The organism is Lentisphaera araneosa HTCC2155 (assembly GCF_000170755.1).
GTDB classification, from domain to species: domain Bacteria; phylum Verrucomicrobiota; class Lentisphaeria; order Lentisphaerales; family Lentisphaeraceae; genus Lentisphaera; species Lentisphaera araneosa.
In genome coordinates, this window is the sequence record NZ_ABCK01000001.1 from 1 (window position 1) to 115,343 (window position 115,343).

Sequence of the window (115,343 nt, forward strand, 5' to 3'; positions counted from 1 at the left end):
TTTTTGTTTTTAGTCAATCATCTTTTTATGATATTTTCATCTTTTTGTTAAAATCCTTTTCAAAATGATTTTTAAACAAAAAAAGGCTCAGATCAAAAATGATCTGAGCCTTTGAGTACTCGGAGTGGGAGTCGAACCCACACGGATTTCTCCACACGGCCCTCAACCGTGCGCGTCTGCCAATTCCGCCACCCGAGCAGGGTGATAAAAGGGCAAAACCTTTTGGTGCGCTTAGAATAAATCGGCTTCCTTTTTAGTCAAAGTCCATTTTGGAAAAAAATGTAAATTTCTTCTGTAGGAGCTGAACTCAAGCCTTTAGCCATAAGCTACCGTGTTTTTATCTATATAAATTGGAGGTTTTTTTTACATATTGTCAGCGTGTCGTTGATTCGAATTGAAAACTACATACATTATATAGTATTAGAAAATTTAAAGAGACTGGTATATGAACTTAAAACACTTAAGCGCCTTATTATTATTTTTTACTTCCTTTAGCACCTTCGCCGAGGAAGATTTTATTGCCTCTGAGAAAGAGCGCCAAGTGACTCGGGTTGTGGCTCAGTTAATGACTCACCTGCATTATGAGAAAAAACCTCTTGATGATGAAATGAGTAAGGCGGTTTTTGATGAGTTTTTCAAACGCCTCGATTATAGCAAGCGCATTTTTCTTAAATCTGATTACGATCAATTCTCCAAGTACCGCCCTTTTTTAGATGATATGTACCTCCAAGGCGATTTAACTTTTGCCGAACTCTTCTTTAAACGCTTCAAACAACGCGTTCAAGAAAGACTCGATTATGCCGAAAAGCGTTTGGCTGCAGGCATGGACCTTAAACATGGCGGTGCCTTAAGCTTAGATAGAGAAAATGCCGAGTGGAAAGAAAGCCCTGAAGAACTCAATGACCTCTGGGATCGCTATATTGAGAACGAAATCATCAATATGCACATCGGTAACTTAGCCAAGCAAATGAAAAAAGATGATGATGAAAAGAAAACAGAAGAGGAGGAGGCTGCTTTAAACGAAGATAATGGTTCAACTGAAGAGCAGGTACGCAGAAGAATTGTTTTCCGCTTAAAGAACCTCCTAGAAATGGAGAGAGATAAGTTTTTCGAGATGGCCATCTCGATGATGACAGGATGTTTTGATCCTCATTCAACTTACTTTGGCCCTAAGAGCATGGAAGAATTCGAGATCATGATGAAGCTTTCATTGAACGGTATCGGCGCCACTCTTACCAACAGCGACGGTTACACGAAAGTGGTTCGTATTATTTCTGGTGGTCCCGCAGATAAAGCCAAGCAATTGAAAAAAGGCGACCGAATCATTGAAGTTCAGCAAGCGGGTGAAGAGCCAGTGAATGTCATTGATATGCCACTTTCAAAAACAATTAGCATGATTCGTGGGCCTAAAGGCAAAGTCGTCACACTCCATGTTTTACGTGGGGGCATTAATGGTGTTCGTCATGTCTTGAGCATTAAACGCGATAAGATTGATATCTCAGAATCTGCCGCAGCAAGAAGTAAGTTATTCGAATTAGAAAGAGATGGAGCCATGCAAAAAGTTGGCGTCATTTATCTTCCTTCTTTTTACTTTCACCCCCAATCAAAGAAGAGTTGTGCGAACGACGTGAAAGCTGAAGTTCTAAAGTTAAAAGAACAGGGTATGCAATCACTTGTTTTTGACTTGCGTGACAATGGTGGTGGTAGCTTGAGTGAAGTGATCAAGATGACGGGCTTCTTTATCAAAGAAGGTCCGGTAGTTCAAGTGAAAGATTATCGCGGTGAAATTGATGTTCAGAAAGACCGTTCAGATGATGTGGTTTACGGTGGACCTCTTACAGTTTTAGTGAATCAACACTCGGCTTCAGCCTCTGAAATCTTTGCTGCGGCTATCCAAGACTATGAGCGTGGTGTTGTCATTGGCAGTGCTGATCGAACTCACGGTAAAGGCACAGTTCAACAAGTCTATGACTTAGAGCGAATTCAGCAAATGAAAGAATTAGCTAAGAATGGTTTTAAACCTGGCGAACTCAAATTTACGATTGCTAAATTCTACCGCATCAATGGTGGTTCAACTCAGAAAATGGGTGTAATCCCAGACATTATCCTCCCTCACTTCTACGATAAAGAAAATGGTGGTGAAGCCTCCTTACGTCACTCATTAAAGTACGACACAATTCCTAGAGCACGCGTAAATAAAGAAGTTTCTGTGAATTCAGCTTTAGATAAATTAAGAAATAATTCAGATAAACGCGTCGGGAAAAGTGATGATTTTGCAGAGCTTCAAAAAGAACTTGATTACTACAGAGATCGTTATGAAGATAAAGAGATTTCTCTCAATCAAGATGAGCGAATTTCTGAATTCAAAATGCATTATCAAAGAAGCCAAGACCGTAAAGAAGTACTACGTCGTATTTCGGGCCGTAAGCCAAAAGCTGAGGAAGAAGAGGATGACGAAGTTGAAGGTCTAGGTGCTTTCTCTCAAGATGGACGTGAAGAAGTTCTCTTGGATGTCTACTTAAAAGAGGCGGTCGAAATCTCAATAGATCTTCAGATTATGGCTCAAGATAAAAATTCTAACTTGGTGATTCGTTAAAAGAAATGCAAGTTCACCTTTTTCGCCACTTTGCTCATCAAGGCAAAGCTGGCGCTTTTTATGGTAGTACCAATCTCGAGCTCAAAAATAAGACTCACCTAGCAATTACTCTTAAGCAGGGCACGAAAGTATTTTCGAGCCCTCTTTTGCGATGTACGCAAAGTTTAGATCGTTTGCAGCTCAATAGTGAACTTAATTTGCAAGAAGCTAAGGAAGTGGATTTTGGCTCTTGGGAAGGACTCACTTACGCAGAAATAGAGAAAGAGTTCCCAATAGAAGTAAAAGCTTGGCAAGAAAACGAGAACTTTCATTTTCCTCAGGGCGAAAAAATCAAAGACTTTCAGAAGCGAATTGAGCATTTGGCTAAATTCATCGCGACACAAAAAGAAGATGTTTTTTTGATGACTCACGGCGGAGTGATACGTCACTTAATTTGCCATTACTTAGGGATAAGCTACGATAAGAGCTTGGCATTTCAGGTCGATACAGGATCGCTTTCATCCATCGAGCTATTCTCAGGTGGCCTAGGTGTTTTAAAGGCTTTAAATCTAAAAGAAGTGGAATCATGGCAAGCATTACTTTCATAACAGGCGGTTGCCGATCAGGAAAAAGTTCAAAAGCAGAGGAACTCTGTTTAAATTCACCACCTCCTCATCACTACCTCGCCACGGCTACCGCATTTGATGGTGAAATGAGCAAGCGTATCGAAGCTCATAAAATCCAAAGAGCTGCTGCCCATTGGAATAATGTTGAAGAGCCTTTAGAGATTTTAGAAAAGATTAAAGATTTTAAAGAAGGCAGTGTGCTACTCGAATGTGTGACTTTGTGGATTAGTAATTTGATGTGGCAGTCCGAACAAGATAATGCTGAAATTAATGAAAGCCTTATCATAGAGAAAACCGAAGCGCTTATTGAAGCGATGAAAGTGAGTCCTTGTCATTTCTTTATCGTCTCTAATGAAACTGGCTTAGGGATCATGCCGATGAATGCTCAAGCACGTTTATTCGGTGACTTGGCAGGGCGTTGTAATCAGCTTTTGGCGAAGGCCGCAGATCGTGCGATTTTTATGGTGAGTGGTCTGCCGATGGAACTTAAAAATGTTTAAAGTCCCCCGTATTGACCGAGTCGATCAAAGTTTTGCGACAAAAGCAAAGAATAAACTCGATTCATTAGCTATTCCTCAAGGTGCACTCGGTGACTTGGGGGCTTTAGCTGAGACATTAATGACTTTCCAAAAATCACTCACACCCAGTTTTAAGAAGCGCGAACTCTTCCTTTGTGCAGCGGACCATGGCATTGCAGTAAAAGGAGTGAGTCAATACCCACAAATCACAGATAAAATTTTAACTTGTGCGAGTTATCAAGGAGCAGTGATTAATGCACTTTGCAAAACTCACGATTGTCATTTATTTCTTATTGACTGCGGCTTGATTAATGATGTTAAACAGAGCTCTTTATCCATAATTAGCCAAGTACTTGATAATGGGACTAAAGATTTTTCGGTAGAAGCGGCCATGAGCTCCACGCAGTGCGAAAAGGCACTTAATAACGGGATTTACTTAGCCACTCAGAGTGAGGCGCAATTAATTCTTTTAGGAGAAATGGGCATCGGCAATACCAGTTCAGCCGCTGCGATGTTCGCAAAGCTTTACAATTTAGAAGCTGAGCAATGCGTTGGAGCTGGAACGGGCTTAGATAAAGAAGGTATAAAACATAAAGCGCAAATCATTCAGCAGGGCTTAGATCGCTTCTCTATCGAAGAGCTCGAAGGAGAAGAAAAGGCTTTTGAAATCCTAAGGCAATTGGGCGGTTTTGAACTCGCCACACTCGTGGGCATTTGTCTAGGTGCCGCTCAACAAGGTAAGCTAATCCTACTTGATGGTTTCTTATCAGCAGTGGTTGCGCTTATCGCAAAAGAATTTAATCCCGCAGTTCTCGACTATATGCTCGCGAGTCATGTCAGTCACGAACAAGCTCATAAACATGCTTTAGAACTTCTGGGTAAACAAGCTCTCCTAGACTTGAAAATGCGTTTAGGAGAGGGCAGTGGTGCCGTTTTAGCTTTACCCTTAATTGATAGTGTTTGTGCTATACTTGAGAGCACCATGACGCTAGATGAGGCACTCAGTGTTTAAAAGTTTTTTAATGGCCTTGTCGACCTTAACGATTTTTCCTATCCCCTATAAACTCTATGAAAATGGCGATACTAAGCAGAGTGCACATTTTTTTCCTATCATTGGCTTACTTGTGGGGCTTGTTTTAGCTTTAGTTGCCTCCGCTATTCATGGCTTATTTAGCCCACAGTTTAATGCTTTACTCATCCTCTTTTTATCAGTCGCTGTATCAAGAGCGTTTCATCTAGATGGTTTTGCGGATTGCGCAGATGCCTTTTGGTCGAGTCGTCATCAGGAAAAGAAACTGGAGATCATGAAGGATAGCCGAATCGGAGTCATGGGTGTCTTAGCACTCATTTTCCTTTTAGGGGCTAAATACATCTATTTAGAACGCCTTATGCATTTGGATATAAGCGTGGTCTTTGTCACAGTTTTTTCGATGGTTTTAGCAGGTCGCTGCTCGATGAATTTCCACATGTGGCTTATTAAGCCAAAAGACTCCGGTTTAGGCAAGGCCTTTTGGAATGCTAAGTCAGCCTTCACGGCTTTAATTGTTTTGGCACTCGGCTTGTTTTGTACCCTTCCATTAATTTCTGCTTTTAGTTTATTAATCATAATCTTGTTGAGTAGCGTCTTATGGTGTATGTACGTCAAAAAAAATATTGGCTGTGGGACTGGTGATACACTTGGCGCATCTTGCGAAATATCCGAGCTACTAGTTTTGCTGGCTAGTTTCGAATTCCTTCCACTCATTCTCAAATTAGTAGGTAATCAATGAAGTTTTTAAGATCACTTTTTATGCGTTTGATGAAATCAATTATTAGTATCATTGTTCTTCTGCTTATGTCTTTAGCAGGTATTTGGTGCTTTTTACATAAGCCCTGGCTCGAAGCTGCCGACAAGCAAGTGCCTCAAGTTAAAGTTGACCCAGAGCGCATGAAAGAAATTGTTAAACTTTTTTCAGTGCGTTTTCACCCTCGATCCTATCGAGATCACGTTGCCTTACTTGCAACGGGCAAGACAATCCAAAGGCGTTTTGAAACGACTAAAGGTAAAGTTGAGATGCAGAAGTTTTCTGTCAATATTCCAGACAAGGGAGAAACGGTTTCTAAAGAATACTTCAATGTTTCTTGTCTTTTTGGTGAAGGAAAAGGCCCGCTCATCATTATTGGGGCTCATTACGACTCACACGACATGACACCTGGTGCCGATGATAATGCTTCAGGCCTTGCAGGCTTATTAGAACTTGCTTATTTATTGGATGCCGAGAAAAAACTCAACTGTGAAATTGAACTGGTAGCTTACAGCTTGGAAGAACCTCCTTTTTTTGCGACAGATGATATGGGCAGTGCCCATCATGCCAATAAACTCGAAAAAGAAGGTGTAGAAGTGCGTGCTGTCTTGATCTTAGAGATGATTGGTTATTTTACTGAAGAAGCCAACTCTCAAGATTATCCTACGCCTTTGTTTAAATTGCTTTACCCAAGTGTGGGCAATTTTATTGCTATAGTGGGCAAACTAGATCAAGGTAAATTCACCGGTGAAGTGAAGTCGGCCTTTATGTCGGTGCAAGGTTTAGGCGTACAATCTATAAATGCACCCGTTGAAATTCCTGGGATAGATTTTTCGGATCACCGCAATTACTGGGCCAAAGGTCATCAGGCAGTGATGATTACAGATACTGCCTTTTATCGTAATAAGGCTTATCATACTGAAAATGATACCTGGGATCGTCTCAACTATGAAAAAATGGCTCTAGTAGTCGAGGGTACTTTTAATGCGGTTATGAAACTCTCCAAGAAAGAGCCAAAAGTAGAGCTTAATAAGGAAGTGAAAGAAACTCCCACAAAAGAATAATTTAATCTTCGTGCAGCTCAGTCATTCGACTATTAGGATCTAGCCAAATCTGAAAAAAAGTTCTTGCAAAAATACGTCCTTTAATTTCGCCGATGAATTTTTTGTTATGAAAAAAATGGGTTGAGTCCTTGGAGAAGAAGGCCATAAGTTCATCGTCTTTTTTTATATTGGGCCAAATTTTTTTTAATTGTTCAGCCCACTTTATAGCATGCTCTTCTTTGCAAAGCTGTAAGCGTTCCCATTCTTGCATTGTTGTTTTTATTAAATCATCATTATCAACATTACGATTGTAAGTGTATTGAAATATATGATCTTGTTTATAATCGACTTTTTGAGAATTTTTAGTGAGTATTTTGAGATCATAGATTTTAAAAAAGAAATATTTATAGGGCTTATTTTTATAGACTCTAAACTGATCAAAGTTAGGAACTTCATTGGCTATAACTAAACTCGATAAAAATATTAATATCATAAATCTATTCATGGTCAGCACCAATTTTCATGTTCATTCTATAGAAGAAAGTCATCAAAGATACATAAGTAAACATATGAATAGCTATTGAATATATAATTGGTTCTGAGTATTTAACAACGCCTATTTTCTGAGCGAAAAAATATGATGCAGGTGCGAGTACACCCAAACTTATTGCGCGTACATAAGTTTTAAAAATAAATGAGAAAGATGATCTTAAAGTACAAGCAAAAACAAACCAGATTATAGCAAGATATAAACTAGAGTTACTTTTTGCGGATGTATTAAGAATATTAATATAGTCCATTAATTGATCCATAGAATACCCGCAAATACCAGCTATGAGAATAATAATTAACTCTCGTAATTTTTCGCTTTTGAACGATAGATGTAAGCCAACTGTTAAAAAGGCAGCAATGAAAGCATAAAATCTATCTGGGTAAAATATACAAAGAAACCAAGTTATTTGATAAAAAATGCCGTTAAGTATGTATTCAAATTTTTTCATACATTAACTTTATTAGTTTCATTACTAAAAACAAATCAAAACGTTCAAAACGTTCACCTTAGCTTATTTTATTTTAAATATTATGAACTTATCACCTAAGCCGAGCACAAAAAAGCCCCTGAATTAAATCCAGAGGCTTTTGATCACTAGGAACTAAATTTACTTAACTTCCTTGTAAGCCCATTCTAACCAAGGCATGAGAGCTTCGAGGTCAGATGTTTCAACTGTCGCTCCACACCAGATACGAAGGCCTGATGGAGCATCGCGGTAAGCGCCGATATCGTAAGCAGCATCTTCGTCAGCGAGAAGCTTAATGAGTGCTTTGACTTGATCACCTTCGAGCTTAAGAGTCAAGCAAACTGAAGTTGTGGAGTTGATGTCGTCAGATTTAGCTAGGAAATCAATCCAGTCATGCTTAGCAACAAAATCAGCAATAACCCCTGCGTTAGCTTCAGAACGTTTAATCAGACCAGCAACGCCGCCTTCGCTTTCAGCCCATTCAAGAGCATCAACGTAGTCCGCTACAGCAAGCATAGAAGGAGTATTGATCGTTGCACCCGTGAAAATACCTTCGATGAGTGCACCACCTTTGGTCATGCGGAAGATTTTTGGAAGTGGACGACCCGCGTCGAAGTTTTCGAGACGCTCAACAGCACGTGGGCTCAAGATGATCACACCGTGACCGCCTTCACCACCGAGTACTTTCTGCCAAGAGTAAGTGACAACGTCGAGTTTTTCCCAAGGTAATTCCATTGCAAAACACGCAGAAGTCGCATCACAAATAGTCAAACCTTTGCGATCGTCAGAAATCCAGTCAGCGTTAGCAACGCGAACGCCAGAAGTTGTACCATTCCATGTGAAAACAATGTCGTGATCAGGATTAGTTTGTGAGAGGTCAGGAAGCTCACCGTATTCAGCTTTGAACTGAGTCACGTTTTCGAGTTTGAGTTGTTTAACGATGTCAGTCATCCAACCTTGACCAAATGATTCCCAGAAACATACGTCTACTGGACGCTCACCGAGAGCTGACCAGAGAAACATTTCAACCGCACCTGTGTCAGATGCCGGAACGATACCGAGGCGGTAATCTTCAGGGAGACCTAAGATTTCTTTTGACTTATCAATAGCTTTTTTGAGAGTGCTTTTACCCACTGCAGAGCGGTGTGAACGACCAAGTGTGTCGAGAGTGAGTTTGTCTACAGAATAACCGGGGTGCTTAGCACAAGGACCGGAAGAAAAATTAGGGCAGGCTGGTTTTGCTGCTGGTTTACTCATAAGTACTTCCTTTAGTATTAATATGTATGATTTGCAATTTGAACTGTGATACGAGGATCGAACTGTTCTTGAAGAATATTTTCGATGGCCATAAGTGTGCCAGTCGTTGAGCTAGGGCAAGAGCCACAAGCACCTTGATAACGAACGCTGAGAACCATTTCGTCAGAGAGATCAATGATATCGACACCACCGCCATCCATGGCTAAACCTGGACGGATAGTCTCATCTAAAATGTCGTCGATTTCAAAAACCAAAGTTTGTTTTTCACCGAAGTTGATTTCCGGAACGGCTTGAGCTTTGAATTCAATCGCTTCGACGCGATTATTGATTTCGTCCTTGATCGTCATCTCGATTTCAAACCAGTCGGCTGAATCGTTCTTAGTAATCGTGATGTAATTGTCGCGGTAAAAGATGCTCACGACACCTTCAACAGCAAAACAAGCGCGAGCTAAATCGTCTGTAGCTTCTTCTGCTGCGGAGAATTGACAGATACCATCTTCGAGTATGGTTTCGTTTAAAACGTACTTCAAGGCATTGGGATTCGGCGTTGTTTCCATGTGGGTGACAAAAATCATGATTTGTTCCTAAAATAAAAATTCACATAAAATACACGAAATCCTATAAATAAAAGCTTATATAAGAAGAGAAATCATTAGAAAATGTGACAGTTTGATTAGACTAGCGCAAAATCAAGGATGAATTATTGAGGGCTAGCAGTCTGTTGGACTTTGAGCTTCGTAAGGAAAAACTGAGTGAATAAAGCCGGTTTTTGTCCGAAATGAGACGAATATTGGACATATTTAACGATTTTCGGGCAGGAACTCGGTGAAATTCAGCTGTTTTGCAGTCTAAGGGAGAGAAGTCTGAAAGGCTGCTAGGACTTTCGATTACAAATGATTAAACCTAAAATCGTCAGCACTAAAGCCATAGCAATATTGATTGTGAAATCTTCTTTGAGGAAAATGACACCTAGAAAAGTTCCTATTAAAGGAACTAAGTAATTGCTGAATGAAGTAAAGGTGGGGCCTGCAATTCTAACGGACTGAATGTAAAAGAGGTAGACAATTCCCGAAGCAAACATGCCTAAAATAAATAAACTTAGCCAAGCTTGTGTATCTGTGGGTAGTTGAAAACCTTCCACATAAAGCCAGTAAGCTAAAAAGGGAATCGAATAAATCATTAAAATAAAACGCGAAGCGTGCAGGGCGGAAATGCGACTGGGGATACGATCCATGAACATAAATGCCCAAGCAAAACAAAAGGCCGCGCCTAGAATCGCAGCATAGCCCGAGAAAGAACCCGAAAAGCTGTCAGCACTCGGATCGATCAAGATATAGAGCCCAACAAAGGCGACGGCCATACCGACGTATTCCCATTTTCCTGACTTCTTGCCTTTGCCGACTAAGTTTTGCAAAATAGCGGTAAAAACCGGAATGATGCCCAGGATAATTGCCACCACTGCAGAATCTAATTGTGTTTGACCATAGCCAATAAGGTAGAAGGGGATGGCGGCATCTGTGGCCCCTAAGGCAATGAAAAGCACGAGGAGTTTTTTATCTAACTTAACTTTTTTCTTGCGTTCTTTGGGAAGAATAAAAATTAAAACACTCAGGGTAATGAAACCAAAAAACATGCGTAAGGCTGCGAGACCAAGAGGCGAGAATGACTTGAGAATCATATCATTCAGCAAGAATTGAGACCCCCAAATCAAGCCGATGCATAGCATTAAAATATATTTCATGGCGCTCCTCGTTAAAATCATTTTAAATTAACCCCATGCGTAAATTATTCATTGGCTAAATTCATTTAGCCTCTTAAAGCTAGTTTAGGCTGCATTAAAGCATGCCATAAACGCTTAATTTCAATAAACTTGCAAAATAAATCATATAAGCACTTTAAAAAATTTGCTTCTGAATTTCTTTCCACATACATTAAGAATGCGTAACGAAAGTTATGCAATCTTGCGTTTGTACTTAGTGTGGGTCCCCAGCGGTGGCTGGGGACTTTTTTTGTGCTCAAATCACCTCCCATCATTCCTGCTCACTTAAGCGGAAGAAAAATTGCTCCTCAACAATGAAATGATTATGTAAAACTGGATTTCAGTGCTCTATTGTCGAGTTTTTTATTTTAATAATTCATAGGATCAATTTATGTCTTCTCAAGTTACCTTGGAAAAGATTACAAATTTATGTAAACGTCGTGGTTTAATTTTTCAGAGTTCTGAACTCTATGGAGGCTTCAATGGCTTCTGGGATTACGGCCCTTATGGCACAGCCATGCGCCGTGCAGTTGAAGCGACTTGGTGGGATTACATGGTCGAGCAACGCGAAAATGTTGTCGGTCAGGACTCCACAATCATTTGTCACCCACAAGTTTGGAAAGCTTCTGGTCACGTCGATCAGTTTGCCGACATCATGGTGGACAATAAAGATAGTAAAAAACGTTACAGAATCGATAACCTGCTCGAGCAACAAAGTGAAGAGATTTTAGCGAAAGTCGCAGAACTCATGGGTTCAACTTCTGATATCGGTAAACTCGAAGCTGCTTTTGAAACAAAACTTCAAGAAGGTGAAAACATTGATTCAGTTCTTGCTGATGCAAAAGTTGTTGATCCTTCTACAGACAAAGTTGGTGACTGGACTCCTCCACGTCAATTCAACTTGATGATGCAAACTTATGTTGGTCCGGTTTTCAGTGAAGAAAACAAAGCTTACTTACGAGCCGAAACTTGTCAGCCAATTTTTGTGAACTTCCAAACCATTTGTAATTCAACACGCCAAAAGCTTCCCTTTGGTATTGCTCAAACGGGTAAAGCTTTCCGTAACGAAATTAACCCTCGTAACTTCACTTTCCGTTCACGTGAATTCAATCAAATGGAAATGGAATTCTTCTGCCATTCAGATGACTCAATGGATTGGTACAACTTCTGGCGCGATCAGCGTTTAGCTTTCTACTCAGATGTACTTAAGTTCAAACCTGAGAGCATGAGAACTCACGATCACGATAAGCTTGCGCATTACGCAAAAGCTGCAATGGACATTGAATTTGAATTCCCCTTCGGCTGGGGTGAGCTCGAAGGTATTCACCACCGCGGCACTTGGGATTTAAGCCAACACGCTGAATTCTCTGGTCAAAAACAAGAGTACTTCGACCAAGGTCGCAACGAAAAGTATATTCCAACAGTAGTAGAAACTTCTGTGGGTCTCGATCGTCTCATGCTCGCACTCCTTTGTGAAGCTTACGACGAAGACGAAGCTGAAACAGCTAAAGACGGAAAAGAAGTTGAAGGTCGCGTTGTGATGCGTTTTCCAGCTATTATTGCTCCTGTTCAAGTAGCGATTCTCCCACTCTCGAAAAAGCTTGGCGAAGGTGCACGTGAACTTCATGCCAAACTCAAACCTTTCTTCCGTTCTGAATATGACGAAGCTCAAAGTATTGGTAAGCGCTACAGACGCCAAGATGAAATTGGTACACCTTTCTGCTTAACATTTGACTTTGATTCACTCGAAGATAACTGTGTAACAGTTCGTGAACGTGATACCATGAGTCAAGAACGCGTGGCCATTGATCAATTGGCCAACTACCTCATGGATAAAATTAGAGGCTAATTATGTTAGTAATGATCGACAATTACGATTCCTTTACTTGGAATCTTGTTCAATACTTCGGTGAATTAGGACACCTTCCTAAAGTCATCCGCAATGACAAAGTGAGCATCGCCGAGTTGGATGAACTCAATCCTCAGGCATTGATTATTTCACCTGGTCCTTGCTCGCCAAAAGAAGCGGGAATTTCCTGTGAAGCCATTGAACATTTTGCCGTAAAAGGCGTACCTGTCTTTGGTGTTTGCCTTGGTATGCAGTCGATCGTTGAAGTCTATGGTGGAACGGTAGGTCGTGCTCCTATGTTGATGCACGGAAAAACTTCTCCCATAGAACATACAGGGCAATCAGTTTTTACTGATATTCCGTCCCCTTATGATGCCACACGTTATCATTCACTCTGTGCTTTAGGTGAACTTCCCGATTGCCTAGAAATTACGGCAAAAAGTGATGATGGTGTCGTGCAGGGCGTTATGCATAAAACACTACCAGTTCATGGTGTACAGTTTCACCCTGAATCTATTTTGACTGAACATGGTCATGACTTGCTCAATAACTTTTTGAAAATTGCGGGGATCGTCAATTGAGTTATTTCCGCCCCGACATTGAGGCCATGGAAGGTTACGTTCCGGGTGAACAACCAAAAGGACGTGTGCTCACCAAACTCAATACCAATGAAAATCCTTTTCCGCCTTCTCCTAAGGTTGTGGAAGCGATTCGCAATTTCCCTTTTGAAGAACTCAGAAAGTACCCAGCCCCATATTCTGATCCCGTCCGAGAAGCCGCCTCAAAGGTTTACGATATTCCTGCGGATCAAATTATCGCAGGCAATGGTTCTGACGATATATTAACGATCCTTTTTCGTTCTTTCGTAGGTGAAGGTCACACAGTTGGCTGGCTGAATCCTTCTTATTCGCTTTATCCTGTGCTCGCTAATATCCAGGGCGGTGAACATCTCACTGTAGACTTAAAAGACAATTTTGGCTTGCCGGATAATTTAGCTGAGAAAGCTAAGTCTTCGAAACTCTTCTTTATTACGCGTCCCAATGCTCCAACGGGTAACGCTTTTGAAAAAGATCGCCTTAGAGAGTTCATAGCTAATTACCATGGTATCGTCGTGATTGATGAGGCTTATGCCGACTTCTGCGAAGATAATTGTTTTGATATGATTGATGAGTTTCCCAATGTGATTATTACTCGAACTCTATCGAAAAGTTATTCTTTAGCGGGTATTCGTGCAGGCTTAGCATTCTCTAATAAAAATATCATTATGGGTATGCACAAAGTGCGCGACTCCTATAACGTCAATGGCTTAACTCAAGCAGCTGCAGCTGCAGCACTTCTCGATCAGGACTACTTCCTCAAAAACACTCAGATCGTCATTGATACTCGCAAGAAAACCGCCAAGCGTTTACAAGAACTCGGTTTTGATGTCAAACCTTCAGAAGCTAACTTCCTTTTCTGTATTCCTCCTATAAATGCGGAAGAATTCACGCATAAAGTGAAAGAGGGCGGCTTCTTAATCCGTTACTTTAATACCAAAGGGATTGATAATTATGTACGTATCTCTATTGGCAGTCAGCAAGAAATGAACGAATTCCTTGCTCTCACTGAATCAATCCTTCAGGATAATAAATGAGAATAGCTAAATTTATTGCCGCATGTGGTGTTTGCTCACGACGCAAAGCGGAAGAACTAGTTAATGAAGGTCACATCACCATTAACAATCATCGTGTCACTGAATTATCCACACAAGTTGATGTGGATAACGACGAAGTTCGCTACCGCAGAAAACCTTTAGTTCTAGAGAAAAAACTCTACTACTTACTCAACAAGCCCGTTGGTTATGTTTGTACAAATGATGATCCCTTCGCGGAAAAAAAAGCTATTGATCTGCTTCCAGATAAGGGGCGTCTCTATACAGTAGGGCGCTTAGATAAACCTTCAGAGGGACTCATTGTTTTAACGAATGATGGCGATCTGGCAAAAATCATGACTCATCCATCTTTTGAGCTGGAGAAAAAATATCGCGTCACCGTTAAAGGTCGAGTGAGTCAGAAAAAACTCGATTATCTTGTTCGCGATGGACTGACTTTTGAAGGTGTTAATTACCGCGTACTCGATGCCAGAATCAAAAAGCAGGTTCCTGGTGGATACATGATTAACTTTACTTTAAATGAAGGCAAGAATCGCGAGATTCGCAAAATCTGTCAATCACTCGACCTACAAGTGAAACGCTTGCGTCGTTACGAGATCGCAGGCATTGCCTTAGGTAAGTTACCCCCTGGCGCCTGGCGCCCCATGACTCAATCAGAAGTCCGCTTCTTAAAGTCATTAGGTAATTAAACAAAAAAAGCCACGCTAATTTGCTTTGCGCGGCTTTTTTTATGATGGCTTTTGAATCTTACTTTTTAGCGCAAGCAAAAATATCTTCTACCAAACGCGCGCGCTGTAAACTGTGAGAATGAGTCATGATGGGATTTTCAATCAAACCTTTTTCCCATGTTTCAGCAAAAGATACGAGCTCGTAGTGAAGCCCAATACCAGGGTGCTCAAAGTTGAGAATCTCTTTATCTCCATTTGCAAAAGTTATTTCCAACTTGTGCGGATGCCAGAAATTTTGTGGAATACGAATACTTCCTTGTGATCCGTAAATTCGAGCTTCGTTAGACCCCATTGCTTGGAGGCCAAAAGCACCTTGGTAGAAACTGCCATCACTATAAGTGAAAGTGAAGGAACCCTGTTCATCCACATCACTTGCTCCATGTATGAGTTCACTCGTAATCTTATCTGGATATTGTGCGCCATATACGAATTGACTAATAACGATTGGATAAACACCGAGGTCGAGTAGGGCACCACCACCAAGTTCGGGATTAAAGAGGCGGTGATTGGAGTCAAATTCTAAGAAGAACTGGAAATCAGCCTGAGCATTGCGAATGTCGCCAATTTTACCATCTTTAATGATTTCCTGCAATTTGATGATAGCTGGAAAGAAAGCTGTCCACATCGCTTCCATCAATAAGACACCATGCTTTTTGGCAAAGGCATATAGATCTTCAGAATCTTTGAGGTTCATTGTTAAAGGTTTTTCGCAAAGAACGGCTTTACCAGCTAAAATTGCTCTCTCAGCGGTTTCTTTATGCATCGGATGAGGGCTCGCAATATAGACTGCGTCGGCACCTTCCATAGCTTCATCTAAATCAGTAAAAGCTTTTGCGAGGGGGGCATATTGATCACAGAAACTTTGAGCACTTTCCATTGTTCGTGAAACAACACCATGTAACTGGCAGTTGGGGGCATGTTTCATGTCTTCCGCAAATAACTTGGAAATGAAGCCCGTACCTATCATGACTAAACGCATTTTTTCTCCTTAGTTTTTAAATGTTTGCCTCATAATACACGTTCACTATCATTTTCTACAGAGCGTTCATAGCAAATTAATTAAAATTGAAGAAAATTGCACTCAGTACTGAAGATTTAACTTATTTTGATATAAAGTGTATATTATTACAAAATAATCATCAAAGCTTGTCAGACTGTATTGTGAGGCGAAGTAATGAGCAAGAAAAAGGAAGTGAAATGAATAAAAAGTTTTCCCTGATCGAGCTTTTAGTTGTCATTGCGATTATTGGCATATTAGCTTCTTTAATACTGCCCTCATTAGCACAAGCAAGAAAAACCGCTCGATCTTCCATTTGCCTCAATAATCAAAAACAAATTTATACTGCAGAATTGATGTGGGCCGGTGATAATGAAGGCCTCATTATTTATTGTTATAACGGAGAAGATTGGAACGCTCGAAGTTACGATGACATGTTGGGAGAATACATGGGACGCGAATTAAGTGGAACGATTAAAAGAAAAAACGGCATGGAAGTCGGAGATAGCACTTCTAAAGTTAATGATGTTTTTCAATGCCCAGAAGATACCTTGGAAAACCACTGGGATAATTTTATACGACGAACTTATTCAAGGAACTCAGGTCCAAATTTTTGGGATGGAGTATCCTTTGGCTCTGAAGATGAAGTTTGGTTAGAATCAATTCAACTCAAATTTTCTGAGATAGATGACGCCAGTAGAGTCATGCTCACCTCAGAAAAAGCTATCAATTTTAATAGTCTAGGCCGTAAAGGTCAATCACGTTTATTTCGACCAACTGATCAATACGAAGGTGAACAATTCGACTTACATGGTTCTTATAAGTACAATTACACCTTTGTAGACGGCAGTACTAAAACCATGAGTATCTTCGCAGGGATCGGTGATGGCGACATCAATAACCCCTTAGGTATCTGGACACGCGTCAGCGGCGATTAGTTAGGGTAAAGCCAAATTCCATAAACCTATGGACAGTAATAGACGATTCAAATTATTATACTAAAACATAATTGACCTTGTCCACGTGGGTGAGTGCATGAATTTGAACTTAAAATCAGTTGGAAAACATGGCTTAGGTAGCGCTTCGCTTAGGTGGCGCTTCGCTTAGGTAGCGCTTCGCTTAGGTAGCGTTTCGCTTAAGGTTTTAGGAATCAGATGACAGGAAAATAGAGTGGCTCCTGCGGCAGCAACCCGGGAGCGCCGATTGCTAATCGACATTCAAACTGCGGAACTAAAATTTCATCCGCCCCTACGGCAGTAGCTGGGCTTTTCTGAGTGCACTTACAACTAGAATACGAGATTAATTAACGAATTTCTGAAACCATGCAGGTCGCCTTCGCTCCAATACTTCCAGATAGGTCTTTTCATTATATGGAGTTCTCGTTTTCCAGCAGCGATACATGATACGAATCCATTTGTATGCCAAAGCTCTAAGTATAGTGAAATGAGGTATGTTAAGAGCTTTCTTATGATAATAAAATTCATGTGCCCATATTGACGATCTTATGGAATTATTTGCGAACTCCACAAAACTAAGTTGAGTGAACCTATCACATAAAAAACGTCTTCGGACAATATTCATTTTTCCACTCTGAATTGTCACAGGAGCTATTTCACTGATTTTAAGAACCTCATTTACAGACTTAAATTTATCTCGATCGTCCCCAAAGAAAGCCATAAGACGTGGGCCGATACTAGGGCCTGCTCCTGGGAAAGATTGAAACATTTCATAGTCTTCATTACTGCGATATGCTTGCTCAATTTTTTCGTCATAAGCTTTAATGACCTTATTTAAACTCCTGATTCTGTGGCAGAATTGTTGTATCTCAAATATGTAGTAATCCAACTCACCTTCATCATTAACAACAATTACGGAGGAGCGTAATATTTGAACTCTCTCTTTTGTTTTACTATGATTGGTACTGCGTTTGTTAAAGAATTTGGTAATGCCGATTTGATGAGCATTAATAACATCCTGCGGGCTTGGATATTTGTCTAAAAAGTCTAGAAACATATCTGCATATAAATGATTGCCCACGACTTTGAGGGCGTTTGGGTAATAAATCTTCAATAACGCAATTAATTGATTAGTTAAACGAGTTCTATCATCTACTAAATCACGCCTTTTTATATTAAGTCGCTTCAGTTTCCCCTTTGAAAAAGATGAGTCTACTTTTTGAACTTTATCAGGATGTTTTAAATACAGTTCAAGTAATGATTTAGTATCTGCTCGGTCACTTTTAGCACCACTCAAATGAAATGTTTTAGCAAACTTTGAAGCAGTCGTAGGATGAACCACATAGATATCAAACTCTGTGAATGATATTAATAAATTCATCAGTGCAGATTGACAGCTCTCGATGACAATGGCAATGGAACCATTAACAGTTTCAAGTATGAGTGTATCAAAGAAGTTTTTGAGAGTAAGTAAATCGCTACTGATAACTTTACATTCTTCTTCACAATCCTTAAGAATTCGTAGGTCATGTTTTTGATCCGCCCAGTCGATCGCAATAATAACTTGATATTCAGATGGATTTTTAGTTCTTGTATTATACATTTTTACTCCTAGGGAATATATAGATTTAAAAAACAGCATGCGAAATTCCTATAGCATTCGTGCCTGAAGCTTTCTGAGTATTCGTCCCGCTCGTAAACATTCCCGGTCGAAATGCCCAGAAAGTCTTTAAAAGACAGGAGCGCCGATTCGTACCGAGAATGATTAAATTTATATGTTCCTTTTTTAATTCTAAAATTTCTCCCCCAGACCCCCTCATTATTTTTATCTATTTAATTACTTGTATTACTATAGGAGCGCCGATTGTTAATCGGCATTAAACTGGGGAGTTCAATTGATAATGGATAATTATTGAGTCTGCAGCGAACGAAATGAGCGATCTGCAGTGAGCTTGCGAACGATCTGCAGCGAAGCGATCTTAAAACTTTTTTGTACCTGGGAGCCCCGCATTCCAATGCGGTATTGAACTGCGAATAAAAATCTAAAAACACCTCATCCACAGATTGCCCAGATTAGCACAGATTAGCACAGATTAATTTATTTGAATCTTGCTTATTTTAACGAAGAATAGGCTTCCCATTTCTGTGAGGTTTGGTGGTTTTTCGTGCTAAAATCACCTAGTGTCACTTCTTTAATCTCCAAAAAGGATGAACCACTAAAGAGCACAGAAAAGCACAAGAATCCTAATGAATTTACATAAGTAATACGAGTGCCTAATTAACAATGTTTTATGATATAATAAGGGTAGGGAAGACTCCTTGCGGAGTCTCCCCTCCTTCCGAACCGTACGTGCGGTTCTCCCGCATACGGCTCTCCAGTCAGTGCTTACTCCGAAGAGACTGAAATTCCAGTTTCCAGGCTTCCTCCAGTGAAAAGAAGCCTAGATCTGTAAAGTAGGCTTTATTGTATTTACGAGTATCAATCATGCGATGAGAACCTTTCTTGCGATTATATTTGGCTATAATGCTGCGCAGTCTTCTGCGTGTAAATTCATCTATACCTCGCATTGCATACACAGTGGAGTGCTTGAAGTATTGATACCATCCGAGAAGATTTGGCCGAAGGTAAGCAATTATGTCCTCTATTGAGTCCTTATTGCTTCTCCTCGTTTTCTTGCGTATGGCATCTTTGCATTTCTTCAGGCTCTGCTTCCTTGGCCAACGTTTAATGCGATGTGTATTTCGCGTTCTCTCGAAATGGTATCCGAGAAACTCGAAGTACTCGCACTTCTCTGTCATGTCGGCAATTCGCGTTTTTTCTGGATGAAGTTTCAGCCCATTGGCTTTCATCCACCTTCGCGTTTTGCGCAATGCCCTTTTGGCTGATTCTTTACTTTTACACATGATCAGGAAATCGTCTGCATAGCGCACTATCTCGAATCCAGCCTCGGTCATCTTGTGATCAAAGGGATCAAGATAGATATTTGCTAACAGAGGACTGATAATTCCTCCCTGCGGTGTACCTTCTTCAGGTTCCCAATGTTTGAGTCCATCAAAGATATTGGCTTTGAGGAATTGTTCGATCAGATCAAGAATTTTACCATCAATGATCTTTTCCTTGACTCGACTCATGAGTTTCTCATGTGGTATAGTATCGAAGTAGCTTTGGATGTCGGCATCCATAACATAGAGATAGCCCTGCTTTAACAATTCATTCACTCGTCTAAGTGCATCCTTGCAACCCAGCTTTGGACGAAATCCAAAACTGTAGGGCGAGAAGTCGATATCGAATATCGGCTCTATCACATGTTTCAGAGCTGTTTGAACTACTCGATCACGCACTGTGGGTATTCCCAGAGGTCTGGTCTTTCGACCATCACCTTTTGGGATTTCCACTCGGCGCACTGCACTGGGATCATACCTTCCATCTTGCAGTTCTTCGAGAAGCTTAGCATTATTATACTCCAGCTCTGATTCGTAGCGCTCGATTGATACCATGTCCACTCCATGTTTGCCCTTATTTGAACACACTTTCTCCCAAGCCTCCATAATATTATTCTTACGCATCAGCTTATCTGATAAGCTGTACCACTTGCCTCTTTCAACTCCTCTATGAAGAGTTTTCAGCATCTGATCCGTCCAGACAGAAGGTGACGCCCACGCTTGTATTTCCACAAAGCGTTCATCTCGTCCTAATATTTGTTTAGCCATTTCTGACATTCTTATATTCCTTCTATTCTTTTCTTCTCAGTTTCACCTTCCTGCCCCCCTTTGCTCCAGTGACTTTCACCACCTTCATCGCTACTATGAGGGCTCTGACTCCTGCGTGGCGGATTAATCCGTACTGACCACACAGGTCTCCCTACTTAATCCACAACATCTTCATACCATTCCGTCACCAAACACCTGTCAGCGTCTATACACCGCTTTTCTTTCCGCCTTTCTTCAGCGTGTATAACTTGAGCAGTTGGCTTACTTCGCCCTCAGGCTACGCAGCTCTTCCTCCCACTCTCTGGTCTTCGCCATGACACAGCAGGCTCGACACCCTGACCGGCCGAAACATGTTCGTCATCCTACGGACTGGTATTTCGTCTAGGCCCTACTACCCACCCCGTTTCACAACGACGCAGTTGGCTTCGACTACAGGGCTGACGGCCAACCCTGACGAGGTCTTTCACCTCGCTGTTGTTGTGTACGCATAGGCGTACTGCGCCGTTCCTTCAGAACGGGATGGGCCTTAAATGTAAGGTCCTATGGTTAAAAACCATAGGCTGCATTATGCTTTGTGCCTTTGGCACAATTACATTTGAAAGCTTTAGGTTTGAATAAAAATAATTGCCAAAATGCTTTTTTTTTTTGTGAAACCTTGAGTGAAGCGATCGCTAAGAACGTAGTTCGCTACCTAAGCACGAAGTGCGCTTCCTAAGGCAACTTGTTGCCGCTACCTTGAGCGTAGCGGTTCCTCTCTGTATTAATCCGTGTTAATCTGTAATTAAATTTAATTCGATAAAAATACCTTTGCAGAGTCCGCTAAATGATACCGCATTGGAATTCGGAGCTCACAGCGTTTTCCAAAATGGAAAAAGTTGTTATATGAGGATTATGACTCTAAAATTAAGGTTCTAGCAGTAAATAAGCATGCTTGAATTATATTATTTAATATGGGCCCGTTTTAAGTCGTTATAAATTATAGGTAGATAAATGAAGAAAGTAATGATCATAGGTGGCTCGGGTTGCGTTGGAGAGGAGACGGCGAAGGCTTTGCTGAAGTCGCAAAATTGTGAAGTCATTGCGGTGTCGCGGGGGAAAGCTGCGCACGACGCCATTGAGGGGGTGATTTATGAGCAGGGAGATATTTTGGATAAGGAATCTATTCTGCGCTTGTTGCAAAAATATGCTGTGACTCATCTTCTTCACACAGCGGCTTTGCGGACCTCGCAATGCAAAGCTAATCCTGAGCAGGCCGTACAAGTCAATATTATTGGGACAGCGAATGTCTTGGAAGCGATTCGCGAATACGCTAAGTTAGAACACGTTGTTTTTATTAGTACGGCTGCGGTCTATAAAGTACCAAAAGACGGAACCCGCCCCGATGAAAATTCCCCTGTAGAGGCTTTGAATCTCTATACCTCAACAAAGCTTGCGGGTGAAGCCTTAGTTGAATCTTACGCTCATTCTTATGGGCTGCAATGCTCGGTGCTAAGACCGCAAATTATTTATGGTCCAAGTCGCGGAGAAGAGGGCTCCACGGCAGGTGTCAGCCTCGCCTTAAAAGAAGCCAGAGCGGGTAGGGCCTACACCATACCTTTCAGCGGTCAGTACGCCTTTACCTATAGCGAAGATATAGGAGCCTTTTGCAAAGAAGTGCTGCTCGATTCAAAGAGCAACTCGGCTTTTGAACTTTATAATTTGCCTGGAGAGAGCCTAGATATTGATGACGTGGTGAAAGAGATTAACTCCCAAAGCGGAAAAGATTTGATTAGCTACCTTCCTAATCAGTACCCATTTGCTAAAGGAGTTTTAAGTGAGAAATTTCTCAAACGCTTCCCTTCATGTGATATGAGTAAATTCAAGAAAGTTGTAGCAACATATTTCTAGAAATTTATTGAGTTTAAATGCCTAATATGAATTACTTAAAGTGAGCTCCTGGGCCACGGACTTTCATTTTGAGTGAGTAGAAGTTTTTCTGCTGGGTAATGAAAAGTGTTTTCATTTCTTTGCCACCAAAGCAGATGTTGGCCGTCCAACCTTTGATATCAATATGGTGTAGTTTTTTCCCTTCGGGGCTGAAGATGTGCACGCCTTTGCCCGTGAGGTAGATGTTGCCTTTTTCATCAATCGTCATGCCATCCGAACCCATATTACAGAAGAGTTGTTTATTGCTGAGTGAACCATTGGGCTCGATGTCGTAGGAGTAGGTTTTTTTATCTCCGATATCAGCAATGTAAAGCTTTTTGCCATCGGGAGTGCCAACAAGGCCATTTGCTTTGACTAAGTCAGCATCGGCAATGATCACTTTCTTTGTTCCTGGAGCAATATAATAAACGCCCTGCATTTCTTGACGGAGACTTTTGTCTTGCCACCAAGGGCGTTTGTAGTGGGGGTTGGAAAAGTAGATGCCGCCATTTGGGGCGATCCAAGCGTCGTTGGGGCCATTGAGTTTTTTGCCATTGCCCGAATCGAGGATGATTGTTTTTTCTTTGGTCTTTGGTTCGATGAGCCAGAGTTCATTTTTTTCGTCGGCACAAGCAATCAGTTTACCCTCGGCAGTAAAATAGAGTCCGTTGGAACGACCAGCGGGCTGCATAAAGATTTCGAGCTCAGCACTTGTTTTATACAGCATGATGCGGTTATTGGGTTGGTCAGTGAAATAAACGTTTCCGTCTTTGTCAGCTATGGGGCCTTCGGTGAATTTAAATTCGGAGGAAATAAGTTGAAGTTGCGCTCGGTCTTGCACAAGTGAGTCTGCGAGTGCGAGAGGAACTAAGAAGAGTGCGAGGACAAGAGATGTAAGTTTTTTCATGTGGGATCCAGAGATAAGTTCTTAATATTCATCAAATAAAGTAAGAGTTCTTGAGAGTTTGAAACAGGAGACCTTTTGTTTAGTTTATTAAAAAATAGAGTTTTTTGTCGTTTTCAGACAGTTCTTTGTCGTATTTTGCCATTTTAGAAACGTACCAAGCGTTAATATTCATGATAGTTAATTAAACCCAGGAGACAAAATGAATTTCAAGAAAGCCATAAGCAGTATAATTTTATTCAGTTCACTAGCTACGCAAGCCGATATAAAACCGGTTAAGCTCTTTCAGAGCGATATGGTTATTCAACGAGATACTCAAGCACCCATTTGGGGTAAAGCCGACCCAGGTGAATCAGTCGCTGTGAAGGCGAGTTGGGGCGCCGAAACGAGTACCATGGCAGGCAATGATGGTAAATGGTCAGTGAAGTTAAAGACTCCAAAGGCAGGCGGACCCCACACTATTACTCTCAAAGGTAAGAATGAAATCGTTCTGAAAAATGTTCTATCGGGTGACGTATGGCTTTGTTCGGGTCAGTCGAATATGGAATGGACAGTGAACAACTCAATGAATAAAGACCAAGAAATCGCCAGTGCAAATAATCCGATGATTAGACATTTCAAGGCCAACCATGCAATGAATGAGAGGCCAGCTGATGACAATGGAGCTCAATGGAGAATCTGTACACCACAGAATGCCGCTCATTTTACTGCCGTCGGGTACTATTTTGCCAGAGAGATTTACAAAAATGAGAAAGTACCCATGGGTATACTTTCGGTCAATTGGGGCGGAACAAGAGTGGAACCTTGGGTTACTCCAGAGGGATTCCATATGGTTCCTGAACTCAAAAACCTAGCCATGAAGATTGATGCGGTCAACCCTAAAAAGCCAAGTGGAAATGCAGCATATAAGAAATATATCCAAGAGATGAAAGCCTGGATTGCGAAATCTGAATCGGCGCTTATTAAAATGGAGGGATTAACAGCGGCTCCTAAACGTCCGTCTTTAGGGACCTCTCATCAGTCTCCGACTTATCTGTATAATGCGATGATCAATCCGATTGCTCCGGCAGCTCTCAAGGGGATATTGTGGTACCAAGGTGAATCCAATGGCAATGAAGGCGACTCATATTATCATAAAAAGCAAGCATTAATTAAGGGCTGGAGAAAACTTTTCAATCAGCCGGACTTACCCTTTTATTATGTTCAGCTCGCTAATTTTCAGAAATCGAACCCCAATCACGCTCTAGGAGGTGATGGCTGGGCTCGCCTTCGTCAGGCGCAACTGGATACTTTGCAAGTGGAAAATACGGGCATGGCATTGGCCACCGATATTGGTGAAGCCAAAGATATTCATCCCCGCAATAAGCAGGACGTGGGTAAGCGTTTAGCTTACTGGGCACTCGCTAAAGATTATGGCCATAGCGATTTAGTTTGCAGTGGTCCGCTGTTTAAGGAAATGAAAGTGCAAGGCAATAAAGCCATAGTCAGCTTTGATTACGTAGGCAGTGGTTTGATGCTCGCTAAAAAAACGGGACTTGAATTCCCAAGTAAAATTACTGGCAATCAAGTTAATTGGGTTTCGATAAAGGGGGCAGATAATCAGTGGCACAAAGCCGAGGCGGTGATTCAAGGCAATGCAGTGGTGTTCACGAGTGATAAAGTAAAATCACCCAAAGGTGTTCGCTATGCTTATTACATGAACCCTGAGGGTATGAACCTCTACAATAAAGAAGGTCTTCCAGCGAGTCCCTTTACTTTTGAAGTGAAGTAAGCCATGAAACTTATTAGCCTTTTTATTTTCTTTCTTATCTCGCTCACAAGTTTTGCGGATCTCGCAATTGATCGAGTTAAATTCAATTGGCTAAATAAAGTCGAAAAATCCGCTCACGGAGCCGTGCATCACACTTTGTTTTCGAAAGCTAACAATGCTGAAGTGGGTTTTTACGTTTATCTTCCCGATCATTATGAAAACAATCCTCAGGCACATTATCCCGTGATTTATTCTCTCCATGGAGGGGGTGGTGACGAAAGCAAGAACTTAGGGCGAATTCACATACTCAAAAAGGCGATGGAACTCAAACTGATCCCACCAAGCATCATGGTATTTCCCAATGGCGCCAAATCATCGGCTTACCTGGATTCCCATGATGGAAGCCTCAAAATCAAAACCATGATTCTCAAGGAAATCATTCCCTACGTGGATGATAAATTTAGAACAATCCCCGAAGCTCGAGCAAGGGCTGTTCATGGTTTTTCCATGGGAGGCACGGGTTCATGCTATTTGGCCTTCACTCATCCGGAAATGTTTAGTTCGATGACTAATTTTGCCGGATCAGGAAATATGCGCGTCAATTTTGACCCCGCAGCAAAAGATGCCCATACAAAAGTTCGCTATTTTAGTAACAAAAAAAATATGCTTGGAAATGATGCGCAGTTTTGGAAAGAAAATGCCGGTTACTATGCCATAGAAAAGCGTCAGGATTATATTAGGAAGAAGTTAGGTGTTCGCATCGTCTTTGGTAAAAAAGACAAAGGAATAAAAGGCGCGGAGCAACTCAGTGCTTTTTTGAAATCTCTCAATATTCCCCATGATTTTGTTCTTCACGAAGGCGGTCACAATTGGGGCACAGAGCAAAATGGCCTGGATACCATGAAGTTTCATTCAAAACACTTTATGCTAAGTGATCAGGAAAAAGCCTTGTTAACATAGTCAAACTTGTTCTTTAAAATTTAGAAAATTCTATTCAAATCAATGATATTGTTATATGTTTTAGACAAATTAAACAAATTCCTTGTGTTTTTTTAAGGCCCTTGGTCTTTAATGATGAGGTTTTTTAATTTAACATAAATATAAACATAAATATAAAGTAATGGTCTGTATATGATTATGATAAAAAAGAGAGCCAGTTTTTCATTGATCGAAATTTTAGTCGTTGTGGCGATTATAGGTATTTTGTCATCATTGCTTTTACCCGTCTTGAGCAAAACTCGTAAAAAAGCAAAGACAGTACTTTGTAAGAATAATTTAAAAACAATGCATTTAGCATCGGCTCTATATGCGGATGATAATGACGAGTACTTTACGCCTTATGTAACGGGAATAAATGTTACTTGGGATGACTTATATAGTGATTATGACGGGCGTAATTTATCGCAAGATCAAAGGGAAAAGGTAAGGTTGCAATCAACTGTTAGTGCGGATGTGAAAAAAACGAATGAATTATATAAGTGTCCCTCCGATAGTATTGAACGAGATTCACGTTTTTTTACTCGTTCTTACGTGATCAATAGAAGTATAGGTGGTGGTGGGACATCAATCAGTCGTTCCGACTTAACACAAGCGACAATAACACCATTTCACACTACAAAAATTCGCGTTTATAATCGTTTAGGAGAAGGGAATAATAGTTATGCAGATGCTTTTGGTGACGTAATTCTCCAATCTGCTGATAATACCTCAACTTTATATCCGGGTTTACACGGCACTTGGAGTTTCAACTATCTTTTTTGTGATGGTCATGTGGAAACGAGAGTTTATTCTGCTTTTGATGTTTCTGACTGGGACCCTACACATTAAATGCATAACTTTTTGATATTCCTGTCTCTCCTTAGTTTCTTGTGTCAATTTAGCTTAGCTAAGCAAGATCTTGGCACAAAAGAAATTAATCCTTTAGAATTAGTCGAACAGGACCAGAGTCATGAAGCTCTGAGTTCGTCAGATATTTTTAATAGAAACATATTGATGGGAAGCCTGTTAGAGTACACCCATTGCTCTTCGTATAAACCGGGAGCCTTTGCGTGGTACGCCCATGATGGGAATGAGAAAACAGGCTGGCTGCTCGACCATCAGAACAATACGGGTTATCTGGAAGTGTCTTGGGGTTTAGCGTCAGTAGTTGATGAAATTTACCTCTTAGAGAAAAGCAACAAAATCATTTCATACAAAGTCAATTTATACGATGGGGAAAAATGGCTTGAAATTGCTGCTGGGAATAAACTTGGGCGCAAAAAAATAAGTTTTAACCCTACCAAGGCGAGTGCCTTGAGGATCGAGATTACTACGAGTGCTAAGAATGGCGGCATCGCAGAAGTAGAAGTTTATAATTCAAAAGTCAAAACTTTAGCTAAATATGGTTCCGAAGCGCTGATTGCGGCCATGAAAAAATCTAATGTTCAAGTTTTCTACAAAGGGAGTCCTTATGTATTTAGTTCTTATGGCTTAAAATTAATTGATCCACGTAAACGTGATGCATTATATGCGGATTCGTGGTCAGGAAATGTTCTTAAATCACTTCAAGCTCACTTCAAGCTTGATTCTCAGATGACATTTAAGGGGGCATTTAAACAGAAAATTAAAACTTTATGTGAATCTAATAACTTAGATTATTTAGAACACAATTCATTAGTTTTGATTGGGAAAAATACTGAGGTATTAAATTCAGTCCTTGGCGAATTAGAACAGACTCTTTCTCAAAACCCCTACATGATCAAAAATAAATCTCAAATCGATGGTGTGATAAAGCCAAGTTTAGAAAAAGTCGGCAAGACCTATGAATGGGCAGGGCTTCGTTCTTCACATATTTTGGGCACTAACTCAGATGCTTGGTTAAAGTATTCACAAATAAAATCTGTTCGTACTTGGGCAGGTGCGCCTAGGTATATGAATAGCTATATTAGGCCCGTGAATAAGATCAAGGATTCAGGTGAGTTTGAAATAGCGAAAACAAAAATACGCTCAAAACCCGAAGAGAATAAATATGTTTCTTGGAGCCCATTTATGAATAAATATCATAAAGATCTAAAAGAAGAATTCTCTGTGTATGAGAAATTGGGCATTAAGGTCATTAATGAAACAGGGCCCAAAGATTGGCCGGACACAATACATGATGATTTTATTCAATGGGCGTCGACTTATGCTTTTACTTATTATTTGGCGAAAAATTTTAATGTGGCCGTACATCAATACGGGAATGAGCCTGATTGGTACTTTAATAAATCCACTGAGCAACAAGTAGCGAGACGGTTAACTCTTATTGCCGATGCAGTTCATTGTGCCATTGATGATGTAAATCGCGATTATGGCAAAAATTTAGAGTCGATTTTCACTGCACCCGTTTTGGCTGGTGTTTCTAATGGTCGATCAGCTCGAATCATGATGCGAAACCTCTACACTCGCTACGATGGCACCAAAAGTGAAAGAAAGCTCTTTCAGTTATTTAATCGCCATCGCTATAGTGGACGCCCCCATCAAAATGATTTAGAAGTCGCACAAGTTAAAGAAATGATGAAAGACGAAGCGGGGGAAATTCTACCTCAGATCTTCACTGAACTCAATTATTCAACAGGCCGTCATTGGGCGCGACCAAAAACGACTTTCACCAATGATTCACCTCGTGTTTATACTTCCATCGCAAATATCTGGGGAGAGATGATGGAAGAGCAGGGTGTGTACGGGATTTTTGTTTTTAAATTAAATGATAAGGATGTGTTTTTTCGAGATGATATCGGCCCTTTTTCCAACACGATTACATACTCTATCCCAGCTGAGCATGATCTAGATGGCAAGCTTAAGGAGCATAATCAAATTGCGTATGGGACGAAGAACTTTGAAGTTTGTCGTTTGTTCTCAAAAGGCTTTCATGGCAGTCGACCACTTTTAAAAACAACAAATACTTGTTCCGATTATCAATACAAAGCTTGGACAAGTTATGATGAGAAAAACCAGCGCTATTACATTTGGTCAGTACAAAATAACAAAAATGAAACTTATAATTTAGAATTTGATTTAAGTGAAATTGATGTCACAGAAGGAGCCTTAGTGACAGTCGAGACAGTCAGCCCAATAAGACATGGAGAAATGACGCAATTGCTTCATTTAGGCAAGGATAAAAAAATATCTTTGCAGCAGGGATCTTACAGTTCAGTCCTTTTGACTATTCATCAAGAAAAAATGAAGGAGGAAAAGATTTTTGCGCAACACGCAAAAACGATTTTGAATGGAAGAGAAGTTAGCGATAAATCACAACTTGAGGTCTCTCGACAAAAAGGGCAAAATAATATTTCTATCCTGGAGTTTTCTTTGCCTAAAGTCGAGATTAAAAGAGCTGTACTGCAATTTAATGCTAAGGCAGAAAGTTCTTTTGACTACGACGATGGTTTTATTTTTCGCCTCTATAAAATAGATCCTGACAAAAAAATCGAGGATGTGTTATGCAAAGATGTTTCCGCACTAAAAAATATCGACCTAAAGAATTATCCGATCGGGCATTTGACTTGTTTTAAAGATCTCAGGAAATTAAGTGTTGATGCTACCGAGGCGATAAATGAATCTATTCGTCTGAAGCAAGAAAAAATAAAGTTTGTTCTGATCAGAGAATTATATTGGCCGGATGAATCTACGGATCATATAAAATCTTTTGTTGAATTGGGGAATGAACTCGCACCACAAATGCGCTTAGTCTTTGAATGATTTTTTTTTAATCACTTGCGCTATTTAAATAATATCATCATACTTCCCTTGATTTTGTTCTACATGAAGGCGGTCACAATTGGGGCACAGAGCAAAATGGTTTAGGTACCATGAAGTTTCATTCAAAACATTTTAAGCTAAGTGATCAGGAAAAAGCCTTATTAAAATAATTTAGGTGATATAATTTATGCGCCGTTCCTTCAGCACGGAATAAGGGTAAAAACCCAAGATCCTATGCTTGAAACCATAGGCTTCCATGAGAAGGCATTTACAAGTTACGGTTTGCGTTAAAGTTATATATTATTTAGATAATTGAGAAAATCAGTTTTCAAATGTCGATAAAATTTTGTCTTGCTTCCATTCGCACTCTTTTTTGTGGATCGCCAAATCCGGTGCATGATTGTATCCTATTTGATGCTGCTATCTGAGTTACGAACTTTAAAAAGATTTGGCTAAGCTCTTGTTCTACCTATGGTCCGCAGTCATCTAATAAGACATTTGTTAAACTTTTTTCTTTTTAAATTCTTTCCTTATTTGTGATTCAATAAAATGGTGGGGAGGTTGGCTGGATTGGTGGATGATTATGAAACTTTTTTAAAGGTTTTTTTATGTAAGGGATCATAGTTTTCTCCACTAATCCAAATTCGATGCATCAGAATCCCGAGCTTCCTTGCAATTGCAACTACAGCCTTTTTCTTAGCTATTTTACCTCCGCGGCCAGTTATTCTAAGTCCATAGCTTTTTAGGTCAGAATCGGGTGAACGATCGCTTAATATAAATTGAGCCGATCCTACTAACAATGATCTCAGATAGCGATCTCCCTGTTTTGTAATACTCAGCTGTTTATCACACTCTCCTGATTGATCTCTTTTTGGAGTAAGGCCAAGAAAAGGTCCTAGATCTCTACTTTTGTGAAAGCGTTTAGGGTCATCAATAGTTAAGACAAAAGATAAAGCTGTAATGGGACCAACACCTGGTATTTGCTGAAGTTTTATAGCTTCTGGACATGACTCTTCACTTATTTGAAGAATCCGATCATCTAATCTATTGATTCGATCTGTTAAATCTTTACATTCTTCGAGAAGTTCTCCAAGAGTCGGAATTAACTCATCAGGAAGGTATTCAAACATTCTTTCGCCAAAACGATTTGATGCGCAACTAGGTAAATTGGTGGCACCAAGGCTTTTTAATAATCCACGCACACAGTTGATACATTTTGTACGAGCTACAACAAAGTGTTCACGGGCACGAATCACGGAGAGCATTTGTTGAGCTGATATACTTCGATGTTTAATTCCGTGAAGCAGAGTTGGGTCCATTCGAGCTACACGCGCAATCTTTTCCGCATCTCTTTCATCGCATTTATTTGTGTCAGCCCAAATCATTCGTAGTTTGCGGGCATTGGCTATAATGACATGAAAACCCATATCCTTAAGCTTCGTAGAAATCCATAGTGAACTGGCACCAACCTCCATTGCGACGCGCACCTTTGAGCAAGCTTTATATTGTTCAAAATACTCTTCTAAGCAGACAATATTATTTTCAATTTTTGTTTGATCAATTTTCTCTCCAGCGGAATTCAAAACACAAATATCATGTTTTTTGTTTCCAAGATCAATTCCTATTGTGATTTCAGGTACTTCGATAGTAATTTTAGACATGGCAGTTCTCCGTTAGTTTTTTCGTTAACTTAACTAATATCAGGCAAGGTCTGCTAGCAAGTGGACTTTGCCGAGGGCTGCCTTCTCATACTATCGGAATTATGCTATGTGCCTTCGGCACGATTTCATATACAATCCAATTTTATGCGCTTGAGGGGGCATGCTGAAGAGGGCTTATATATGTTTAAAATGATGCGATGCTTGGTGCGACCCGTTCCATGCGGATATTACATTCTCTCTACCAAACCTATTATTATATTTAAGAGGGTTGATTACTTTATAGAGATTATGTGGATTTATATGAGTGCACAATTAACGAGGCATTATGATTTATGCGCCGTGCCTTCAGCACGGAATGAGGGCGAAAACCCAAGTCCTATGGTTGAAACCATAGGCAGAATTATGCGAGGTACCTCGGTACGCTTTCTTTCATGGTTCAAAAAATATTGATCTATTATCATACATAAAATTATTATTTATTCATACTTTTTGCCGAAATAGCACAAGAATATATTCTGAAAGGAGAAGAATGTAATGTATACTTTCAATGAATGAAATTAATTACTGATTTCTTGTCACAATTTCAATTTAGCGGGCAAGTAATACAAGTATTAAATAAGAAATTTTATAAGGGAACAAATGAAAAGATTAATTTTAAGTAGCTTATTTATCTTTACTTCAATCCAAGCTAAAGAAATAAATTTTAATCAGGATATACGGCCGATTTTATCGGATCGCTGTTTCCATTGTCATGGTCCAGATAAACATGATCGCAAGAAAAAATTAAGGCTCGACATAGCAGAAGGCGATGATGGCGCCTACCGAGTACGCCGCGGAAGATTTGGTATTGTCCCAGGTGATTTAGAAAAGAGTACCGTTTGGCAGCGTATTATCACTGATGATGAAGACGATATCATGCCGCCCTTGGACTCTCATAAGAAGCAATTGACGGTTAAAGAAAAAGCACTCATTAAGCAATGGATTGAAGAGGGCGCTAAATACGAAGGTTTCTGGGCTTTTGAAGAGCCAAAGAAATCATCTTTGCCAAAAGAGACACCTTGGAGTAATCATCCCGTAGATTTATATGCTTTAGATAAAATGAAGCAGGAACAATTACAGCCCAATCAAGAAGCTGATAAAAGAACTCTCATTCGTCGTGTCAGTTTTGATTTAACGGGTTTGCCACCGACAAATGAAGAAATTCATACTTTCATTAATGATAAGAGTCCCAAGGCCTACGAAAACTTAGTTGATCGTTTATTGCGTAAACCGCAATACGGTGAACACATGAGCAAGTATTGGTTGGATTTAGTGCGTTTTGCCGATACTAACGGACGCCATCACGATCACTACCGCGATATGACTCCCTACCGCGACTGGGTTATTAAGTCATTTAACAAGAACCTTAATTACGCAGATTTTATGCGTTATCAGGTCGCAGGTGATCTTTATGAGAATCCAACAGAAGATCAGCTCGTGGCTTCGGGCTTTAATCGACTCCACCTCATCATTGATCAGGGGACTGCACCACCCGAGGAGAGTTACACGCGTAACGTGATTGATCGTGTGACGGCAGTGGGGACTGCTTTCATGGGACTAACCGTGCAATGCGCGCTTTGTCACGATCACAAATACGACCCCATCAGTCAAAAAGACTTTTTTGCGCTTTTCGCTTTCTTCAACAATTTTGATGGTGGACCGGAGACAGGCGGTAGAAAAGGGACTGACTTTAAACAGGGGTTACAGAAGCCTTATATTCGCTTAGGTGAAGAGCTTGCCAGAAAAGAAGTCAATCCCACATGGATTTGGAAAAAAGGAAAAGTCACTACAGAAAAAGCCAATTTTAAAAAGTCTTTTACACTGGAGAAAAAGCCTAGTCAAGCATTCTTGCAAGCAACATGTGATAATAGCTTCACAATCAAAATTAACGGTAAGCACCTGGGTCAGTCAAAGGAATGGCATAAGCCCCTCAAGAAAGATGTCGCGAAATTCCTCAAGCTAGGTGAAAATCTCATTGAAGTCGAAGCTTCCAATATAGGTAATGCCGGTGGCTTTGTGGCATACCTCAAGGCTGGCGATGTGGATATTCTAAGTGATGCATCTTGGCAAGCCCAAGTACCGGGTCAAGAATGGCACGCTGCAGTGGAATTAAAAAAGCATGGTTCTGAACCATGGAAGCAGGTTTTAGATATTAAAGGCGAAGATAACCGACGCGGAGCCATGGTGATGAAAGAGCGCAAAGACATAAAGCCAGCTCATATTCTCATCCGTGGTGAGTATGATAATCTAGGTGAAGTTGTGGAACGCAATACACCTGAGTTCTTACCTCCATTAAAGAAAGAAGGCGAGGTCGCCAGCCGTATGGATTTAGCCAATTGGTTGGTGAATGATCATCCACTAACGGGACGTATTGCGGTTAATCGTTTTTGGCAGCAGCTCTTTGGAGTGGGTTTAGTGAAAACTTCAGAAGATTTTGGGGCTCAAGGTGAAGTTCCGAGTCATCCAGAATTATTGGATTATTTGACGGTCTATTTCCAAGAATCGAATTGGGATGTAAAGAAAATCATGAAGTTCATGGTGATGTCAAAAACCTACCGCCAATCCTCCAAAGCAAAAGAGAAATCTTATACGGAAGATCCAGAAAATAGATTATTAGCTCGTGGGTCGAGGTACCGTATGGATTCCGAGATGATTCGCGATCAAATCTTAGCTCACAGTGGCTTGTTGTCCGATAAAATGTATGGCAAGAGCGTGAAGCCACCACAACCTGATGGTATGTGGAAAGCTGTAACTATGCCTTATTCTTACCCAAAAATTTATGAAGCTGATAGCGGCGAGGCTATATATCGCCGCAGTGTTTACACTTTCTGGAAGCGTGGCATGCCACCGCCCCAGATGAGCATCCTCAATGCTCCGGAGCGCGAAGCCTGTATTGCGCGTCGCGAACGGACCAATACTCCACTGCAGGCTTTACTGCTAATGAACGAACCCGAGTTCCTCAAGGCTCAAGGTCACGTAGCTCGCCAAGTTGTCGCCAAGAAAAGTTTAAATGACGCCCAAAAGCTCAGCTATGTTTACGAGAAATTGACATCTAGGGATATTAACAAAAAACAAGTTGGTCAATTAAAAACTCTACTGGAGCAATTACGTGATCACTACGCAAAAAATCCGTCAGACACCAAAGAACTTGCGAACTTATTAGAGCTCAAAAATAATCAGGCTGAGCTCGCAGCTTGGACCTTGTTGGTCAATTCGATTTACAATTTAGATATCATGAAGACAAGGGAGTAGGCTATGTTATCCAGAAGATCATTTTTACAAAATAGTGCCCTAGGCTTAGCTGCCTTAAATTCCAATCCTTTGCGAGCTGCGCAAAGTCCCTTGGGGCAGACACATCACAAAGCCAAAGCTAAACGCGTTATCTTTTTGTTCATGGCAGGAGGTCAGAGTCAGCTCGACCTCTTTGATCATAAACCAGAGCTACACAAACTCTTTAATACTAAATTGCCTCCATCGGTGAGTAATGGTCAGCGTGTTACACAAATGACCAAAGGCAAAGAACAGTTAATTCAACCGTCAAAATACAAGTTTGCTCAGCATGGCCAGAGTGGCACTTGGATGAGTGAACTGATGCCTCATCTTGCTAAGAAGGTGGACGATATCTGCATGATTAAATCCATGAATACCATTTCGATCAACCACGACCCAGGAAAAACTTTACTTTGTACGGGCGCCGAATTACCTGGACGTCCGAGCATTGGCTCATGGCTCAATTATGGTTTGGGTTCAGAGAATAAAAACTTACCTGGCAATATTGTCATGCCATCGGCTTTCTGGACGGGTGGTAAAGGAAATGTCCAAGCACTCTATAGCCGTTTATGGGGTAATGGATTTCTACCCTCTAAGCATCAGGGTACAGCTCTGCAGGCAGCAGGTGATCCCGTTCTCTTTTTATCAGACCCCAAGGGTGTGAGTCGCTCGACGCGTAGAATGATGCTCAACTCAATTGGCAAACTCAATCAAGCGGACTTTCAATCCATTGGCGACCCCGAAATTAAAGCGACTATTGCTCAGCAGGAACTGGCTTACCGCATGCAGGACTCGGTGCCTGAATTAGTCGATATCTCAAAAGAATCAAAAGCGACTTTGGATATGTATGGACCCGAAGTTCACAAGCAGGGCTCTTTTGCCCGCAACTGCTTATTAGCTCGTCGCATGGCGGAACGCGGTGTGCGCTTTATTCAGCTCTTCCACCGTGGCTGGGACCATCACAACACCTTACCTAAAAAGATTGAAGGTCAATGTTACGATGTGGATCAGGCCTCTGCAGCTTTAATTCAAGACCTCAAGCAACGCGGCATGTTGGAAGACACCATCGTAGTTTCCATCGGTGAATTTGGTCGCACAGTTTATGGCCAGGGTAAGCTTAATCGCGATAATTATGGACGAGATCACCATCCACGCTGTTTCTCTGCTTGGTTAGCTGGGGGCGGTTTTAAACCGGGGCTTAGTTATGGTGAAACAGATGAGTTCTCTTATAATGTCGTTGACAAGCCTGTATCAGTTGCCGATTTGCATGCCACTATGCTGTGGCAATTGGGGATTGATCACCATAAACTCACTTTCCCTTTCCAAGGTCTGGATTTTAAATTGACGGGAGTCGACCCCTGTGATGTCGTTCAAGGCTTAGTCACTTGAGGCTGCTATTCTTATCGCTTTTCCTCCTACTTTTTAATTTAAAGGCAGAAAAAATCGTCGTTCTCACTTTTGACGATTCAGTCAAGAGTCACTACACTTTTGTGGCGCCACTATTAAAAGAATATGGTTTTAATGCCACCTTTTTTATCACAGAGGGCTTTTCATTTCACAAGAGAAAAGACCTTTACATGACTTGGGAAGAAGTTAAAAAACTGCATGATCAAGGCTTTGAGATTGGCAATCATACTAAGGCTCATCGCAATGTCAAAAAAATGACGAAAGATCAGTTACGTCAATCGCTCGAGCATATAGAAAAACAATGTAAAAAGCATGGAATCCCCAAGCCGACGTCTTTTTGTTACCCTGGTTATGCCACGGATCCGAAAGCGCTAAGTGTGTTGAAAGATATGGGTTATAACTTAGCCCGTGCAGGTGGAAATAAAGCCAGCAAAGTGGGTAAGGAAGATTTACTGCTCTTGCCTCAAGCTTTTGATGCTAAGCCCAAAAGTACACTGGATCAGTTTAAAAAAGCCCTTGACCAAGCAGATGCTAAACACATTCCCATTTTAACCTTTCACGGGGTTCCCGATATTGAGCACCCCTGGGTAAATACTGATCCAGAAAAATTTAAAAGCTACATGAAGTACTTAAAAGATAATAATTTTAAGGTCATTGCACTGCGGGATTATCCACTAAACTAATGCCCCATAATTACTTAAGGGGATAGTGTTTAGCAAAATGTGAACGGACAATAATTTACTAATTTAGTCTCGCTCCGAGACTTTTTAACTTCTCTTAATGACACTTCTATTCACTAATGCGATAAAAAATTTAGGCGCTTTCGAGTATGATGTTTGAGTAGGAAGCTGTACCGCCGGTACGTATTAAATAAATTCATCGTTCGACTAAAAACTTTATTGAAATTCACCTTTGGGATGGACCAGCCTAAACAGCACTTTCATCAAAGTCATATTGATCTAAGCTTGGAGCATGGACAAGGATTTTTGGAGCACACCAAATGGCATTTACAAAAATGACCAGTTGCATACCCATCTTTTTGAAAAATGAGCCATGCACGGTAAGTTTGGGTCGAGCCAGTTGGCTACATTTCGTTTGCGGTTCTTGGCATAAGAGGTGAAAACATTGCTAAGCTTATAGTGAACTGTATTTTGGTCCGTCAAAATCACAGCTCTAATAGCTTAGCATAAAGGGCTGGCGACTGTAAATTGTCAAACTCAATAATTTGAGATGCCAACTTATCTAAAACGGTATTTTTTTTATACGAGTGGTCAAGGAGGAGAGATCACCCCAGCCCTATTCATTTTAGCAGATGATTAGGGCATTAGGTTTTACACCATCCTTGTTCAGTTGCAAAGTAACAGTTAGCAGGTATTTTCAATTTATTCGAACACAAAACCGTCACCTCCTGACCAAGAAGGATTAGATGTGTCCCAGGCAACCCATTGGGGATTAGAAAGTAAAGTGGTCCATTTTAAACTAGCAACATGGCCATCAGCAAATAATAAGTTAGTTTTTGTACCCACGTGCCTAATATTGAAGTTGTCGGAACGATACTGAACCATCCAGGAAGTTTCCACAGACTCTCCCACCATCGCCGTTTCTGCAGACGAAGTCAAGGCTGTAATTGATCGATTATTATCACCGCCTGAACCTTGCAGGTGCATATTAAACATGTAGTTCTTAAAATATGAGAATACATTTTCTTGCTGTGAACTTTCTGTACATATAAATGTATCGTTGTTATTGATATAAAGGTCATCAATTTTGACTTGATAATCGCCAAATACTTTTTCAGCAATTAATCCTGATGCATAGTAACTATAGCCATTGTATCCTTTCGTCCCTAAGTCATTATCGGTGTAATTAGGGACAAAAAAATTCTTATTATCATCCAATTGCATATAAATGCCTTGACCTTGGCTTTTAAGGTTGATATTACATACCATAGCTTTTGATGTGCGTCGAGCTTTGCCCAGTACCGGTAACAATAATGATGCCAATATACCAATTATCGCAACCACAACCAATAACTCGATCAAAGTAAATCTTTTTTTCATTTCGCGTGCCTTTGTTTATGTTGATAACATATAAACAACTGTGAATTTCACTTCTTTACATTGATATGAAAATGATTAGCTGAGTTTAAGTCGTTGATAAATAAGTGTTAGCAGAACAGGGAAGGTTTGGAGAAGCTTTTTTACCTTCTCTTTATTAAAATTAGTGCTTCACGCTAAGGTTTATTTTACTTTTTAAAGTTGATAGAACCGCCGCTGAGTACTGAGATTTAAAAAGCTCTAACTCCTCCAAAGTTGAATTTTCATTAATAAGTTGAATAATTTGTGATTCGTCAGCTATTAATACATGGCTTAAAATTATTTTTTTTATTTCAAGCCCTCTTAAGAGAGAAAATGATTCGGCAGGTACTTTGTCATAGTAAAGGACATTTAATTTGGGGCCAATAAGTTTTAGTACTTTTGTTTGAGAATTATACTCAAAACCCTTATCGTCCCAGTTGGGGTTAAATGACTTAAGTAACTCTTTCACTACTTGCTCGTAGCCTGTGAGGTCTTTGCGTACCTCTAGGTCGTACATTAGCGTTCTATTGAGCATTGCAGGAGGCATATGACCATTTGTTTGAAGTCTGATTTGTCGAATAATTGAGATGAAATCATTGATTGAGACATGTAAACTTTTCTTAGGGATAGAGTCTGTCGAAAAAGCACCTTGAATAATTTGGTACAAATAAAAATCTTTATGGTATTTACTTAGAGCCTGTTTTGCTTCAAGGTAACTTTGTCGAATAAACATGAGGTGACCTTTAGCTCTGAGAAGATCATTGTTATCAGGTTTTTTTTCTAGAGCATAACGATTTGCCATCAACTCTTTATTTAGAGTGTGCCTTAAAGAAACGGTGTAATTTGTTGTCCCAAAAACTTTGTATTGTGAACTTAGGTCATCTAAGTATCTATCCCGCATAAATTCACGACTTGCTGTTTCTTCTCTTAATAGACGCAAGGTTTTTTCAGTTTCATAACGTGCTGTTTCCGCTGCCATTCGTGCATGGTTTTCGGCTTTTCTACTCTCTGCCAAATGTGATACATAGAGAGATGTGGTAATTGTAATAGTTATTAAACTTAGCACAACAATTAAACATATAGTTGTGTTTCTCAAGACAAAACGCTTAAGCTCTTTGAAAAAACCGGATTTTTCCGAAGAAGTAGTATACCCTTGTTTATATTTGCGAAGGTCATCAATAAGTTCATCTACTGATGAAAAACGTTTAGATGGTTCTCGTTGCACTGCTTTCATGATGATAGCTTCAAGGGAGTCTGATATTGTAAATTCCTTGGAGGGGGGGGAGATTATTGTTCCATCTATAGTTTCTTGTAGGACTGTTTTTAAAGAACTCCCTGTAAATGGTGGTTTTAAAGTAGAAATTTCATAGAGGATTATACCTAGCGCATATATGTCTGTTTGTTTTGTTTTTTCTTCGTTTAAAAGGCATTGCTCCGGTGCCATATAACCAGGAGTTCCACTGATTGAGTTTGAATTATTTTGGTTTATTACTAGATTTTCATTGTAGCGTTCATCCGCGACATCACTTAATTCAAGTTTTTTGAGTACTTTGGCTAAGCCCCAATCAAAAACAATGACTTCACCATGATCACCTACTTGAATATTTCCTGGTTTTAGGTCAAGATGAATGATGTCATGTGAATGAGCATACGAAACAGCATCACATATTTTAAGAAAAATTTCCAACATATATAATCTTTGGGCCTGTACTAAAGCACCAGATTCTTTATTCACTTTCCTTAGTAAGCGATCCAGTGAAGTCCCAGATTTCAAATCCATTGTAAAATAAGGCCCCTGCTCAGGATCATGTCCAATATCATAAATTGTTACGATATTGGGATGATCCAAATGAGCTACCAAACGAGCTTCGTGCAAAAATGAATCAAGGGTATTTCCCGAGAAGTTTTCATTTACATGAGCTATAGCAACGTCACGACATGTAAAGTTGTCATATACACGAGAAATTTGTTTCATCATGCCTGAGCCAATAATCTCACGATGGCAATAACGATTATGTTTTTCTTCAAACAATAAAAAATTGGACTCATCTAGATCGTTTTCACGAGTAGTAAACATGGCTATATCGTATAATTTTATTTTCTCTTCAAAATTCACATTGTGAGCCATAGGGAGCACCATTTTTAAAATTCTAACTCTTCGGTTAGTTGACGTATTTCAACTAACATTCGTGCTTTAATTCGGTTACGAATTATATAAACTGTCTCTTTTTTCACACCCAAGTATTCAGCGATCTCTTCTACCGGCTGGTTATTCAATGTCATTTCAAAGCATTTAATGGACTTCTCAGCAAAAATACTACGCATTCGCTCCATGGCACAATCCACTAAATATTGTTTCCATTGATTTTCTATAAGATCATCAATTTCTGCATTAGTATGAGTTTCAAACACTCCCAATGACTGGTGATACTTGTTAATATTTTTATCATAACGGCTCTGTTTAATGAGGTGGTTTTTGGCTGTGTTTCGAATCACAGTTCCGAGCCAGGTTCTAAAGCGTGAGTTTTGCTTGATATACTTACGTATATTCTTATGTAAATTTAGGAGGATTTCTTGTACCACATCATCCCTGTCACTAAAGTCTACATTCACTTGTTTGAGCAAGAAATATATAAAGGGACGATAACAAGCTTCAAATTCTTCCCAAGCCTCATCATCGGTACCTAGCTGTATCCTTTGAATGATAGACTCTCTAGTGTTCCAGTTTTCACTCATATATTTAGCCTCTATTATTCATATAAGATATATTAATGACTGGTTTTTAATTATCAATTTCATACTGAACGCAGCTAAACAATAAAGATTTCAAGTCTTTTCACTCATTAGATGAAAATCACATCACTTACATCAAGCAATAATCATTACGTTTCTACTTATTCAGCCCCTACTCATTATTTACTAATATGGTTATATTGCCACTTATATTTCTTTTTTTGTCAAAAACAGCTATGTAAACGGCAATAGGACTTCCCATATTATTTGTTAATATAAAAGGTCGTTCGAAGCGACTTGGTTGCCAAGTTTTATGGTTACTTAAACTGAATTCTTTTTTAGAAAACAAAACCTGCCTAGCAGGTTGCCAAGAATAACTATCTTTGGACGAAAAGAGTCTCAGATCAGGTTTTTCCATAACATGGCAAGCCATATAAAAACGCTTTAGTTTTTTATCGTACCATAGTCCTGCATCTTCTGTTTGAGCTTCGCTATAAACAGGCGTTTTTTGGAATACAAATGGACCTTGAGCCTTACTTGAATGGCCGACTAACTGAATCCTAAACCAGCCATCCTTATTTACATCATCTCCTTTCATGACCATAACGTACTTTCCGTCCAAGTAGGTGACAGCGGGATTAACGGCAATATTTTTAAAGTTGCCATGAGGTGTGACAACGGGTTCTTTTGATCTTATGAAGGGCCCTGAGGGAGAATCTGATAGTGCTACACCAATGCGTTGAGAATTCCGTACCTTGCTACGATTATTCTTTAGCCATTTATCCGTGGGGTATACATTTTTTTCAGTGGTTTTGTATATATTTCGTAAGTCATTTGAAATATAATAAAGAGCTATTTTTCCATCAACGACACAAATGCTTGGATTATGAGCGTTATTAATATCCCAGCCGTTTAAATTCTTCCCCTCTATAACAGTATTCACATATTTAAAGGGCCCTTCGGGATTATCGGCAACAGCATGCGCAATTTCACAATGAGTCATCCAAGCACTAAAACCACGCTTTTTAGGCCAACGTGAGTAATAACTGTGATATTTACCATCATTCCATTTAATTACAGCCATGCCCCAAATGAAATAATCAGGATCCACTAAAACATGGGGGTTTGTTTTTTGAGCATAAAAATCACTTTGTACATTTGCATCTAACTTGAAATATTTAATTTCTAATGAATCACCTGCTAGAGGATTCTCGATAGCGATAGTTGTACCACAAAGTAAAGTGATTAAAAAATAAAAGATTAACTTAAAGCTATGCATTATAGGTCCTTAGTATTATTTTTTATGAAATCTTTCTTAATAACTTTGATTTATATAATCAAATAAACCACAAGCTATTCTAATTAAGCTTTGTATAAGGTGCTGTCAGCACAATGGGTCTTTTAGATTTCTTAACCATTGCGCCGATACTCAATTAAATGTTAATGGTAGTATTAGGGATATTATTTAATCCATTGAATCGTCTTTTATAATCCTTGCTTTCATTAACTAAAAGTTTATCAATTTGTATAAGGGTTACATTAAGTTTTGCACTAGATTCCTGATGCTCTTCAGTACCAAATTCCATATCTTTCAATTTTTTAGTTATGGGAGTAATATTTTTCCACATTTTTTGTATTTTTTTATTACGACTTTTTTTTATGGCAACTAGGCGTTCATTCCATGGCATTAACTTTACCATAGTAACAGAGTTTATATTTTCTGGATTCTCGTCTACTAAGGCATGATCAATTTTTATCAAAAGTACTTTAACTTTTTCTTGTAAGATTACTTTTTCTGAAGAACCACTATCCAATTTTATTGATTTTTGATTCAATTGATAGGCATCAGCCCAAAGCTCTTTAATCATCTGTACCTTACTATTTTCAATAGCAGTTATACGATCTCTCCATTTATCTGATGCTTGTAATGCAAAGCTACTAAAAAATGTGATTAAAATTAATGTTAAAATATGTTTTCTCATTATTTCACCTTCTTGTTTAATTAGTTATTTTTGGGTAGAGCTTTTTGAAAAAATCCAGTTTTGTTCTTTTTCAAAATTGTAGTTTGGGTTAAATACAGGTAACTGAGCCCCTATCTTTTTTTTCCACGTTCTAAGATCGCCCATTAGTTCTGCTAATTTACGCTTTTCAGTCATTGCGAGGTTATTGCGTTCACTAATATCATTTCTTAAATTGTAGAGTTCAGCGTGACTTTCTTCGTATAAAAATATAAGTTTCCAGTCCCCTTTACGGATGGCACTATAGGGTTTAGCACCTTCTAGGTGATAGTGTGGGTAATGCCAGTAAAGCGCATCTCGTTGGATTGTCTTTCCCTCCAGTAGTTCAGGTACAAGACTTATTCCGTCGATGTCTTGCTTTTTAGATACATCTATCTTACAAAGATCGAGTAAAGTAGGGTATATATCATGAGATATAACAGGACTGCTTGATGTTTGTCCTGCTTTTATTTTTCGACTCCATTTTATGATCATCGGCACACGAACACCACCTTCATACATATCACCTTTGCCTGAACGAAGTGGATAATTTGACGTTACTTTTTGGCGGTTATTTTCATAATTTCCGCGTAGCCCACCATTATCACTATTAAAGATTATAATTGTGTTATCTTCAATCCCGGCGTCTTTAACTGCTTGCATGACAGTACCAACTGCATCATCCATGTGTTCCACCATTGCTGCGTAAACTGGATTCGTATGCTGGTATCCTTTCTGGATAAGTCTTGTGTACTTATCTATTTTCTCTTGGCGTGCTTGGAGCGGGGTATGAACATTATATAGCCAAAGATTCATAAAAAAGGGTTTCTTTAATTTGGCAGTAGACTGAATGTATTGACTCGCTTCTTGTGCTAATCGCTCAGTTAAATACTCACCTTTGGGACCATCCTTGAGCCGAGGATTATTATAAGGACTGAAATAACCTCCTCCACCGTGTGCACTTGGTGATCCGGCTCGGAATCCAGCTATATTTTCATCAAAACCTTGGTTTTCTGGCCAAGAGACTGATTCTTCCCCTAAGTGCCATTTGCCAATATGTACTGTTTTATAACCCGTAGCTTTAAAAGCTTCTGCTAAAGTTATTTCTTCGGCAGTTAAATGCATTTTCCAATTTGGTGACTTTAGTTTGGCGTATGGTTTTACATGTCCAGTTATCCAATCGGTAAGATTATTATTGGCAGGATTTTTTCCCGTCATAATGCTTGAACGCGTAGGTGAGCATACTGTGCAAGCGGAATAGGCATCAGTAAATCGCATGCCTGTTCTTGAAAGTTCATCAACATTTGGTGTTTGATATAGGTCACTACCATAACAAGTTGTATCGGTCCAGCCTAGATCGTCAACTAAAATCATAATCACATTAGGTTTTAGAGCATTTTCCTGCCCGTAACTAGTTAAGATTCCTATTGATAATATAAGGATTATTTTTAACATTTTAATGTCCTTTTATTTTAACTAAAGTATCGTTTCTAGGAGTCAATTCTGGAGATTTTTGTCCATCATAATGGAGTCCTTGGTATTCCCAAACACGTACATAATCAACATGCATTTCTGTAGGGAAGCCTCCTCCAGTTATTTTTGGGTATTTATTGTTTTTTGTTTTTCTATAGGGAGGACGTAGTCCCAAGGAAAGAAACATATGATAGTTATGTGAATGATAAGCCTTACCATCGACTACATCTGAAGTCCCGACGAGTTTTCCATCGAAATAGAAATAGGCCATTTTTTCTGTAATGAGTGAGCCGTATACATGAAAGTCATCTCGCACATCGACTCCAACATCAACAGAAACGCGATCTAAAGCAGGAGGGAAATACAGCGGTTTTTCTTTGTAAAAAGTCTCAGACCAAGCCATAAAGAAAACATACTCATTTTCTTTGACGTTTGGTACTTGTTGCATTTCAACATAATCAATTTCTCTATGTTCTTTTAAAGTGCCTGCACTTCCCCAAAAAGCAGGGCATACACCCATATGTAAACTGGCACCTTTAATTCTCGCTTCTACATAGGTGGTTCCGGGATATTCATACTTGGAGACTATGCCGCCTGAGCGATAATGAGTTTTTCGCTCCCCGAGTTCTTCAAATCCCGGGTTTTTAATTAAATTTACTGAGCTACCCACTGCGTTAAATTTAATATCATCTAAATATACTCGATCTCCGCCACTTCCTTCTCCAAAGAATCGAAGTTCAAGAATTTTAGAATCTGCACTTACTTCAAGATCACTAAAAATCATCTCAACCCATTCAGGGTTATAAGTAATTTTTTGTGATATAAGAACATGTGACTTTTTATCCCCACCGGCCTCTTGGAGAATCACTTTATTGTTTATCCATTTACTTGGATTTTTAACCCTAAACGACAAATTATAAACACCTGGCTTTAAATAAAGTCTTTGCTTTATTTCTCCAGAGGCTTTCTGAGTTTGTCTTTGCAAAGAAATTCTAAGGCTCTTTTTACCGCTATATTGTTCATCTGAAACAGTCGTAAACATCATTTTTGGCATCGAATGATATCTTGTTTTCCATGAATATGCTCCTAGCATTTCATTTTGTTTTTTTTCTTCGGTGTCTAGGTACTCCATTTTTAATTTCAATAAACCATTATTTAATTGGACATTGCCTTTAGAAACATCTCCCCATAGCCAATCTGTCGACCATGTTTGAGGGAAATCCCACTTTGTCGTATCTAAGTCATCGCTATTAAATTCATCCGAAACATGTTCCAGAAACTTCCATCCATTACTAGATTTAATCTCGGGGATTATTTTTGGTTTGATATTATCTGTACTCTGAGAGCTTACAGTAAAATAAGCCATTAATAAACTTATAAACATAAATGAGTGCTTGATCATAATTGTAGGATTCCTTGGGGTTTCATTTAAATATTCTCTGAATACTACAAACAACTGTGGATTTATAGTCTTTACATTGAACCATAAAAAAAATCTTTTTATTTGAGAACAAGTCATCGTTTACACCCGTATGGATGAGCTTTATTATGAGTGAACGAAAGAAGCTGTAGCGAAACCTAATTATGGATTAAGTTCAAAAAAGCGGACTAGAATTGTATAAAATAAAATATTGAAAAATTTATTTTTTTTAAAAAAAACGAGCAGGGGGGAGGTGATCACGACTACATAGAAAATAGCCTTGTCAATTTCGCTAAAAAAAATTCAGTACTAGAGTTATCCTTTGTGTAATCACAATTTAGTGAGTTAGTTTTTGCTAGCTTTTAAGGTGATAATAGTAATCGATACGCCAGGTAAATTTATTCCACTAACGAGCGTACCTTTAATGTTAGTGTTAACTTTTGTTACTTGCTCCCATTTTGGATCTATGTCATTGGGGCCTTTTCCGCTGAAACGATAGATCTTATCAATACTGTAATTCATGGGAGAAGCAATGTTGAGTTCAAGTGGTTTTGTAAGTGCTTTGGGAGATTTATTAATAATAAAGACGCTTAGATCCTTTGTCTTTGATGACTTGCTGGCAAATACTTTTGTTGTGGCCGTATCGGTCTTAATGTTCACCATGGTGTCGTGTACATAATTACCCCAAATGGCAACGGCACGACCTGATGGCGTTATTCATTTTTAGTACCAAGACCCCAAAAAAGGCTCTTACTGCCATCTTCTTCTTTTAAATATCGCGTTGTCCAAAGCATTGCCATGGCAACTCTTTTTTCTAAGAGTAGTTCGCCAAAGGTATGAAACGTAACAAGAGCGTGGCCAAGAGTATTCGTCGATGCCCAACCATTTGCAGAAAAATCTTGAGAATTCATTTCTGCAACAACAATTTCAATGCGATTTTTATGCTCCTGAGGTAATTGAGCCGTGATTCTCTTTACAACACCAATACCACCCACTAAGTCCAGTTTATTTGTATAATAGTAATCATAACTTTTCCAATTCCAGGTGTTGTAGGTACTCATGGATACAAAATCAATATGTGGCGCTGCTTGAGGAATAAATTTCGACCACCAGTCCCAGGTATCTCCACTCGCACCTATTTTTATTGTGGGGTCAATCTTTTTCATGGCTTTCGAAAATTCAATTACACGAGTAGCTACTTCATCTATAGGGATTTTTCGATCGTTCCAGTTTTCATTTCCGATTTCCCAATATTTGACCTTATAGCGTTTCCTTTTCGCATAAGCCACCCAACTTGTCGCATTGTTTAGGTGTTTTTCTTTCTCTTCTTCACTCCATTTTACACTCGGGCAGGCAATTACGATATATGCATGGGCGCCGGTTGCTTTGACGAGCTTCATATATTCATCAAAATTGAGTAGATTTTTACTCATGTTACCATACCAGATGGCCTGTGGTTTAGGAGATCTCCATGGAGCCTTCGACCAAAAATGATAGTTTGATTTGTTACCACCAGGGTAGCGGAGGCAACCGGGCTTCATGTCCTGTAGTGCAACTCTTATTTTTCGCGCTCCTCTGGCGCGATTTTTGTCGTGGTCACGTATGTAGTTTAAGTTTATTCCGACAACTTTGTCACATCCCTCGCGAAGTACCTGTTGCGTGTCAACTTCGATAGTCTGTGCAATTGCTTGTATCGTGACGAGTGTCAAGTAAGCAGCCATCCATAATTTAGCTAATTTCATGTTAGTTTTTTATTCATAGTTATTAGTTGAACCAAACGGCCTAATAAGATCGACTGGGATATTATGCTAGGGGTGAAAGAAAGTGTTTAATGGACTTGTGGCATTCTGCGTGGTAGTGCTCCGAGCCGCTTTTAACTTGCGAAAATAATCAACACTGACTTCTGAGTTAGCAAGATTGAAATACCAGGTTTTATTCATGGTTAATGGGTGAAAAGGTTACGAACGAATTCTGGAAGTCGTCTATCTTTTAATGGAATCATCTCAATCTTTTTATCGTTTTTTAATTTTGGCCCGGGAGTACTACGGCCATCAGCTATTTGTTTTTTAAATAGATTTATCATTTTCTCCACTTGGCGAGGATTTTTAGACGCTAAGTTATTCTTTTCTTCTGGATCTTTTGCTAGATTAAAGAGTTGAACAAAAGGAGCTTTTAGTAGGTCTGTTTGGTGTGGTTTTCCTTTAAATTCTTCAAGAGCTTTCTTCCAAGCTGCATTTGGGGCAGGGTCGTTGCCTTTGCCGTTTTCACTATTTGCAGGAATTCCACTGCCGGGACATAGACAGAGTTTCCATTCCCCATCCCTTATCGCAAATGATGTAACAGATTGCATAATAAGATCCTTTCTATCACCATTACTACTTGGTTTAGTAAGGAGCCTTGCAAAACTGATGGAGTCTGGAGCCTCATCTTCTTGAAGCTTTATATTTGTTAATTCAGCAAAAGTTGCGAATAGATCATTAAACCCTATCAGTTGATTACAAATTTGTCCCTTGGGAGTTTTGCCTGGCCAACTTGCAATGAATGGAACACGCAAGCCACCTTCATATATTGAGAATTTATATCCGCGATAAATACCCGCGGGATAGTGGCCTTGTTGCTCCAATAAAGAAATCTGATTCGGAGTAGCCTTTAGAATGTTTCCAGCATAGGGCGCAGGACCATGATCAGAGGAGAAAATTATTAAAGTGTTTTCATAAAGTCCTTTTTCTTTTAGGGCTTGTTTTACACGAGCAATTGAGTGGTCGACTTCCATGACAAAGTCTCCATAAGGGCCCAACTCACTTTTGCCATTCCATTCCTCACCTGGACAGACAGGCGTATGTGGAGACGTCAGAGCAAGAAACAAAAAGAATGGAGTGTCACTATTTTGTTTTTTTATAAATAATTCTGACTCTCTATAAAATGTCTCTACAACCTTGTTGCTTTCAAAACTTATTTCAGCGGCACCGACGCGGTTGAAAGCACTCCAGCCTTTTAACGCACTTACGTCTCCTTGCCAGTCATTGTCTTTTATAAAAGCATATGGATACATATCAAGTGAACCGGGAAGTATGAAACTATAGTCAAAGCCAAATTGCATCGGTCCATATACAAGGGGCTTTGTATAATCCACATTAGTTAAACCTTGTTTCTTCCCATCTTTAGTGACCATTGTTGTACCAAGGTGCCACTTACCAATATAACCGGTATTATAGCCAGCTTTCTTAAGTACTTTTCCCAGTGTATATTTTTCTGTATTGGGCCTTGGACCACAAAATCCCCACGGACCATTATTGACAGTTGCTCCGAACCTCCAGGGGTAACGACCTGTCATTAAAGCTCTTCGAGTAGGGCCACAAATAGAGGAATTTACATGAAAGTCAGTGAAGCGTACACCTTCAGCAGCTAAGGCATCAATATTGGGAGTATTTATACGACACTTTTCGTCGCCGTAACAATTCGTATCTCCGATCCCCATATCATCGGCTAAAATAAAAACAATATTGGGTTTGTCAGCAGCAAGAGAAAGTGTGACAATGGCGATATAGATTATAGTGAATAAATGTTTCATAAGACAATTCCAGATAAATTTTTAATTGCGTTTTGGCGCACTGCGGCCAGAGGTTTTGAATTCTTCCAGTTTAGCTTTAAGCTGCTGTGCTATTTCGGGATGCTGATAATATAAATTATTCACTTCTTTCGGGTCGGCTTTAAGATTGTACAGTTGTGCAGGTGCGTTGATTTTAGAATTAGTAAGGCCTAGTGCTTTTTTAATTCTTCCACCACTGTAGTTATTTCCTCCTGATCCTGAGTGGTCCAGATATTTCCAGTCTCCATGGCGAATTGAAAGATCAAGGCTGATTGTTTGGTGTAAGGTGAATTCACGTATCGCCTTAGTGGTTTGGCCTAATAATATTGGCAAAATATTAAAACTGTCTTCTGCTGCATTATTCGGTAGACTTGTGTTTACTATTGATGCACACGTTGCCATGATATCCGTCAGGCAGACCGTTTGTTGGCTGACTGAGCTTGAACGTATTTTGCCTGGCCACCAAGCTATCATTGGTACCCTATGTCCACCTTCCCAATTATCTCTTTTGACTCCTCTCCATGGTCTCGCGCCATTGTGTTTATAGCGCTCTCTCATATTGATGGTTGTACCAACTTCCGGGCCATTGTCGCTGCTGATGATAACTAAAGTATTTTCTGCCATTCCAAGAGTTTTAAGTTTCTCTACTAACTTGCCTACAATATAATCAAACTGGTATATGAAATCACCATGAGGGCCAGCTTGTGTTTTTCCTTGAAACTCTTTGGCAGGAAAAGATGGAAGGTGTACAGCTTGCAAAGAATGGAATAAGAAGAATGGCTTAGCGGATTGTTTTTTATGGTGAGAATCCAGGAAGCTCAAGCTCTTTTCTAAAAAAACCATATCAACATTTTCATGTTTAAAATTTGGTGCAAGTAAACCGGCTCTACAATCAAAAGACCAAAAATGCTTCGGAAGTAATGCTTTATCTACTATTTTTGTAGGAGGTACCGGTATGCGGTCTCCATCTATATAGGCATATAGCCAGTCTGAAGTAGGACAGCAAACCGTACCAAAGAAATGATCAAATCCTTGATTAAGGGGACCGTCAGGAATGGGCTTTGAGTAATCGACACGCTTAATTGCTTCGAGTGCTATTTCCTGTTTCTTTAATTTAGGTGTTTTTCGAGGTGGCTCACTAACTTCAATTACATCCCCGTTTTTATCGAGGAAAGACATGCCTATATGCCATTTCCCGAACATTGCGGTTTCATAGCCATTGTTTCTTAGCATTTGAGGAAGAGTTAAGCGATCCTTTGTTATAAGGCATGGGCCACTTACACCGGTAAAGACACCTTTGAAATTTAAGCGAAAAGCCATACGTCCGGTCATTATGCTGTAACGGGAAGGTGTACATACTGTAGATGGACTATGTGCATCGGTGAAGCGCATGCCTTCATTAGCCAATTGGTCTAAATTCGCCGTCTTCACTTTAGCTTCATCATTGTAGCAGGATAAATCACCATATCCCAAATCATCCGCTAATATAAAAAGAATATTAGGTTTTTTGTCAGCTAAAAGTGAAGTGCAAAAAATGAATATTAATAAAATTCGCCGCATTAGTATTTACTTTTTTGAGAACCTAGCCAATGGCAGGCGTTTTCTATAATTTTAATAACATTTGGGTCTTTAAAAACAGGATATGTCTCATGGCCAGGCCTGAAGTAAAACACCTTTCCTTTTCCGACTTTCCATGTCATCCCAGATCTAAACCACTCTCCTTGTGAAAACTCTTCTTTAAAGATAACTTCATCTGGGCGGGGTACATGAAAAGGTTCATTGTACATTTCTGTAGAACTGAGTTTAAAGGTTTTAGGTAAGCCTTTAGCGATAGGGTGCTCAGGTAAAGTGACTGTCATTGTGCTGGGCTTACCATCTGGCCTATACGACGGGAAACAGCAATTCGGCAATGTAGTTACTACTTTGGCAAGATCTTTCCCGCGTTTCAACGCTAGAAAAGATGGCGTTATCGCTGAACCCTTCATAGGTGCACCTTTAAAGGGCATAGGAACAAACTCAAACTCAACAGTTCTTCCTCCTTTTGGCTGAGGAAACAAACGTCTTGCATCCTGCATTGTCCGTTCATTCATGCACTCCATAAATGGAGTCGCCCAATGTGCAGAATGAAGGGCAATGAGATGAAGCTTTCCTGTACGGATTCGCTTCATTAACTTTCTCTTGACGGTTTCAGAACTGATTTCGCCCTGTCTGGCATGCCCCCACCAGATTAAGACCTTAGCCCAGTTTAAATTCTCGGGTGTAAGTCCTTGTTCCGGATCATCCAGTTTTACGGAACGAATCTCTAAATTATTTTTGTTAGTTTTTAATCTTGCGGCGATTTCATTTCCAAGGAAATTTTCGTAAGTTGGCTTTTGAGTCGGTTGCTGTTCATCCCATATTAGAACATTTATTTTTTGGCCCATTACTGGTAGGGTTGTCAACAATATTATAAGAAGCACAATAGTTTTTTTTAAACTTATTTGGTTCATCACACATCCTTGGTTTATATATATATATTGGTAAATGTATTTAAGAAATAATTGTTATTAACAATATGAATTTTTCTTTCTATCCATATACAGGAAGAACTAAAGGATTGGATGAGTGAAATAAAAAATATTAAAATGGTACCTGTTCCCGCTGTCCCATAGGGAGCTTATTTTCATGTGATGAGGTTGTCATTTGAGCGGCACCTTCAATTCACTTAAGTTCCGCTCCTTTTACTGAAATAGGTAGAACGCTTAGAGACAATAGAAGTAATAATATTTGATATCTATTTATCATCTTCATCTTTTATATTATTTTAATAGTGATCTTTCGTCATACGGTCCAATCAGATCGACGGGGATCTGATGCCAGGGTGAAAGGAAGTACTTAATTGAATTCAAACTTTCACCGTGGAAGTCTTCCGGGCCGCGGATATTGGCCACGTTCATCGAGTTGGCAACACCATGCCAGTCACCGGTGCCAAACTGCTGGTTGTCGGCCAGGTAATTGCTGTGCCCCTCTCTATCCATAATATCGCGAACGCGTGGATACTTCTTCTGCCATGCCTCGGACTTCCAGTCTACGGCCTTCAACCTTTGCTGGGTATGCTTGTGATGCTTCATAGTATCCCACATCTCACGCACGCCGGTCCGGCCGCTGACTGCACGGGGCCAATCGATAATGATATTACCTTCGATATAGTTGTCCCAACCTTTGTTTATCTGTACCGCGCCAAAGAACATCCCATAACTTCCTTGACCGCCCATTCTGAAGATGTTCTCACTAATCATGAAACCGCTGACATAATCATCTAGTCTGATGCCTGCGGCGCCCAGCTTATCCTGGTGTTCGGCGATAATGTCATCAAAGAGATTCCAGCGAATAATATTGCCTCGTGCAAGCGGGTTGGCATATATATCTATCGCTCCCTGATCACCAGATTCGTAGACACAGTTACGGAAGGTATTTAACTCTACGAGGGTATCACAAACCTGAAAACTGAGTGCGCTACTTGGAATATCTAAGAAAAGATTATGACGAACTTTGAATGCCATACCATTCAGATTTAAAGCGGGAGTATAGGTTCGATTGATGCGTGACATGCCACTGATTTGGCAATTTTCAATAATAGAATGGCCTGGAGTCAAACTTGTCGAGTCGCCCGACTTTACGATAAGCCCACCACAGCCCATACTTGCTATTTTGCAGGAATGAATGAGTTGCTTAATTCCACCGATGCTCTTGAGTCCATATCCTGAGCAATGTTCAATATTGACTCCTTTGATCAATAGATTGTCACAATCGAGCATAATCATTGCATCACCACGAGTGTAATTGATGTTGAGGTCCCGTATCTGTAGATTGTCACAGTCTTTGGCGATGATTGGCGTGCCGAATGATGAAAGTACACATTGAGTCGGATCAAACCCAGAAGGAGGCAGGTAGTGGATAAGATTATTTTTGCTGTCAAAATGCCACTCTCCAGGTTGATCTAACTCACATAGAGCATTGACTACTTGCCCATCTCCAAGCTTGAATCCAAACGGATGGTCTGGCGGCACAACCGTAATTTTTCCGTCTCGATGTACGCGCTCAAATTTCTGATAGGTATCAGCCCAATGAACACCAAAATAACCGTGTAGCCAAAGATCAGACTCATTGTTCCACCGCTTGAAGTAGGGGTTCGCCTTTTTAGGTTTTTTGTTGATGGGGAGCTTTGTTGTCTTGTCATTAGGCCAGCGTGCTAGGCCTTGTGCTTCACCCTTATAAAATAGTTCAGGGATAGCTAGACTGGTCGTAGTTTTTTGTGATTTGGATGTAACAACTGTACCGGGCCGTTTATCGAATACGCCGCCCATAAGCAGTTCGTGGATTTCATCAGCGCCGTTAGCTTTTATATCACAGGCTAAGACCTTAGTTTTACTTGACTCTGGTAATCTATTCAGTGCCGCTGGAGAAAGCTCCTTACTCCATTTCTTTAGCCTAAGGCCACCGCTTATTATGGCTGGATTTTGGGTGTCAGCGGAACGAATGATCAAGCCAGTATCCTGTTCATTCAACTCAAGAGTTTCTTTCTGAAGGTAAGTGCCTGATGCGAGAACGATCTCAACTGATTTTCCTTTAGACTTAGCTTTGCGTGCCGCAATTAGTGCATCGCCCAGATTATCAATTTTTCCATTGAGGGAAACATCAATTGTTACATCAACCTTCGGTAACAACGGAATAGCAGTTCTCTGATGTCCATGGTTATTTTTCCCTTCAATTTCTGCAATCATCTCCTTAGCTGCCAGAGCGTGATGTTCCGGGACATAGGTTAGCTGATCTAAGTGTTTGAGAACTTTCATCCGGTCAGCCTGACGCGTTGTATAGGCCAATCGCAAAATTATCAAGGAACGGAAAGGCTCATATTTTCCAGGAATTTGATCTAGTAAGTCACGGTAAGTTTCTTGAGCCTGATCTCTTGAGTTTGAGAAAAGAGCATCGGCAGCTTTAAGCTGATCTTTAAAATTATCATTCGCGGTGGCCAAGGAAATATTTCCGAATAATAATAGCAGGATTATAGAGATGTTTTTCTTCATGTTTTTCTGCTGTTTTAGAGGTTTAATATCAGTGAAATGAATCCAGCACTTTAGAAGTTTTGGGGTGAATTCAGTTAAAACTGGCTTCATTAATGATGAACACTTCAACTTTTAATTCCCATATACAGATAGAATTAAGGTATTGGATGAGTGAAATAAAAAAATATAGAAGGTTATACTTCCCCTGTACTTGTTCCGAGTTGCTTTATTAGCGTAACTTGATAAGGATTATTTTGTAAGCCAAGACATATTTAAAATATGTCAAGAAATGATTTTGAGTCATTAATGTTTTCTGCTTATATCAGAAATGGCGGTATCCAATTCTATTTAAAAAACGGTATATGGACATGATGACTAGAAATTTAATATAATTAAAGGAGTGCGTTTATGAGATATAAAAAAATAAAAAATACGAGTTTAGCTTATTTACGATTCAGTCATTTGTCCGGTAAGTATCACTAGATACTAAAAAAGTGTAGTGTCCCCTTATAAATTGTTCTACCAAAAGCAAAAAATAAGGAGCACTACACCATGAGTATACAAATAGCGAACTCTCAAGAAAATCAAAGTCGTCGCCTGTCTTTAAAAACAATGAATCAGCAAATGAGTCACTTGGCGGTTCATGGAGCGGGCCTAAGTCCTTGGGAAGCCAAAGAACTGGTTCGCATGATAGATGAGGTCTATTTTTCCTACAGCCAAAAGGAACTGAAAGAAGGTCAACTCAAGTACAACTGCGTCTCGGCCAAGGAAGGTGCAGGTAAGGCACTCAAAGACTGTGAAATGATAAGCGTCACTCTAAGTGTATTCAGTGATTTTGACGAAGAAGAGTTGCCCAATAGAAAAAATAAACAACGGCAAGTTGTTCGCCGTCAGCGCAGATTAATACGTTTGAGCGAAGAGGCCCGCGATCAAGGAGGTCTATTAAGCCAGGAGGATTTGGCCAAGCTGTTGATGTGTGATACAAAAACGATCCGACGTGATGTCAAACACTTACAAGAGGAAGGTATTGTCATTCCGACGCGTGGCCAACAAAAAGATATTGGTCCTGGAGTTACACACCGTGAATTGGTCATTCGTCATTGGGTGGAAGGCAAAGAAGAAGTTGAAGTTGCGAGTGCTACAAAACATTCGATGGGCGCCGTTGAGAGTTACCTTCAAAAGTTTAAAGTTGCGGTTTACTTACGGGTAGGGAAGAGCTTCACTGACCATGAAATCGCGGTAGTTGCAGGAATCTCACAACGCGGCGTGAAGACATTCCTTAAGATTTACGACGAGTTTAAGAATAAAGATATGTTCAAACATCGTCTGGATGAAATCCTGCTTACAGGAGATGAATACTATAAGGAAGTTGGCGAAAAAAAAGACTCACTACTGTCGAATCTATCAAATCCCGTATGGAGCAGAGCATGAAGACGCATATTTCAGCGAATGAAGCAACTTACGGACCACAACAATATAAAACTTTTGCTGGAGCTTTAACAGCTTTTTTCTCTGAGGAGTGTCCGCAACTGGGAGGAATGAGGACTCGGCAAGTTTTGAGCTCAGCTATTATCTCTATGGTCAATAAATACTACCCTGAAACTTCTCATTTAAAACCGGGTCAGACGCCATGGGTGACCACTGATAAAAATGCGACTAAATCATACGGAAAAAAGATCAGTCAAACACCTTTAGTGAGTATTATCCTAGATTTAGTACGAGCAGAAGATATTCAAGAGCGCAAAGACGGTAAGAAGCTCAGAGACATGAAAAAGGAAGCTGTTGCAAGGATGCTTAAACAAAGTTATGAGCAAGGTGGCTGTATGACCTCGGTTGAATTAGCCATTCTTTTAAAGATCTCTCCACCAACTGTGGGTAAGTATATTAAAGAATGGGAACTGGAACACAATGAGGTTTTACCTAGAAGAGGTTCAATACATGATATGGGGCCAACTCTCACGCACAAAAAAATCATAATAGAAAAACTTTTCATAAAGAAACTCAGCGTTCAACAAGTAAGTCGTGAGACTTATCATTCATTCCAGGCTATCCAGCGTTATATCAGCAAATTTAAACAGGTTCTTATCTGTTACAAAAAGGATATGAATATCAATGAAATCGCCAAAGTTGTTGGAAACACGCCACGACTGATAAAAGAATACGAAGCCATTATTTTAGAGTACAAGGACCGCGGGTTTGTCTTAGAGCAAATCATCAATACGGACGCAAAGGTGGACTCACAATACGAAACCATCATCAATGACTTGAACTCTCAGAAAAACTAAATATCTGTACGTAAGGGGACAATTACACCTCACGGACAAATGACCTTATTTAACATTAGTAAGCTTAGGACTCTCTCTTAGTGCAGTTGATGATGGTTTGGCACCTGAAGTTGTTGACCTTAATGCGAAAGATGTTTCAATGGAATGGGAGCAAAATATCCCTTACCTTGAGCACCCATATTTTAGTTCTCGGCCGATAAAAAAGGGGGATGATATTTTTGTTGGTGAACTGGGATTTGAAGGTGAGAATAAGCAGTTAATTGAATCATTTTCTAGAGCGATAGCCAAAGAATCATTTGCTGAGGGAAAGAGTAAAACCGATAGCTTGTTAATTAGTTATAAGGGGAAGCTGGTATTCGAGTCATACTATAGGCGTGGTCGTCAAAATGTGCCTCATTTTCAGATGTCGATAACCAAGTCTTATACCGCATTTGCACTTGGTCGTGCTATTCAGTTAGGCTATTTAAGTATGGATGACCTAAATAAGCCCGTAGTGAGTTTTTTAACAAAGCTTGATCCCCTAAAGTTATGTGCGGGTGCAGAGAAAATTACTCTGGCAGAAGCTTTGAACATGACTTCAGGAATTAAACTTATAAATGATAAAATGAAGAACTATAAGACGCACCCAGAACGACTTAAAGGGCAACTGCAAGCACAGGCTTATTTGGCATGCAGTGAACAAATCCCTGCAGCCCCTAGGAAATTTTCCTATCAGCCTGCAGATCCTGCTTTAATTATGCAAGTTTTAGAATCGGTCGTGCCAGGTACAGCCAAAGACTTTATCGAGCGAGAGCTAATGGGGAAGATGGGGATTATAAACTACTCATGGCAGTTAGATACGAGTGGTCTACCAAAATCTGCGGCTGGCTCCAGCTTTACTTCTCGTGATATGATAAAAGTAGGGACGATGGTGCTTCAAAACGGTAAATGGAAAGGAGAGCAATTGATTCCCAAAAAGTTTATTAAACGTGCTTTTAGTCCAATTACACTAAGTTATGGCTCAAATTTCTATGGCTATTTCTGTTGGTACCAAGATATTAGAGTAGGGGATCTAATTATCCCTTGTTTTCAGTTAAGAGGCGCTCTCGGGCAATATACTTTTATTTTCCCCAAACAAGAACTCGTGGTGGTCTCGACGGGACATGGAGCTATGGGACCAATGTTGGGGGATATATCTCAAAAAATATTACCCGCTTTTATACAGTAAGCAGAGCATAAAAGTCTATTTAGAAGTAAAAGTCAGTTCTGAATGATTTTTACTTTTGGGGGCACGCTTTCCAGAGCTTCTTTTGAGAATTGCCCTTTATGAATTACTAGTTCTTCTAATAAGTTAAGTTTATTCAATGGACTTAAGTATTGCACTGAGGTATGGCGAATGTTTAACTTAGTTAAACGTCTAGGGAGATTGCTAAGCTGGTTTACCGTTGTGTGGGATATATCAAGAGTATGAATTTTTGATAGATATTCAAAGCCTACTTCAGTTAAGGCTGAATGACTGGCATCGACCTCTAGCAGAGGCATGCCTATAAATGAAGAAACATCAGATAGCTTGGTATGAGATATATTGATTCGAGTCGCGGGGAAGTTTCTTAGGCACTTAGCCCAGACCATTTCCTTATTATTAGAGATATCAAGATAAGTCTGCTCAGGATTATAGTTAAAGTTTAATGCAGTCAATTTAGGGTTAAATATCTCGAGGAGTTTTTGAGTGTATTTTAATCGTAGTTTAAGTGGGCTATTTTTTTTGAAAAAAGAATAAGAAAAACCATCTAGAATAAAAGAATGATTTGAGTTGTACTTAGTATAAAGATTGCGGATTATCTCCAACTTAATATTATCAGTGAGTGATTCTTCCTGATTTAGGTGTGTATGGGCTATTTGGTAATACTTTTCAATAATACCATGACCCTTTAAACTACTGTCATTGAAACCCTGTTGCTGTAAAAAGCTCAATGCATTAGTGAACTGAAATTGACTGACTAAAAGTCCTGCTTTAATTTCGATCGCTTGCATATTTTTAGGGTTAAGGATTAAGGCCATATTTATATTACTCTCAGCTGAATCAATCTCAGATTGATTCCACGCTTTAATACTTTTATTAATAAATTGAGGTGCAGAAGTTTTACCCCTGCGCTCACTTTCTATTTTTTCTAAACGGAACTTATCTGCCAAGTCGTGAGCTCTGCGCTCTGATTCATGTGCAGTGATGCTGGCATGTTCTGCTTTGTTTTTAGCGATATTAATATTTTTAATAAAGAAGGAAGTTAATAAGATTAACAAAACTACAGAGCTTGCAAATATACTAGTTATTTTTTTATTTCTTTTGATAAGCAGCGTCAAGGCTTTTAAGAGAGTGGAGTCGTCGATACTAGTTAAGTAACCATCTTGATAAGCTTCTATGTCATTTTTAAGGGCATCTACACTAGAGTAGCGGTTCTTGGGATCTTTGTTCATAGCTTTTAAACAGATGGCTTCAAGTCTTGGAGGGACAATGGTTATTTCTGATGGTTTTTTAAACTGCCCATTTGCAGTGTTTTTAAGAAGAGTTTTAATTTCTCCTTTAAAAGGTATGTCTCCACAAAGAATGACATAGAGGGTGACTCCCAGTGAGTATATGTCAGTCCTGGTGCCATTATCAAAACAGGTAAGACCAGTCTGTTCTGGTGCCATAAAGCCTGGGGTTCCCTTTATCTTCCCATGAAGAGTCATGTTATTGAGTATATCTGAATCACTGATTGGATCCTTAGAGAAGCTTTGATCATCAATTATTTTACCAAGCCCCCAGTCGCAGACTATGACTTCACCAAATTCACCAACTTGAATATTGTCAGGCTTTAAATCTAGGTGAATTACTCCTCTTGAATGAGCGTAAGCAACGGCGTCACAAACCTTTACGAAAATAACTAATAATTCAGCTAAACTAGACTGCTTTTTTTTAAGTTGAGAGCCAAGATTTTCACCATTCTTTAAGTCCATGGTGAAGAAAGGCCTGCTAAATTCATTAAGGCCTATCTCATGGATTTTTATGATGTTTGGGTGATCTAATTTTGCTGTTAACCTTGCTTCTCTTAAAAAAGGCTCAAACATTTTTTTAGGTGCTGTATCATGTAATTTAGCCATTGCAATAATACGATCTGCATGTTGATCATAAACAGAGTAAATAGTTTTCATGCCACCACGAGCTATTTCAGTAAAATCTTTATATTTAGAGGAGCACTCTAACTCATCATAGATTAATTCTGTATCGGGGATATTTTCTTTTTCGAAAAAAACTCTTAGTCTAGGGTCAGCATTTATGAGTGCTTTTTGAGCAGCATCTTGTGTTTCTTTTTGCGCCTTTCTCATTGTGATTAAAACTCTGTTTGATTTCGAATGAAGTTTATTTCTTCATGTAATCGTTTTATGAAACGAGTTTTCATTTTGTAGACGCTATCAGTACTAATCTCCAATTTTTCAGAAATAACATCAACTGATATATTCTCAAGACTCATGCTAAAAACTTTAAATGCATTGTCTGAAAATAAAGGTTTTACTTTTTCCAGTGCCAAGGAGGATGCATAGGTTTCCCACTCGGCTTGAATATGTAATTCTAGATCGTTCTGTGAGTCTGTTTCAAGTAGTAGGCTACCTTCGGGAGCTAGCAATAGCTTTTTTCTATCACTCTTTTCTAAATGATTAATAACAGTATTACGAATAACTGTACTAAGCCATGTACGAAATTTAGCTTTTTTATGGTCATAGCTTTGTAGATTTTTCCATAATTTTATGAGGATATCTTGACGTAAATCATCACTCTCCCTTAAATCAAAAAGTAAACGATTAAGAACCATTTGAATGAAACTGTCATAATAGGTTACAAAATCTTCCCAAGCCTGCTCGTCATTTGGATCATTGGCCCTGAGTAGTAGCGTATGTCTAGTGTGATAATTATTTTTCATAAAAAAAACTATAATGACCTAAGTCTAAATGCAAACTAAAAGTTAACTCAATGATAGCCTTTTGTGACACTAGGCGTCCAATACAAAAAAAATACCTGTATATAGAATTATAACGTAACTAAAAAGAGAGATTAAAATATGAAAATCACTAATTACAGCTTGTTTCTCTTGGTGCTATTTAGTATTACTAGCTATGCAGGATGGAAGCCTGTAGAAGGTAGACTGATGACTGAATGGGCCAAGGAAGTGAATCCTAAGATGCCTTTGCCTGAATACCCAAGGCCACAAATGGTTAGAGAAAAATGGATAAATTTGAATGGGCTTTGGGATTATGCTATTACTAGTAAACAGCAAAAATCTATACCTAAAAAATTTGACGGGCAGATTTTAGTCCCTTTTTGTATAGAATCTGCACTTTCTGGCGTCAAGAAAAAGTTTACGACTAATGACCGCCTTTGGTACTCACGTTCATTTGTGGCGCCTAAATTAAACGGTGAAAGACTTATTCTGAATTTTGGTGCTGTTGATTACGAAACAACTGTATATATCAACGGCAAGGAAATCGGTTATCATAAAGGTGGTTACGATGCGTTCTCTTTCGATATCACTGATGCTCTTAGCGAAAATGATAATAAGTTAATCGTATCTGTAACGGATGATATGTCTGGCCCGAAAGGCAAACAGAGTGTTAATGCTTTTGATGATCCAAAATTTATTTTCTATACGGCGACTTCTGGGATATGGCAGACTGTTTGGTTAGAAAGTGTACCAGTAGAACACATATCAAAATTTAAAATCACCCCAGATATTGATAAGGGGACTGTCTCAGTAATTGTTCAGGGTTCTGAAGGGGAAGCTCGTATTAAGGTCTTAGATCAAGGTAAAGTAGTAAATAGCGTTGATGGTTTTATGGGAGAAGAAATAGTAATTAATATTGCAGATGTAAAACTTTGGTCACCCGACTCTCCATTTCTTTATGATCTTGAAATTACTTATGGAGATGATGTCGTAAAGAGTTATTTTGGGATGAGGAAGTTTTCCAAGGGAAAAGATGAGGAAGGTCACCTAAGACCGATGCTCAATAATAAACCTATCTTTATGAGTGGACCTCTTGATCAAGGTTATTGGCCAGATGGCATTTATACTGCACCAACAGATGAAGCCTTGAAGTTTGACCTAGAAATTACCAAGAAACTTGGTTTTAATACAACTCGAAAGCACGTAAAGGTCGAGCCTGCTCGTTGGTATTATTGGGCAGATAAATTGGGGCTTCTTGTATGGCAGGATATGCCAAACGGTTCTGCGGGTGTAGACGCGCGAGGTTTTAGAGATGGTGTAGCAAAGTCAAAAGTACTTGCCGATCAATTTGAATTAGAAATGATTGAAATGATTGATGAACATTATAATAATCCTTCAGTAGTAGTGTGGGTGATCTTCAATGAAGCTTGGGGACAATACGATACACCGCGTCTGACGGACTTAGCAAGGAAGCAAGATTCGACTCGCCTACTTGTTAGTGGTAGTGGGTGGTTTCTACCTAAAGACTGCGGAGATATTATTGATAGACACGCTTATAAAAAGGCAGTGCCTGTGTCTCCAGATAAAAATCGGATTGGAACTTTAGGCGAATTCGGGGGCCTTGGTTATGTAGTGCCAGGACATCTATGGATACCTAATCAAACGACATCATCTGTCTATGGTACATGTACTGATCAACGTCACTATGAAACACTCTATTTAGATCTATGGCGCGATGTTTTTAAAGCTGATAAACAAGTTGGTATGTCCGCCGCAATTTACACACAATTAACTGACGTAGAGGCTGAAGTCAATGGCTTAATTACTTATGACCGGAAAATAATTAAATCGGATGTTGAGCTGTTTCGCAAAGCAGTACAGGAAAGGTCTCTTCCCTCCAAGCCAAAAGTGAATATGCTACTACCGACATCTAGAGATATGGCTCAAGAATGGTTTTACACAACAGATAAACCCAGCGAAGACTGGATTCTACCTGAGATGGACTTTACTATGTGGAAAAAAGGGAAGGGAGTTTTCGGTCATAAAGTCCATAGAAATCCCGCGATTGAAATAGGGACGGAATGGAAAAAGATGGATCTTTGGGTCGCTAGAAAATTTGAATTAAATGAAAAGCTTCAAAGACCAGTTCTCCGTATTGCTTATGATGATAATGCAACAGTCTACATAAATGGAGTCAAAGCATTTGTACTTAAAAGTGGTAATAACACCAGGTATATAGATTTGCCATTTCCTGCTAATGCCATAGAGGCCTTGAAAGTAGGAAAGAATATTATTTCTATTCATGTGGATAATGCGAAAGGTAATTTCAGTCAATATATCGATGCTGGAATAGGTGATGAAACTCTTGAATGGTAAAAACAGAACGATAAACAGGATGGTTTTAATATGAAATTCAATCATTTTTTTGGAGCGCTATTATTTCTTTCTATGTCATGCTTTAGCTTATTTGGACAAGCACAGAAAAAGCTGCTGACTCAGGATGTTTTTGATTCAAAGTGGCGTACTTTTCAGTCTTATGAAGATACCGATTACAAGCAAAAAATGCGTCCTCAGTTTCATTTTACATCTAAGAAAAATTGGCTTAATGACCCCAATGGCTTAGTCTACCTTGATGGTGAATGGCACATGTTTTTTCAACATAATTCATTGAGAAATGGTGATGGAGGGAAAGTATGGGGCCATGCAGTAAGTGAGGATTTGATTTCGTGGAGGCAACTCCCACATGCGATTTTACCTTATAAAAATACTAAAGGAAAATCTGGGGTTATTTGGTCTGGCAGTGCTGTGGTTGATCATAATAATAGCCTTAAGAAGCAAGTAGGTAAGACTCAAACTCTCGTCGCTTTTTTTACTCATACAACAAGTCCAATGCAACAGTGTGCAGCTTATAGTACTGACAAAGGTAGAACTTTTACTTTAATTAATGGTGGTGATCCAGTTGTGCCTAACCAGGGGGTTTGGAAAGGAGAGAGAGATCCTAAAGTTTTTTGGCATGAAAAAACTCAGAAATGGGTTATGGCCGTCATTATTGCAGGACCAGACAAATTAATACGCATATGGAATTCAGACAATTTAGTAAACTGGAAAAGAGTGGGGGATTTTAGCCGTGACTTTGTTGAATGCTTTGATATGTATGAGCTTGCCGTAGACGGGAATCCTCAAAAGAAAAAGTGGGTATGCAATGATGCCGCCTTCTACTACCAGATAGGAAGCTTTGATGGAACTAATTTCTCAAGTGATAATAAAATGCTCTCAGGAGACTGGGGCGGTCGACGCTTTTTTAAAGCTTTCTATGCAGGTCAAACATTTAACAACAGTCCAGATGGTAAAGTCTACCAAATAGCCTGGATGAAAGATGCCAGCAAGAAAAATCTGTTTAAACGTTTTGGTTTACCTTTTACTCAACAAATGAGTTTCCCTTGTGAACTAAGTTTAAAATCCACTGCAGAAGGCGAGCGTCTTTTTCGCTGGCCCGTTGATCAAATAAAGAAACTCTATGCAAAATCACATTTATTAGAGGACATTTCTTCGCTTAGCAAAGTTAATTCAGAGCTTAATAAGATAAGTGCAGACCTCCTAGATGTATCAATAAGCTTTGAGCCAAAAGAAAATGAAATAATGACCTTTACTGTAAGAGGTCTTGAAATTGTATATGGTAATAAAACAAGGTTTCCAGATAAGGGGGGCAAAATGGTGGAGGTTAAAAGCATAGAGTTTAGAAATATGGAAAATGATAATGAGACAATAAAAATACCCGCACCTACAATTCATGGTCAAGTTAACTTACGTATCCTACTTGATCGTATGTCTATAGAATTATTCGTGAATAAAGGAGCATATGCAGCCGCGAGCTATTGCCTACCCAAAACTGATAAAATTTCAATTAAGAGTTCGAATGGAGAGCGTGTGAAAATCAATTCTATTTTAATTAATGAATTAAATTCAATCTGGAGAAACTAGAAATAAAATGGAACTGCTTCACTATACCTTTACCCTTATGGTTCATACTATTGGAAAATCCTTAGTTGAGAAATCTTCTAATATGTTTCAGGTACTTGTGGTACTTTGTGTAGTGGTCTGTTGCAATCTCACCAGTGCCTTCGCTCAAGAAGCCGACATACTCATTGCAGACTTTGAAGAGAGTAGTTTTAGCAAGTGGCAACAAGAAGGATATGCGTTCAGAAAGGGACCAGCCAATATAAAGTATAAAAACACATACAAAATTAAAGGTTTTCGGGGTAAGGGTTTTGCAAGTTCTTATATGGATAAAAGCTTGAAGCATGTGGGCAGCCTAAAGAGTCCTGAATTTCTTGTTGAACGAGACTACATAAATTTACTTCTTGGGGGTTCTCCATTTGTGAATGATGCTGGAGTAAAACTTCTAGTTGACGGAAAAGAAGTTCTGAGCATAGCGGCAGTTAAAGGGTATAATCTTAACGAAACTAGTATTCCGGTCAAAAAATATAAAGGACAAAAAGCCCAAATACTAATCTACGATAAAAGCCCTGGCTATTGGGGACTTATTCTTGTAGACCATATTGTTCAAAGCAATAAGAAAATTGGCTATGAGCCCTTGGTGCTACCGATAAATATTACTGAGAAATTATTGATTTTTCCTGTGGCTAAATTTGGTACTGCTAGACAAATGGACATTAAAGTCGATGATGTAATAATTCATTCGATATCAGTTTGTTTGGCGATGAAAGATGAGGATGTCGCTTGGTGGGGATACCTAGATATGAGCGATATGATTGGCAAAAAAGCAATTATTGCCCTTGAGGCAAAAGTTAATAGTAATATTCAAAAAATGATTCAGTGTTCTGCCGAACCCCGCTTATTACAGCTGCAACATTTCGATAAATTCCGACCTCAATTTCACTTCTCACAACTTCAAGGGTGGAATAATGATCCCAATGGTATGGTCTACTACGACGGGAAATACCATCTTTTTTGGCAATGTAATCCTCTTGGGACAAGCTGGGGGAATATGTATTGGGGGCATGCATCAAGTCCTGATTTGATTGAATGGACGGAACATAAGCGTGCCTTACGTTCTGGAGGTGGCAAAGGGCTTCCATTAAATATGCGTCATGATTCGATGGCAACGGGGGCGTGTTTTTCCGGAAGTGGAAATATTGATCATAATAACTCACTCGGTTTAAATACGGCAGAGAAGAAAACTTTACTGCTCTTTAATTCAGATATGAACGCCGGTATCGCAATCTTTTCTTCTCAAGATGGAATCAACTTTAAACGTTGGATGAAACAATACCCCCTCGGACTTAGTGGGCGTGATGCAAAGGTGGTTTATCATAAACCTACTCAGCAATGGATTGCAGTGAGTTGCCTTGATAATAAGCAGCATGGTAAGCATTATCCCATTTTTACTAGCAAGGATTTACAAAGTTGGGAATTAAAACAAAATTTTCTAGATATGCACGAATGCCCTGAGTTTTTAGAGTTAGCCATAGATGGCGACAAGAATAATAAAAAATGGGTTTTAATGGAGGCTAATGGTAAATATTTTGTAGGAGATTTTAATGGGGAGAAATTTATTCCAGACACTAAGGAGAAGCAGACTACAATAATTTCAGGAAGCTGTTATGCCGGACAATGTTTCAGTAATACTCCCGATGGCCGTGCTGTGTATATTGCTTGGGCAGGATTTGATACTGATAATACAGTTTTTAATCAAGGCTTTACAATTCCAATGGACTTATGCCTGAAAACTGTTGATGGTGGCAAGGTTCATTTATATGCTAATCCTGTATATGAAATAAAAAAACTCCGCAGAAAAATAGAAATTGATACGAGTACAATAGAACTTAATAAGAATGTAAAGGTGTACGCTCTAGCTCTAGCTGGAGACCTTTATGATATTTGTCTGAGTATAGAAAAAAAAGGTTCACCAAAAAGTTTCTCACTAAAGATTCAAAATATGGAAATGACCTATGATTTTGAATCACAGCGTTTTGATGATCATCATGTTCCTATGAAAGGTGGTAAAGTTACCCTTAGGATTCTAGTAGATCGCCCCACAATTGAGTTCTTTATGGCTGATGGTTATGCATATAAATTACATGAAAGAAAAAACCTTTCTGGTAGTCACTTAAACAAAATTACTTTTAGTGCAGAAGTTTCAGGGACTGATAAAGTCCTAATAAATAACTTTAAAGTGTATCCAATGAAATCAATTTTGAAAAAGAATGGAGAATAAAAAGATGCAGACAAAACGTAAAACATCTCTATTATCACTCTTGCTGGTGTTTATGACTGCATCACTCCAAGCAGAAGTTAAAACCCCAGCTTTCTTTAATGACCATATGGTTCTCCAAAGAAATATTTCTGTTCCTATATGGGGTTGGGCTAGTCCTGGTGAATTGATAAATGTAAGTTTTGGGGATCAAAGTATAAGTACCAAGGCTGACAAAGATGGTAAGTGGCTGCTTAAGCTTAAGCCTATGGAGGCCAATCTAGAAGGGCAGACACTTACAATTGCCAATCACTCTATTAAAAATGTCTTAGTAGGGGAAGTTTGGATTTGTTCTGGCCAGTCCAATATGCAGTGGCGCCTTAGCGGTGCATTCAATTCTAAAGAAGAAATAGCGGCGGCCAAATTCCCCGCCATTAGACAACTAAACCTAACAAGAACGGCGGCCAACCTTCCACGTACGGATGTTAAAGGTGAATGGACTGTCTGCTCTCCAGAAACAGCCAAAGATTATACCGCTGTCGGCTACTTTTTTGCTCGTTCTCTTTATAAAAGTCTAAAGATTCCTATTGGTATTATTGATGCAAGCTGGGGTGGAACCGGAATTGAACCCTGGATACCTGAACTTGGTTTTAATATGGTTGCAGAACTGGAAAAAGATAAAATAGAACTCCATAAAATTTTACCTGTGAATGATAAGAATAAACAGAAATGGAATGACTATTTAGATGAATTAGAAAGTTGGCTACCTGGAGCTGAAAAACGTGTTTCTCAGGGAAGCCTCCCACTTAATATGCCGGACCGACCAGATAGTGGAATGCCAGTTACACATCACGGCATGACTAAAATATTCAATTCCATGATACACCCAATTATTCCCTATGGTGTTCGGGGAGTGGTATGGTATCAGGGCGAGTCAAGTTGGGGCCAGGGTGATTATTACTTCTTTAAGAAAAAAGCCTTGATCGAGAGTTGGCGTGAACTTTGGGGACAAGGAGAATTCCCCTTTTACACAGTACAATTAGCTAATCTTCATAAATTTAATGAAAAAGCGGAAGGGGGGGATGGTTATGCAAAAATTCGTGAAGCTCAAAAGCGTTCCTTAGAACTTCCTAACACAGGACTTGCAGTCACGTACGATATTGGCAACCCCGTCAATATTCACCCTAAAAATAAACAGGATGTGGGCAAGCGTCTCTCATTGTGGGCACTTGCCAAAGAATATGGAAGAAAGGAACTTGTCTATAGTGGACCTCTCTTCAAAAAGCTCCATAATAGCGGGGCTGAAGCGATTGTTCATTTTAGCCATATAGGTAGTGGTCTTATGGTGGGTGAGAAAAAGGGGCTAGAACCTGTAAAGAAAACATCAACAGCTCTTAAAGGTTTTGCGATAGCCGGTGAAGATCAAAAATGGTATTGGGCAAATGCTAGAATCAGTGCAGATGGGAAATCAGTAATCGTCAGTTCCGATAAAGTCAAAAAAGTTATGGCGGTTCGCTATGCTTACCGATGGAACCCAATTCACAGCAACCTTTATAACCGTGAAGGCCTCCCCGCAGCGCCTTTTAAATCGGATAATTGGTAAGGAAAAACTATGCCTAAAAAAATAACCATGATGAAAATAATTACTTTCTTTCTAACACTATTTATATTTTCGACACATGCAGAAGTTAAACTGCCGGAAATTTTCTCAAATAACATGGTTATCCAAAGGAATAAAGAAATACCTATTTGGGGGACCGCCTTACCCAATGAACAAATCAAACTTAGCTTTGCGACTCAAGAAGTCGTCACTACTGCGGATGAATACGGATGCTGGAGCGTAAAGTTTAAAGCTCTAGGGGCCAATTCTAAAGCGCAGGTTTTAACCGTAAATCACTTAAGGATACAAAACGTACTCATAGGTGAGGTTTGGCTCTGTGCAGGAATGGCGAGTATGGATTATCCTCTACGTAAATCACTGAAGGGCGCCAATGAAATTAAAAATGCAGATAAATCACTAATTCGATTGGCCTCTATAGCTAAACAACAATCTCCTCTACCCAATAAAAATGTGGAAGTGAAGTGGAAGACCGCAGATTCAGAGCATATTAAAGAATTTTCTGGGCTGGCGTATTTTTTTGGTAAAAAACTTCATCAAGAACTAGAAGTGCCTATTGGTATAATTCAGGCAAGCCAGGGGGGGGCGCCAATGACTTCCTGGATACCCGCGGAAGGGTATCGCGATAGCCGCCAACTTCAATGGGCAATGAAACAAATATATGATGGTAGACCCTCAAGTGAAGTTGGCAGAAAGAACTGGCAGAAATATCTAGACGATATGAAACTATGGCTTCCTAAAGCGCGTGCGGCACTGGCCAAAAATCAAACTCCTATCGACCGTCCGGAAATCCCTTCTGAGCTTTGGATTACCAATATTGTACCTACTAAAATGTTCAATGGTATGATTCACCCATTGATTCCATTTTCTATACGTGGTGTAATCTGGGACCAAGGAAATGTCAGGAAGCCGAAGGAATTATTTCATCTTCAAAAAGCACTCATAACTAGCTGGCGTCAGCTTTGGAACGAGAGGGAACTGCCCTTTTACTTTGTGGAACCATTAGTCAACACTGAGCCAAAGCATCTAAAGGTTGAAGTTCAGAAAGCCATTAAAAAGTGTTTGTCAATCAAAAATACCGCTATGGCAATAAGTGCAGACCTCCAAACAGCAAATCCTCAAGCTCCACAAAATAAGCGAGATCTTGCACTGCGTCTAGCTGATATAGCTCTTCAAAACGATTACCAAAATGAAATAAAGTCCATAAATCCCAAGCTTATTCAAGTCGTCATAGGCACGGGATCTGAAGGAGTTTATTCAGCTCGTTTTAACACCGAAAATGGCAGTCTCAGTAAAGCGACTCTTCTTTTTCAAAAACCAGGAACGGTACTCGTCAAGACATCTAGTAGAGGGCTTTTGTATAGCGCAGGTAATACTAAGGAAGGGGGGATTCTTAAATCTTTTCTAGAAAATAAAAAGACAAGTGAAATTCGAGATTTGCCAAAAGACCCTTGTTATATAGCTCTAGATAAAAGCTTAAAATTTGCGATTACCGCAAATATTCATGGGAGCTCAATTTCATCATTTTTACTCAAAGAAGATGGTTCTTTGGATAAGCTTGTTCAGAATCTGGAAATCAAAACTCCCCAAAAAGGCTTTGCGCCTCATTGTGTTATACCGTCTCCGGACAATAAATACCTTTTTGTAGCTGATATAGGAGGAGGGAGGATTTGCCGAGTGAACTTCAATGAAGACGACGGCACAATGATTTATGATGGTGATATATCTTCAAATAACTTCAATGGCCCCAGGCACATGATTTTTGGGCCTGAAGGTAAGTTTTTATATCTCCTAAATCAAATGGGAGGGGCTGTAACAGTCTTTAAGTATGAGAGTCAAGACGGTCACCTTCAAGAGATTCAGCATATTTCTTGCCTAGCGAAAAATTTTCAAGGAAATAATCATTCTGCAGAAATAGCTATTCACCCAAGTGGAGACTTCCTTTATTGTACGAATCGTGGACCGGACAATATCTGCCTTTTTAAAAGAGATAAAGGCAATGGGACTTTAAAGTTTATTGAAACCGTTTCAAGCGGCGGTAAGACACCCGTAAGTTTCATTATTTCCCCTGATGGAAAGTACCTGCTATCTTGCAATATTCAGTCGAATAATCTCTCGCGCTTTAGTATTGATTTGAAAAATGGAATCATAACAGAGTTCGGAGAGAAGATTTCTGTGCCATCTCCGGTATCATTAAGCTTCCGGTAACTGTGATTAGACAATAAAATATACATAAATCATCAACTGTTTGCACTGGAAAATACTTGGGTTTATTTACTTGATATATCTATATTTAATAGAGCGATTCGTTCATTATATGAGCGACAAAAAGATAAACTAATCACACGATGAGTATCATTAAATTCATCAAACCACTTGGAATTTGGACAAAATATAACGATACGCATCCATAAATGAATTTTCATCTGTATATGGATTATAGAGAACTCATTGTATTCAAGATTTTTGAGTGGCAATTAATTTTTATTAGAATCGATGTAAAGAAATCAAATCGACAGTTGTTTAAAGCTATAACTATTCAGGAGTTTAGTATGAAGAAAAAATTCACTTTGATTGAGTTATTAGTTGTAGTCGCGATAATTGGTATACTAGCTTCATTATTATTGCCAGTACTAGGTAAAGCTCGGCGTACATCACTAGCTATGGCATGTAATGCAAATCTGAAAACTCAAGGCCAAGGCATCTATATGCAAGTCGAGGATAATAATGATTACTTTGTGTCGAATCATACGATTCTAGGTTTAGGAAGAACGGGCTTTAAAGGCTGGAATTATTATGAAGATGGTTCATTTCACATGAAATTATTTGGTGAATATCAAGTCAAACTTGATGATGGGTATCTAAAAAATCACGATGTTTTTATCTGTCCAGAAAGTCTCGAATCAGAAGATAAACTCTCGTATTATAGAAACTATGCGTTCAATAGTTACCTTCAGGGGTATCCAACGTCAGAAACAGAGGAAGTCCCAAGTATCAGCATTACAGATTTATCAAATACCGCAGAAACAGCGGTGCTTTGTGAGTCTGAAGAACGGCCTAATTTTTTTGAGACCAGTGTAAGTACTGTTGAAATTAGACATGTAGGTGCGAAGACTAATTTGTTATTTGCAGATGGTCACACCTCCACATTGAATTGGGCTAAGTTTTATTATAATCCTAAATGGGTCGCATGGGATAAACCTAGCCCTTCTTGGAGCGGTGGCGATGGATTTACATTTAAATAAATAAGTGTTTGCGGCATATTTTGTATTAAATAAGTATGTGATACATCCAAAAATAAGTATCTCCCAGTATATGGAATAAACGATTTTTGATATAGTAGTCAGTTTCATAATAAAAAGACTTAGAACTTAACTCGTATACAAAAGGCAAACGATAAAACTAGCAGAGTATAGAGAGTATTTAATAATAGGTTTTTACGGTTATAGATTTTATGGATGATAGAATACGATTTAACTGTGTCGGTTGTGGAATTGAACTTGAAGCTCCTAAAGAAATAGTGGGAGTTCATGTTCGTTGTGATCAATGTGATACGAAACAAGCAGTATTAGATAAAAATTCTGAATCATTAAATAAAGATCAAGCGACTGTTCTAAGTCAAAAAAAGACTAAGAAAAGTAGTTTCAAAGTTTCGAAGACGAGTAGTAAGCGAAAAAGAAAGAATAAACAAAAAAATAATGTAGTAATAATCTCAATTTTATTAACACTGATTTTAGCTGCTACAAGTATTTTGTTAATACTACGATTAAAAACCCCTTTAGAACGTAAACCCTTAGAAGTAAGTTTTTCAGGAAAAGCTGTTTTTGATGAAGAACATGTCGTGAAAGCTGAAGTAGATATTCAATTGAAGCCCTCAAGAATAGAAGAGATTGAACTGATAAGTTCATCAGAGCCCTCAAGAATAGAAGAGATTGATCTGATAAGTTCATCAGAGCCCTCAAGAATAAAAGAGATTGAACTGATAAGTTCATCAGAGCCCTCAAGAATAGAAGAGATTGATCTGATAAGTTCATCTGAAGTATCAAGTATACAAGTAAAAGATCAGTCAACAATAAAGCTCTCAAGTTCAATAAAGCACTTTATTAAAAAACGTTGCCAGGACTGCCATGGAGAAATAAAACAAAAAGGTGACCAACGCTTTGATAAACTTCCAGATGTACTGAATAAAGCTCATAGCATTCAATTGTTACAAGATATTTTGGATACCGTTAATTTAAGCGAAATGCCACCAGAAGATGAGCCGGATATACCACATGAAGAGTTGACCAACTTTATAGATGAACTGACACAAACGATTAGTAAAGCAAAAGATTATACTCAAAATAGAGGTCTTAATCCGCCCATACGATTTTTAAATAAAAGAGAATTGAAACTAACTTATCGTAACCTTTTAGGTGTTAATACAAGTCTAGGTTCTATTCCCGATGCACCAGAAATCAGTCGATTCGATACATTAGCTCAAGATCAGCTGTTTAGTGAAGTTCATTGGCAAGCATCCTTTAATGTTGCCAAAGCCCATTTGGAAAAAGCATTGCTAAGGGAAAAAAATAGTAAGGTCATTAAAATCAAGTATGAATCAGAAACTAACAAGATTAAAGATTTTCAAAAGAAGATTAATCAATGGCCAGGCTTAATAATTAAGAATACAAAAAAACTGGAGACGGAAACAGTTACTCAGCGACGGGGAAATTTAAACAACCTCATAAAAAGTCTAGGAAATGAGCTTGAGTTTGCCAAGCAGAATATTAATAATCCACTCTTTAAAACAGGAGCGATTTATTCTAAAAGCACTCCTATTATGACCTTGTTAGGCAAGAATATTTACAATTTTGATAAAATGAAAGAAGGTCGATACCGACTTAAAATCCGTTGTGGAACCATACATACTAAGCCAGATCAACAATCATTTATAAGTACCGCATCTCATAAACAATTAATTAATCCAGAATTTCAACCTTATGAAAACTATTATCAAGAAGTAACAGGCACAGTAAAAAATCCTGAGGTTTTATTTTTTAACTGGAATTTTGGGGGGCAGAGTAGTGGCCGTGAATTAAGGATTGATAGCGATGCGGAAATATGGATAGATTGGATTGAGCTTGAAGGTCCACTGAAGTCACAATATCTAGCTCAAGCAGAAATAGAACTATTGAGTCAGTATAGTGAATGGGATATAGCAAAGGCCGTTAAAATCGTTAAAGACTTTGCTTTTAAAGCATACCGAGGTCGCAATATAAGTTTCGCACAACTTGAGCAAATAAAAGATCATTTACTCAGCCAATCTAAATTAGAGGCAGATCCTCAGGATGCACTTGTCGATGTGCTGGCAGCGATACTCTCTTCTCCAGAGTTCATCTATATCGTACCCGAACTTAATAAAAGTAATAAAAACTTAACGGCATTGAGCTTTGTGAATAAGCTTTCTTACTTTTTGCTAAGTTCTCAACCTGATTTACAACTTCAAAAAATGGTGGCCGCAAACCAGAGTCTAAGTAAGAGAGCCGTCTTTAAAGAATGTGACAGAATACTGGACTCAGAAAAAATCTTGCCTTTTATTGATTCCTTTGTTTTTCAGTGGTTAGAACTCTCCCGCTTTATAGCTTTGAATCCTACGATTCACGCACAAAGAACGAATCTCATAAAGTGGCCACGAAAGAAGTTTTCTATGCTGCGTGAATCAACAGAAGCGATGAGATTTATTATTAAAAATAACCGTCCAATAACAGATTTACTGAATCCGGACTATTACTATATAAACAATACGTTAGCAAAATACTATGGTTTACCAATTTCAAATAAAAAAGGCTTTTCCGCTCGACCTTTAGTGAAATCTAATCCACGGGGAGGTATCTCAAGCCATGCATCATTTCTCATGATGACTTCACGAGGGAATAGGACTTCACCTGTAGAGCGTGGAGTTTACATTATGAGGAATTTACTCTTTAATCCACCTGCACCTGCACCACCTAATGTACCAGATTTAACCGCGTCAATCAAAAAAACAATAGAAGAAAGATTTGCTTTGAAAAAACTTAATCTATCTAATAGTCGAGAGCTTATGTTTTTTCATACAAAACAGGCTCAGTGTAACTCTTGTCACCGGAGCTTTGATCCACTGGGTTTTGTTCTTGAGGGTTTTGATCATTATGGTTCTTGGCAAGGAGAGGAAATCAATGTCAAAAGTAAGCTTCCTTCAGGCCTTGAACTCGATGGTGTGAAAGATTTGAAAAAGTATCTTGTGAGTCGAGAAGAACAATTTGTCAAAGGTTTTATAAAAGCATTAATGAGCTACGCGATTCATCGACCAATCAGCATTGTCGACCAAGCTGAAATTGATGCGATTTATAATGCGAATAAATCTTCAAACTTTAAAATTCGCAATATTATCAAGTCGATAGTGGCATCTAAAACTTTTAGAGGATCCTGAATTATGAGCCTTTCATCAAGTATTAATAGAAGAAGTTTAATAAAAGCAGCGGGCCTAGGAGCTCTACTTCCTATTTTTGAGAGTAGTGCCTTAGCTAAATCTCTAACCCCACCTAAAAGAGTCATCTTTATTGCTTACGGTTATGGGCATTATGATCAGGGATGGTTTCCAAATAATGTCCAACACAAATGGCATTGCAGTAGTCAGGAAAAGGTTAAAGATTTCGAACTAAGTTCAAGTCTACAAGGTTTAGCGAACTATAAAAATGATGTATCTTTCATAAGTAATTTATCGCCGATTCATGCAAGAAGACCTCATGCTGGTTGCGATACATTTTTGACATGTGCTAATGTCGATTCAAACCCTTTGAGGTCTTTTACCAATACCGTATCGGTAGATCAAGTGATTGCCAAAAAAGTGGGTAAGTACACCCGCATAAGTTCAATGCAGATCAATGGTAGAACAGGTAATCATGATGGTTGGGGAGGTGGAACCTCGATGTCTTGTAATGAAAATGGAGAGTTCTTAAATGGTTTGAATAGTTTAAGTGATATATATAAAAGATCATTTGGCGACCCAGACCTTACAGTGAGTGAAAGAAGAAAGCAGCTTAGTAAGCATAGAAGTTTATTAGTCCTCTCGAATGGAGGGACCAAATCATTGGCCAGGGTTATTTCAAAAGAGGATAAAGAGAGACTTTCACAGTTTACAGATAGTTTGAGAAGTATTGAAAAAAGAATTCAAAAAGATATGGCCTGGGCAGGTAGACCTTTTCCAAAAACAAAATTTCAGATCCCTTCAGGCGCACTAAATGAAGAAGAGAAGATCAAAACATCTTTTGATCTGATGACTGAAATTTTTCGTACGGATTTAACTCGTGTCATTAGCTATAGAATGTCATCAATTGGTTTATTGCAGCAGATGGGCTATCAACAAAATACTCATGCCATGAGTCATTGGGCCAGACATAGTCAAGATTTACAATGTCAGATTGATCGCGATAAAAAATTGGCGGAATTATTGGCATATCTCATTAGGCAATTAAAGAACACTAAAGAAATTGATGGTTCAAGTTTGCTAGATAATACGCTTATATTTTTTGGAACTGGCATAAGAGTTCATCATGTAGTCAAAAACATTCCTATGATAATGGCTGGGGGCGGTGGAGAAGGCATACAACAAGGTAAACACTACACTTATAAAGAGAATGTTACTCCCCTTGGCAACCTATGGCTTAGTACCATAAAACACTTCGGTATAAACGCTCAGAAATTTGGCGACAGTAACAATGAACTTCACAATATATTCAAATCCGTTTAAACAATTAACACCGCGGTAGTTTTATATTAATTAAGAGAATCATAAAAACTACCATGCCAAGGCAATGGGCAGTTTTTATTTAGCAAAACAAAATATAAAAGGCTAGAAACTTTCATGAGTATTCAACTACTTAAAAAATATCAATATTACACCTTAAAACAGTATCTATCTATGATCTTCATAGAGGGAGTGAAATGATGCGAATTTCTATGTTAGTTTTCCTGTTCATCGGAGACTTTTTTATACAGGCTGGAGAACCATTTAAACCTTATGAAATCTCATATATACAAGGAAGACTTAAAGCTCCGACATCTTATAAAGCCTATATTCAGTCTCGAGTGAAAAAGGGGTTTAAGGATAGAATTAGAAGAGAGATTTATCTATCCGGGACAGCAAGTGGCTTTAGTGCTAATTCAAAATCAGGCAAGATGATTCTAACTGGAAAAAGTATGGGACAACTCTTTAACCGATTAGCAATAGAAAACAAAGGTAATAGCGTTGATTTTGTCTTGAAATCTGGGGAGTACATTTTAGATCAGCCACTTAAACCTCGTCAGAACCAAGTGCTAAGAGGAGAGGGGCGTGTCACTTTGATACCAACATTGACTCTGCCTGCGGCTATCGTCCTCGACGGCGTCGATAGTGTTGTTATCTCTAACTTTACTATTGTGGGTGGTGGCATTGGAAAATGTAAGACAAATGGAATAATGAGCGTAAATGACTCTACCAGAGTAAATATCAGTAAGGTTATTATTAGGGAGGTAGGTGCTTGTGGGATCTTGTGTAAGGGTTCGAAAAGTAAATATGTTTTAATTGAAGACTGTGACATACAAAATACAGGTAGGGCAGGGATCGCGATGTTTGACGGAGTCAGTAATGCTCTTATAACAAAAAATGCAGTAGAACGCACAACCACGCATGGAATCATCTTCGCCAATGGAGGAAGTTTTAGTGAAGTATCCGAGAATATCATTAAAGATACGGGGCTTCTTCCAGGCGGGGATTTTGCTCATGGAGTAGCTTTTGACTCACACGGAAATTTAAACACAGGTGAAAAGAATCTCATTATAAAAAATAAGATATTAAATGCTAGGACTGGAGGTGTTGAAATCGCTGATGGCCAGAACCATATGTATATTATAGAGAATTATATTGAGGGGTCAGGAAGAGCAAATCAGAAACGAGAGGATCAGTATGGGATTTATTTTGGTGGCGCATTAAGTCAGGGCTACCATTGCTTGATAAAGGGTAATACAATTAAGAATTCCTATTGGAATGGTATCCGGCTAGCCGCACCCAACGTAGAACGCCCTAATAAAAAATCACCTCTCCCTAAAGATAAGTATGGTCCAACGATGCACGTTGACATTATTGATAATATCATATCTGGATCGATGCGATATGGCATTGAGCTTAATTGGTGCCGAGATGTGTATATTAAAGGTAATAGAATTGAGACAAGTAAGCTTGCTGATATTGGACTTATTGGTAATCGAGAGAAAAACATTGATATGCCATGCTCAAAGGTCCTGTTCAAGGGCAATGTACTTAAAAGCCAAACCAAATTAGTGAAAGATCTTTTTGAAAAATAGCAAAGCTAACTTATTTCGCTAAAAAGCTTATGTGCCACAAGTAACTAAGTTAAGCATGGTTTTAAGTTCGGAACCGCGCGTAATTAGTGTCTTTTCGAGTAGATAAAATGTCTGATTATTATAAGACTCTAAGTTCAAGCACCACTCTAAAGCTAGAGCTTAGAATCTAGTCTTTTAATCAAACAAGCATATCTGTCTTAGTACTAAAATATTGCGGGTTTAGATTTCTTCTTAACCCTTGAGTCATAAGTTTGGTTGCGTTATTCCCATGAGCTTTTTATTTCGTGGATAGTCAGTGAACTGATTATGCTTGATTCGCCTTTGAATTGAATGTTTTTATTATTTAAGTCAGAAATTTCTGAATGCGTAAGAACTTGTTGTCCTTGATTGAAGAAGATTTCAAAGGAACCGCGATCTACTAAAATTCTCATTCCTATATTGGCGCTTGTATTTTTAACATTCGAGAAAGTGAATTGGTCTGGACGTAATTGCCAATTCTTACGATTCTTTTGAGCTTCGGGGCGGAGCTTATCCCAATCAAGCTTTTTTATCTGGTTCTTTTGACTTATAAAATTCAACTGGTTTTTTGAGTGGTTATAACTTAAAATACTACCTCTGATAATGAGCGAGAAGTTTTCCTTAGCGCTAATAGATAGCGTCATGTCAAAACACTCCGGCGAGATCTTTTTTAGGAAGCTGTTGGCTTGCATCAGAGTTTTGGCAGAATTGAGTTTCCAGCTTTGAGTGTATAAGGATGAGATTTCCTTAACGGGCCAGCGATAAAGCAGTATTTCATTACCGACTTTTCTTAACTCCAGGGTGGCGGGAAAAGAGAGCTGTTCTGTAAAAGGCATTTTATAGCGCCAGAAGTCAGAATTTTTTAACCAGCCTATAATAACGGCACGTCCATCAGGGCTATTATTGAAAGTTTGGGCTGCGTTCCAATGACCAAGTTTGTGATTTTTCACTTTTTGTTCAGCCTTGAAGTTCTTACCATCAAAATGTCCAATTTCGTAATCGAAGCTGCCGTCGTACATCAACCATTTGTATTGAACTTCATCAGGCATTGAACCGTCGGCGTTGAGTATAGGAAGTTTTAAAAGGTCAAAGCATTCATGAGCCCACTTTCGTGTCATGTCTGTTTCAAATTCCCAATCGACAAGATTATCAGAACTAAAAACTCTGATTTTCCCACCACTGCTTTCGCCAAGCCAAAGTAGAGTGACCCACTTTTGACTTTCTTGGTGCCAAAACAGTTTGGGATCTCGTTGAGTCCCTTTAGGATCTACATCACGTCCCTGGAAGGGGATGATAGGAGCTCCATCATTGAGTAGTTCAAAGGTCCTTCCTCGATCAGTACTATAAGCTATGCCCTGGTAGTAGGCTGTTTCTTTAGGCGGGGTGAGTGCGCCAAAATTTGGGCGAGTATCTAAGGCGTAAGAATACATAAGAACAAGTGTTTTTGTATTCTTCACCTGTTTGCCTAGTGAATTATTGTGGTCTACCACACCTGTACCTGAAAATATATAGCCACTACCATAGGGCGTTATGGCGTGGGGCAGCTGTTCCCAGTGAACCATATCTTTACTTACGGCGTGACCCCAGGCCATGTTCCCCCAGCCGGTTCCTAGCGGATTATGCTGAAAAAAGAGATGATATTCACCGTCGTAATAGAGCATGCCATTAGGGTCATTAATCCAGTTTTTCTTAGAAGTGAAATGAAATTTTGGTCGATATGCTTGTTGGTAATCCGTATCTTTGTAGGTGTGAAAATTATCGTATTGATTTTCCGTTGCCGCTAAAGCAGAGCAACTAAATGCTATAAGTAGACTTAGCAATGAATAAATATGTATGGATTTCATATATTTAATAAGCATCTAATCAGCTAATGCTGTCGTGCTATCCTTTAAATTTATAGTTATGATCAGAGGTATCAGGAATTTGATGTACTGCTTACTTATTCCAAATGGATTTAAGCTCATAAACCTTAAGGCTATCAATTTTAACTGAGCCGCCAGGCGCGGTTGAAATCCTGAATTGTTTGAGGGCTTTACCCGGATCCATGCGCGCATAGTGCTGATAGCTCAGGCCTTCATTGAAAAATAAGTTCCACTGAGCTTTATCAATAATAAATCGCATGGTAAATTTCTCGCCCGCTTTGGGTGCGCGCATGATTTTTGCTCCTTTGACTTTACCTGAATTGATTTCATATTTCACTTCAGAAGCGCCAAATTTGACTATTATTAGATCTGTCTTAGCAGAGGCCCTTGCAATTAGTTCTACCTCAATGGTGTCCATTAGTGGATCGAAAACCAAGTCATTACCTGAAGTTACTTGTTGATTTTTAATGGAAAAAAGCTCTTTGCCTTTTATGTTTTTCATCTCTTTGATGGGGTGGTAGCTAAGTCTTAAACCTGCCGCGGTACTCATTAATTTAAATTCAACTGGTAGGGTCATACCCTGCTGAAATGGCGGGCGTGGCTTGCTCAAGTGGGGACGGATACGTGACCACATAAGGTAAATAGCACGACCATTAGGAGCATTTGAAAATGCCTGGCCGGCTTTCATGTCACCAAACATCCCCTGATGATATGTCTTTTCATCTGGAGTAAAAGTTTTGCCATCAAAATCGCCGACTTGATACTTCATCATGCCACCAATGAGGACCCACTTCATCTTGTTTTCATCACCATCTACCGGCAGTTGAAAAAAGTCAGGGCATTCATGAAAATCTTTTATGCTCCAGTCACTGCGCTTTTTCTTTTCTTCATAGTCTTCTGGGAAGTATTTTTCGGTCTTGGAGGCGAATTCCCAACTTTTTAAATCCTTGCTCGTATAAAAGACCATATGACCCGAGGCCATGGTGGGATCAAGGCCCATGAGGTAGCTCACCATGACCCAACTTTCGGTCGGCTCATGCCAGAAGGGCTTCGGGTCGCGACCATGACTTTTACCGGCATGGCGGTAGAATTTTTTGAATCTTTCAGGAATCGTTTTTGGCGATGGGTGTACAAAAGCGGGGTTCGTCTCTGCCTGAGTGACGAAGCGTTTGCCACCATCAGTTGAAATGGCAATACATTCACCGAGTTGAGTATCTGTATAGGCAATGATAACTGTTTGCGGGCCACCTGATTTTTGCAGGCCGAGAACATTTTTTACATCAACCGCAGCGCCACCAGAAAAGCATTCACCAAGCGCCATCGAGGGATGACGGTTTTTATGGCCGCGTCCACCGGATCGTAAGACTCGTGGCCATTCACTACTTTCTTCCCAGTGCAGAAGATCCTTACTGACCGCATGACCCCAATACATATTTCCCCAGCCCATGTTTATGGCACTATTTTGAAAAGACATATGGTACAGGCCGTCAAGATAGTACAAGCCATTAGGGTCGTTGTTCCACATGTGCTTAGGTGTGAAATGGAATTGTGGGCGACCGACTTCCGAGTAGAGTGGCTCTTTAAATTCACCTTGTTGATCACTGAATTTAATAAATTTTAATAATTCCTGTTCTCCTTCACTGTTGCAAGCGAGGATAGCGGTCTTCCCGACATACTCACTCATGTCAAGATAACCCCAGGTAAAAGCATCTTTTTCCGGATTGAGCGGCAAAGTCAAGTATTGTCTATGGAGTATTTGACCATCGACAAACACGCTTAACTGAATTTTGCGGAATTGTTTTTGCTGTGCTTCTTTTGCTAGGCTTCTATTGGGGAGAATTACCGGTATAAGCATATTTTTTCCCGTAACTTTTACTTCTTGACGAAACTTGGGATAATTCGTCTCCGCCGCAAATAAGCTATTCGTCATCAGTGTAAAAAATAATAAAATCAGCAGGGCTTTATAGTGTTTTATAGGGGTCATATTTTTTTCCTTGGCTAAAATAGCGCTATGTTCTAGGTATAATTAATCTTGATTAATCAGCTAGTGTTTATTTTAAAAACTAAATTTTTAGATTGTTTTGCTTGTTGAGAATGAGGCCATTAGTGAGCCTTATTGATGCCAAACAGATTTGAGCTGATGGAAAGTGAAAGCGTTGATAACAGTGTCATTATGACCCGAGAGTTGCACTGTTTTGTTATTCTCTTGAGTCAATCCTAGATAGGTTCCGACATGCGAGCCCTCGTTGACAAAAATCTCGATGGAAGCCTGGTCAATGAGTACACGCAGTTTAAGTTTACCACCTGAGAGCGCTGCGGGAAGTCTACGACTTTTATGATTCTTTTTAAGTATTTTTATGGGCTGTAGAGTTTGACTCTTGTGATCATATTTCACTTTAATGCCGCGGAAGTTGAATTCCAAATCAGCCCTTGGCTGTAGTTCAACGGTGCAGTCGATTAGATCGGAATTGAGCTTTTTGAGTTGAGTATTAAGTGCCTTAAGTGTGGTAGATTCAAAACGGGTACTTTTTATATAAAGGCTCTCAAGCTCTTTTACTGGCCAACGAAATAGGCGAATACCCTCGGGGGTTGTTCTCAGAGTCATCTTTGTCGGAATCGACATCTGCTGGTCAAAAGGCATTTTTGATTCTACAAATGGAGAGTGTTTGCGATCATTGAGCCATCCAATCATAATACTACGTCCATCGGGACTATTGTTGAAGGTTTGTGCAGCGTAATAATGGAAACCGTAATCACCTTTTAAGGTCACCTTATCAGACTTGAATTTATCGCCATCGAAATCGCCGATTTCGTAATCGAAACTGGCGTCATACAAAACCCATTTTTTATTATTGATATCGTCATCTACAGGGATCTCTACTATGTCCATGCATTCCGCAAACCATTTGCGATCTAAAGAACTAGTGGCCTTCCAATCGAGTAGGTTTTCTGAAGTAAAAAATCGCACCCCCGAGAGCTTGTCTTTATTGCCCCATTCACCTGCCTTTATCCAAATGAGCATGACATACTTCTGGCTTGCTTCATGCCAAAAAACTTTGGGGTCGCGTTCTCCCTTGAGTAAACCTTGATTAGGAAGAATGACACCACCATCCTTGAGCAATTTGAATGTGCGTCCCTTATCGGTGCTATAAGCTGCTGCCTGAAAGAATTCTGGACGTGCCGTAGCGGTAAAGTAGGCCACCATAGTTTTTATGTTGCCTATTTGTTTACCAAGTATATTCTTGTGGTCAATAACTGTGGTTCCCGACCAAATAGCCACTTCACCATCCCATTTTTTGGCAAATTCTGCGCTAATGTGTTCATTGGGAATTTTATAGGGTACGATGGCGTGTTCGAGTTGTGTCCAGTGTATCATATCGCTACTTACTGCATGGCCCCATGATTTTGTACCATTAGCATTTTTGAGTGCGTGATGCTGAAAAAACATGTGATATTCGCCTGCATAGTAGATCAAGCCATTGGGGTCATTGAGCCAGTTTTTACGTGAAGTGAAATGATACTGTGGACGATATTTTTGATTATAGCCAATATCTTTGTAACTTTCAAAGTTAAGATGCTTAGGGTTAAAAAGTGGGTCAGCCTGTGCGTTCAGTTCAGGGGGGCACAAGGTACAAACCCCAAGGCCGATAAAACTGAGTAATTTTTTAGGTATCTTCATTAATAATTTCCTCTATCTGTTTTATATCATATACTCAGTTTTAATAACAATTGGATGTTTGTTCTATATTTAAATACGGCTATTTTTAATAGGACGTATGTTAAAAGATCGTTTAAGCACCTTGAAAGCCTTGGTAGCTAAAGCTGTGTACAACTTGGATAACAGCTGTAGTTTAATTACCTATCTTGGATCAGCACCGACACTTCGACGTTTGTGTGGCTGGGAATTTAAGTAAAGCACCCCCACAGGAAAGTAAGTTTTCACGTGTCTTCGCAGACATAGCGAGTACATAACTTTGTCAAAAGGTTCATGAGAAGATGGTTGTCACAAATTGTTCAGATCAAATTATCGGCCACGTAATTCGAGACTCTACCGCTTGAGCCTTTAGAAAAAAGGCGATACAATGAACGCTCAAGCGTTGAAAGAGTTATTCTTATCTCAAGGAGTGCTATGGTGGAAAAACCATCAGAGTTAAAGAACACCGGACAGTTTTGGCGCACTAAATGTTTGGATTCATTGCCATTACCGCCAATCAGTTCTTTAAATTCGTTTTAAAACATATCTCAAAACAAAACGTCATGATAGCATTGTGTCACAATTAGACATACTTGTACAAAATTGTTTGTAAAACTAATGTGTGAGCAGGTTTTTTAAAAGTACGTGAACTTATCAATCAGAAATCAGATTTTTGCAAAAGGCTCATTTATTTAATTTTCCTACATCCAAAAGTAAAAAACCTCCGGTATATGACTATAAAGACTAATTAATGTTGAGGGTGAAATGAAAATTAAACTTAAGAAAAAATTCACATTACTTGAGTTGATGGTTATAATTGCGATTATTGGTATTCTAGTATCCATACTTATTCCTGTCTTGAGTAAATCACGAGAAAAGGCACGCCTTGCTCTTTGTGGGAATAATGAAAGACAAATAGGAATAGCCTTATTCGCTTTTTGTGAGGATAATGATAATCGTTTCCCAACGTCATATTCGGGTGCTTGGGTAGGTGGTACTTACATAAATCGTCCCGTCGCAAATAAAGACAGTTGGGATACTCAAATAGGCACTTACTTGAGTGGAAGAGAATACCCGGATGGGTTTTTGTTTACAGGTGAATATGAAAGTATTTCAACACAGGTTTTTTTATGTCCCACAGATGAAACTAAGAGAAGTTGTGTTGATGATGCACGTTTTAGAAAAAAGACCTATGCAGCAAATAGATATATAAAAAATGATAGCCGTCACCCTGGGGTTTTTTTAAATGCGGCCACGGATACCACTATATTTAGTCGTAAACTGACTCATATTGTGAGTCCTAGTGGTACTATTTTATTTACTGAAAAGTGGGGAGGTGCTCCAACGGCAGCAGATATGATGCTTGTAGGAAGGGTTTTAAATTACAATGAGGGGATATATTCAAAAGAATATTATGATACTTTTATTACTTATTCATATCTATATCCTGAAATCTTTATGGGTCATGATGGAAATGGCAAAGTGAATATGGCCATGACAGATGGTTCAGTTCATTATATGAATGCAAGGTCAACTCTTGGTGAATCTAATCCAAGTGATGCTTTACTTAGTAAGTTTAACGCAGAAAGATAAATGATCTAATAATAGCTTAATTCATCGAGCTTTTTTGCTCAAGTAGCAAAGAGGATATAGAATTTGTAATGCCCCCTTTTTTCAAGGGGTAACATTACATAGTGAGAGTTAAGAGTCGCAACTTGTTGTTTTAAGGTGATCATGAAACTAAACTCGCATTGAACCAAGTTTCATAATCATATGGGGTCAACTTAGTGAGTTTTCTTTCAACTCATAAATTCATTCCATTCTCGAGGCCAAAATTAATCCTCTTTAATGGTATGGATTACTCTTTCAGTATCCGCATTCCCTTTAGGGTTATTATAGGAAGTAAAAATCTGTTGAATACCCAAGGACTTACATTCTGAAATAAAGCGCGTTGAAGTAGGCTGACACCCATTGCCTGAGACCAGTTTTTATCCAATATGCTTTGTAAACACTAAGAGTTAAACTCCAGGTTTCTTTCTTTTACCAGAGTTCAGGTAAAATCCCCAAGTATGTTCCAAAGTAATACGTTCTTCATCCAATAAGCCTTTTGCTTTGGCCGTAAATTTAGCTGCTTCAACTTCATTGTTTGATTGAGATGGTTCAATATATTCTTTAGCAAGCCTTTCGGCTTCCGACTTCCGACTTCCGACTTATTTTTAGTTCTGAGAGAAATTACCTTCTTTTTTCCTTTGATGATAGCTAATGACGAATACAAGAAGGGAATAATGAAATTTAAATTTGTACGTGGTTTATGGGGAATGGCCGAACATTCCCTTGAAGCAAACTTAAAGAAGATAAAAGAGGGCGGTTTTGACGCCATAGAAGTTCGCGCTTCTTTTGAGGCAGATGAACGTGCCGAAATGAAAGAACTTCTAAATAAATATGAACTTGAGTTTATAGGGCAGCAGCATTCGGATTTATTTAGAACTACAGCGACAGTTCAAGATCATATTGATTACTCCAAAGAACAACTAGATAATCACAAAGAACTCAATGCAATTTTTGTGAATCCGCATACAGGGAAAGATTACTTCACTCTTGCGGAAAACGCAAAAATCATTCGTGAGATTAATGCTTATGCAGATGCAATTGACTTAAAAGTCGTTCATGAAGTTCATCGCGGTCGCTTTAGCTTCTCTATTAACACAACTCTCGAAATGATGGAAGAGATTCCAGAATTACGTCTCAATGCCGACTTTTCTCATTGGTGCTGTGTTCACGAATCACTCTTACAAAATCAGCAGGAGCGATTGGAGAAGACCATGGAGCGCTGCGATTATATTCATGCAAGAGTAGGGCATGAACAGGGGCCACAAATTAATGACCCTCGCTGCCCTCACAACAAAAATGCAATGGAAGCTCATTTTACTTGGTGGGATCATATTGTCGACCTTAATAAAAAGCGTCGCGTCGATAATTTTTACATTTGTCCAGAATTTGGACCTGCGGGTTATATGCCCACACTTCCCCTAAGCAACGAACCAATAACAAACCTCTGGGACGTAAACCATCACATCTTGGAGTTGCTACAAAAGCGATATAAACACTTTTAGTTTAGGGTATAATCTTTTTTGTAAATCTTATATGTATAATTAATGCGGACAAATTTATCCTCGTGGCTTTCACTTTTTTTGCAAAAAGAACTGCCCAAACTTTGATTGAATAAGACTGGGCATGACGATGAAGTCATCAAGCGTGAACTGAATGTAGCGCGATTAGCTAGGGCACAGGGTAGAAAGGGGAGGGGTGAGTTAAAGGTCAGGAGACAAAAGCTAATGACCATTGTCGTAGTTTTAAAAAGACGGTCGAGAAAGTACTTGTCGCTTTATTCTACTTTTTAATTTACAGATAGATTAAATAGTCGATCTGACTTTAAATGCGATTTTAAGCATGATAATTAAGGTTTAAATTTGAACTGTTTATATGTATTGAATTCAAATCAGGTGAAAAAATAATAACTTTTTTCAGGTTTTGGTGGGAAAAGCTTTTAAAATACAGGGATATTTAAGTGAAAGCTTTATTATTAAATTAATGAAAAACCAAAGAATAGTTTTATGAACAATCAGCATGACAAGTTTGCCCTTCTACTGGATCAAAACAGATCAGATTTAAGGCAGTATATTTATTCGCTTTGTCACAACAATGCTGATACGGAAGATATTCTTCAGGAAACTTCTTCAGCTCTTTGGCGGAAATTTGAGAGTTACGACCCCAGGCAGGCCTTTATTTACTGGGCGCTGCGATTCGCTTATTTCGAAGTGATGAAATTTCGCGATCGGCAAAAGAAAGCTGATCGCCTTTGTAAGACAACGCTGGAACTTATTGCTAAAGAATGTGAAGATAACTTAAGTGAGAATAATGATCAGAAGTACTTTCTGAAGTTTTGTACAAATCAGCTCGAACTTAATGAAAAAGAGCTGGTCGATATGCACTATAATCAAAAGATGACCATCAAAAGTATTAACGATCACTTTGGTGAAAAAGGAAAGAAAATTTATCGTGCTTTTGAGCGCATTCGCTTTAAGCTCTTCAAATGTATGCAAAAAGCTCGTCAGGAGGAGGCTGGAATATGAAGGAATTTAACGAAACACGTACTCAGCACCTCATTTCTGCTTTGATTGATGAAAATATCACAAGCGAAGAAATGAATGAGCTTAATGAATTGCTTCAACACTCGCCCGAAGCTCTTGATATGTATCTCAGTATTACTAAAATTGATATGGAGATGCATCAGGATTCGAGTTTACTAAGTCATTATTCTGAGACAAAGCCACAAATCAAAGAAGATCTACCTGAGACGGTTAATCGTCTTAAAAAGAGCTTAAGGCTCTTTCAGCTTGTAGCTGCCTTCCTTATTGCTTTTATTACTATAAATTACCTGGTGCCCCGCGACCAGCCAATCAAACAAGTTGTCAATGTTGATTCAGATCTTGTTCTTGCGCATGTTTTGAAAGTTTCAGAGGATATAGAATGGAGTAAAGCTGAGACTAAGGTGGGGGACCCTATAGGTAAAGAAGTGTTGATAATCCAGAAAGGGTCGATCAACCTAAAGTATGAGAATGGTGCGGAAATTAAACTTGTTGGTCCCGCTGAATATAAATTGAACGATCAGGATTCTGCCACTCTAAGTTACGGTCAGTTGGCAGCTCGTATTCCGGAAGCAGCACAGGGTTTTACCATTGATGCACCCAAAGCTCTTATTACAGATTTAGGTACTGAGTTTGCCCTCAATGTCAATAAGCAGGGAGAAAGCAAAATATTTGTTTACGAAGGCGAAGTCGTTGGTGCCTTGTTGGGGCCTGATGGCAACACCCTAAAGCATAGCAATCTCTATGCTAAAGATGCTGTAAGCATAGACTCAAGGAGTGGCACTCTTAAAACTCTTAAAGATACAAAAAACTTTATTCGTATGGCGGAAAGCCCGGAAGCTTGGCTGCATATAAACCAGGCTTATGTTGATGCCGTACATAGTTCAGATCCTATTGCTTACTGGCGCTTTAATGCTGAAGATAAAGGTCTCATTCCAAACGAAATGAGCACATCGTATTCAGGGACACTCATGGGAGAAGCAAAAGTAGAAAAGGGTTCCTTAGTTTTTGATAAAGGTACAAAGGGCTCTTTTGTTGTAGAAGAACCCATTCAAAACATCAATAGCCAAGGGCATTCTATTGAAATGTGGGTCAAGCCGCTCGAGCGCTCCAAACGCATGATGGCGCTTGCATCACTCGTGGCCTTAGGTAAACCTAAAAACAATCAAACAGTTAAGCACTTGGCCTATTTTGGGCTAACGCCTCAAAGGTCATTTAATCGCCACAGTCCTTATGATTTTTGGTTTGCTTCACGCTTTCCTGCAAGATCGGGGAATTATGGAGTCAACTGTTATGCCAATCAGGCCTATAAAGGGCAGCAGTGGTACCATCTCGTTTGTATTAAAAATAAAAGTAGCCTGGATATTTATGTCAATGGTCAATTGGCCAATAGTGTTGAACATGACCTAGGAAGTGGTGATAAGCCTTATCAGTTTTTTGTTGGTCAGATGGATTATCATAAACAGCCGTGGCAATTACACGGTAGTGTTGATGAAATCGCACTTTATGATCGCCCTCTAAGTGCCCAAGAAATAGAGAATCATTACCAAAGCATTCAAAAAAAATAATATTTTTTAGTCACGATGTGGGAATCGCTCTAAAAAGTGCGAGATATATAGCTAGGAGGCTGAGCTTAATCTTTGTTCAAAAAAATCTTGTCATGCGTAAAATATACAAGTAATAAGTTAATTTGTGCAAGTACGAAGTCAATAATTGCCTTATATCTATATTGATTAAATAAGGTTCCTTTTAATGCAAAAAATTTTGTTCTTCCTATTATTCACAACAAGTTTGTGTGCTGAAATAAGTTTCAATAAAGATATTCAGCCTATTTTATCGGATCGCTGCATTGCTTGCCATGGGCCTGATGGCGGTGAATTTGGTGAGTTGTGGGAAGGGGGCTTGAGGTTGGATACTCCCGAAGGAGCTTTTGCCAACTTGCGTGAAGTCAAGTATCAAGTCAGGGCAGCTAAACGCAAAGCTCAGGGGAAAGCACCGGGGAGCATATCGAGTTCAGAACGTTATGCCATTATTCCGGGTAAACCCGATGAGTCTTCTTTGATTGAACGCATTATGAGTGATGATGAAGATGAGATCATGCCCCCCATTGATTCTCACTTATCCCTCAATGATAAAGAGAAAAAATTCTTATACGACTGGATTGCGCAGGGCGCAAAATATGATAAGCATTGGGCTTTTGTGGCGCCCCAAAAAGTTAAATTGCCCGAAGTCGAAAACAAGTCCTGGGTAATAAATGAAATTGATACCTTTGTTTTAGAAAAGTTGGAAAATAAAGGTCTGACGCCTAATCCGGAGCTCAACAAGGTGGCTTGGCTGCGCAGAGTTACTCAAGACCTAACAGCTCTACCACCAAGCTTACAAGATATTAAGAACTTTCGTTCAGATCAATCAAGCAATGCTTATAAAAAAGTTGTTGACCGTCTTTTAAATTCAGTTCATTACGCCGAGCGCATGGCCAATATTTGGATGGATAACGCGCGTTATGCCGACAGCAACGGCTATCAATTTGATAACGCCAGAACCATGTGGCCTTGGCGCGATTGGGTGATTAAAGCTTATCAGAAAAACATGCCTTGGAATGAATTTGTGACAGAACAATTGGCCGGGGATCTTTTGCCAAAACCCAGTCAAGATCAATTAATTGCCACTGGCTTTTTACGCAATCACGGCTATTCAATTGAAGGCGGAATTATTGAGGAGGAGTACCGCGTGGATTACGCCAAAGATAAGACTCACACAGTAGGAACTTTATTTCTGGGCTTAACAATGGAGTGCACCAGTTGTCACGACCACAAATACGATCCTTTGAGTATGAAGGACTATTACTCGCTTTATGCCTTTTTTAACAATAGTTCAGAAAAAGGCGCTCCGGGTGAAAACGGCCGAAAGGAAAAGGCAGCTCATCCCTATATTAATTTAAAAGAGCAGAATAATAGCAAAGATCTACGTGTCATGATCATGAAGGATCAACCACGTGAAAGCTTTATCCTCAAACAGGGACTCTATGATCAACCCGGGAAAAAAGTTACGCCGGATACACCTGAGGTGCTCAATTCTTTTGAGAACTATCAGAACAATCGCTTGGGTTTGGCTAAATGGTTGCAGTCAGCGCAAAACCCTTTGTTTTCCCGAGTCACAGTCAACCGCATTTGGCAGCAGTTTTTTGGCCTTGGTATCGTAAAAAGTGTGGATAATCTCGGCTTGCAAAGCGATGAACCTAGCCATCAAGAATTGCTGGATTGGCTAGCTGTGGACTTTAGAGAAAATAATTGGGATTTGCATCACTTAATTAAGAAGATTGTTCTCTCCGCAACTTATCGTCAGGATTCTTATTTTAGAACTGATTTTAAAGATGCAGAGAATCGTTTTTTGGCTCGCGGCCCCAGTTTTCGTTTAGAGGCCGAGCAAATTCGTGATCAAGCTTAATTTGTGAGTGGTTTGCTGAATACGAAAGTTGGCGGTCCAAGCGTCAAACCATATCAACCCGACGGTGTATGGGAAGATTTAAATGCGCCGAAATCCCATGCCGAGATCTACGAGCAATCAAAGGGAGAAGAACTCTACCGTAAGAGTCTTTACACTTATTGGCGACGTGCAGTTCTACATCCTGCTATGGCTGTTTTTGATGCACCAAGTCGCGATGTATGCGCAGTAAAGAGAGAGTCGACCAATACACCACTTCAGGCCTTGGCGGTTCTTCATGGGCCCATTTTTATTGAAGCTGCGAGAAACCTGGCGAGTGATTATTACCGTCACCCCAAGGCTATAGAAACGGTTTTTCAAAAGGTTTTAACTCGTCCCATAGAAAAGAAAGAGTTGGAATTAATAGGGGAGTATTACGCAAGAAGAAAAGAGCATTATGTGAAGCATCCCGAAGCTGTGAAAAAATTATTGTCTGTGGGGGAAAGTTTATTGGACCCGAATTTACATTCAGCTGAATTAGCTGCTTTAACAGATTGCTGTCATGCCATTTTAAATTTAAATGAAGCTCTTACAAGGAAGTGATGATGAATTTCAATGAAGAATTACAGAAGATGAATCGTCGTCGAGCTCTCAAATTAAGTGCCGGTGGATTGGGATATATGGCTCTGGGGAATTTGTTTGCCAATGATCGTCAATTGCCCATAGATCATGGCATAAGACCAAAAGCCAAAAGAGTCATTTACCTCTTTCAATCAGGGGGACCGTCGCAAATGGATTTGTTTGAGCACAAACCCATGCTCAATAAGTTTCACGGTCAGGATATTTTTAAGTTCGTAAAAAAAGAAGGAAAACTCACAGGTTTTCAAAAAGGCAAAATTCAGCCAATTATAAAAAGCCAATACTCCTTTAAACAACATGGCGAATGCGGCTCTTGGGTGAGTGAACTACTTCCTCATATGGCAAAAATCTCTGATGATGTATGTACCATTCGCAGTGTGAGTACTAAACCGGTCAATCACGACCCGGCAATGACTTTTATGCAGACCGGACATAACTTGCCCGGACGCCCAAGTATGGGCTCATGGTTGAGTTATGGACTTGGTTCGATGAATAAAAACTTACCAGATTTTGTGGTGTTGGTCTCCAAAGGTGATTTAGGGAATATGCAACCCCTCAATTCCCGCTTGTGGGGCAATGGTTTTTTACCCGGCAAGTATCAAGGTGTGCGCATGCGTTCGGGGAAGAATCCAGTCCTTTACCTCAATGACCCATCTGGGAAATCTCTAAAAGATGAAAGAGCCCATCTCGACTTAATTAAAGAACTGAATCAGGAAGAATTGAAAAGAAGCCGAAATCCGGAAGTCGATACTCGCATTGCTCAATACGAAATGGCTTTTCGCTTACAAAGTTCCATTCCCGACTTAAGTGATTTGTCAAATGAACCTGAATCCACCTTTAAACTCTATGGTGAAGATGCCCGCAAGCCGGGGACCTATGCTTTTAATTGCCTTATGGCACGTCGTCTTGCGGAGCGTGATGTTCGCTATGTACAACTGTATCATTCAGGTTGGGATCATCATTTTCATCTTCCAAAACATTTGCCCAAACGATGCAAAGAAGTGGATCAGGCAAGTGCAGCACTAATCACAGATTTAAAACAGCGCGGTTTACTCGATGATACGATTGTTGTTTGGGGTGGCGAATTTGGACGCACAGCCTTTAGCCAAGATGGCAAAGTAAAAAAATCTTATGGGCGAGATCATCACGCCATGAGCTTTACTAAGCTCGTCGCAGGTGGCGGCTTTAAGGCTGGCTTAAATTACGGTCAAACAGATGAGTTTTGTTATAGCGTGGCAGAAAACGAAGTTACCGTTCACGACTTGCACGCCACAATTCTTAATCAGTTGGGGATAGATCACGAACAATTGACTTACCTATTTCAAGGACGTCGTTTTCGATTAACGGATGTTCATGGTCACGTGGTTCACGATTTATTGAGCTGATCAAAAATCATTGGAACTATGAAAGAAAAGAACATGTTCCTTGTTTTTACTTGGATGAATTTTTATAATAATTCCTAGCAATTAATCGATAGTGTTGATGAAATAATGCTTTATAATCGTTCCCTAAGTGCCCAGGAAATAGAGAACCATTACCAAAGCATTCAAAAAAAATAATATTTTTTTAGTCACTAGGTGGGAATCGTTCTTAAAAACACGGGATATATAGCAAAGAGATTTTATATAACCGTATAATCGGAGCCCAAAACCTATGTTAAAAAGACTCATCTTTGTTACTGCATTATCCTGTAGCAGCCTTGTCGCCAAAGAAATTGATTTTAATCAAGATATACGACCCATTTTATCGGATCGTTGTTTTCACTGTCATGGACCGGATAAACACGACCGTAAAAAGAAACTTCGTCTCGATATCGCAGAAGGCGATGATGGAGCCTATCGTGAACGCCGAGGAAGGTTTGGCATTGTTCCAGGAGACTTAGAAAAGAGTACAGTATGGCAGCGCATCATTACTGATGATGAAGATGACATCATGCCACCATTGGATTCCCATAAGAAGCCTCTCACGGATGAAGAAAAAGCTCTCATCAAGCAATGGATCGAAGAGGGCGCCAAGTACGAAGGTTTTTGGGCTTTTGAACTCCCCAAAAAAACAAGTCCAGCCAAACCAAAAACTGACTGGGGAAACTCGGATATAGACAAGTATATCCTCGCTATCTTAGATGAAAATAATTTAAGTCCCAGTGAAGAAGCTGAGAGAAGAACTTTAGTGCGCCGTTTAAGTTTTGACCTTACTGGTCTGCCTCCATCACCTGAGGAGATTAACAAATTTATTAATGATAAATCTCCAAAGGCTTACGAAAATTTAGTGGATGATTTATTGAGCCGCCCAGCCTATGGTGAACACATGACACGTTATTGGTTGGATCTTGTGCGTGCGGCAGATACCAATGGTATGCACAAGGACTTTTACCGCAATATCATCTCGTATCGCGATTGGATAATCCGCGCTTTTAATGAAAACTTGGGCTACGATGATTTCTTAAAATATCAGCTTGCGGGTGATCTCTATGAAAAGCCCACTGATGATCAATTTATTGCTTCGGGTTTTAATCGTCTTCATTTGATTATCGATAAGGGGACAGCGCTTCCTGAAGAGAGTTATACAAAGAATGTCATTGACCGGGTCACGGCGGTAAGTACGGCCTTTATGGGGCTGACCATGCAGTGTGCTCGTTGTCACGACCATAAATTTGACCCTATTTCTCAGAAAGACTTTTATGCGATGTTCGCATTTTTTAATAATTTAGATGGTAATCCGGAAACGATTGGTGGACCAAAAAATGGTTTGCAGGAACCTTACATCGTTTTGGGTACCGATGAGGAAAAGAAAAAGTTAGCAAGTTTGAAAAAAGCTTATGATGCTGTAGCTCCTGAGCTCAATAAACTTCGTCGAGGAGTCAGACGAGAAAAAGATGCAACTAAGAAAACAGCAATGCAGAATAAGATTAAAGAACTGCAAAAAACTGAACATCAATACAATGTGCTTTTTCATACGCTAAATTCCGCCATGGTCATGAGGGAAAGCAAAAAAATTAAACCCTCCTACATGCTCAATCGCGGAGAATACGATCAAAAAGGCGAAGTCGTTGAACGCGATATTCCGGAGTTCTTTGGTTCGATTAAAAAAGAAAATGAACTCACGACTCGCATGGATTTGGCTGATTGGTTCCTGGCCAAAGATAACCCACTCACGGCACGTGTTGCAGTTAACCGTTTCTGGCAGCAGATATTTGGTGTTGGCTTAGTTAAAACTTCAGAGGATTTTGGAGCTCAAGGTACACCGCCAAGTCATCCGGAATTATTGGATCACCTGACAATCCAATTTGTAGAGTCTGGCTGGGATATTAAGAAATTAATGAAAAGCATCGTCATGTCAGCCACTTATCAGCAGAGTTCTCTGGCCAATGAAAAACAGTACAAGGAAGATCCTGAAAACCGTTTGTTAGCTCGTGGATCTCGTTACCGCATGGATGCAGAAATGATTCGCGATAATATTCTCGTGAGCAGTGGTTTGCTGAATCCGCAAATGTATGGCAAGTCTGTTAAGCCACCTCAGCCCGATGGCTTATGGGCAGCCGTGAGTATGCGTAATGAACGCTTCAAGCCGGATGGTGGAGATGCCATTTATCGCCGTTCCGTTTACACCTATTGGCGTCGAGGCATGCCACCACCCCAAATGACCATTATGAATGCGCCCAGTCGTGAGTATTGCGTCGCTCGCAGAGAGCGTACAAATACACCACTTCAGGCTTTGCTTCTTCTTAATGAACCCGAATACCTCAAGGCGGCTTCTAAATTAGCTCAGAATGCTTTAGCTAAACAATTTGGCTCTGATCAGGAAAGATTGGCTTATGCTTACGAGCGCGTTACCTCCAAAGTAGCAGATAGTGATGAGCTTAAAGCTTTAACTACGTTGATCAATGATCTCAAGAAGTCTTATGAAGACGATGCGAAATCCGCAAATGAAATGGCAACAAACTTAGGTTTTGCCAAGTCCGCAAATAAAGATGAAATCGCAGCCTGGACCATGATGGTCAACAGCCTTTACAATTTAGATATAACAAAGAATAGGGAGTAAGAAGATGCCAGAATTTTCACGTAGATCTTTTTTAGGTGCCATGAGCATGGGTGCTATCGGTGGTATGCTTCCTCAAAACTTGCAAGCAGCTGGAGTTAAAGGGCTTCATCACAAGCCCAAAGCCAAGCGTGTTATAATGCTCTTTATGGCGGGTGGCCAAAGTCAGCTGGACCTCTTTGACTATAAACCCGATTTATATAAACTTGCAGGTCAAGAACTTCCTCCATCGGTCATAGGCAACCAGCGCTTTACGGCCATGACCAAGAATGCCAAAAAAATCATTGCCTCCTCTAAGTTTAAATTTAATCGCTATGGCTCCAATGGCATCGAAATGAGTGAGTTACTTCCGAACTTGGGCGGGGTAATGGATGATCTTTGCTTAGTTAAATCGATGTATACCGAGTCAATCAATCACGACCCTGGTAAGACCATGTTTTGTACAGGAACTGAACTTCCCGGTAATCCGAGCATGGGCTCCTGGCTTAGCTATGGTCTGGGAACGATGAATAAGGATCTTCCTGATTTCGTTGTTTTACCATCGGCTTACTGGAGTGGTAAGACAAATGTCCAGGCACTTTATTCACGTCTCTGGGGTAGTGGCTGTCTGCCTTCTAAGCACCAAGGAACATCTTTCCAGAGTAAAGGCGACCCTGTTTTATTCCTTTCAAATCCGAAGGGTGTGAGTCCTTCCGTGCGTAGGCGCATGTTGGATACAGTAGGGCGCTTAAATAAAAAGCATTTTAATGAACTTCACGATCCGGAAATTGAAACCACTATGGCTCAGCAGGAAATGGCTTACCGCATGCAGACTTCTATACCGGAACTGACTGATATCAGTAAAGAGTCAAAAGCGACTCTCGACCTCTATGGCCCGGAAGTTATGAATCAGGGTTCCTATGCGAGAAACTGTCTCTTAGCACGTAGAATGGCCGAACGCGATGTTCGTTTTATTCAGCTCTTTCACCGTGGCTGGGATCATCACAGTAACCTTCCAACTCACATGGATGGTCAATGTCGTGACGTAGATCATCCCACTGCAGGTCTTATCAAAGACTTAAAGCAACTGGGTTTACTGGAAGATACCTTAGTTGTGATGGTAGGTGAATTTGGTCGTACAACTTATGGTCAGGGAAAATTAACGAAAGATCATTACGGGCGCGATCACCACCCACGCTGCTTTTCGGCATTACTTGCTGGGGGTGGTATACAGGCTGGTATTAGCTATGGCGAAACCGATGACTTTAGTTATAATGTGGTCGACAAGCCCGTTCACGTTCGCGACCTACACGCCACCATGCTTTGGCAACTCGGCTTAGATCACCACAAACTTACCTTCCCTTTCCAAGGACTCGACGTGAAACTCACTGGTGTGAATCCAGCTAATGTGGTTCAGGGGATATTAGCTTAAAGATAGTTTTTTCGGTATTAACTAGGGCTTAGGCTGCTGATATTTTAGATTGACTTAAGGTGTGTAATGCAAGGACATATTAGTGGGATATGGGTAAAAATAGCGATAATTACCCATTTTAAAAGAGCTTAAGAGGCATGACTTAAAGTCATTTAAGATATTCTTTACGATATTGGGAAGGCGATTTACCCTTAATTTTTTTAAAGACTTTTGTGAAGTGGCTATGGTCGAAAAATCCGCAATCATAGGAGATCGATGAGAGGGTGTCATGCGTCTTGATTAAAAGTTCTGTGGCACGATCTATGCGCATTTTATTGATGAATTTAAGTGGCGTGCTACCCATAGTTGTTTTGAATCTTCGTTCAAATTGGCTGATGGAAAGATTGCAGATTTGAGCGAGTTCATCGATCTCGATTTGTCGTGAGATATTCTTCTTGATATGATTAAATACAGGTGAAAACTGAGCGTAGGGCGAGAGGTAGGCGCCCACTTTATTGGTGCTTCTCATGACGCCGATTAAGCCGATGCATTCATTAAGTTTATTATTCAGAGGATATTTGCTCGATATATACCAGTCGACACCGCCACTGCGGTTATCAATGGCCCAGGTGCGATTGAGAACGGGTTTTTCAGTTCGAAAAAGCTCTTGGTCCTCATTATTGAAGAGCTCAGCTTGGTGAGGGCTGAAAAAGTCAGCATCCGTTTTGCCGAGGACTTCACTTTCCGAGCTTAGGTTTAGCTGCTTGAGCAAGGCTTTATTCATCATTGTAAAGCGCAGGTCCTTGTCTTTAGCAAAGACAAAAAGATCAGGAGCTTGATCGAAAAAATTTTGGATAAAGTCGTCAAGCTTAGCATGGGAGAAAAAATCTGTGTTCATAAAAACCTCATTATGCTGAAAATATACAAGTGTTTGGGGGGTGTGTCCAAGTTTATCCGTTTAAAAGGGAGTAGTAATTATTAAGTTAATTATCAGGAATAATAAATGTACAAGTTTTTAAGTGTTTTTTTACTGGCGTCTTCATTGAGCGCAGAACTTAGTTTTAATCGCGATGTAAGACCTATTTTATCCAAGTATTGTTTTCATTGTCATGGACCCGATGAAGAGAGTCGAGAGAAAAAGTTAAGGCTGGATATCACAGAAGGCGAAATGGGTGCCTACCGAACGCGACGTGGCAAGACGGCAATTAAGCCCGGCGATCCCATGGCCAGTCATGTTTATTTGCGCATGATCAGTGACGATGAAGATGATATCATGCCACCACCTGATATTAAAAAGGAAATGAAGGCGGAAGAAATTGCCATCATTAAGCAATGGATTGAAGATGGAGCCGAATATCAAGGGCATTGGGCTTTTCAAAAGCCTCAACAACATTCCGCTCCCCAAGTGAAAAATGATAAATGGCCCGAAAATCAGATTGATAGCTTCGTTTTATCTGAATTAGAAAAGAAAGGTTTAAGTCCTGCAGCAAAGGCCGATAAAAGAACATTGATTCGTCGCCTCTACTTAGACTTGACCGGGATATCACCTTCTTTAACTGAAGTCGAGGAATTTTTGAATGATCAATCGGCCGATGCCTACGAAAAATTGGTTGATCGGGTTTTAACTAAGGATACTCATGCAGAGAGGCTGGCTTTGGACTGGTTAGATACGGCGCGTTACGCCGACACCAATGGTTATTCCATAGATGATCACCGCGATATGTGGGCTTGGCGCGATTGGGTCATTAAAGCCTTTATAGATAACAAGCCTTATGACGAATTTGTAACTGAGCAAGTCGCTGGGGATTTGTTGGTGAAGAAGCCTATTCAAGAAATGCCTAAGACCTCGTGGATATGGAAAAAGGAAGTTAAGCAAAACGAAAAAATCAATTTAAGAAAACGTTTCCATTTGGACAGCTTGCCCAAACAAGCCCACTTGAATGCAAGTTGTGATGACAAGTTTACTTTTATTCTTAATGGCAAAAAGCTGGGGGGCTCAGATTTATGGACTAAACCTATGTCTGTAGAGATCACTAAACAATTAAAAGTTGGTTGGAATGACATTTTAGTTAAGGCAGAAAACGTCGCATCTTTGGGAGGCTTTGTCGCCGTACTCAAACTCGACAATGATTATGTGGTTAGCGATAAATCATGGGATGTTCAATTTAACAATGGGAAATGGCTTAAAGCCACGGAACACAAAGTTTATGGTTCAGCGCCATGGAATACAGTGCTAAAGCTACAGGAAAAACCTCAGTTGAATCAAGATGAAATTCAAAGAGTGGTCGCTACAGGTTTTTTACGCAATGGCATGAATACCCACGAAGGTGGGACGCTTCCCCAAGAGTACATTACTTTTTATCACAACGATAAAGTGGACACTGTTTCTACAGCCTTTTTAGGTATGACAACTAAGTGTGCCCAATGCCATGATCACAAATTTGATCCTATTTCGCAAAAAGATTTCTACTCGATGTACGCCTTTTTTAACAATTCATCAGAAAGCGGAATGGGCGCTGGACGCGGAGGGAATTCCAATCCCATCCTAAAAGTCAATTCCGCTTTAATGTCGAAAGATAAAATGCTTGCAGCCTACAATGAAAGAATAACTGAACTCAAAGAACTTCAGGTGGAGATAAAAAAACAGGAGCAGTATTTGGGATTTAAATCTATTAAAGGTGTGCAGAATATAGATAAGGAAATTCAAGTCCTAAATGCTCAGATCAAATCAGGAAAAACTTCTGTCATGATTATGGATTGGAAACCTAAGAAAACTCACATCCGTATTCGTGGGCAATATGATCAATTGGGTGAAGAAGTGCAGCCCGCTGCATTGGGACAAATCCTAGCCTTTGACGAACAATATCCGAAAAATCGCCTTGGTTTAGCGCAGTGGATTCTTGCGGAAGATAATCCTTTAACGGCACGCGTAGCGGTTAATCGTTATTGGCAGATGATTTTTGGCACGGGTCTCGTGAAAACCAGCGAGGACTTTGGTTCTCAAGGTGAGTATCCATCCCACTTAGAATTGCTTGACGTCTTAGCTCTTGATTTCCGTAAAAATGATTGGGATATACGTCGTTTAATAAAAAAAATAGTGATGTCAGCAACTTATCAGCAAAGCTCAAGATATAATGCGATGGCCGCAAAAGTTGATCCCTACAATCGTCTCCATCACAGAGCGCCAAGTTTCCGACTGTCAGCTGAACTGGTGAGAGATAATGCTTTAGAGATTTCGGGTTTGTTGAATCATAAAGTAGGTGGGCCAAGTGTTCACCCTGTGCAACCTTTGGGGCTTTGGGCTCAGATAAGTCATTTCGGTCATGGTGGTGGCGGAGGTTTTAGTTCTCAAGCTTACTATGAAGGCAAGGCCTTGCGGCGAAGCATGTATACAGCAATTAAACGAACCGCGGGTCATCCAGCCATGGCAGCGTTTGATGCTCCCAATAGAGAAGTTTGTACAGTGCGACGTCAGCAAACGAATACGCCGCTGCAATCCTTAGTGATGCTGAATGACCCACAGTTCATGCAAGCAGCAACTTTTCTTGCCAAGCGCATGAAAGCAAAATCTGAGCAAGTTGAAGAACAATTGACTTACGGTTTTGAGTTAGCTACAGGACGCTTAGCCAATCGTGCTGAAATTAATTTGATAAAACAAAACTATGAAAAGCAATTGAAGTTTTATACGGAAAATAAAGAGCACTTAGAAAAGATGATAGAAGCTGGCAATGATGCTGACCTTGGGGCCTTAATTGTAAGTGCTTCCATGATGATTAACCTTAGTGAAAGCATGACGCGCAATTAAGAGGATAAGATATGAAACTTAATAGAAGAAACTTTATGAAATCTGGAGCTTTATCACTTGGTGGTTTAGCAGCTAGTCAGCCTTCCTTTGCGGGAAACGCAAAGCATAAACTCCCTCATTTTGCGCCCAAGGCAAAATCAATCATCTACCTCTGTCAATCGGGTGGGCCTTCCCATATTGATTTGTTTGATTATCACCCCGAAATGAAAAAGCTTCACGGCACAGAATTACCAGACTCAGTTCGCCAAGGGCAACGAGTAACGGGCATGACTGCAGGGCAAAAATCATTTCCTGTTTGTGCGCCCATCAAAGAGTTTAAGCAACGTGGTCAATGTGGAACTTGGGTGAGTGAATTACTTCCTTACACAGCCAATATTGTTGATGATATCACTGTGATTAAATCTATGCATACCGAGGCGATTAATCACGATCCTGGTATTACTTTCCTCAATACGGGATCACAAATCCCAGGTCGACCTAGTCTCGGGGCATGGATGAGTTATGGTTTAGGAAATTTAAATAAAAATATGCCAGCCTATAATATTCTTTTATCTCAGGGGAATGGCAAGAAACCTGGTCAACCAATTTTCTCCCGCCTTTGGGGCAGTGGATTTTTACCCTCAGTTCATCAGGGTGTTCAGTTGCGCAGTACAGGTGATCCCATTTTATATCTACAAAACCCCAAGGGCATCACACGTTCGAGTCGTCGTTCCATGTTGAACTCATTAAAGACTCTCAACGAAATGTATTATAAAAACTCTCAAGATCCAGAAGTCATCACTCGCACTGAGCAGTATGAGATGGCCTATCGCATGCAAGAATCGGCACCGGAGATTGCCGATATCTCTAAAGAACCTGAATCAACTTTTCAACTCTATGGAGAAGAAGCACGCAAGCCGGGGACATATGCCTACAACTGCCTCATGGCTCGTCGCATGATTGAACGTGGGATTCGCATGGTGCAGCTCTTTCATCGCGGTTGGGATCAACATGGGAGTTTACAAAAAGACTTACCTGCACAATGTCTCGACACCGATCAAGCATCTGCGGCCTTAGTGACGGATCTCAAACAACGTGGTTTATTAGACGAAACCATGGTTGTCTGGGGTGGCGAATTTGGCCGCAGCGTTTATTCCCAAGGTAAACTTGGTAACGGTCGTGATCACCATGGTAAATGCTTCTCCATGTGGGCAGCTGGTGGTGGTTTTAAAGCAGGTCAATCTTATGGTCAGACAGATGAGTACGCCTATAATATTGTGGAGAGTCCCGTGAGTGTTCACGATCTCAACGCGACGATTCTTCATAACCTAGGGATTGACCACGAACGCTTCACTTTTCCCTTCCAAGGCTTAGATAATAAACTGACTGGCGTTGACCATGCTTCTGTAATAGCTGATCTCTTAAGTTAAGATTCAATGACCATTATTGATTAGGCTTATGGCTTTGATTGATTTTTTTATATCTACAAAGGATATTAGGAGCTTATAATAAGTTTCATGATTAATCACAATGAGGGGCATGATGCTTCGCATACGAGAAGGACGCTGTCCCTCTCGAGCTCTCCCAGTAAGGATTTGCCAATCCTTAACCAGGCAATTAGGGGCTTTTCCTCTCTTTATGGATAATCGTAATAAGTTTTATTAATTTATTGGTGAGGGATATTTTTGGGAGAGCAAAAATCAGATAAAGAAGTATTAGATAGCCTCGTCTATCTTTTGACGACAGGTAAGGTTTCAAAAGAAAAACTTATTCCCGCCTTTAAGAGCTTGAGTGAGGAAGTTTTAGATCTCGAGGATGTCTTAGCAACACTCAAGGAAACTCCGGGTAGTGCCTTTCAAGAAATTTGTCAGCAACTAGAAGATAATCGTTTAGAAGACGCCAAGAAATTCTATGAACTCAATCAAATCTCCTCGGTAGATAAAGCTTATTTTGCCAAGCAATTTAAAGGCTTGCCACTAGAGATCGCCAAAAATAATCAAGAGCATGGCATTTATAGTGAATTAGATGATGCCTGTGTCTTACTCAAAGATTATTTTTCACTTTTAAAGAAGCAGCATGAAGTCCCCATTCTTTTTGCTCATGTCGAGAACAAGAGCTTAAATAGAATTAATTTTTTTACTGAGAATAAACATTTTTTATCTGCTCTCAATATTGAAAATTTGGTGGCTTATTCTTGGCATCAAGCAAGTGACGACTTGCGAGTCGAACTGCGTCAACTGAAACAAGAGAGCCAAGAATCTTACGTCAAGTCTTTCGACGATGCTTTATCTGCTCTCAATGCTAAAGAAGATACATTTACCTGTTCTAGCCCTAAAGTTTTTTTAGATGCTTTAACTGTTTACCTAGGTGAGGGTGGCGAACTTTTTGATGGTTTACTTGATATTATTTTTCAATGGCCGAGTTCAGATGTTTTAAGCGTATTAAAAGTTCTGTGGCAAAAAGCTGAAGACAAATCAAAATTCTCACTGCTATTAACGATGAAGTTTGGTGATCTCGCTTCCTACAGGCTCAAGGACTGGGCGGTCTTGTCGGATAAATTCGAAGGTGAGTACCTAAGTTTTGTCGAACGCGTCAACTACCTGAGTAAAAAACACCCCATACGCTTGCTCTATATGTGGTGTATGGATCATGGTGAAGCCGACGATAAACTACTTGATCTACTGAAAGAATCTTGCTTAGAGGAAGCCGAGAAAAACAATTTCCAAGAACTCATCGAGCGTTATAGAGCCGAGTTACTTATTCCGCAAAAAGAGCAAAATAGTCTTTTAGGGATTGAGGGTGAAGTCTCCATTGAAGAAGAACAATCTATAGAAAGTGAAGCTGCTGGAAAGATTGCGGAAGTCGCAAAATCAAATGAGGCAGGGCAGCCAGCTGAGAAAGTTAGTAAAGATAAAATCATTTTAAAGGATTACTTAGCTCAAAGAGATGAAAAAGCAGGAATCGCTCAGCCAAGTAATGAAGAGCGAGAAAAGCTGAGTCATGAAAAGGCCCAAGTCACTTCAAAAAGAGAAGTTTTTGAAAAAGATCCCCTTAAAGCAGCCCCTAAAGAAGTAGAGAAGAAAAGTTCTGTTTGGCAGGAGCACATGAAGCCCTTCATCAATGAGAACTGGTTTATGATAGCGGGGTTAATGCTATTCATTGCGGGGAGTTTGATTCTCTCTTATTTCACATGGGATAAGCATTGGTTGTTTCGCTACAGTTTGATGCCGAGTTTATTGGCTTCCTTTACAATAGGCTTAGCGTATTTAGGAAAGTGGATCGAGAGTAAGGGAAAGGAGTTCACTAGTTCGGCGACGATTTTAAGGGGAGCCGCCATACAGTTACTCCCGATTAATTTCATGGCGGTAGCGCTGATGTCTGCCGATACGGCAGTGAGCTATAAACATTTCCTAATTCCCGTGATGGCCGCGCTCTATTTAAGTTTAACCTGGTTGGGCCTAAAACGTTGGTGTATGGCTGTTTCTCCGCAACTCAATCCCTTACTGCCACGCACACTCTTGGTGATCAATAGCTTGGTCATGTTGGCACCCATCACTCAAATCATTGGTTTAGAGTCAAAGCATACTTTATTAATGATTTTGGGCACTGGTTTTTATCTGGGTTTCGCCTTGTTGAGTTACTCATTTCATTCTTTTTCTTTGCGAGTTCAGCAAATGAAAAGCCAAGTGGATCGCCGAGTTATTTGGTTCTTCACTTTAATGATTGCGGCGAGTTTTGTGCAAGTTTTTCTATGGGTCCACAGCCATCTGCGTAGTATTTCAGAGTTTTACACTTATCCAGAGATTTATACTTATGCACCGCTCTTAGTAGTTGCGGGGGGCTTGATCTTGATGCTGGAGCGTCGTAGTGGAGAACTGATTACTCGCCTTAAATCTGAACAAGAAGATGAGTCCTTTGTGGGTTATGCTTTGATTGTGGTGGCTTTGGTGATGAGTTTTCCCAATAGTACGTCTCGCATTATTTGTTTATTTATCGCTTCTTATGTGTGGTTTTTGCAGTCGCTACACCGTCAGAGGCACGTTCATTATTACATCACCATAAGTTTATTGAGTATAGCCTTTTTTTCCATTGGCGGACTCGAGGGTTTCAACCAAGTTTATCTGCCAAGTCTCGGGGTCTTAACGTCTTATTCTTGAGCTTCATTACTTTTCACTTCCGCAAGATCAAGCTCTATGCTTATGCTCGCGCATGTACGAGCACTCAGGTGGTGGTCTTGTTAGCCATTGTGGTCTTAGCTATGCTCAAACAATTGCATTTCCAAAACTCACTGGTCTTAACTTCGCTCTATCTGATATTTGCCGCCTGTATGTTCATGTTCCGTGCTTACCGAGATGAAGAACTCAAGTGGATTCACATAGGAATGTTTATTTTTGCCCTTTGTCTTCCCTACATGGGCTGTGTCGATTTAAAAAATGGGACACTCGAGGGCAATACCTTAGTCTTTGGCTTGGCCACTTTGTCGATATTGTGGTTATTGGCGGTGCGTTTTGTTCCTTTCCATCTACTCAAAGAAGCGCGATCGACTGTGTTATGGTTTTATGGAACTTTAGCCCTTGTGGTTATGTTTATACGCCTCTTTTTTGAGCGTCATGTTCCCGTTGATCCAGAGTGGTACAAAGGCTTTATGGATTATACGGGGCCCTTATTAATGACTGCGGTCTTGGTGGTGGCGAGTTATTATTCTCGTTCAATTATTCCTTCGCTCATGGCGTCGCTTATTGCAGTGATTTTATTCCCAGAATTAAAAGCCAATTTTCGAGCGACTTTTGATAGCTTAGGTTTTGGTTCCGGGCTAGGTAGTGCCTGTTCAGCTTTGGGAATGATCGGCATTAGTTTCGTGCTTAGAAAACAAGAGAAGCTAAAGAGTTTAAGTGAGGGGGATAAATTTATGATGAGCTCATATTTTCCCCTGCGTCGCTATGATTACACACTTTTTACTTTGCCCTTAATTGCTTCGGCAGCATTTTTATTGATTAAAACGGCGAGTTTTAACCTTATCCGCCAAGAAATGAGTACGGGTGGAGTGCAAATGAAAGGAGCCATTGCGCTCCTTGTCTGTTCTCTTAGTGCCTTTAGTTTGTATTTATATCTGAGAGAGAAAAAACTGACTTGGCTCTTTCATCTAGGGTGGATTTATTTGGGCTTAGGTCTGTGTTTTGTCTTTGATTTATCTAGAGACGTTTTTCATTGGACTGAACCCGCTTTATATACCTTGCTCATTCTTCAGGCTTATTATTTGATTGCTTATGGTTTGAGTCTTAGATATCCCTATTTAAACAAGCTTTTTGTCGAGAAATTTCAGCTGACTTTGTCTGGCTTGAGCCATGTGAGCTCCGCCTTATTGATTATTAATTATTTGGGCTTTGGTGAGTTAAGATTATCGAATTACCTCTTAGTCTTTACGGCGGGGCAATTTTTATGGCATTTAAAAGCGCAAGGCAAAACCCATTATGGCTTCAATCTGTATTTACTGACTTGGGCTTATGCATCTTCTTTTGGAAATGGCTCTTATGAGGCATATTTCATTCCAGGACTCTACTTGAGTTTAGCCAGTTTAGGCGTTCATCTAATCGTCAGTCGTTTAGATGGTTTTTATGAAGAGTGTCGAGCCTTTTTCAAATCCTTTTTAACCATGGCCAGCCTTTCTAGTTTAGTGTTTTTTACTGCATCCTTGCCGTATGTGGCACAAGGTACATCGCTTGATTCTATCTTCGTGATTTTGACGAGTCTTTTGCTCTTTTTAGCTTATGTGGAAAACCAATCAAAAATCCTTCTTACTTTTTCTGGGGTCAGTTTCTACTCCTACCTCAATTTCGATCAAATTGAGCTGATCTTAGAACCCCTGCGCTTGTCCTTTGGAGCCTTGTTCTTTGCTTTGATCGCCTATGCTTTCATCCAATTAGAGAAGAAACATAAAACGTTCTTACAAACCGATAAAGCTTTAGATTTCTTCAAAAGTACATCTGAAAGCTATCCATATTTGGCCGCTATCCTCGTCACAAAACTTTCCATTTTCCTTCATCTTATTTACTGGCGTAATGAAAGTGAACAACTTGTCGCGACTTATGTGAGTACAGCCACGCTCTGTTTCATTGCCTGGGCATGGAGAAAGTGGGAAGTGAGTCTCTTGGCAATTATCAGCTTGTGTTTAGCCAACATCCATTTAGTTCGTTGTTTCGGAAAAAACTATTTAAGTGACCGAGGCTTATCCGAAATCCATTTACTCTGTTTGGGGATAGGTTTGACTCTCTTGATCACAAGCTTAGTTCGAAAGTATTCACCAAATTCTGTGCTTAAATCCTTACTAGCGCATAGTGGCTTAGTGCTCTCGCTCTTAGTTCTTGTTTTTCTTGTGGGGAATTATATGAGTCACCCGAACCTCAATACGGTGAGCCCCTTCCGCTTTTTTGTCTCGGGTGCGATGGCATTTTTAGCGGCGCTATACTTTCGAAGTGCTGCGAGGAAGCCTCAGGACGGAGAAGAAAAGTACGTCGATATTTTTGAAGGTGTTTATCACTTTGGTCTGAGTATGAGTTTTTGGTGCCTGACTCTGATGATTCCCTTTATGCGCAGTCCGCAAACTGCGATTCTCGCATTTGGTTTACCCGCGATTTATTTCTATTACATGACCGAGTGGTATAACTCACAAGGAAAAGCCCATCACGTCTACCGCAATTCCTCATCATTACTGATACTTGTGCTCTTGATTCTCTACGTCTTTAAAGGCTTTGTACACATGACTTTTTATCCTGAAGTTCAGATGGATAATACTTATTACCATAGCAATGCCCCGACATTAATTGTTTATGGCTTACTCCTCTTTAGATTGCATGCCTTAGGCGGACGAATTCACTTGCCACTTTACGGTGGTTTAGCTTTGCTCTTAGGCGTCTTTTTTACTTTGTCAGCGGCGCCATCCTTTAGTCCATTTGAGAATCCGATTAAAGCGTCATTTTTAGCTGTGTTTAATGCTCATGCATGGGTCTTGCTCAATTATGAAAAGTCTCCGCTTCGCAGTTACTTTATGCGTTTTTCTAATTTAAGTGAAGATGATTGGCAAAGCTTGCGAAAAACTTGGGGTGCTTGGCTGATTATCCTGACTCAAGTTATGGGTTTTGTGGCATTGACTGACACTTGGGGACAAAGTCATTTATTTGCTCCCGTTTTATTTTTGAGTGCCACCGTAGTAGGTCATCTGAGCCTTAGAAAAAAATCAAAGTTCTATGGCCTAATTACTTTATGTGAAATTGTTTTTGCGATGCACGCAGGTTTCTTGATGGAGAGTTATATAAATGCCGATGATGTTATTTGGCTAATAACGGCTCTGTGGGGAATCTTCACTTTTTATAGTCTCTATAAATTTAATAATATCCCCAGTAAAAAATGTTGGCCAATAGCTTTATTTTTCATAGCCTTGCTGATTCCCCATGTGATTTATCATGAAGTCTATTCCTACACCTCCTTATCGGTTGTTGTGTTAATCGTTGCACTTAGTTTAATCACTGCCTATCCACGCGAGTACTTGAAGAATCCAATCGAAAAAATCATGGCCTTCACTTACCTGTTAGTTCCCGCTTATTTGGCTTACTTTAAAGTTTATGACGAAAGGGGAGGCCTTTTCCAAAAGGCCGCCTTGCCAGCGGCACTCTTTAGCTTGTTTCTTATGGCCGTATTCATGCCTTATCTGGCTAAACAAAAAAGTGATTTAATTGAAAGGCTTTTTGGGCTGCGCTACAAAGTCTTGAATTTAATCTATTTAGTTTGGAAGCAAAATTCTTCACGTATTAGCCATATTATTTTATGGAGCCTCTGTTTATTAACGACCGCTTTATTGCTACTGTTTATTGGCGAGGCTTTTACTGATCAACAATTTATCTTACTACTCTGTACTTACGGGGGCTTAGTTGTCTTGTGGTTTTATAAGGGGAAAGAAAAGCAGAGTCAATTAGCCTATTATATGATGGCTTATTCCCTGCTGATTTTCATGGCTTTTTTACGTCATCAAATGGTGATGGCGACAAACTTGTGGAGGGATGAATATGATATATGGAGTAGCTTGCTCGTTTCTCTGACAATTGCGGGTTTAAAACCCTTTGTGGACAAAAACGAAGATAAGATGCGCAATCCCTTGTTGGGAGTTTTATTCCTAATGCCATTATTAGCCATTGGGAAATCATTTTATTATGGTTTAGGAACCGATTATACCTTGATGATTATTGGTGTGAATAGCTTGGTTTTCTCTTTCCTAGGGAAAGAGGATCGTCAATCACCTTATCACTTGATTGCCATGATAGGTTATGTGGCCTTCACCTCAATGACCCTGTGGAACAAGCTCGATTTACGAACTTTGCACGTTTATATCATTCCGTCTGGAGTTGGTGTTTTGATTATCTTGCAACTGATGCAAAATAGTATTTCAAAAGAAAGAAGGAACCTTATACGTTTGCTCACCTTGGTGATGATGGTGTCGACTTCCATCTATTATGCGGTCATTGCGGAACCTCGTTCAATCGGCTTCAACTTAACAGTGATTATCTTATGCTTATTGGCGATGGCTTTTGGTTCGCTATGGAAAATCCGCCTCTATCTCATTCTTGGCTTTGCGGGCTTGTTAATCGATCTCCTGTCAATCTTTACACGCCTATTAATTGACTTGCAGAGGGGGTCACGTATGGCCATCTTAGGAAGCTGTATTTTACTGATCGGCGGCTGTTTAGTCTTTGCCAACATTTATTACAAAACTCAACAAGCCAAGATTAAAGTCATCATCGAAAAATGGCGACTCAAACTCTCCACTTGGGAATGATCATCGGCTGATGATTACCTGACTACTTTTTAGTGATAAAGGGGTTTCCCAGTGGATCGGCGGTTTCTCTGAGTCGCTTGCGCATTTTCTTTAAGATCTCTTTGTACTCGGGGTTCTTGGCAAAGTTTTTGAGTTGATCTGGGTCTTTTTGAAGGTCGTGAAGAAACTCATAGCCTTCTTCAGGGTAAGAGGCGTAGACATAGCGTTCGTGACGAATACCTTCCCAATTAGGGATTGTTTTGTGACGGCTGTAAAATTCACCTAAGAACTCTTTGCGCCATTCGACTTTTTCACCTTCAATAAGGGGCTTAAGACTGCTACCATTATGTTCTTTTGGTGTTGGCATACCAGCATAATCGAGCATGGTGGCACCAAGGTCGATATTCAGAGCTATTTGACTAAGCTTTTGACCTTTTTGATGGCGACCATCGAAAAGAATGAGTGGCACACGTAGTGATTGTTCGTAATGGGTCCATTTACCTGCGAAGCCACGATCACCAGCGTAATAACCATTGTCCGCTGTGTAAACGATCACTGTGTTATCATAGAAGTTTTTCTCTTTTAAGGCTGTAACAACTCGGCCTAGAGCGAAATCAATACCCGATGCCATGCGCAGATAATTGCGCATATTGTGTTGGTATTTTTCCGGTGTATCCCAGCGCCATTTATAACGATCGTTATGCATAGAGTTTTGCATAAAATCTGGTTGAGATTCAAAGATCTTTCTATCGTGAAGTTTTGGTAGTGGCATAGTCATGTCAGTGTAGAGATGAGCTGCTGACTCTGGATAGGGGAAATGATTCTTCTTATCGCCATCTTCGGCATGTGTGGCGTTAAAATTTAAGCTGACAAAGAAAGGTTTTTCTGAACTTTGTTTGTTGATGAAATTAATGGCGTGATCCGCAATAATATCGGTCTCGTGCTTAAGTGAACCGTCAGGCATTTTTTTATGAAAGGGCCTGCGACCAACCTGAATAAATTCGTCAAACATCATCTTCTGTTGATTTTTATCCACTTTGAAGTGAGTTTTTCCAAAATAAGCTGTTTGATAGCCCGCCTTTTTTAGCCCCATAGGGTAAGAGGTGTCAATACGCTTAGGGTCAATTTTTCCTCCGGTAAAACGGTGTTTACGCATGTACATGCCGGTGAGAATTGAAGCACGACTCACCCAACAAGTGGCCGTGGTCACAAAGGCATTTTCAAACAAAGTTCCATTGTCTGCAAGCTTATCAATATTGGGAGTCTGGATCATGGGATGACCCGTACAGCCTAAAAAATCATAACGTTGATCATCTACTAAAAAGAAGACGATATTGGGTTTATCTGCTGCGGAGACCGCAAGACTTGTTAAACTCAAAAGGAGTAATAAATATTTCATAGTTTTCTCTAATTATTTTCAAATTTTTTAACTTTTTGGATCATCTTGGCCTTAAGTTCAGCGTACTCAGGATTCGAACTTAAATTGGTCCATTCACGGGGATCTTTTTGGTGATCGTAGAGTTCGCCACTGCCGTCTTCATAAGAAATGTAGCGGTAACGCTCAGTCTGTACAGCTGTATTCCTAGGACCATAACTCAAATAGGCCGCTTCTCGCTTAGCACTGGAATCTTTTACCAAAGGAAGAATAGATTGACCTTCTAAATGTTTTGGTTTTGCGATTCCAGCAAAATCACACAAGGTAGGATAAATATCAACATGTGATATGGGCTGCTGATTCACTGTCCCGGCTTGAGTCAATCCGGGAGCTACAACAATGTAAGGTACACGAGTTGTTGTTCGCCATAAAGCCGCTTTACACCAGTGTTCTTTTTCACCTAAATCCCAGCCGTGGTCGCTGGTAAGTATAATCACGGTGTCGTTGCCACGTGGATTGTTCTTAAGAGTTTCTAAAAAGAGGCCGATTTGTGTGTCTACATAATTAATACAGGCGAGGTAAGATTGCACCATGTACTTCCATTCATCTTCACCACCGAGGTGCAGAATATGTTCGTGGACAGTTCTTGGTTTAAAGAGGTTTTTATGAGCGTTTGAACGAGCTAATGCTTTGCCATATTCCGGCAGGTCGGCCAAGTCATCAAATTCGGGGACCTTTGGTAATTGAATGGACTCTAAGGGAAATTTATCGAAATATTCTTTGGGTACATTAAAGGGACGGTGGGGCCTATAAAAGCCTACCGACATCAGAAGTGGCTTGTCGCTTTTGGTGTTCCATTGCTTAATGGCCCATTGAGCTGTCTTGTAATCGCCCGTCATGGTATCGTCAATATTTTGAGGACCACCTTCACCCCAAAGATTTACTCTCTTATCAGTGAAATGTTTCACTTCTTTTGGGCGATCAAATTTATTATCTATTTTTGCTTTTAAAGAACCGTGATCAACTTTTCCTCCACTCACAACTCGGTAATTATTTTTCATGAAGTGGGTGTGAAAATCCAAGGGCTTTTTAGGTGGATTCTTGGAAGTAGCTCCCTTGAGGGGCTGATCTTTAAAAAAGGGCATTTTCTTTGCCACATTAAAATACTTACCGGTACTTTTTGGATATAAACCCGTGAGAAAGCTCTTGCGTGAAGGCCCACACTGAGGAGCATTACAATGTGCATTAGTAAACAAGACCCCGCGGGTGGCTAAAGCATCTAAGTTAGGCGTTTTAGTTTGGGGATGGCCACCCATAGCGCCAATCCAAGTGTTGAGGTCATCAACTATGATGAAGACAATATCTTTTTTATTTGAATCAGTGTCAGCAAAAACAAAGCTGTTGAAATATAATAATGAGCTTAACAGGATAGCCGATTTCTTGAGTATATTCTTCACTTTTTTCCTTTGTGTATGATTTTATAGATTGTATCACCTTTGGTCTTTGGTGCATGGTGAAAAATCGCTAGATAAAGAGCGTTGTCTTTGACAGTAAAATAGTACGGGGTTATACCGCTGGGAATTCGATGACTAAGGTCTTCCCAATCACCTTTGATAAAGTCATCGAAGCTTTTAAAACGAATGAGCTTATTTTTGTCGAAATCAGTTTGGCCTGCATAGGGCTTACAAAAATAACTACTGGCGTACCAGTAGCCATCGAAAAACTCCACATCATTGAGAACAAGTCCCGTGCGTTCCCATGAGCCTGCAGGCCCCTGACGTTTAGACGGGTCAAAACTATCGTAGATCTTAAATTCTTTTTTGTCCCAATCGACGACCTCAACAACTCTGCCTTTTGATGAGCCAATGGCATAAAGTTTACCCTTAATCAAGCTTATGGAACGTGAATAACCATGAGTTGGAACTTTTAGAGCGCTTTCATTCTCGCCTATAGCAGTAAATCTAAAAACAGTACCCGAATTGGGATTAATTGCATAAATCCACGAACTCTCAGAGTCCACAATAATGTCGTGAGGTCTTTGTAGTTGAACTCCTGCAATAGATTTAGTCTCTGAATGTATTTCTGTTTTTGAGAGGTCTTTAACAGCGATAATACGATGGTTATCCGTATCATTGATGTAGTAGAGTTTGTCCTGCGGGTTATAAGCTACAGAATGCAGGCCCTTTAAGGCTAGTGGCGAAACCTTAAACAACTCAGAACTGTGATTGCGGTAGACGATGCGATTATTTTTTAAATCAGAAATAATTTCTTGTTCTCCAGGACCAAAGGCAATATGAGTTGGCCACTTAAACTCTATGGGATCTTGTTCAGAAATATAATTGACCGCTTCTAGTTTGTTTGATGCTTTTTCTTCGGCACCTAGGAACAAGCTTAATACAGTCAATAAACAGACTTTAGATAGAGAAAAAAGCTTCAAAGTTATTTGTACTCAGTTAGGGTTTTGCGTTTTGTTACTGGATACCAATCGTTGATCAATTTTGCGAGCTCCGCAACTTTCTCGGCATGGTCTTTGGCGAGATTATGTTTCTCTGATGGATCGTTGGAAAGGTCAAAAAGCTGAGGTCTTTGCTCTTTTTCTTCATATTTGGGTTTCCCTTTGTCTGTCTTGCCATCATAAGTTAAAAGAAGTTTCCACTTATCTTTAATGACCCAACGATAAAGCAAGCTGGCTTCATAATCACTAATATCGGCAATGTCATGGGCAAAGGTTTCTCCAAAAATGTGGTCGCGAGGAATTTCTTTTTGTTCGGACATGTAAGAGTTTAAGTCGAGACCCGGAAGACCTTTTGGCATACGCGCGCCGGCTGCAGCGACAATTGTGGGAAAGATATCTAGGCTAGTACATAATTCTTTACGGTCCTGAGCTTTGAATTTTTCCGGCCAAGAAAAGAAAATTGGCGTACGTGTTCCGCCTTCGAAGGGGGATCGTTTTGAACGTGGTGCATAACCGTTTTTGTCAGATTGTTGAATCCAGCCATTATCGCATACATAAGCGATAAGTGTGTTATCTCTTACACCTTTGTCTTCGAGGTGTTTAATAAGATCGCCGCATGCTTCGTCAAACCATTCACACATGGCGTAGTATTTGGCTATTGGTAGGGTGAGGTCATACTTTTTATACTTTTCTAAAAGACGCTTAGGTGGATTATGGGGTGTATGGGGCATAAAAGGTGCATACCAGAGGAAGAAAGGCTTCTTTTTTTCAATGGCCATATCGACAAAATCAGTGACCGGTTTATTACCTTCACGTCCAATTTTCAAACCTTCATCACCATGACGGCCTTTCTTGTGAGCCGGATAACCTTTAGTCATACCGTGAGTGAAGCCACCTCGTTGATAACTGCCTTCCCACCATTTACCACTTTGGTGAGCCAAATAGCCTTGTTCAACTAGTAGTTCTGCAATGGTATCAAACCTATCGATATTAGCTATAACAGAAGCTTTTAGGTCAGGGTTATTTGGGTTTTTGCTATCTGCCTTAGGATTATTACCCGTGACACCATTAACGCTTGAATAACGGCCAGTTGCCAAAGTCATGAGTGATGGTCGGCACAGAGCTGTTGGCACATAAGCGCGTTTAAATAAGACGGATTCGGAAGCTAACTTATCTAGGTGAGGCGTCTCTATATGTTTATGCCCCATAAACCCGTAATCTGTCCATGCTTGATCGTCTGAGAGGATGAGAAGAATATTGGGCTTGTCAGCTGCCTGTAAATTGATGAAAAAACTCAATAATATTAATAACTTAATTTTCATATAGACTCCATTTTTTTTTGAGTGAATTTTACCTTGTTGACTATATACCGCCAGTCAATTGGATTTATTACTGCACAGTAGTTAGTTTGAGACAATACTCACATTAAGTGCCGATTTTATTATAATTTAACTTGGGGTTTAAGCGATCACGCAACTACTTTCGAGTGACGAACGGCTTTCCTTGGGGGTCGGCTGTTTCTCTGAGACGCTTACGCATTTTCTTTAAGATCTCTTTGTACTCGGGATTTTTCGCAAAGTTTTGAAGTTGATCGGGGTCTTTTTGGAGATCGTGAAGGAATTCGAAACCTTCTTCCGGATAAGAGGCGTAGACATAGCGTTCAGCTCGAATTCCTTCCCAATTGGGAATCGTTTTATGCTTACTATAAAACTCGCCCATAAACTCTTTGCGCCATTCTACTTTTTCACCTTCTATAAGAGGCTTAAGGCTGCTGCCGTTATATTGTTTTGGTGTTGGCATGCCAGCATAATCAAG

Annotated in this window: 77 protein-coding genes, 1 tRNA gene and 2 pseudogenes (1 of these 80 running past the window's edge); 43 read left to right on the top strand and 37 right to left on the bottom strand. The window is 39.8% G+C overall.

Annotated features, from left to right (window positions below):
• Window positions 1-116 precede the first annotated feature (116 nt).
• Window positions 117-198, bottom strand: a tRNA-Leu gene (locus tag LNTAR_RS00005).
• A gap of 247 nt (window positions 199-445) precedes the next feature.
• On the opposite strand from LNTAR_RS00005, the gene LNTAR_RS00010 reads away from it, so the two are divergent.
• Genes LNTAR_RS00010 through LNTAR_RS00035 form a run of 6 tightly spaced genes read left to right on the top strand, consistent with a single transcriptional unit; the run spans window position 446 to window position 6,567 of the window.
• The gene (locus tag LNTAR_RS00010) at window positions 446-2,596 is read left to right on the top strand and encodes a carboxy terminal-processing peptidase (RefSeq protein ID WP_007276536.1); all 2,151 of its coding nucleotides are present in this window, start codon (window positions 446-448) and stop codon (window positions 2,594-2,596) included.
• Between the two features lie 5 nt (window positions 2,597-2,601).
• A complete protein-coding gene (locus LNTAR_RS00015) occupies window positions 2,602-3,183 on the top strand; it encodes a histidine phosphatase family protein (RefSeq protein ID WP_007276537.1) in 582 nt (193 codons plus the stop codon).
• Window positions 3,162-3,701 (top strand): bifunctional adenosylcobinamide kinase/adenosylcobinamide-phosphate guanylyltransferase, encoded by a 540-nt coding sequence (gene cobU / locus LNTAR_RS00020; protein ID WP_007276538.1) that lies wholly within the window; start codon window positions 3,162-3,164, stop codon window positions 3,699-3,701. The genes LNTAR_RS00015 and cobU overlap by 22 nt, the downstream gene beginning before the upstream one ends.
• Entirely contained in the window at window positions 3,694-4,731 is a 1,038-nt protein-coding gene (gene cobT, locus LNTAR_RS00025; RefSeq protein ID WP_007276539.1) for a nicotinate-nucleotide--dimethylbenzimidazole phosphoribosyltransferase, read from the top strand. The genes cobU and cobT overlap by 8 nt, the downstream gene beginning before the upstream one ends.
• Window positions 4,724-5,488, top strand: coding sequence for an adenosylcobinamide-GDP ribazoletransferase (gene cobS, locus LNTAR_RS00030; protein WP_007276540.1), 765 nt, complete (start codon window positions 4,724-4,726; stop codon window positions 5,486-5,488). Before cobT ends, cobS begins: the two co-directional genes overlap by 8 nt.
• A complete protein-coding gene (locus LNTAR_RS00035) occupies window positions 5,485-6,567 on the top strand; it encodes a M28 family peptidase (RefSeq protein WP_007276541.1) in 1,083 nt (360 codons plus the stop codon). The genes cobS and LNTAR_RS00035 overlap by 4 nt, the downstream gene beginning before the upstream one ends.
• Window position 6,568: 1 nt before the next feature.
• On the opposite strand, the gene LNTAR_RS00040 is transcribed toward LNTAR_RS00035, so the two are convergent.
• The 5 genes from LNTAR_RS00040 to LNTAR_RS00060 all read right to left on the bottom strand — a co-directional run bounded on the left by LNTAR_RS00040 (window position 6,569) and on the right by LNTAR_RS00060 (window position 10,563).
• A complete protein-coding gene (locus LNTAR_RS00040; protein WP_007276542.1) occupies window positions 6,569-7,051 on the bottom strand; it encodes a chalcone isomerase family protein in 483 nt (160 codons plus the stop codon).
• Window positions 7,044-7,547, bottom strand: a complete 504-nt coding sequence (locus LNTAR_RS00045) for a DUF2878 domain-containing protein (protein WP_007276543.1) — start codon at window positions 7,545-7,547, stop codon at window positions 7,044-7,046. The genes LNTAR_RS00040 and LNTAR_RS00045 overlap by 8 nt, the downstream gene beginning before the upstream one ends.
• Window positions 7,548-7,706: 159 nt before the next feature.
• A complete protein-coding gene (locus LNTAR_RS00050) occupies window positions 7,707-8,822 on the bottom strand; it encodes a phosphoserine transaminase (protein WP_007276544.1) in 1,116 nt (371 codons plus the stop codon).
• Window positions 8,823-8,839: 17 nt separating this feature from the next.
• Entirely contained in the window at window positions 8,840-9,397 is a 558-nt protein-coding gene (locus LNTAR_RS00055) for a NifU family protein (RefSeq protein ID WP_007276545.1), read from the bottom strand.
• Between the two features lie 299 nt (window positions 9,398-9,696).
• A complete protein-coding gene (locus tag LNTAR_RS00060; RefSeq protein WP_007276546.1) occupies window positions 9,697-10,563 on the bottom strand; it encodes a DMT family transporter in 867 nt (288 codons plus the stop codon).
• A gap of 409 nt (window positions 10,564-10,972) precedes the next feature.
• Here LNTAR_RS00060 and LNTAR_RS00070 point away from each other — a divergent pair, with 409 nt between their 5' ends.
• Genes LNTAR_RS00070 through LNTAR_RS00085 form a run of 4 tightly spaced genes read left to right on the top strand, consistent with a single transcriptional unit; the run spans window position 10,973 to window position 14,770 of the window.
• A complete protein-coding gene (locus LNTAR_RS00070) occupies window positions 10,973-12,430 on the top strand; it encodes a glycine--tRNA ligase (RefSeq protein WP_007276548.1) in 1,458 nt (485 codons plus the stop codon).
• Between the two features lie 2 nt (window positions 12,431-12,432).
• On the top strand, window positions 12,433-13,011 hold the full coding sequence (locus tag LNTAR_RS00075) for an anthranilate synthase component II (protein WP_007276549.1): 579 nt from the start codon (window positions 12,433-12,435) through the stop codon (window positions 13,009-13,011).
• The gene (gene hisC, locus LNTAR_RS00080) at window positions 13,008-14,063 is read left to right on the top strand and encodes a histidinol-phosphate transaminase (RefSeq protein ID WP_007276550.1); all 1,056 of its coding nucleotides are present in this window, start codon (window positions 13,008-13,010) and stop codon (window positions 14,061-14,063) included. The genes LNTAR_RS00075 and hisC overlap by 4 nt, the downstream gene beginning before the upstream one ends.
• Window positions 14,060-14,770 carry a pseudouridine synthase gene (locus tag LNTAR_RS00085; RefSeq protein ID WP_007276551.1) on the top strand — a complete coding sequence of 237 codons (711 nt, stop codon included), beginning with the start codon at window positions 14,060-14,062 and terminating at the stop codon, window positions 14,768-14,770. The genes hisC and LNTAR_RS00085 overlap by 4 nt, the downstream gene beginning before the upstream one ends.
• Window positions 14,771-14,828: 58 nt before the next feature.
• On the opposite strand, the gene LNTAR_RS00090 is transcribed toward LNTAR_RS00085, so the two are convergent.
• Entirely contained in the window at window positions 14,829-15,788 is a 960-nt protein-coding gene (locus LNTAR_RS00090) for a Gfo/Idh/MocA family protein (RefSeq protein WP_007276552.1), read from the bottom strand.
• Window positions 15,789-16,006: 218 nt separating this feature from the next.
• On the opposite strand from LNTAR_RS00090, the gene LNTAR_RS26375 reads away from it, so the two are divergent.
• Entirely contained in the window at window positions 16,007-16,744 is a 738-nt protein-coding gene (locus tag LNTAR_RS26375; RefSeq protein ID WP_083799895.1) for a type II secretion system protein, read from the top strand.
• 361 nt (window positions 16,745-17,105) lie between these two features.
• Here LNTAR_RS26375 and LNTAR_RS00100 read toward each other — a convergent pair whose 3' ends face one another.
• The 3 genes from LNTAR_RS00100 to LNTAR_RS28120 form a co-directional block, all read right to left on the bottom strand.
• The gene (locus tag LNTAR_RS00100) at window positions 17,106-18,365 is read right to left on the bottom strand and encodes an IS110 family transposase (protein WP_083799913.1); all 1,260 of its coding nucleotides are present in this window, start codon (window positions 18,363-18,365) and stop codon (window positions 17,106-17,108) included.
• Between the two features lie 776 nt (window positions 18,366-19,141).
• The gene (gene ltrA, locus LNTAR_RS00110; protein WP_007276556.1) at window positions 19,142-20,482 is read right to left on the bottom strand and encodes a group II intron reverse transcriptase/maturase; all 1,341 of its coding nucleotides are present in this window, start codon (window positions 20,480-20,482) and stop codon (window positions 19,142-19,144) included.
• A 2-nt stretch (window positions 20,483-20,484) separates the two neighbouring features.
• Window positions 20,485-20,616 (bottom strand): hypothetical protein, encoded by a 132-nt coding sequence (locus LNTAR_RS28120; protein ID WP_274377892.1) that lies wholly within the window; start codon window positions 20,614-20,616, stop codon window positions 20,485-20,487.
• A gap of 847 nt (window positions 20,617-21,463) precedes the next feature.
• Here LNTAR_RS28120 and LNTAR_RS00115 point away from each other — a divergent pair.
• Window positions 21,464-22,360, top strand: coding sequence for an NAD-dependent epimerase/dehydratase family protein (locus LNTAR_RS00115; protein ID WP_007276557.1), 897 nt, complete (start codon window positions 21,464-21,466; stop codon window positions 22,358-22,360).
• Window positions 22,361-22,391: 31 nt separating this feature from the next.
• Here the strand turns inward: LNTAR_RS00115 and LNTAR_RS00120 are convergent, their stop codons facing one another.
• Window positions 22,392-23,285 (bottom strand): SMP-30/gluconolactonase/LRE family protein, encoded by an 894-nt coding sequence (locus LNTAR_RS00120; protein WP_007276558.1) that lies wholly within the window; start codon window positions 23,283-23,285, stop codon window positions 22,392-22,394.
• 199 nt (window positions 23,286-23,484) lie between these two features.
• On the opposite strand from LNTAR_RS00120, the gene LNTAR_RS00125 reads away from it, so the two are divergent.
• From LNTAR_RS00125 to LNTAR_RS00140, 4 genes are all read left to right on the top strand, one after another.
• A complete protein-coding gene (locus tag LNTAR_RS00125) occupies window positions 23,485-25,053 on the top strand; it encodes a sialate O-acetylesterase (RefSeq protein ID WP_007276559.1) in 1,569 nt (522 codons plus the stop codon).
• Window positions 25,054-25,056: 3 nt separating this feature from the next.
• Window positions 25,057-25,992, top strand: a complete 936-nt coding sequence (locus tag LNTAR_RS00130; RefSeq protein WP_007276560.1) for an alpha/beta hydrolase — start codon at window positions 25,057-25,059, stop codon at window positions 25,990-25,992.
• Window positions 25,993-26,163: 171 nt separating this feature from the next.
• Complete coding sequence (locus LNTAR_RS24720; RefSeq protein WP_007276561.1) at window positions 26,164-26,859, top strand: type II secretion system protein; 696 nt, start codon at window positions 26,164-26,166, stop codon at window positions 26,857-26,859.
• Window positions 26,860-29,751: a discoidin domain-containing protein gene (locus LNTAR_RS00140; protein WP_007276562.1), complete on the top strand. Its 2,892-nt coding sequence runs from the start codon at window positions 26,860-26,862 to the stop codon at window positions 29,749-29,751.
• A gap of 581 nt (window positions 29,752-30,332) precedes the next feature.
• Here the strand turns inward: LNTAR_RS00140 and LNTAR_RS00145 are convergent.
• Window positions 30,333-31,412 carry an IS110 family RNA-guided transposase gene (locus LNTAR_RS00145; protein WP_007276563.1) on the bottom strand — a complete coding sequence of 360 codons (1,080 nt, stop codon included), beginning with the start codon at window positions 31,410-31,412 and terminating at the stop codon, window positions 30,333-30,335.
• Window positions 31,413-32,051: 639 nt separating this feature from the next.
• Between LNTAR_RS00145 and LNTAR_RS27800 the strand changes: the two genes are divergently transcribed.
• From LNTAR_RS27800 to LNTAR_RS00160, 3 genes are read left to right on the top strand one after another with little or no spacing between them, the layout of a single operon-like run.
• On the top strand, window positions 32,052-34,703 hold the full coding sequence (locus tag LNTAR_RS27800; protein WP_007276565.1) for a PSD1 and planctomycete cytochrome C domain-containing protein: 2,652 nt from the start codon (window positions 32,052-32,054) through the stop codon (window positions 34,701-34,703).
• Window positions 34,704-34,706: 3 nt separating this feature from the next.
• Window positions 34,707-36,110, top strand: a complete 1,404-nt coding sequence (locus LNTAR_RS00155) for a DUF1501 domain-containing protein (protein ID WP_007276566.1) — start codon at window positions 34,707-34,709, stop codon at window positions 36,108-36,110.
• Window positions 36,107-36,811 (top strand): polysaccharide deacetylase family protein, encoded by a 705-nt coding sequence (locus LNTAR_RS00160; RefSeq protein WP_007276567.1) that lies wholly within the window; start codon window positions 36,107-36,109, stop codon window positions 36,809-36,811. The genes LNTAR_RS00155 and LNTAR_RS00160 overlap by 4 nt, the downstream gene beginning before the upstream one ends.
• Before the next feature lie 699 nt (window positions 36,812-37,510).
• Here LNTAR_RS00160 and LNTAR_RS26380 read toward each other — a convergent pair.
• From LNTAR_RS26380 to LNTAR_RS00225, 13 genes are all read right to left on the bottom strand, one after another.
• Window positions 37,511-38,188, bottom strand: a complete 678-nt coding sequence (locus LNTAR_RS26380; protein WP_007276569.1) for a type II secretion system protein — start codon at window positions 38,186-38,188, stop codon at window positions 37,511-37,513.
• 160 nt (window positions 38,189-38,348) lie between these two features.
• Complete coding sequence (locus LNTAR_RS00170) at window positions 38,349-40,334, bottom strand: serine/threonine-protein kinase (protein ID WP_007276570.1); 1,986 nt, start codon at window positions 40,332-40,334, stop codon at window positions 38,349-38,351.
• 14 nt (window positions 40,335-40,348) lie between these two features.
• Window positions 40,349-40,942, bottom strand: a complete 594-nt coding sequence (locus tag LNTAR_RS00175; protein WP_007276571.1) for an RNA polymerase sigma factor — start codon at window positions 40,940-40,942, stop codon at window positions 40,349-40,351.
• A 169-nt stretch (window positions 40,943-41,111) separates the two neighbouring features.
• Entirely contained in the window at window positions 41,112-42,218 is a 1,107-nt protein-coding gene (locus tag LNTAR_RS00180; RefSeq protein ID WP_007276572.1) for a glycoside hydrolase family protein, read from the bottom strand.
• 154 nt (window positions 42,219-42,372) lie between these two features.
• Complete coding sequence (locus LNTAR_RS00185) at window positions 42,373-42,921, bottom strand: hypothetical protein (RefSeq protein ID WP_007276573.1); 549 nt, start codon at window positions 42,919-42,921, stop codon at window positions 42,373-42,375.
• A 24-nt stretch (window positions 42,922-42,945) separates the two neighbouring features.
• The gene (locus tag LNTAR_RS00190; protein ID WP_007276574.1) at window positions 42,946-44,391 is read right to left on the bottom strand and encodes a sulfatase; all 1,446 of its coding nucleotides are present in this window, start codon (window positions 44,389-44,391) and stop codon (window positions 42,946-42,948) included.
• Window position 44,392: 1 nt separating this feature from the next.
• Window positions 44,393-45,928 (bottom strand): family 16 glycosylhydrolase, encoded by a 1,536-nt coding sequence (locus LNTAR_RS00195; RefSeq protein ID WP_083799896.1) that lies wholly within the window; start codon window positions 45,926-45,928, stop codon window positions 44,393-44,395.
• A gap of 246 nt (window positions 45,929-46,174) precedes the next feature.
• The gene (locus LNTAR_RS00200; RefSeq protein WP_007276576.1) at window positions 46,175-46,492 is read right to left on the bottom strand and encodes a hypothetical protein; all 318 of its coding nucleotides are present in this window, start codon (window positions 46,490-46,492) and stop codon (window positions 46,175-46,177) included.
• 50 nt (window positions 46,493-46,542) lie between these two features.
• Entirely contained in the window at window positions 46,543-47,571 is a 1,029-nt protein-coding gene (locus tag LNTAR_RS00205) for a hypothetical protein (protein WP_007276577.1), read from the bottom strand.
• Between the two features lie 200 nt (window positions 47,572-47,771).
• Window positions 47,772-49,400: a sulfatase family protein gene (locus tag LNTAR_RS00210; protein WP_007276578.1), complete on the bottom strand. Its 1,629-nt coding sequence runs from the start codon at window positions 49,398-49,400 to the stop codon at window positions 47,772-47,774.
• A 21-nt stretch (window positions 49,401-49,421) separates the two neighbouring features.
• Window positions 49,422-50,978, bottom strand: coding sequence for a sulfatase family protein (locus LNTAR_RS00215; protein ID WP_007276579.1), 1,557 nt, complete (start codon window positions 50,976-50,978; stop codon window positions 49,422-49,424).
• Complete coding sequence (locus LNTAR_RS00220) at window positions 50,978-51,907, bottom strand: ThuA domain-containing protein (protein ID WP_007276580.1); 930 nt, start codon at window positions 51,905-51,907, stop codon at window positions 50,978-50,980. The genes LNTAR_RS00215 and LNTAR_RS00220 overlap by 1 nt, the downstream gene beginning before the upstream one ends.
• Before the next feature lie 309 nt (window positions 51,908-52,216).
• Window positions 52,217-54,574, bottom strand: coding sequence for a right-handed parallel beta-helix repeat-containing protein (locus LNTAR_RS00225; protein WP_007276581.1), 2,358 nt, complete (start codon window positions 54,572-54,574; stop codon window positions 52,217-52,219).
• Between the two features lie 441 nt (window positions 54,575-55,015).
• Here LNTAR_RS00225 and LNTAR_RS00230 point away from each other — a divergent pair, with 441 nt between their 5' ends.
• From LNTAR_RS00230 to LNTAR_RS00240, 3 genes are all read left to right on the top strand, one after another.
• The gene (locus LNTAR_RS00230; RefSeq protein WP_007276582.1) at window positions 55,016-55,894 is read left to right on the top strand and encodes a DUF1670 domain-containing protein; all 879 of its coding nucleotides are present in this window, start codon (window positions 55,016-55,018) and stop codon (window positions 55,892-55,894) included.
• Window positions 55,891-56,748, top strand: a complete 858-nt coding sequence (locus LNTAR_RS00235) for a DUF1670 domain-containing protein (protein WP_007276583.1) — start codon at window positions 55,891-55,893, stop codon at window positions 56,746-56,748. The genes LNTAR_RS00230 and LNTAR_RS00235 overlap by 4 nt, the downstream gene beginning before the upstream one ends.
• Window positions 56,749-56,845: 97 nt before the next feature.
• A complete protein-coding gene (locus tag LNTAR_RS00240; RefSeq protein ID WP_238527694.1) occupies window positions 56,846-57,955 on the top strand; it encodes a serine hydrolase domain-containing protein in 1,110 nt (369 codons plus the stop codon).
• 32 nt (window positions 57,956-57,987) lie between these two features.
• On the opposite strand, the gene LNTAR_RS00245 is transcribed toward LNTAR_RS00240, so the two are convergent.
• Both LNTAR_RS00245 and LNTAR_RS00250 read right to left on the bottom strand, forming a co-directional pair.
• Window positions 57,988-60,093, bottom strand: coding sequence for a serine/threonine-protein kinase (locus tag LNTAR_RS00245; protein ID WP_007276585.1), 2,106 nt, complete (start codon window positions 60,091-60,093; stop codon window positions 57,988-57,990).
• A gap of 5 nt (window positions 60,094-60,098) precedes the next feature.
• Window positions 60,099-60,686, bottom strand: a complete 588-nt coding sequence (locus LNTAR_RS00250) for an RNA polymerase sigma factor (RefSeq protein ID WP_007276586.1) — start codon at window positions 60,684-60,686, stop codon at window positions 60,099-60,101.
• A 225-nt stretch (window positions 60,687-60,911) separates the two neighbouring features.
• On the opposite strand from LNTAR_RS00250, the gene LNTAR_RS00255 reads away from it, so the two are divergent.
• The 9 genes from LNTAR_RS00255 (at window position 60,912) to LNTAR_RS00295 (ending at window position 77,896) form a co-directional block, all read left to right on the top strand.
• Entirely contained in the window at window positions 60,912-63,080 is a 2,169-nt protein-coding gene (locus tag LNTAR_RS00255; RefSeq protein ID WP_202944923.1) for a glycoside hydrolase family 2 protein, read from the top strand.
• A gap of 30 nt (window positions 63,081-63,110) precedes the next feature.
• Window positions 63,111-64,685: a glycoside hydrolase family 32 protein gene (locus LNTAR_RS00260; RefSeq protein WP_007276588.1), complete on the top strand. Its 1,575-nt coding sequence runs from the start codon at window positions 63,111-63,113 to the stop codon at window positions 64,683-64,685.
• A 7-nt stretch (window positions 64,686-64,692) separates the two neighbouring features.
• Window positions 64,693-66,942, top strand: a complete 2,250-nt coding sequence (locus LNTAR_RS00265) for a glycoside hydrolase family 32 protein (RefSeq protein WP_083799897.1) — start codon at window positions 64,693-64,695, stop codon at window positions 66,940-66,942.
• Between the two features lie 4 nt (window positions 66,943-66,946).
• The gene (locus LNTAR_RS00270) at window positions 66,947-68,521 is read left to right on the top strand and encodes a sialate O-acetylesterase (RefSeq protein ID WP_007276590.1); all 1,575 of its coding nucleotides are present in this window, start codon (window positions 66,947-66,949) and stop codon (window positions 68,519-68,521) included.
• Window positions 68,522-68,530: 9 nt separating this feature from the next.
• Entirely contained in the window at window positions 68,531-70,744 is a 2,214-nt protein-coding gene (locus tag LNTAR_RS00275; protein ID WP_007276591.1) for a beta-propeller fold lactonase family protein, read from the top strand.
• A 344-nt stretch (window positions 70,745-71,088) separates the two neighbouring features.
• A complete protein-coding gene (locus LNTAR_RS26385) occupies window positions 71,089-71,781 on the top strand; it encodes a type II secretion system protein (protein WP_157473096.1) in 693 nt (230 codons plus the stop codon).
• Window positions 71,782-71,990: 209 nt separating this feature from the next.
• On the top strand, window positions 71,991-74,984 hold the full coding sequence (locus LNTAR_RS00285; RefSeq protein WP_007276593.1) for a DUF1588 domain-containing protein: 2,994 nt from the start codon (window positions 71,991-71,993) through the stop codon (window positions 74,982-74,984).
• Between the two features lie 3 nt (window positions 74,985-74,987).
• Window positions 74,988-76,304, top strand: coding sequence for a DUF1552 domain-containing protein (locus LNTAR_RS00290; protein WP_007276594.1), 1,317 nt, complete (start codon window positions 74,988-74,990; stop codon window positions 76,302-76,304).
• Between the two features lie 194 nt (window positions 76,305-76,498).
• Window positions 76,499-77,896, top strand: coding sequence for a right-handed parallel beta-helix repeat-containing protein (locus LNTAR_RS00295; RefSeq protein ID WP_083799898.1), 1,398 nt, complete (start codon window positions 76,499-76,501; stop codon window positions 77,894-77,896).
• Between the two features lie 260 nt (window positions 77,897-78,156).
• On the opposite strand, the gene LNTAR_RS00300 is transcribed toward LNTAR_RS00295, so the two are convergent.
• The 3 genes from LNTAR_RS00300 to LNTAR_RS00310 all read right to left on the bottom strand — a co-directional run bounded on the left by LNTAR_RS00300 (window position 78,157) and on the right by LNTAR_RS00310 (window position 83,455).
• Complete coding sequence (locus tag LNTAR_RS00300; protein ID WP_162026331.1) at window positions 78,157-79,758, bottom strand: glycoside hydrolase family 32 protein; 1,602 nt, start codon at window positions 79,756-79,758, stop codon at window positions 78,157-78,159.
• Between the two features lie 91 nt (window positions 79,759-79,849).
• A complete protein-coding gene (locus LNTAR_RS00305; RefSeq protein WP_007276597.1) occupies window positions 79,850-81,760 on the bottom strand; it encodes a glycoside hydrolase family 32 protein in 1,911 nt (636 codons plus the stop codon).
• A gap of 129 nt (window positions 81,761-81,889) precedes the next feature.
• On the bottom strand, window positions 81,890-83,455 hold the full coding sequence (locus LNTAR_RS00310; protein WP_007276598.1) for a glycoside hydrolase family 32 protein: 1,566 nt from the start codon (window positions 83,453-83,455) through the stop codon (window positions 81,890-81,892).
• A gap of 780 nt (window positions 83,456-84,235) precedes the next feature.
• Here LNTAR_RS00310 and LNTAR_RS24725 point away from each other — a divergent pair.
• Window positions 84,236-85,063, top strand: coding sequence for a type II secretion system protein (locus LNTAR_RS24725; protein WP_007276599.1), 828 nt, complete (start codon window positions 84,236-84,238; stop codon window positions 85,061-85,063).
• Window positions 85,064-85,308: 245 nt separating this feature from the next.
• On the opposite strand, the pseudogene LNTAR_RS26960 reads toward LNTAR_RS24725, so the two are convergent.
• Window positions 85,309-85,455: pseudogene (locus LNTAR_RS26960) on the bottom strand (IS3-like element ISKol7 family transposase); the annotation flags it as partial.
• A gap of 300 nt (window positions 85,456-85,755) precedes the next feature.
• On the opposite strand from LNTAR_RS26960, the gene LNTAR_RS00320 reads away from it, so the two are divergent.
• The 7 genes and pseudogenes from LNTAR_RS00320 to LNTAR_RS00350 all read left to right on the top strand — a co-directional run bounded on the left by LNTAR_RS00320 (window position 85,756) and on the right by LNTAR_RS00350 (window position 97,129).
• Entirely contained in the window at window positions 85,756-86,583 is an 828-nt protein-coding gene (locus LNTAR_RS00320) for a sugar phosphate isomerase/epimerase family protein (RefSeq protein ID WP_007276600.1), read from the top strand.
• A gap of 501 nt (window positions 86,584-87,084) precedes the next feature.
• On the top strand, window positions 87,085-87,603 hold the full coding sequence (locus tag LNTAR_RS24730) for a sigma-70 family RNA polymerase sigma factor (protein ID WP_007276601.1): 519 nt from the start codon (window positions 87,085-87,087) through the stop codon (window positions 87,601-87,603).
• Window positions 87,600-89,186: a LamG-like jellyroll fold domain-containing protein gene (locus LNTAR_RS00330; RefSeq protein ID WP_007276602.1), complete on the top strand. Its 1,587-nt coding sequence runs from the start codon at window positions 87,600-87,602 to the stop codon at window positions 89,184-89,186. The genes LNTAR_RS24730 and LNTAR_RS00330 overlap by 4 nt, the downstream gene beginning before the upstream one ends.
• A 184-nt stretch (window positions 89,187-89,370) precedes the next feature.
• Window positions 89,371-91,644: pseudogene (locus LNTAR_RS00335) on the top strand (PSD1 and planctomycete cytochrome C domain-containing protein).
• 2 nt (window positions 91,645-91,646) lie between these two features.
• Window positions 91,647-93,065, top strand: a complete 1,419-nt coding sequence (locus LNTAR_RS00340) for a DUF1501 domain-containing protein (protein ID WP_007276605.1) — start codon at window positions 91,647-91,649, stop codon at window positions 93,063-93,065.
• A 268-nt stretch (window positions 93,066-93,333) separates the two neighbouring features.
• Window positions 93,334-95,721: a PSD1 and planctomycete cytochrome C domain-containing protein gene (locus LNTAR_RS27805; protein WP_007276606.1), complete on the top strand. Its 2,388-nt coding sequence runs from the start codon at window positions 93,334-93,336 to the stop codon at window positions 95,719-95,721.
• Between the two features lie 4 nt (window positions 95,722-95,725).
• The gene (locus tag LNTAR_RS00350; RefSeq protein WP_007276607.1) at window positions 95,726-97,129 is read left to right on the top strand and encodes a DUF1501 domain-containing protein; all 1,404 of its coding nucleotides are present in this window, start codon (window positions 95,726-95,728) and stop codon (window positions 97,127-97,129) included.
• 148 nt (window positions 97,130-97,277) lie between these two features.
• Here the strand turns inward: LNTAR_RS00350 and LNTAR_RS00355 are convergent, their stop codons facing one another.
• Complete coding sequence (locus tag LNTAR_RS00355; protein WP_007276608.1) at window positions 97,278-98,006, bottom strand: AraC family transcriptional regulator; 729 nt, start codon at window positions 98,004-98,006, stop codon at window positions 97,278-97,280.
• Between the two features lie 105 nt (window positions 98,007-98,111).
• Between LNTAR_RS00355 and LNTAR_RS24740 the strand changes: the two genes are divergently transcribed.
• From LNTAR_RS24740 to LNTAR_RS00380, 4 genes are all read left to right on the top strand, one after another.
• On the top strand, window positions 98,112-100,913 hold the full coding sequence (locus LNTAR_RS24740) for a PSD1 and planctomycete cytochrome C domain-containing protein (protein ID WP_007276609.1): 2,802 nt from the start codon (window positions 98,112-98,114) through the stop codon (window positions 100,911-100,913).
• A gap of 11 nt (window positions 100,914-100,924) precedes the next feature.
• Window positions 100,925-102,322 carry a DUF1501 domain-containing protein gene (locus LNTAR_RS00370; protein ID WP_007276610.1) on the top strand — a complete coding sequence of 466 codons (1,398 nt, stop codon included), beginning with the start codon at window positions 100,925-100,927 and terminating at the stop codon, window positions 102,320-102,322.
• A 255-nt stretch (window positions 102,323-102,577) separates the two neighbouring features.
• The gene (locus tag LNTAR_RS00375) at window positions 102,578-105,049 is read left to right on the top strand and encodes a hypothetical protein (protein ID WP_007276611.1); all 2,472 of its coding nucleotides are present in this window, start codon (window positions 102,578-102,580) and stop codon (window positions 105,047-105,049) included.
• Complete coding sequence (locus tag LNTAR_RS00380; RefSeq protein ID WP_007276612.1) at window positions 105,046-109,719, top strand: hypothetical protein; 4,674 nt, start codon at window positions 105,046-105,048, stop codon at window positions 109,717-109,719. The genes LNTAR_RS00375 and LNTAR_RS00380 overlap by 4 nt, the downstream gene beginning before the upstream one ends.
• A gap of 22 nt (window positions 109,720-109,741) precedes the next feature.
• Here LNTAR_RS00380 and LNTAR_RS00385 read toward each other — a convergent pair whose 3' ends face one another.
• The 5 genes from LNTAR_RS00385 to LNTAR_RS00405 all read right to left on the bottom strand — a co-directional run.
• On the bottom strand, window positions 109,742-111,097 hold the full coding sequence (locus tag LNTAR_RS00385) for a sulfatase family protein (protein WP_007276613.1): 1,356 nt from the start codon (window positions 111,095-111,097) through the stop codon (window positions 109,742-109,744).
• Window positions 111,098-111,105: 8 nt separating this feature from the next.
• On the bottom strand, window positions 111,106-112,530 hold the full coding sequence (locus tag LNTAR_RS00390) for a sulfatase (protein ID WP_007276614.1): 1,425 nt from the start codon (window positions 112,528-112,530) through the stop codon (window positions 111,106-111,108).
• Window positions 112,527-113,477, bottom strand: a complete 951-nt coding sequence (locus tag LNTAR_RS00395; protein WP_007276615.1) for an NHL repeat-containing protein — start codon at window positions 113,475-113,477, stop codon at window positions 112,527-112,529. The genes LNTAR_RS00390 and LNTAR_RS00395 overlap by 4 nt, the downstream gene beginning before the upstream one ends.
• A 35-nt stretch (window positions 113,478-113,512) precedes the next feature.
• A complete protein-coding gene (locus LNTAR_RS00400) occupies window positions 113,513-114,850 on the bottom strand; it encodes a sulfatase family protein (protein WP_007276616.1) in 1,338 nt (445 codons plus the stop codon).
• 154 nt (window positions 114,851-115,004) lie between these two features.
• Window positions 115,005-115,343 carry the 3' portion of a sulfatase family protein gene (locus tag LNTAR_RS00405; RefSeq protein ID WP_040913975.1) on the bottom strand. 1,017 nt of this gene lie beyond the right edge of the window, so only the last 339 of its 1,356 coding nucleotides appear in the window; the start codon falls outside the window, past its right edge — the gene reads right to left on this strand; the stop codon is at window positions 115,005-115,007.

Coding starts and splice junctions, on each gene's coding strand:
- LNTAR_RS00275 (WP_007276591.1), top strand. CDS start 68,531: ATGCCTAAAAAAATAACCATGATGAAAATAATTACTTTCTTTCTAACA.
- LNTAR_RS00090 (WP_007276552.1), bottom strand. CDS start 15,788: ATGCGTTTAGTCATGATAGGTACGGGCTTCATTTCCAAGTTATTTGCG.
- LNTAR_RS00295 (WP_083799898.1), top strand. CDS start 76,499: ATGATGCGAATTTCTATGTTAGTTTTCCTGTTCATCGGAGACTTTTTT.
- LNTAR_RS00040 (WP_007276542.1), bottom strand. CDS start 7,051: ATGAATAGATTTATGATATTAATATTTTTATCGAGTTTAGTTATAGCC.
- LNTAR_RS00250 (WP_007276586.1), bottom strand. CDS start 60,686: ATGAAAAATAATTATCACACTAGACATACGCTACTACTCAGGGCCAAT.
- LNTAR_RS00060 (WP_007276546.1), bottom strand. CDS start 10,563: ATGAAATATATTTTAATGCTATGCATCGGCTTGATTTGGGGGTCTCAA.
- LNTAR_RS00235 (WP_007276583.1), top strand. CDS start 55,891: ATGAAGACGCATATTTCAGCGAATGAAGCAACTTACGGACCACAACAA.
- LNTAR_RS00400 (WP_007276616.1), bottom strand. CDS start 114,850: ATGAAAATTAAGTTATTAATATTATTGAGTTTTTTCATCAATTTACAG.
- LNTAR_RS00125 (WP_007276559.1), top strand. CDS start 23,485: ATGAATTTCAAGAAAGCCATAAGCAGTATAATTTTATTCAGTTCACTA.
- LNTAR_RS00285 (WP_007276593.1), top strand. CDS start 71,991: ATGGATGATAGAATACGATTTAACTGTGTCGGTTGTGGAATTGAACTT.
- LNTAR_RS00035 (WP_007276541.1), top strand. CDS start 5,485: ATGAAGTTTTTAAGATCACTTTTTATGCGTTTGATGAAATCAATTATT.
- LNTAR_RS00075 (WP_007276549.1), top strand. CDS start 12,433: ATGTTAGTAATGATCGACAATTACGATTCCTTTACTTGGAATCTTGTT.
- LNTAR_RS00205 (WP_007276577.1), bottom strand. CDS start 47,571: ATGAAATTAGCTAAATTATGGATGGCTGCTTACTTGACACTCGTCACG.
- LNTAR_RS00185 (WP_007276573.1), bottom strand. CDS start 42,921: ATGAGAAAACATATTTTAACATTAATTTTAATCACATTTTTTAGTAGC.
- LNTAR_RS00330 (WP_007276602.1), top strand. CDS start 87,600: ATGAAGGAATTTAACGAAACACGTACTCAGCACCTCATTTCTGCTTTG.
- LNTAR_RS00290 (WP_007276594.1), top strand. CDS start 74,988: ATGAGCCTTTCATCAAGTATTAATAGAAGAAGTTTAATAAAAGCAGCG.
- LNTAR_RS00155 (WP_007276566.1), top strand. CDS start 34,707: ATGTTATCCAGAAGATCATTTTTACAAAATAGTGCCCTAGGCTTAGCT.
- LNTAR_RS27805 (WP_007276606.1), top strand. CDS start 93,334: ATGTTAAAAAGACTCATCTTTGTTACTGCATTATCCTGTAGCAGCCTT.
- LNTAR_RS26375 (WP_083799895.1), top strand. CDS start 16,007: ATGAATAAAAAGTTTTCCCTGATCGAGCTTTTAGTTGTCATTGCGATT.
- LNTAR_RS00130 (WP_007276560.1), top strand. CDS start 25,057: ATGAAACTTATTAGCCTTTTTATTTTCTTTCTTATCTCGCTCACAAGT.
- LNTAR_RS00050 (WP_007276544.1), bottom strand. CDS start 8,822: ATGAGTAAACCAGCAGCAAAACCAGCCTGCCCTAATTTTTCTTCCGGT.
- LNTAR_RS00055 (WP_007276545.1), bottom strand. CDS start 9,397: ATGATTTTTGTCACCCACATGGAAACAACGCCGAATCCCAATGCCTTG.
- LNTAR_RS00220 (WP_007276580.1), bottom strand. CDS start 51,907: ATGAACCAAATAAGTTTAAAAAAAACTATTGTGCTTCTTATAATATTG.
- LNTAR_RS00085 (WP_007276551.1), top strand. CDS start 14,060: ATGAGAATAGCTAAATTTATTGCCGCATGTGGTGTTTGCTCACGACGC.
- LNTAR_RS00355 (WP_007276608.1), bottom strand. CDS start 98,006: ATGAACACAGATTTTTTCTCCCATGCTAAGCTTGACGACTTTATCCAA.
- LNTAR_RS00045 (WP_007276543.1), bottom strand. CDS start 7,547: ATGAAAAAATTTGAATACATACTTAACGGCATTTTTTATCAAATAACT.
- cobU (WP_007276538.1), top strand. CDS start 3,162: ATGGCAAGCATTACTTTCATAACAGGCGGTTGCCGATCAGGAAAAAGT.
- LNTAR_RS24730 (WP_007276601.1), top strand. CDS start 87,085: ATGAACAATCAGCATGACAAGTTTGCCCTTCTACTGGATCAAAACAGA.
- LNTAR_RS24740 (WP_007276609.1), top strand. CDS start 98,112: ATGTACAAGTTTTTAAGTGTTTTTTTACTGGCGTCTTCATTGAGCGCA.
- LNTAR_RS00115 (WP_007276557.1), top strand. CDS start 21,464: ATGAAGAAAGTAATGATCATAGGTGGCTCGGGTTGCGTTGGAGAGGAG.
- LNTAR_RS26380 (WP_007276569.1), bottom strand. CDS start 38,188: ATGAAAAAAAGATTTACTTTGATCGAGTTATTGGTTGTGGTTGCGATA.
- LNTAR_RS27800 (WP_007276565.1), top strand. CDS start 32,052: ATGAAAAGATTAATTTTAAGTAGCTTATTTATCTTTACTTCAATCCAA.
- LNTAR_RS00145 (WP_007276563.1), bottom strand. CDS start 31,412: ATGTCTAAAATTACTATCGAAGTACCTGAAATCACAATAGGAATTGAT.
- LNTAR_RS00215 (WP_007276579.1), bottom strand. CDS start 50,978: ATGCGGCGAATTTTATTAATATTCATTTTTTGCACTTCACTTTTAGCT.
- LNTAR_RS00170 (WP_007276570.1), bottom strand. CDS start 40,334: ATGGCTCACAATGTGAATTTTGAAGAGAAAATAAAATTATACGATATA.
- LNTAR_RS00015 (WP_007276537.1), top strand. CDS start 2,602: ATGCAAGTTCACCTTTTTCGCCACTTTGCTCATCAAGGCAAAGCTGGC.
- LNTAR_RS00195 (WP_083799896.1), bottom strand. CDS start 45,928: ATGACTTGTTCTCAAATAAAAAGATTTTTTTTATGGTTCAATGTAAAG.
- LNTAR_RS00310 (WP_007276598.1), bottom strand. CDS start 83,455: ATGAAGATACCTAAAAAATTACTCAGTTTTATCGGCCTTGGGGTTTGT.
- LNTAR_RS00270 (WP_007276590.1), top strand. CDS start 66,947: ATGCAGACAAAACGTAAAACATCTCTATTATCACTCTTGCTGGTGTTT.
- LNTAR_RS00340 (WP_007276605.1), top strand. CDS start 91,647: ATGAATTTCAATGAAGAATTACAGAAGATGAATCGTCGTCGAGCTCTC.
- LNTAR_RS26385 (WP_157473096.1), top strand. CDS start 71,089: ATGAAGAAAAAATTCACTTTGATTGAGTTATTAGTTGTAGTCGCGATA.
- LNTAR_RS00200 (WP_007276576.1), bottom strand. CDS start 46,492: ATGGTGAACATTAAGACCGATACGGCCACAACAAAAGTATTTGCCAGC.
- LNTAR_RS00010 (WP_007276536.1), top strand. CDS start 446: ATGAACTTAAAACACTTAAGCGCCTTATTATTATTTTTTACTTCCTTT.
- LNTAR_RS00210 (WP_007276578.1), bottom strand. CDS start 49,400: ATGAAACATTTATTCACTATAATCTATATCGCCATTGTCACACTTTCT.
- LNTAR_RS00255 (WP_202944923.1), top strand. CDS start 60,912: ATGACTGAATGGGCCAAGGAAGTGAATCCTAAGATGCCTTTGCCTGAA.
- ltrA (WP_007276556.1), bottom strand. CDS start 20,482: ATGTCAGAAATGGCTAAACAAATATTAGGACGAGATGAACGCTTTGTG.
- LNTAR_RS00245 (WP_007276585.1), bottom strand. CDS start 60,093: ATGAGAAAGGCGCAAAAAGAAACACAAGATGCTGCTCAAAAAGCACTC.
- LNTAR_RS24725 (WP_007276599.1), top strand. CDS start 84,236: ATGAAAATTAAACTTAAGAAAAAATTCACATTACTTGAGTTGATGGTT.
- LNTAR_RS00120 (WP_007276558.1), bottom strand. CDS start 23,285: ATGAAAAAACTTACATCTCTTGTCCTCGCACTCTTCTTAGTTCCTCTC.
- cobT (WP_007276539.1), top strand. CDS start 3,694: ATGTTTAAAGTCCCCCGTATTGACCGAGTCGATCAAAGTTTTGCGACA.
- LNTAR_RS00260 (WP_007276588.1), top strand. CDS start 63,111: ATGAAATTCAATCATTTTTTTGGAGCGCTATTATTTCTTTCTATGTCA.
- LNTAR_RS00370 (WP_007276610.1), top strand. CDS start 100,925: ATGAAACTTAATAGAAGAAACTTTATGAAATCTGGAGCTTTATCACTT.
- LNTAR_RS00300 (WP_162026331.1), bottom strand. CDS start 79,758: ATGAAATCCATACATATTTATTCATTGCTAAGTCTACTTATAGCATTT.
- LNTAR_RS00180 (WP_007276572.1), bottom strand. CDS start 42,218: ATGCATAGCTTTAAGTTAATCTTTTATTTTTTAATCACTTTACTTTGT.
- LNTAR_RS00100 (WP_083799913.1), bottom strand. CDS start 18,365: ATGTATAATACAAGAACTAAAAATCCATCTGAATATCAAGTTATTATT.
- LNTAR_RS00350 (WP_007276607.1), top strand. CDS start 95,726: ATGCCAGAATTTTCACGTAGATCTTTTTTAGGTGCCATGAGCATGGGT.
- LNTAR_RS00140 (WP_007276562.1), top strand. CDS start 26,860: ATGCATAACTTTTTGATATTCCTGTCTCTCCTTAGTTTCTTGTGTCAA.
- LNTAR_RS00385 (WP_007276613.1), bottom strand. CDS start 111,097: ATGAAATATTTATTACTCCTTTTGAGTTTAACAAGTCTTGCGGTCTCC.
- LNTAR_RS24720 (WP_007276561.1), top strand. CDS start 26,164: ATGATTATGATAAAAAAGAGAGCCAGTTTTTCATTGATCGAAATTTTA.
- LNTAR_RS00225 (WP_007276581.1), bottom strand. CDS start 54,574: ATGAAGCCAGTTTTAACTGAATTCACCCCAAAACTTCTAAAGTGCTGG.
- LNTAR_RS00230 (WP_007276582.1), top strand. CDS start 55,016: ATGAGTATACAAATAGCGAACTCTCAAGAAAATCAAAGTCGTCGCCTG.
- LNTAR_RS00320 (WP_007276600.1), top strand. CDS start 85,756: ATGAAATTTAAATTTGTACGTGGTTTATGGGGAATGGCCGAACATTCC.
- LNTAR_RS00190 (WP_007276574.1), bottom strand. CDS start 44,391: ATGTTAAAAATAATCCTTATATTATCAATAGGAATCTTAACTAGTTAC.
- LNTAR_RS00305 (WP_007276597.1), bottom strand. CDS start 81,760: ATGACCCCTATAAAACACTATAAAGCCCTGCTGATTTTATTATTTTTT.
- LNTAR_RS00265 (WP_083799897.1), top strand. CDS start 64,693: ATGGAACTGCTTCACTATACCTTTACCCTTATGGTTCATACTATTGGA.
- LNTAR_RS00070 (WP_007276548.1), top strand. CDS start 10,973: ATGTCTTCTCAAGTTACCTTGGAAAAGATTACAAATTTATGTAAACGT.
- LNTAR_RS00175 (WP_007276571.1), bottom strand. CDS start 40,942: ATGAGTGAAAACTGGAACACTAGAGAGTCTATCATTCAAAGGATACAG.